Origin of the sequence: Corynebacterium sp. SCR221107, assembly GCF_027886475.1 — a bacterium.
Lineage (GTDB): Bacteria > Actinomycetota > Actinomycetes > Mycobacteriales > Mycobacteriaceae > Corynebacterium.
The window spans coordinates 1,957,352-2,072,694 of sequence record NZ_CP115670.1; the positions used below are offsets into that span (position 1 = coordinate 1,957,352).

Sequence of the window (115,343 nt, forward strand, 5' to 3'; positions counted from 1 at the left end):
TGGTCGTTTTCGAAATGGTACCCGCCGCACTCGCCGCTGAAGTCACGACGAATTGCCCGATACCTACCGTAGGAATCGGGGCGGGCGCGGGAACTGACGCGCAAGTATTAGTGTGGCACGATATGGCTGCGATGTACCCTCAGGGTCATCGTCCGAAGTTTGTCGAGACGTTTGGCGATGTTGGGGTGGAATTACGCCAGGCTGCACAACGCTATCGGAAGGCAGTCGAGGAGGGGACCTTCCCTTCTGCACAGCACAGCTTTGCCTAGTAATTGCTATCATCCCCAAGTAAACAGCACACGCTCGACAAGGAGGGGGCGCTGTTTCATGGCCAGGTGCCGTCAGCTGCGTTGTTTAGGCTGCTGCTCGTTGAGATGATGGGTTTTCGCCAGCATTCTGGCGGCGCTTGGTCCTTTTTCCTGCGGCGCGGGCTGCCGCCTTCGCTTTGCGGGCTTTCAGGCCAGCATAGGTTGGGCGTGTGGGGATTTTTTGTGTGGGAGAAATGGCCGTGGCCTCCGCCATCATGATCTCAGCCCAAGGGCCTTTGGGAAGGGTACGCTCGATGGTGCCGTCGGGCAGTGTCCAGGTGTCGATTCCGTTAGGCGCCATGCTGACTTCAAATACGCCGTTGGTTTTCTGGTCATGGCAGTGCGGGCAGAGGGCATGAAGGTTATCTAGACTTGTCGTTCCTCCCTTGCTAAAAGGAATAACATGGTCGATTTGGCAACAGTCGATGCTTGCAGTGCAGCCCGGCGCTCGACATCCTCCGTCGCGGGCTTTGACAAGCTCGCGAAGCTTTTTAGGGATGCGGTATTTTCTGGCCGCATGCCAGTTGCCGGTGAAGCTTGCTGGGTTGAGCATGGATAGGTCGGCAAGCTCGACGCCAGCAAGTTCCTCGGGGCGCAGCCAGCCGACGCCACGCAGGTAGACTTTGCCGGTGACGTCGAGATAAAGGTTCAGCGTCGCCTGGGTTCCTGCCGTTTGCTTTCCGACGATCAACGCCAAAGCCTCTCCCAATTCGCAACCGTGCTCCTTCTTAATCTCCTCGATCACCGCGATGAGCTTTGCACCTTGAACACGATCAACTGCAAAGGAGAAGCAGTAGTCATTGTTTTCATCGATGCGGGCCGACCCGCGCGGGGTGGCGGGTTTCGACTTTTCCGCCCTAATGTTATGTCTGTCCAAAATATTGCCAATACGCTGGGAAAAAGCGGCTGGCAAGATGAGCTCTTGACTGGCAAGACCAGGGGTGATGATTGCGGCGATGTCATCGTCGATAAGCGAAAGCACATCGCTATCGGTAACCTGCTTCAGGCGCCTGCCCAAGGCCGCAATTCGTGGTTCGTCCAACACGAGCGCCTCGCGGGCAGCCGCAAGAGTCGCAGGCAGTTGGCACAACATAACCAGGCCTTGCACCAAATAGCGCACCGTGTCTCGCTTTTGGGACAAGGCCTGGGCCAACCCAATGGTGATTTTCTCCACGGTTTCGCCACTGCGCCACCGTTGTGCCACGGCAGGAAGCAAATCTTCCAGAATCCGAAGATTCGTATTTCGGCGAAACCTCGCCTCTGCGGAGTCATCACTGGTGATGCGAAAACCGATGTTCATGCTGCAGCTACCTTTCTGCTGACTGACGTTGAAACCCGTGAAAATAGTTGGTTTTTCAGGCAGGCTAAGCGAAAGGATTTTTCTTGTCCACCACCGTCAATCCGAAAGCGGGAAATCTGTGGATAACTTCAATGGGCGGGAAAGTTATCCACAGCCAGAACCATCCCGGTGGGGTGATTAACACGCAAGATGCAGTTGTCAGGTAGGATGGCGACTTTCAACTTCGATCAGGAAAGCTCGACCGCGCAGTTGTCAATCAAGCGCGTGTTCCCAACGCGAGCAGCCACCAAAAGTCGGTTCTCCCCCACGGTTGGCTGCCCCAGGTCAGCGCTGCGCAACTCGAGGTAGTCCAGATCGATGTCTGGCTGCGCATCGATGACGGCGCGCGCTGCAGCGACAACGCGGCCGGCGTCGGCAAGCTGCACCCCGGAAAGCGCTGCCCCGGCGCGCAAGGACGCAGACAAGGCAGCGGCAAGGTCAGCCTGATCGGGCGTGAGATAGGCGTTGCGCGAGGACTTCGCGAGCCCTGAGGCTTCACGAACGATAGGCGCACCGATGATCACGATGTCGAGGTTGTTGTCTTCCACCATCTGCCTGATGATCAACAGTTGCTGATAGTCCTTTTCCCCGAACACCGCGTGGGTGGCCTTGGTGATGTTAAACAGCTTGTTGACCACGGTCAGGACGCCGGCGAAGTGCGTCGGGCGTGTTTTACCCTCCAAGATGGCTCCGACAGGGCCTGGTTGGACGACGGTGCGCGGTCCGGCCGGATACATCGTGGCGGCGTTGGGAGCAAAGACGAAGTCGGCTCCGACCTCCGCAAGCTTTTCCACGTCCGCGGCCAGAGTGCGTGGATAAGCGTCAAGGTCTTCGCCGGCGGCAAATTGCAGCGGATTGACAAAGATGCTGACGACGACCACGGCGCCGTCGACGGCTTGCGCCCGCTTGACCAACGACAGATGCCCGTCGTGAAGCGCACCCATGGTGGGAACCAGGACCACGGGACGCATGCGGTGGTTACTCGCCTCAACGAGTGCTGCGCGGAGCTCACCAACAGTGGTCAGGACGGTGGGTGTCGTAGAAGGAGTTTTATTCGTCATTCCTGTGATATTAGGGCCCCACCGCCCGCAGCTTGTAACCGCTGCCACATGAGGGGGTGTTACCGCCCAAAACCGGCTTTCTTGAGGGCGTCGGCAAGCGAACCACTGCCGCCTACACTGTCTCGGCTGGTGCGGCGCGCCCGACCGTTGCCAGTCTGTCCGCCACCGTGCTCACCGCGCTGCTTGTTTCCTCGCTGCTGGCCGTTTCCAACATTCTTGCGTGCCGACGGCGCGCCGGGCTCGTCGCCTAAGCGCATTGAAAGCCCAATACGCTTCCTTTCGACGTCGACATCCATCACTTTGACCTTGACCACCTGGCCGGATCGGACGACGCTGTGGGGGTCGGCGACGTACCCGTCGGAAAGCGCTGAGACGTGAACGAGCCCATCCTGGTGCACTCCCACATCGACAAATGCGCCGAAGGCAGCGACATTGGTCACCGTACCCTCGAGGATCATGCCGGGTTTGAGATCGGAGACCTTTTCGACGCCGTCTTTGAAAGTTGCGGTTGAAAATTCTGGGCGTGGGTCGCGACCTGGCTTTTCAAGTTCCCCGATGATGTCCTTGACGGTCGGCACGCCGAAGGTGCCGTCAGCGAAGTCGGAGGGCTGCAGCTTACTCAAGACCGCTGTGTTTCCAATCAACGAATTAAAGTCCTTGCCTGTCTGCGTGGCGATGCGACGAGCGACTGAATACGCCTCCGGATGCACAGCAGAAGCATCGAGAGGATCATCGCCTCCGTTGATGCGCAAAAAACCCGCACACTGTTCGAAGGCCTTAGGTCCCAGACGAGGGACCTTCAGCAGCTGTTTGCGGGTGGCAAAGCTGCCGTGTTCGTCTCGGTATTCCACGATGTTTTCGGCGATGGTCGGGGTAATGCCTGCAACCCTGGTAAGCAAAGGCACCGAGGCTGTGTTCAAGTCGACGCCGACCGCGTTGACGGCGTCTTCGACCACCGCGTCCAAGGTGCGTGCCAATTTGGTCTGATTCACGTCGTGCTGATATTGGCCGACGCCGATGGACTTCGGATCGATCTTGACCAACTCGGCCAATGGGTCTTGCAGACGCCGTGCGATAGAGACTGCACCTCGCAGGGAGACATCCATATCTGGGAACTCACGCGCAGCGAGCTCGCTGGCGGAATAGACGGAGGCGCCCGACTCGGACACGACCACCGGCGTCGGGCGTGTGCCACCGGCCTGCTTGATGAGGTCGGCGACCTCACGCGCAAGCTTCTCCGTCTCGCGGCTGGCAGTACCGTTACCGATTGCCATGAGATCGACATGGTGGGTAGCACACGCCGTGGCAAGCGCCTGCACCGCCTGCGACCACTGGTTTTGGGGCTGATGTGGATAAACAATCAAGGTGTCGAGCACCTTGCCGGTGCCGTCAACGACGGCGCACTTGACGCCGTTGCGATAGCCCGGATCTAGCCCGATGGTGGCGCGTTGGCCGGCCGGTGCCGCTAGCAGCACGTCTTTAAGATTGCGGGCGAAGACGTCCAAAGCTCCTTCTTCGGCGCGTTCTTTCAGGCGCATGCGAACATCGAGACCAGAAGAAATCGACAGTTTGGTGCGCCACCCCCAGCGCACGGCGTCGGCAAGCCAGGGCGAGCTCGACGTGTCTAGGTCGAAGCGGGTAGCTATTGCGTGCTCGTAGATGGTCTCGTCACCTGCATCGAGATCGAGGTGTAAGACCCCCTCGGATTCGCCGCGCAACAAGGCAAGGATGCGGTGGCTCGGCAGCGTGGTAAAGGGTTCGCTGAACTCGAAATAATCTTTGAATTTCGCACCTTCGCGTTCTTTTCCTTCTACGACGCGCGCCCCCATGCTGCCAGTTTCAAACATGGTTTCGCGAATTTCACCGACGAGGTCAGCGTCGAGCGCGAAGCGGTCGATGAGGATGGCGCGCGCTCCATCGAGGACTTTTTTCGTATCTTCGAAGCCCTCTTTTTCGTAGCCGGCAGCAAGTTCGGTTGGATTGGCGCTGGGGTTGGAGATGAGGGCGTCGAGAAGCGGTTCGAGACCTGCCTCGCGTGCGATGTCCGCCTTGGTCTTGCGACGCTTTTTGTACGGGAGGTAGAGGTCTTCGAGACGTGCTTTGGTGTCGCAGCCTTCAATGAGCGCGCGGAGGGTGACGGTGAGCTTGCCTTGCTCCTCGATGGCGGCGAGGATGGTCTGCTTCCGCTCGGCTAACTCGGTGAGATAGGTAGCTCGCTCCTCGATGGTGCGCAGCGCGGTGTCATCGAGGCCGCCGGTTGCTTCCTTGCGGTAGCGGGCGATAAACGGGACAGTGTTGCCTTCTTCGAGAAGCTGAAGCGCGGCTGCCACCTGTGATTCTTTGACCGATGTTTCCGAAGCGATAGTTCGAGCAATCATTCGGTGCATTTTACTGCTTGCCGACGCCCTCCTGTCCCCACCACGCCAAGGCTGCGTCCGAAGTTAAGGTTGCTGCCAGGCACAGGCAGCGGCGCCGCCGGGCTCGGTGGCGCCTTCCAGGGAAGTGCCATACCAGTAAGTACCGGGCGGCAATGCGGAAATGACGGCCTTGGTGGCGTCGGCAAGCGAAAGTGCGGACCGGCCGTTGATGACAACCCTGTGTAACTGCTCGGCGATCGGTGGGCGGCCTTCATATTGGGAGAACTGATTGACCAGCATGTTGTCCGGCTCGCAGGTCAGGTCGATGATGTCGGCGTGAATGGTGCGCACGAGGTAGCCTGCCGAAGCAAGCGTCGCCGGCATGGTGTTTGACGCGCGGCTCCACTCCGCTGCGGTGAGCAAGACGTTGAGGTCGGTGGAAATCTCACGCATTGGTGTCTCCTTCGAGTACCGCGCGATCGTTTGAGTCGAGTTGGACGCGCTCGAGCAACTCAGGTCGGACGGCGTTGGTCTTGCGCAAGGCCTGATCGCGACGCCAGCGCTCGATCCGCGCATGGTTTCCCGAGAACAACACCTCCGGCACGTCCAGCCCTCGCCACGAGCGTGGCTTCGTGTAGCTGGGGCCTTCGAGCAGCCCGTTGGAGAAGCTGTCATCCTCGTGGCTGTGACTATTGCCGAGCACGCCGGGGATGAGCCTGATAACTGCCTCCGCGATCACCAATACCGCTACTTCCCCTCCGATGAGCACGTAGTCGCCGATCGATACTTCCCTGACTCGGTAGCGGTTGCGGGCGTCTTGCACCACTCTGTCATCGATGCCTTCGTAGCGACCACAGGCAAACGCGATATGGTCTTCGTTCGACCACGTACGCGCATCGGTCTGCGTGAAAGGCGTGCCGGCGGGGGTGGGCACGATCAGCAACGGCCACGTGGGGTCTTCCCCATCGCGCACATCACGCCCGGCGTAGCCATCAAAGTCCGCGCCGACGAGGTCGTCATGACGCGGGGCGTTGCGGTGTTTTTCGGCGGACTGCAGCGACGCGGTTGCAGCGACCGGCCCCGTGCCCGCTGCGACGTCGTCAAGCGCTGGCCCCCACACATCCGGTTTCATCACCATGCCGGGCCCACCGCCATAGGGGGAATCGTCGACGGCTTGGTGGACGCCGGTGGCCCACTGACGCAGGTCGTGCACGCCGACGTCGATGATCCCTTTCTCGATGGCCTTACCCAAAAGGGCATGCCGCAGCGGGTCAAGGTATTCGGGAAAGATCGTAACGACATCGAGTCGTAGCATGGCGGGTTGTCTCCTTGTGCAGCGAATTGAATAAATGCACGCCCTCCTCAACACATGTGCGAGCCCCAGGGACGTGCTTGCCGAGGTTCGGCTAGAGGTCTAGCAAGCCATCCGGCGGGGTGATCGTGCAGGTGCCGGCATCGAGGTCAACCTCGGGGACAATCTCGTGGACGAAAGGCACAAGCGCTTGCTTTCCACCGCAAAGCTCCACCTCGAGGATTTCGCCTGCCGGACCGTGCATGACCCCGGTGACGGTGCCAATGATGTCTCCGTCGAGCATCACCTTCAGCCCCTCGAGTTCGTAGTCGTAGAAGCCCTCTTCGCCCTCATCGCTTTCTAGTGGTGGGGCGAAAAACTTCGTGCCGCGTAAGGTGTCGGCCGCGGTGCGGTCGGGGATCTCTTCAAATTTGATCAAAAGGCGTCCTTGGTGGGCACGCACCGTTTGGATGGTCAGTTGGTGTTCCTTTTTGCCTTGGTTACCGTACAGAATCTCGCCGACTGCGTATCGAATCTCCGGCTCATCGGTGGTGACTTCTACCGCGACTTCCCCTTTGATGCCGTGGGATTTCACCACCCGTCCAATCATTAATTCCATGGGCTAAACCTTACCGTGCGCGCTGACGACTCCCGGGGTTGCACAGCGCAAGTCCTTGACTTTTGCTTGCCGACGCCCACCGCGCCCGTACGGCGAAGCGCCTTTCATGCCAGCGCGCTCGCCTTCGGTGCACCAAGATCGCGCCATGCCGCGTGTGATATGGAAGTCTAGGTACAAGATTGTCGCCACACTTTCATCGAAAGGATCTTTCCATGAGTCAACAACCTCTAGGGCTTCCCACCAACACCCCCAGCACCTTCGGACAACCCAGCGTTCGAGCAGACTCCCCTGATGGTCAAATGACAGTTATCAAAACTGCCACCGCAGCCCCCGTGCCTCAGCCAGACAAGTCTCGCCCGTCGGCTGTGCGCTATCTCCAGGGCGACGGTGCCAACGTGATCCTGTTTACCTTCACTCCGGGGCAAGCCCTCAAGGAGCATAAGGCTGCGCACCCCATCACCGTCGAGTGCGTCAAGGGAGCGTTGCAATTTGGATGCCAAGGCCAAGAGGTCCATCTCACGCCTGGCACAGTGGTCCACCTGACCGCCTATGTTGCCCACGAGGTGGTCTGCGCCCCGCAGCTTTCTGGGGTTGAGGACACTAACGTCTTGCTGCTTACGATGCTCACTGGCGAAAAGCACAGCGGTGAGAAATAACAAAGGCGGGCGAAGCGATCGCGATGATCGACTTCGCCCGCGTGAGGTGTCGCGACGAGTATTTACTCTGCGTCCTCGGCAGGTGCTTCCTCAGCGGCCTCTTCGGAAGCAGCCTCAGCCTCTGCGGCGGCAGCAGCCTCAGCCTTAGCAGCAGCCTCTTCCTTGGCCTTGCGACGCTTCTCGGTGATAGCCTCGGCGGTCGGACCCTCGTTGGCCTCGGCCAGCGCCTGGTTGAACAGCTCGAGCTTGGAAGGCTTCGGCTCGGCAACCTTCAGAGTGCCCTCGGCACCCTCGAGGCCCTTGAACTTCTGCCAGTCGCCGGTCACCTTGAGCAGGGCGAGGACAGGCTCGGTCGGCTGTGCGCCAACGCCCAGCCAGTACTGTGCACGCTCGGAGTCGATCTTGATAACGGACGGATCCTGCTTCGGCTCGTAGATGCCGATGTTCTCGATGACCTTGCCATCGCGGCGAGTGCGGGAGTCGGCAACGACCACGCGGTAGTGCGGAGTACGGATCTTGCCGAGGCGCTGAAGCTTGATCTTAACAGCCATGGTAAAAACCTCTTTTGGGTCACTGGGCAGTACAGTCACCGCCGCAGGAGTGCGACGGCCGGTTCAACCCTTGGATTTCACTGCGTGTGACTCCACCGTGCGACCGTAGTCGTTGAGCGGCAATACGCAGCATGAATGATTTATGCGTTGAACCTCATGCGGCAAACCCGCCAAAGCCCAACCTCGCCAACTATACACAGCACCGCCCACGAACTCCAAAAAGGCGAACGTGGGCGGTTGGGGCTGCCAACCTGTAGACGTCGGAAAGCAAAGAAATTACTTCTTGCCCTGTCCAAAATCGAGGTTATTGAGGTCGATGTTTTCTAGCCCCTTCGGCAGCTTCATGCCGCCGAGGCCCGGCATGCCACCGCCCATGCCCATCTGCTCCTGCATTTTTTGCAGCTCGGCCATATTGGGCATGCCAGCACCCATGCCGGGCATCTGCTGGCGCTGCTTGACCGGCTTACGCTTGCCATTTTTGCCCTTGCGCCCCTTGGGCTTCTTCTTGGTGGCCGAACGCCCCATAGGCCCCATGCCCATCTGACCGGCCATCTTGCCCATCATCTTCTTAGCCTCGAAGAAGCGCTCGACCAGCTGGTTGACCTCAGCGACGCTCACGCCGGATCCGTTGGCGATGCGCTTGCGGCGCGAAGCGTTCAAGATCTTGGGATCCTCGCGCTCGGCAGGAGTCATGCCTCGGATGATGGCTTGCACACGGTCAAGCTGCTTCTCATCGACCATGTCGGCAATCTGGTTCATCTGCTTGCCACCCGGCAGCATCTTCAAGATGTTGCCAATGGGGCCCATGCGCCGGATCATGAGCATCTGGTTAAGGAAGTCCTCCAGCGTCAGCTCACCCGTGCCAAGCTTCTGCGCGGTCTCCAGAGCCTGTTCCTGATCGAGGGTCTTTTCAGCCTGCTCGATAAGGGTGAGCACGTCGCCCATACCGAGGATGCGGCTGGACATGCGCTGCGGGTGGAAGACATCGAAGTCCTCCAGCTTCTCGCCCGTGGAGGCAAACAAAATGGGCTTGCCGGTGACCTCGCGGATTGACAGGGCCGCACCGCCGCGGGCATCGCCGTCGAGCTTGGTCAAAACAACACCGGTAAAGTCCACGCCATCACGGAAGGCCTGGGCGGTGTTCACCGCGTCCTGGCCGATCATGGCGTCGATGACGAAGAGCACCTCGTCGGGGTTGATGGCGTCGCGGATGTTGCGGGCCTGGGTCATAAGCACCTCGTCGATGCCCAAGCGGCCGGCGGTATCGACGATGACGACGTCGCGTTGCTGACGGCGCGCCTCCTCGATACCGGCCTGTGCTACGGCCACGGGGTCGCCGTGGGAGGTGCCCATCTCGTGCTCGAGGGAGTCAATGGAGGTGCCGGGGTCGGGGGCAAAGGTGGGAACGCCCGCACGCTCGCCGACGATCTGGAGCTGCTGGACGGCGCCCGGGCGCTGCAGGTCACACGCCACCAGCATCGGGGTGTGCCCCTGCTCGGTGAGGTATTTGGCCAGCTTTCCGGCCAAGGTTGTCTTACCTGCGCCCTGGAGGCCGGCGAGCATGATCACCGTCGGCGGATTCTTCGCAAGGTTCAGACGGCGGGTCTCCCCGCCCAGGATCTCCGTGAGCTCCTGGTCGACGATCTTGATGATCTGTTCGGCCGGGTTGAGGGCCTTGGAGACCTCCACGCCGAGCGCGCGCTCCTTGATGCGTTTGATGAAGCCGCGTACCACGGGCAGCGAGACGTCGGCCTCGAGCAGGGCGAGACGGATCTCACGAGCCACTGCGTTGATATCGGCCTCTGTCACCTTGCCCTTGGAACGCAGTCCGGACAGGGCTTGGCCGAGACGATCGGACAATGACTCAAACACGGTTTCCTACTCCTTATTAATTGACCTCGCGTAAGCCACCGTAGGCGTCGGCAAGCGCAAACAAGCTAAACACATACATGCTAGCGGTTTGCCAGCGCTTTGGACACTTCCCGCTCCACGACGGCGCGGTCGAAGCCCGGCTCGAGGGCACACTGGACGATCATGGTGGCGCCGGGGTTGTGCATTTTCAGCCATCGAAGCCGCGGCAACACCCCGATGAGAGTGCCGAGCGCGCCACGCCGATCGGTGGTCCGAACCTCGAGGACGTCCTCGTCCCAGAAGGTGGCAGTTAGCCCTCCCCCGATCGGCGGGATCGCGGAAAACACCCCGGACAGGTAGGTCTGGCGCAGCTCGTCTTCGTCGTAGCCGGTGCCGAGCGTGTTGTATACGCGCATCGACAGCTCGACGCGCCGGTCGTCGGGCACATCGGCGTCCTCCGGATGCACGACGAGGCTGGCCTCGTCAATGTTCCAGCTCTTATTCGCCAAGATGGCAAAGACGCGCACGCTTTCCCGCAGATAGCTTCCTCGCCAGCCGAGCGTTGCCGTCGTTTCGGCCTCAGAGGTCATTGCCCTTCGCTTATCGACGGCCAAGGTCAGCGGACCAGAGGTGGTCACCACCGGCGGGGTTGGGGTGATGCGGTTCAGGCGCGCCCGCGCGCGCGAGCACAGGGTGCGCAAGCCCATACGCAGTGCTGGGCTAAACACGCCAGGACCAGTACCCAGCGAGTCGGCCTCCACCAGTGCTTCCATGAGATCGACGGTCAGCACGTCGTAGCCGAGCGCGTCGAGCATGGCAGCCAGCGCCTCATCGGAGGTAGGGTCCATGGTGGTCGCGATCTGCGGGATGCGGGTGTGCTGCGCGACGAGCGTTTCCACTACCCGCTCGTCCTGAGGGCTAAGCCCCAAACGTTGCGCCGCCCGCTTGACGAACTCGGCACCGACCTCCTCGTGCGGGCGATCATAACCCTTTCCGATGTCGTGGTAGAGCGCCGCAAGGTAGAGCAAGTCAGGGCGGGCAACATTGACGCCCTGGGCGGCACAGTTGGCGACCACCACCAGCGAGTGCTGGTCGATGGTGTGAATGTGGATGGGTTCGCGAGGCATGAGCCCTCGAATGTGCTCCCACTCTGGAACCAGGCCGTCCCACAGTCCATATTCTTCGAGCTTGGCCACCACCCGGGCAGTGTTTTCTGAGGAGCTCAACACCGTGATAAAGTCGCTGGCGACCACGGGGGTCAAGCGCTCGGGAAGCGGTGGCACCGTCTGCAGTCTCTTCCACGTCGCCTCGGTCACGGGCAAGCCCGTGCGTGATGCCGCGGCGGCCACGCGCAGCGGTAGGCCGGGGTCAGTGAGATCAGGCTTGCGCGAGAGCGTGATCTCCCCGTCCACGTCGACGACGTCCGCGTCGATGGGCCTGCGGACGGTGCGTCGGATACCGGTTCGGCGAGGCAACACGTTGCGGGCGAGGTTGAGGGAGGTAGTCAACTCGTCGTCGATGCGTTTGGATGCCTGCGCAAGCGCGCGCGATAGCTCGTAGCGGTCGGCGTAGCCGAGGTCCAACGCGACATCCACGGCAAACTCAGGATCAAGCACATCGCGGGAGCGACCGGCGTGCATGTGTAACAGCGTTCGAGTGTCGAGCAGGAGGCGCCGTTCGTCGTCAAGCTGGGCGCGGTTGCAGAGGTTGGCCAGCGCGAGGGCGTTGATGAGATCGAGGTCGCGCAGTCCACCCCGGCCGTGTTTGAGGTCGGGGCGCGTCATCGTCACCACTGAGCCGGAGCGACGCCACCTGGCGATGGCCGTATCGACGACAGAGTTGAAGTTCTTCTTTACTTCACGCCGCCAGGTGTCGAGCACCATTCGTCGCGTCTTCAGCGAAAGCTCCTCGTCGCCCGCCACATGACGCAGGTCGAGTAGGGCAAGTGCTGCTGTCGCGTCCTCGGATATCATGGCCGCGCACTCGTCAGGGGTGCGCACGGAGTAGTCCAGGCGCATCTTGGCATCCCAGATCGGGTACCACACTTGTTCGACTTCTGCTTGTTCGAGGTCGCCCGAGTGAATGAGGACCAGATCGAGGTCGGAGTACGGGGTCATCTCGTCGCGGGCGAGCGAGCCGGTGGCTGCCAAGGCTGTGCCAGGGGGTAAAACCAAAGAACCCAGCAGGGACAAGGCCTTGTTGTTGGCCTCGGTCCTCAGCTGGGCTGGGTAGAAGGTGGTGTTCACTTTTCTAACTATTGTCCTTCTGCATGGAAAGTTTTCCCTGCGGTACTTTCTCAAAGCGCAAGCGGGGGCACATACGCTGCACGATGGCTGCGTAGGGCGTCGGCAAGCATGCGCCTTCAAGCACGAGCAAGTTCTAACTAGATGGCAGAGCTACCGCGCTCGCCGGTGCGGACGCGAACCAGCTCCTCGACCGGGGTGACCCACACCTTGCCGTCACCGATCTTGCCCGTGTGGGCGGTGTCGACGATGGCGGTGATGACCTCTTCGACTGCGGCGTCATCAATGACGATCTCCAGCTTCACCTTCGGCACGAAATCGACGGCGTATTCTGCGCCGCGGTAGACCTCGGTGTGACCCTTCTGCTGACCGAAGCCCTGCGTCTCGGTCACGGTCATACCATGAACGCCGACCTGCTCGAGAGCATCCTTAATGTCGCTGAGGGTAAAAGGCTTAACGATGGCTGTCACGAGCTTCATAAAAGTCTCCTTGAGTTAATAAGTTTGTGAGGCAATCTCCCCGCGCAGGCGAACACGGGATTGTCAGCCTCCAACTTAAGATCGCCTGGGGCTTAGCAGCCGCGGTGTTTCACGACTGCCCAGCGTGATCCGCATGCATTCCACAATACGTGCTGTTCACAGCTTACGCATGAACACCTACGATGTGACATCGAATCTCTAGTTTCATTCACGCCCCGCCGCCTGTGGGTTTCCGTAACAGTTACGCATGTGACGGTTACGCTTCCGCGCTTTCCGACGGCTACCTGGCGACCGCCAGGTAGCGGGATGTGACAAGTGAGTTTTTGAAGTTAGCATGCCTTCCCCAGAGTTGGGATTGTACGGAAGGGATGTACTGAGGAAGGCAAGTGTGTGCGCTTAGCGAATCTCGGGCCCTGCGGTGTCGTAGGCGGATTCACCGTGCTGGTGGAAGTCGATGCCGAAGGACTCTTCTTCATCGGTAACCCGCCAGCCCATGGTGGCCTTGATGGCGTAAGCGATAATCGCTGCGATAACGCCAGCGAAGATGCAGGCGACCAGGGCGATGACGATCTGAACCACGAAGAGCTTGAAGCCGTCTGCGCCGCCGCCGGTCAAGAGGCCGGAGCCGTCCGCGAGGAGGCCGACGCCGATGGTGCCCCACAGTCCAGCGACCAGGTGCACGCCGACAACGTCCAAGGAGTCATCGAAGCCGAACTTGTACTTTAGGCCAACACCGTAGGCGGAGAGGACACCGCCGATAGCACCTAAGATGATGGAGGTCACCGGGGTCAGGGCACCTGCTGCCGGGGTGATGGCAACCAGACCCGCGACAATGCCGGAGGCGGCACCCAGCGAGGTGGCGTGACCGTCGCGGATCTTTTCAACCAGCAGCCAGCCCAGCATCGCGGCAGCCGTTGCGGCGGTGGTGTTGACCCACGCCAGGCCAGCCAGGCCGTCGGCGGCAAAAGCGGAACCGCCGTTAAAGCCAAACCATCCAAACCACAGCAGGGCCGCGCCGAGCATGACGAATGGGAGGTTGTGCGGGCGCTGTGGCACGCGTGGGAAGCTGCGGCGCTTGCCGATGATCAAGGCCAGAACCAGCGCGGTGATACCTGCGGAGATGTGGACGACGGTGCCACCGGCGAAGTCGATCGGAGCGATGTTTGCCTCGCCGTCGGTCGTGCCGAACATCCATGCCGCAAAGCCGGTCTCAGCGTGTCCGAGAAGGCCGCCGCCCCAGACCATGTGTGCCAGCGGGAAGTAGACAAACGTTGCCCACAAACCGGCGAACACCATCCAGGAGCTAAACTTCACGCGCTCGGCGAGAGCACCAGAAATCAGTGCCGTCGAGATAACCGCGAAGGTGAGCTGGAATCCGACGTCGATAATGTTGGCGTAGCCGGCAGCGCCTGCAATGTAGTTGCCGTCGGCGTCAGTAATGGAATCCTTCAGGCCGAAGAACTCGAAGGGATTGGCGAAGATTCCTGCGACGTCCTGCGTACCGTAGGACATCGACCAGCCCCACAGGACGTAAATGACCGATACCAGTCCCAATGTACCGAAGGACATCATCATCATATTCAGCACGGACTTCTGCCGGGACATACCACCGTAGAAGAAAGCCAGTGCGGGGGTCATGAGCAAAACGAGTGATGCTGAGATCAGCATCCAGCTTGAGTTTCCTGAAGCCAATGCGACATCATCTGGAGTCATGTCGGGGCCTCCCCTTCTCTTAACACTCTGAAGACGCTTGATGCGCCCTCACCTATTTTTTTTGATTTCGCTACTCGTGAGTGTGGCCCGAAATTCGGTCGTCCCACCTAGGCATGAAGTGCGGCTAAGCAGGGTCGAATCTGTTGCTGGCCACGCCCTTTTCGGCGTCCTCACGGTTTTTAACTATAGACCAACAGATATAAATTTCTATAAAACAACCGATAATTGCGAGGACCGTCACTCGACATTGAAACCCCAGCACCCCACCGGAACCTGGCCACCCCGACCATCACCGCAGCTCAGATTACCTATCGGTCACTAGATACAAACCTTCTTTCCTCCCGCCGGTCCAGCATGAAGCGACTGGGTAACATCCCCCCGCGCTACCCCTGCCCCGCCCCGCAGCGGAAGGCAAAACGATACTTCCCTCCAACAACCGTTCCAACTTGGGCACGCCTGAGCAACAAAAAGCAGCGTGCCGACGCACAATAAACGTCGCCACGCTGCCAGTAAACAATTACCCTAAGCCAAGGGATAAGCATCCTCGCGGTCTCCCCGCGCAATGCTTAGGAAGATGCAATCGGATTACACCCCACCGAGTAAGGCATCCACGAATCCTTCAACCTCAAACGGCGCAAGGTGGTCGGCACCTTCGCCGAGCCCCACGAGTTTCACGGGCACCCCGAGCTCGTTTTGAACACTAAAGACAATGCCGCCCTTCGCGGTGCCGTCGAGCTTCGTCAAGGCGACACCAGTGATTTGTACCGCCTTGGCAAACTCCTTGGCCTGCATCATGCCATTTTGGCCGGTGGTGGCGTCAAGTACGAGCAGAACTTCGTCGACCACTGTCTTCTTTTCGACCACTCGTTTGACCTTGCCAAGCTGGTCCATGAGGTTAGCGGAGTTGTGCAGGCGTCCGGCGGTATCAATAAGCACGACGTCGGCACCGCGACTAATTCCCTCGCTGACTGCGTCGAAAGCCACCGATGCGGGATCGGCGCCTTCCTTGCCACGCACCGTCACCGCGCCTACCCGTCGACCCCACGTTTCGAGCTGGTCGGCTGCCGCCGCACGGAAGGTATCGGCCGCACCGAGCACCACGCTGTGCCCCATCGACACCAATACGCGCGCAAGCTTGCCGGTGGTGGTCGTCTTTCCTGTGCCATTGACACCGACAACGAGGATGACGGCCGGCTTGCCCTCATACGGCATGGCTTTGATGGAACGGTCCATCTCGGGATGCGCAGCCTTAATGAGGCATTCGCGCAGCATCGCGCGCGCCTCCGCCTCGCTGGTAACGCCACGCTCGGCGATCATCTCACGCAGCTCATCGACGACGGTGGCGGTCGTTCCAGAGCCCAGATCAGCCTGCACGAGCTGATCCTCGATGTCTTCCCAGGCATCGTCGTCAAGGTCGCCTGCTGAGATCATGCCCAAGACAGACTTGCCGAACACGTTTTGCGAACGCGACAGGCGACCACGCAAACGCCCGAGGCGACCTGCCGCCGGATCAATTTCGTCAAGCTCGGTGCCCGCCGAGGTCGGTGTGGGCTGGGTCGGTGCATCCACTTCGTGCCTTGCCGACGCAGCCGCCTCCGCAACAGCAGCTGCCGCAGCAGCCGCTTCAGCAGCTTCTTTCGCCTGTGCCTCCGCCTTCGCCTCTTCCTCCGCAGCGGCCTTCGCCTCGGCCTCGGCCTTCAGGCGTGCTTGCTCGGCAGCCTTTGCCGCCGCCTCGGCTGCTGCCTTTTCTTTTGCGGCTTCTTCTGCGGCGGCCTTTTCCTTGGCTACCCGACGAGCCTCTGCCTCAGCTTTGGCCTTGGCCTCCGCTTCTGCAGCGTCCTGGGCGGCCTGAGCTTCAGCCTGGGCCTGGGCCTCTGCCTCGCTGCGCGCTTTTTCTTCTGCTGCCTCTTTCGCCGCCTTGGCCTCGGCGGCCTTCTTCTCCGCTTCCTCTTTCTCGGTTAGGCGACGCGGTGCTGCCTCTGCTTCTGCCTTAGCCTCCTTTTCTGCCTGTGCTGCTGCCTGTGCTTCGGCGTCGGCAACAGCCCTCTCCTGAGGGTGGTCTTCCGGAGTTGGATCGGGAGTGAATTCCTCCAGCTGTTCGAAGGTACCCGGCGCGGCCTCATCGTCCTTGTGTGGCTGCGCGCTGGCTACGTCGTTAAGCGTGCTACCGCCTGGGGTCTGCAGCGGCGGGGAAACCGGGATCTTTTCGGGCTCCGGCTTGGCGGGAGCGAAGTTGAACCCCCCTTGGGCTTGGTAATTTCCAGACTTTTCCTGCTGGGTGAGTTCCTTTTGTTCCTTTTCTTCCTTTGGAGTGAAGCTGACCTTCTTGGCCTTGTTGCGGTTGAGTCCCACGACCAAGACTACGACGGCCAACACCACCACGGCGACAACGATGCCGATAATCACAGAGGTATTCATGCCATCCATACTGGCATTAACGGCAAGCATTTACACCTTTAACGCCCCCACATGAGCAGACGACAGAGTTCATGTGAGGGGAGGGCACGATAACCACGCTGCTCAAAAAGTGGGCGGGAGGTGGTCACCGCAACCGTAACCAGTCGGTATTAGCCGCCAATTCCTTGGTGTTTGACGGCCAAGACCATAGCTTCGGCAGACACGAGATCGGAGGTGACCAGATCTGGGACGATGTCAGCCAGTTTTGCCCAACCACCTGTGACTGCATCCAGGGTCTTCGTGGAGGTAATGAGGCCGTGGGCGTGCATGCGGGCAGCGAGGGCGAGCACGAGCGAGACCACCGGTGCCAGCGACCAGACGTTGTCCCGGGCATCGGTATCTACCCCATCGAGCTTGTCGAAACGAACGCGGGCCATCGCGTACAAGGTGCGATTCGTGCTGCGCAATGTGCGCAACAAAGTAACCGCCGGCTGGATGAGGGATTCGCTCGAAAGCAGGCGTGACAACTGCTCACGGTGATTGAAAGTCTCAAAAACAGCCAGAAGACGCGAGCCATCATCCATGATCGCGCCCGGAACGATGTTGGCGCCTGCGAAGAACATATCCAGGAGGTTTCTTTGCTGGGCCGCGTCCATGCTGGCGATTGCCACGGTGGAACGGTCGATACAGGCGGTGTCCAAGGTGGTGTCGCGGCCGGTTCGCAAAATATCGATGAGGTTGTCACCCGCCAGCTCCGATAGCTGTGCCAAAAGCGCCTTGACCTGCGGGTTGATGGCTCGAGCGGCAAACGCCGCTACGACCGAGTCGGCCAACTTGCGCGCCTTCGGATTGGCAGGCAACTCCGCTGGGTCGTCCTCGGGCTCTTGACTGAGAATGCGGTCGATCTCGCCCATGATTTCCAAGGCGCCGATCCACGTGGCTCGGTGGAAATCCTCCGCCTCGCCATCGGTGTCCTCTGACAAGAACACACAGCGTGCCAACGAGGTTTCCACAATCTTACCGGGCTGTTTCTCGGCGGGCACCAGACTGTTCGATAAGCCCGCAAGCGCTGCGAACGGCTGCGCGCGTAGCACGGCATGGACCGCCTTGCGGGCAGGTCCGGTTGCCTGCCCCATGGTGACCATGTCCCACAACAGCGGCATGACGCTGGCGTCTGTCGGCACCTCCTCGCTTGCACCAGACAAGAATGCAGCCAGGTCTTTCAGTTGTGGATCCGGGTCGGCGAAGTAGCCCTCCTGATTGATGATGAACGCCGATTCGCCTGGGGCGACTGGGGCGTGCAGCGTCATGAAGCGATCGAGGGTATGCAGGCTCACGGCGAGCGCGCCCGCGCCCACCAAGGAATCGGGAAGTTCGATTGCCTCATTGGCCACTGCGAGGGTGCGCGCCGGCGCCCACGGTGCTGTCAGCGGCCATACCCAAGCACCGACGTTTTCGCCGACGCCGGGGGCTACGAGGCGCTTCGGGTTGTCTGGGTCCGCGGAAACGGTAATCTCTGCTGTGCTCTGGATGTCGGCGAGAGCCACCGATACGCGGCGGTCGGTCCGCGGATCCGTCCATTCAAGGTCAATACGTCCCGACGGCATGACCGCCGCCGAGGTGGCGATCCCCTTCAGCGGAGCCAGGTAGGTAAACCCTCCGTCGTTGGAGTGTAGCTTCGTCGTCTTCACAGGTGCACCATGATGGTTGCGCACAGCCACCTTCGGGTCGATGAGTGAACCGGCGGCACGAATGCGCAGCTTTCCCTCGGGGTCAAGCACACGGGGACGCAACATCAAACGGCTTGCCCGCCACATTGGGGGCTCAGTCGTCACTGGAAGCTCGAAGGTAAGCCGGGGCGGACTGAAGCGAAGCGGAAGTTGGTCGCCTTCCTCGGTGGCCACCAAGAAATCAGCGCCGGCGTCGAGCGGGCCGACGACGACGGTGGCAGGTTCGCTGAGGAATTCCTTCTCCCCCGGCTTCATGGTGAGAACTGCATCAGACAGGCCGCCTCCGGAAGGGATGCGGAAGGATCGGCTTGCCCCCGAGATGTCGATGACAGCGCGCGCGCCTTCCACGATGGCAAATTCGTGGCGGAAGGATTCATTGCGCGGCCCGCGCACGCGCACGAGGTACTCGCCCACCCACGGGGCGTCGTAAAGCTCTGGGTCGAACACATGGAACACTCCGCCTTCGGCCGGTACTTCCAACGGTTCTGGCTGGGTGATTTCCTCGCCCGCGTTGGACACTCCTGCGTAGGAAGAAATCGACAGGTACCAGGTTTCAGTTTGACCCGACAACGTCGGCGGGAACTCTGCCAATAGCGACTGGTTGTACACCTCCAAGCCGGATGAGGAGTTGAGACAGTCGATTGGCTGGCCGGGGTTGCGGAAGATGACGCGCTGGCGCGGGTCGATGGAGCGCACCGTATCCATGGACACATTAGCCCCCGGTGCGACCGCTGCCAGTGAGGCTGCCGACTCCACGTTAAGGGCGTGGCAGCGCCAACCATCCCAGCCCTCGACGGCGCTGGTGGCGTCGGCAAGCAAATCGGTACCGGCAACGACGTCGCGCAGGCTGACTTCCTCGGGGACAATGACGCGGAGGAATTGGTGGTGCAGGCTGACCTTGTCGGTGACGTTGTTGCCGCTGCGCGTAAAGATAAGGATCGCGTCATCGGAGTTGATCACCGGCACCGTCCAGGTGATCCCGTGCGTCAGGTCCTGAACAGTGACCTCGCGAACTGGATGATCAAGGGTGATGTCGAGTGACTCGGAGAAGCCGGAGGTGTCCCCCCACACGCTGCCGGTGCGATACACCTTCGTCGTGCCTTCCACGGACACACGCCAGGTCACCTCGGGGGGCAGCCCCTCTTCGGCTTCGGGGAGGCGCTGCTCGGGCAGACGCAGGCAGATGCGGCCACGGTTGTCGTCGAAAAGGATGCGCGGGCGCATTTCGCGGCTGGCCACGCCCACGGCGGATTCGCGGTTGACCGTGCCCACTGGACGCTCACGTAGCTCTCCTGCCACTGTTTCCTCGATCTGCGCTGGCAGGACGGGGCTCAGCTTCGAACGGTTGCGGTCGAACCATGAGTCAGGGTGGATGAGGGCAAACTCGCGCAGCGCTAGCACACCTGCCAGGATCTCTCGTGCTGACTCCACGCCGAGGTTGATCGCCGTGGCGAAGTAATTCTCGCCCGCAGCGGCCCCGATGACCGGCAGCAAGGTTGCTACCTTTTCGTCGGCCGACGTTGCAGCACCAGCAGACACATCTGCATCCGCCTCGTCATCGCTGGTCAGTGGCAGGTGCGTGTCGATCGTCTCGAGCAAACCGGGTAGTTCGTTGTTGAGCAGCCCGGCATGAATCGCTAAAAGCGACAAGACGTCGAGTCCTTCTGGGTGAATGAGGTCGAAGGAATCAAGGGCGCCGGGGACAAACTCCTCGATGAGCTGGTCAGCTTCGGCGAAACCTTGCGGATCCAGTCCTAATCCGCCTAGGAATTCGGCGGCGAAATGCTCTGGGTCAACTAATTCCTGTGCCCGCGAGACCAGCGCGATGAGCGTCAGCGCCGGCGAGAGCCCCATGAGCGCCTTGAGGTTGGAGCCTGCCGCTAACTGGCGGGAAAGGAAGATGCCGTAGAGGCGTTCGATGCGCTCGAGTTCGTCCAATCGAAGGCCGACGTGTGCGACGGTATCCACACCACCTAGCTTTTGTGCCAAGACTAACTCGCTGGTCGATGCCCAGCCCAACAGACTGTCCTGCATATCGGTGATTGGATGCACAGGCTCACTCATGTGTTTCTCCCCTTGGGTAGATGATTTATCGTCCGCTTCACAGTGTTTCATTACCGCGCCCCCACCGCAGTGCGGCAAATCAGATGAGTCTTTAAGAAACTCTTTGACGAGGCGCTGGCGTGGACCCATCAATTTAAAGCACAAAGCACCATTTTTAGCACGAGCGACGGGTCCGTTTCGCTCCGGGGTAACCGAGATCGCACTTCGGTGCTACCGCACTGGTGCGCACCAATTCGTGCTTTCCGACGCCCAGAGGTTGCCTGCAGCGCGCCTACCTTGTGCCTTCCGCGTGGTCATTGTCCGCGTTCGTGGTTGCCGCTTCGTGTGATGGTGGCTCATGTAATGGTGGCTCGGAAGGCTTCTCCACAGCGCGCATGCGCTGGGAGATCACCCTGGTCACGCCGTCGCCACGCATCGTCACGCCATAGAGGACGTTGGCCACGTCCATCGTCGGCTTTTGGTGGGTGATGACGATGAGCTGTGAATCGTTGCGCAGTTGTTCAAACAGGGCGATCAAGCGGCGCAGGTTCACGTCGTCAAGCGCGGCCTCGACCTCGTCCATGACGTAGAACGGCGACGGGCGCGCCCTAAAGATCGCGACCAGCATCGCGAGCGCGGTCAGCGACTTCTCGCCGCCGGACAGCAGCGAAAGCCGTTTGACCTTCTTGCCCGGCGGGCGTGCCTCAACCTCGATGCCTGTCGCCAGCATGTCATCGGGATCGGTAAGCACCAGGCGGCCTTCGCCACCCGGGAACAGCGTGTCGAAGACCCTCGGGAATTCAGCCTCCACATCATGCCAGGCGTCGGTAAACAATTGCAGGATTCGATCGTCGACGTCGTCGATGACACCGATCAGGTCCTTGCGCGCCTGCTCGACGTCGGCAAGCTGCGTGGATAAGAACTCGTAGCGTTCCTCTAAGGCCTTGAACTCCTCGAGGGCCAAGGGGTTCACCTTGCCCAGCGCCGTAAGGTCCTTTTCGGCCTGCTTCGCGCGGGCTCTTTCGGCCTGCACATCGAAATCGGGGCCCGGAGTGTAATCCTGCAAGATGTCGGCAACGGAGATGCCTAGTTGTTCAACAAGCTTGGCCTGAGCTTCCTCCATGCGCACCTGGGCCTGCGATTGTGCGATTTCCATGGCATGCGCGTTATCACTAAGGCGATCGAGCTGGCTGCGCAGCGCATGGACGGCATCCTTACTTCGGGCGACTTTTGCTGTGCAGGCATTGCGCGCGGCCACTGCCTGCTCCCGCTCGGCGGTAGCACGTTCGAGCGCATCGCCGACTCGGGCACCCACCTCGCTGGACTTGCGGGCCACCACCTCAGCCAACGCCGCCTGTTGCCGCCTGCGTTGCATCGTCTGCTCGTGGCGGGCTTTGGCTTGGCGCTCGTGGTGTGCTTGCCGACGCAGACTGTCGCCGCGTCCGCGCGCCTGATCTGCTTTGTCGCGCGCCGACTGCAGCGCCAGGCTCGCCTCCATCTCCATCGCGCGTATCTGGGCTAGCGCCGCGGCGGCCTCGTCGCGCTCGGCGGTCGACGGCTCCAGGTCTGGCTCGTCGTCGTTGACACGGGCAAGCCGGTCGCGGGTGTGCTCCAATTGTTCTTTAAGCTGTGCAAGCCGAACGTCGGAGTCGGTAGCGCGCGCCGCGATGCGCTCGTGCTCCTGCATCTGCGATTGCAGTTGCTTGGACAGCCGCGCGTGGTCACGCTGGAGTGCCTGAATCTGCGACTCCTGATCGCGCAGCGCTGCCGTCGCTCGCGCGGCGTGGACTCGTGCATCGCTGGCGGCAGTCTGGGCACCATCGAACGTGCCCGACAGCTCCTCAAGCTGGGCTCGGGCGAGTGTGAGCGCCTGAGTGGCCTGCTCGATGTCGGCGAAGATCTCCACGGAGGTCGTTACCGTTTTCCCGAGCTGAATCCAGCCATGTCCCGCTAGGATTCCCGAGGTTGTCACAGCCCGCAGGCGTGGTTCTGCCTCAATGACTGCCCTGGCCTGGGCGAGCGATTCGGTGACCACGACGTCGGCAAGCAGACGGGTGATGGCAGCCTCAACGTGGGGTTGTAGCCGCAGGGCGTCGAGTAGCCAGGTCACCCCCGCAGGCAGGTCTATATCTAGGCGCCATCCTTGCCCTGGCGTGGATTCTATAAACGTGGTGCGCGCGATGTTGAGCTCTTCCGCACGAGCAATCACCTCATCAAGCTCGCCGGTGACCGCTTCGGCGACACTGCCTAGGGCCGCTGCGGTGGCTTGTTCGAATCCTCGCTCCACCCCCATCGCTTGCGACAGCGTGCCAAAAGTGCCCAGCGCCTCAAATTCTCCCGATTGAGTTGGGTTCGGGACCGTCGACTGCAAAGTTTCAATGCGCGACTCGAGGCGAGAAACATCACGTTCCCTATCGCGCTGGTGGGCACGCAGTTGTTCCAAGCGTTTATCGGCGGCCTCCGACTCGGCAGCAGCGCGCACATGTGCCTCGCGCGCACTCGCCGCCTCGGCCTCGTATTCGTCAAGCGCGTCGGTGACGGATTGCAGCTCTTGTTCGAGTGCGCGCACGCGGGCACGGGATTGTTCCACCACCTCCTCGTGGCGGGCAATCTCGTTCTCAACGCCTGTCACCTGGGCGCTCAACGACTCCTCGGCAGCGACCAAGCGAACTACGCCTTCGCGGCGATCGGCGATCGCACGCACCCGAGCGAGATGCTCCCGATCGGCCTCGTGGGCAGCCTGCTCGCGGTCGGCGCGTTCCTCGCGAATTCCTTCGAGACGTTCGGAGGCGATCTCCACGGCCTGCTCGAGTTGCTCGAGTTCGGCATCTGCCCGGTCGGCGCGAGCGGCCAACTCATCGGGGTCGGGGCCAAGGTATTCCACGATCTGCAGACCCTCGACGCGATCCCTGGCGATACGCATCGTGGCAGCCACGCGTTCTGCTAGGGCGGAAAGCTCGAACCAGAGTTGCTGGGCTTGCTCGGCGGCCGGTGTTGCTAGCGCTAGTTCCTGTTCGGCTTCGAGCTGGTGTCCTGTCGCTTCCTCGAGCTGTTCAGTAAGAGTTTCGACCTGCTCGAGAAGCATCTGGGCCTGCGACTGGGTATTGGCGAGCTTTTCTTGCAGCTCGACGAGCTGGTGGCCTGCGAGCTTCAGGCGGGCATCACGCAGGTCCGCCTGAACCGTAGCGGCGCGCTTGGCGGCCTCCGCTTGGCGGGCCAGGGGCTTGAGCTGGCGGCCGAGCTCCTTGGTCAGATCGGTGAGGCGATCGAGGTTCGCCTGCATGTTGACCAGCTTGCGTTGGGCTTTTTCCTTGCGGCGGCGGTGCTTGAGCACACCCGCAGCCTCCTCGATATAGGCACGCCGATCCTCCGGGCGCGACTCGAGAATTAGGGCAAGTCGCCCCTGCCCCACGATGACGTGCATTTCACGACCGATGCCGGAGTCTGACAGCAGCTCCTGGATGTCCATGAGTCGGGCTTTTGCACCGTTGATCTCGTACTCGCTGGCGCCGTCGCGAAACATGCGCCTGGTAACCGATACTTCACGGTAGTCAATCGGCAGCGCGCCGTCGGAGTTGTCGATCGTCAGTGTTACTTCGGCGCGGCCGAGCGGCTTCCGATCGCCTGCGCCGGCGAAGATGACATCTTCCATCTTTCCGCCGCGCAGCGTCTTTGCGCCCTGCTCGCCCATCACCCACGCGAGCGCATCGACGACGTTGGATTTCCCCGATCCATTCGGGCCGACCACGGCGCAGATGCCGGGCTCGAATTTCAGGGTCGTCGCAGACGCGAAGGACTTGAAACCTTTAAGCGTCAGCGACTTGAGATACACCCGTGTCATTCTAGCAGCAGCCAGGCCCAGCCCAACTTCACCCAAATCAGTCCGAGACGACCCCTTCCGAACCCGGCCAGCTGCGCGTCGACCTGCGTCGTCGGAATGAAAATGAAACGGTCACCTCATCTGGAACCCGCTTTCGCCCTTGGCCTGCGACCACCGCTCGATGACGGTATCCACGTGCCCTGGGCGTCGAGGCACCTCCTGATCCGGCGCCGAAAGCCTGCGCAGCAGCTCACGCATCGTGTGGTAATCACCTTCGGCCACGACGCACACCCGGCCATCGATGAGGTTTGTTGCCGAGCCGCGCAGCCCTAGTTCCATCGCCTGCGAATACACCCACCAGCGAAAGCCAACTCCTTGCACGGTGCCATGCACCCACGCGGTCAACCTCGCTACGTCGTCGCTTCCCATCGTGTGTCCTTCCTTTTTTATGTTTTTCGCCTATTCCTCAAGGCGTCGGTGGCCAATTGGTCCTGCCTTTTGCTTTCCGACGTTTCCAGGCCGTAACTTCCCCGCGCCGTTTCCACCATCGCCGCTTATGTTTCCCTTAATCTACGCCCTGCTACGCACTCTTTCATCAAACTCGCGGTGGTGCAGACACCACCTGGTGCCCGGTGGCCTCGATCGCGAGTACTACGAGTGCGAGCCGATAGGCGTCGGAAAGCAAAAAACCCGCAACCAAAAGGCTGGCTGCGGGTAGCAAGCAAGTAAAAGCTAGGAATCGTGGACGGAGGTAATAACCTTGCCACCGCGGTGGGTGACCGGATCAGAGCCATCCCAGCAGCTGATGTTTGCGACCTCGGGAAGCATGTCGCGGTGGAAAACCGGGTCGTAGCCTTGGGCCTTTTGCAGCGAGAAATTCTTTAGCAGCTTCACGGCCACTCCCCCGAGCGGAACGATGGCGATCAAGTTGATCAGCACCATGATGGCCGCGAACGTATCCCCCAGAGCCCATACCAACGGAACAGAGCCGATGGCACCACCGAACACGCACAACATCACGATGACGCGGAATGCCGTCATGACGGAGGTGGATTGGGTGAAGTACTCCAAGTTCGCCTGCGCAAGGTAGTAATTGCCAATCACCGAGGAAAACGCGAGGAAGAACAAGATCAGCGTGATGAAGTGGATACCCCAATCTCCCACCTCTGCGGCCAGGGCTTGCTGGGTCAAAGAGGCGCCTTGCACCTTCTGCCCATAGGTGGGGTTATTGAGCAAAATGATGAAGGCAGTAACAGAACAGACGAGGAGAGTGTCGAAGTATACGCCTAGCGTTTGAACCAATCCTTGCTTGACCGGATGGGACACCGTCGCGGTTGCCGCAGCATTCGGGGCGGAGCCCTGACCTGCTTCGTTGGAGAACAAGCCACGACGCATGCCGTTCATGAAGGCCGCGCCGACGGTGGCTCCGGCGACTTCCTTCAAGCCCAAGGCCTGGCCGACGATGTCGGCAAACATGCCGGGAATCTTGTCCACGTTCATGACTACAACAACGATGCCGATGACAACGTACAGGACCGCCATGACGGGAACAATGACCTGCGTAAAGTTAGCGATGCGGTGGACGCCGCCGAAAATGATCGAACCCGTGATCGCAGCCAAGATAATGCCAACTGCTGCCTTGAAGCCTAGGGAGTCAGTGTTAAACGAGGTGCCCACGGACTCCGCAATCGAGTTGGCCTGGATGGCGTTGTACACGAAGCCATAGGTGATGGTGATGGCAAAGCCGAAGATAACCGCCAAGCCCCGCCAGTTGAGGCCTTTGGTCATGTAGTAGGCAGGCCCGCCGCGATAGGTGCCATCCGGTTCCTTTTCTTTCCACAGCTGCGCAAGCGTCGACTCCACGAAGGCGGTGGCGCCACCTAGCAGGGCGATCATCCACATCCAAAAGACAGCGCCCGGGCCCCCCAAAGTGATTGCAACGGCAACGCCGGCGACGTTGCCCGTGCCCACGCGCGAGGCAGCCGAAATCGTAAAGGCCTTGAACGCAGAAATCCCCTGGACGTCGGTGTCCGGGTCGACGACCTCGTTGCGCTCGGTCACTGCCCGAAACATCTCCGGAATCATGCGGATCTGCACGACGATGGTGCGCACGGCGAAGTACAACCCCGCTGCGATCAGCAGCCACGGGATGACCAACCAGAGGTTGTCGTTGATCACCCCGGTAATGAAGTTTTCAAAACTTGTCATAGTGGGAGATGCTACCGGTTAGCAGCACTGGAGAATAAAATCAATCGACCGTTTGAAATTAAGGGATCCGTCAACCAGAACTCCTCCCTTGTACCGCACTCCCCGCTAGAGCAGGTAGACCGATAAAGTCTCAATCCACCTCACTCGGTCACGACAGGCAAGGAATATTCCACACCCGTCCAAAAATACCCCCACATACCCCCACCGATTATCGTGCGAGGGGGCCCTAAATTATCACTGCGTCTTCATCAATATCGAACAACGCAGCTTAATGGAGCCGCTGGCACGCCGGACACAGATGACTAGAACGGTTACCGAACTGTTCTTTGACGATGAGCGTGCCACACCGCGCACACGGTTGCCCCTGCTGCCCGTAGGCATCGAGCTCAATGTCGAAATATCCGGACTGACCGTTGACGTTGACATACAGTTCGTCGAAGCTGGTGCCGCCCTTAGCCAACGCTGCGGTCATGACCTCAATGCCATTAAGGAGCAGGGACTGAATGACCGGAACGGCCATTCGATTGGCCTTTTGCCTTGGGTGAATCTGCGTGCGCCATAGCATTTCGTCTGCGTAGATGTTGCCGATTCCGGAGACCACCTCCTGATCGAGCAGGAGCTTCTTTATGTCGGTTTTGCGACGCTTCATACGACGCGCCAGCGCAGAGATGTCGACAGTGCGATCCAAGAGATCGGGGGCGATATGCACAAGCGATAAAGGAACGTCCCCGTTCGCGGTCTCCATGATGTCGCTGGGCTGCCAGTAACCAAAGGTGCGCTGATCGACGAACCAGATCTCTTGACCGTCGGAAAGCGTGGCCCGAATCCGCAAGTGCCGGAGATTCTTGTCGTCAAGCCCCGCATGGTTGGGTTGAAGGGGCAGCTCGTAGCGCGATTGGATCTCGTCGGTGTTTTTTATGAGCATCTGGCCGCTCATGCCGAGGTGCACGACCAACGCCGCCCCGTCGTCAAGCACAAACCACATGAACTTACCGCGTCGTTCCACGGAATGGATCTCATGGCCGGCAAGAAAGGCGGCGACCTCCGCGTCGCTGCCCTCATAGTTGCGGATGGCGCGCGGGTTAAATACTTCCACGTTATTAAAGCGCGCACCCTGCACATGATCGCTAAGTCCCCTGCGGACGACCTCCACCTCGGGTAGTTCGGGCATGGAAGGCTCCTTTGCATGAAGACGCTACAAGATTGAAGGCACAGCTCAGCGCGGCAGATTCACTGCCTGCCGCGACAAGGTTGTGCCTCCAGCCTACAAACCTCGTTTCGACTCTGTGGGCAAATTACGCCGAAATCCCGCACCCAGCGCCATCAAAGCCCCCTGACCGGTACGCCTGCGGGCACTCGACTCATGGCACAGGATCTGCACAACAATGATGAGGGTCACTGGGCTTTACATGAGCGTGCCGCCGTCCCAGTGAAGCCAGATTGAAAGACAAGAATCCCGCGGAGCACCCTACGCACAAGCGCGATTAGGCGTTTTCCGGAGTTTCCCCCGCGTCGTGCGGCTGGCCAGCGGTCGCCGTCTTCTTCAGCTTCCCGAAGGTGATGTCGTCGGCGAGCGCACCGACGGCAACATGTGCCGCCGCCTGCTCTGCAAGTTTCTTATTCGTCCCCTGCCCCACACCGAGCTTTTCTCCGCCGACATACACCACGGCGGTGAAGGTCTGCTCATGCTCTGGGCCGGTGGAGCTCGCCTCGTAGACGGGCATCTCCAATTTGCGTTCCGCAAGGCGCTCCTGCAAGGTGGTCTTCCAGTCCTGATGGCGACCCGTTGCCGAGGCGACGTCGATCTTGTGTTGGAAGAGCCGCAAGACCGTATCGCGGGCGACCTCGAAGCCGTGGGTGCGGTAAATCGCTCCCAAGATCGCTTCGGTGGTGTCGGCCAGAATCGAGTCTTTATCGCGGCCGTCGGTGACGATTTCCCCCTTACCGAGCAAAATGTATTGTCCGAGCGAGATCTCTCGGGCAATGTCGGCCAAGCCGTAGCGGCTCACGATGGAAGCGCGCATCTTGGAGATATCACTTTCCGGGCGAGTCGGATACTGCTGGTAGAGCTGTCCTGCCACCGACAAGCCGAGAACCGCATCACCGAGAAATTCGAGCCGCTCGTTGTTGGGCAGGTGTCCATTCTCGTTGGCAAAAGAGCGATGCGTCAGCGCGTGGATAAGCAGATCCTTCGGGATTTCCACCCCGAGTGAGCTAAGCAGCGGACCGTAGTCAACCTCAGCGGTGGCCGCCTCCAGTGCCTCTTTACCCGTCAGCCGCTTGCGTTTGCTCATAGAAACTTCTCCAAACCTGCCCATCGTGGATCGGTGCGTTCTTCCTCGCCGGAAATCCCATCCGGTGCGGGAACGTCGCTGTTTTCTTCGCATCCGCCCTCGCAGGTGGGATTGAAGGGAAGGCTGAGGCCTGCTTCATCGATAACCGCCTGCACAAGGTCGATGTGATCATTGTCCACCATCGGCAGTTCGTCTTCGTCATCGCCTGCCTCATCGCCAGTAATGAAGTCCTCGCTCGCGGCAAAAACAACGTTGACATGGATCTGCGTCTCGGGATGCAACGGCTTCAGGCATCTCACGCATTCGCCGGTGAGGGTCGCGGTCACGGTGGCATCAGCCATGACTGCATCGCCCAAAGGAGTCAGCGTTGCTTCGACGCTGACAGGCGCCGACTCCTCAATAGCGATCATTGCCGGGCCGATACGCACCGGTGAGGGTCCCTGCTGAGTGACGGTTTCAGCCATGCCGCGGCGCATGATGGCCCCGACATCGAAAATAAAAGGGCTGTTTTTACTTTTGGCGCTGTGCCCGGTGTGCCCGGTGTGCCCGTTTGGTCCAAAGTCTGTACTCATGGTGGATGCGTTCTCCATTGGGGGAAGTCTACTAGGCGTCGTATTCGCCGCGGCCGGTGGTGCCGTAGTCGTCGCGATAGTCCTCGCGATTGACGGCGCTGTGGCGCGAGACGCCGGCACCCTGGCGAAGCGCCTTGCGGTCGCGGGAGACGGTGCGCAGGGTCACGGTCAGTGCCTCTTCAAACTTGGCGAGCTTTTCGTCAACAAATTCATCACACTCCGCGCGCAGGCGGTTGGAGTCAGCGTGCGCTGCGTCGACTACGCGGTGGGCTTCTTCGTTCGCCCGGCGCACGACCTCCGATTCGGAAACGAGGCGGTGCTGTTCGGCCAAGCCTTCTTCAACAGCGCGCTGGTATTGGTCGTTGCCGGAGGCAATCAGCCGTTCCGATTCGCTGCGTGCGCGTTCGACCGTATCGTTTGCTTCCCGACGCGCACCTGTCAGCAGCCGGTCAGCCTCATCTTCCGCCTTGGCAACGGTCACATGGGCGCGGTTTTCCGCATCGGCGACCATCTTATCGGCGTCCTCGCGCGCTCGGCGCACGATCTCTTCGGCCTCGTCCTCAGCACCCGTGACGATCTCGTTCGCGCGATCCTCGGCACCGCGCAACATCTCTGCCTGCTTATCGAGCACGTCCTGAGCATCATCGAGCTCCATCGGCAAGGCGTTACGCAGATCGTCCAAGATCGCCAACATATCGGCGCGTGGCACCATGCAATTAGAGGTCATGGGCACGCCATACGCCTGATCCACGATAGTAACTAGTTCATCAAGGGCTTCGAAGACTCGGTACATGCAGTCAATCGTACATGATGACCTGCAATGATGACGCTGCTAGCCCCGAGGAACACCAACGGGTATGAGCTGCTGCAACGACCAACTACCTAGGCTGGCACCACCGTCACCCGTCGCCAAGTCCTTTGAGCAGACAGCAAAGAAGTATTCATCCTGCACCAAATGACGGTGCAGGATGAATGCTTCACAAGGAATACTGCCTAAGGAAACAATCTCCTATTCTTAGATGATTCCCTGCGCCAGCATGGCGTCGGCAACCTTCTTGAAGCCGGCGATGTTGGCGCCGACCACGTAGTCGCCCTCACGACCGTACTCGCGAGCGGTAGCCTCACAGGTCTTGAAGATGTTGCGCATGATCTCGTGCAGGCGCTGGTCGGTGTACTCGAAGGACCAGGAGTCACGGGAAGCGTTCTGCTGCATCTCCAGTGCGGAGGTGGCAACGCCACCGGCGTTGGAGGCCTTGCCCGGTGCGAAGTGGATTCCCTTTTCGCGGAAGACTTCGATAGCCTCGGAGGTGGAAGGCATGTTGGCACCCTCGGCAACAAACTTGCAGCCATTGGCGGCCAGCGTACGTGCGTCGTCGCCGTCAAGCTCGTTCTGGGTGGCACAAGGAAGAGCAACGTCACACGGCAGGGACCAGATGGAGCCCTCAGTGTGCAGCTCGGCGCCCTCAACCTCTGCGACGTAGGCGGACACGCGCTCGCGGCGAACTTCCTTGATTTCCTTGAGCTTTGCCACATCGACACCGTTCGGGGTGGACACCCATCCGGAGGAATCGGAGAAGGCGATGACGGTGGCACCCAGCTCCTGGGCCTTTTCGATGGCGTAGATGGCAACGTTACCGGATCCGGAGACGATAACCTTGGCGCCTTCGAAGGAAGCACCGTGGTGAGTAAGCATCTCGTGGGCGAAGTAGACCAGGCCATAGCCGGTGGCCTCGGTGCGCACCAGCGAGCCACCCCAAGAAAGACCCTTGCCGGTCAGAACGCCGGACTCGTGCTGGTTAGCAAGGCGACGGTACTGGCCGAACAGGTAGCCGATCTCGCGGCCACCGACGCCGATGTCGCCGGCAGGAACGTCGCGGTACTGGCCGATGTGGCGGTGCAGCTCTGTCATGAAGGACTGGCAGAAACGCATGATTTCGGCATCCGACTTGCCCTTCGGGTCGAAGTCGGAGCCACCCTTGCCGCCACCGATGGGCAGGCCGGTCAGGGAGTTCTTAAAGATCTGCTCGAAGCCCAGGAACTTGATGATGCCCAGGTTCACGGACGGGTGGAAACGCAGGCCACCCTTGTAGGGGCCAAGCGCAGAGTTGAACTGAACGCGGAAACCACGGTTAACCTGAACGACACCGTTGTCGTCGACCCACGGCACGCGGAAGATCAGCTGACGCTCCGGCTCACACAAACGCTGGATGAGCCCCTGGTCAGCGTAGTGGCTGTCCTTTTCCAAGACGATCTTCAGGGAGTCCAGGACCTCTGCGACTGCCTGGTGGAACTCGGGCTCGCCAGCGTTGCGCTGAAGAACCATGTCGTAGTAGCCAGCGACCTTTTCTTCGATTGACATGTGCACCCTTCCTATTGGCACTAAACGATCGTTCGCGGATTATCTACCTCACTGTGGGGCGTAACACCGCCCCGGCGCCACGAGTAGCGCGCACAAGGACCCGCTGCATCTTCATGGGGCTCACGTACAATCCCAGATCGTGAAACCACAGGAATGCTGCAGCGGGAAATAGTCGAGAAAAAAATTCCTAACTATTACTAAATAGATAATCTCGGCATAAGGCAGGTTACTCGCTCAATCTGAATTCCGAGAAACCTTTTTCCCAAAACTTGGACAATTACATCTCGAATCATGGGAAAACTACCCCCGCCATAGACCCTGAGCTGCACAAAACCGTTGTTGTGGTGTTTGTCTCTTAGCAGCATGCCTTCCCATTAAGCAGTCGCTCGCACTGCCTCACTAATTCAACCTTGTGCCGCCGTTACTGCACCGACAACCGGTGTTACCTATTTTGAGTTTTCCATCATGCGCCTAGTGCTTACCGACGCCCACCTGCCCCACGCAGCACCGTTTCTTCACGAGGTTGCTCCCTCGTTTTCCCACCTTCCCTCTTGGAGGTGGCACCCACCGGCGCGGTCGTTTCACCCACCCCCGCTACAATTTCTTTCACGTCATCATCTCGCCCATTGCCGACCAGGAGCCAGACCCGTGAACGCAACCCCCGAAAACGACGCTGCGCACCGCATTGTCATCGCCCCGGATTCCTTCAAATCAACGGCCTCTTCCCCACAAGCCGGGGGCTACCTTTTCGAGGGTGTGATGAAGGCCTTAGAGGAACGCGGGGTTGCCGGGCAGTTCTCGGTTGAGGTTTTCCCCATGGCCGACGGCGGCGAGGGCACCGCTTCCGTTTTTGAGGGACAGAAGATCACGCTACCCACGACAGATGCGATCGGACGACTCACCGAGGCAAGCTATGTCTTTGATCCATCCACCGCCACCGCGTACATCGACGTTGCCGCGGCCAGCGGCCTTCCCGCGGTTGCCGATGCCCCCACGGCGCTGAAGGCGGACACATACGGCACCGGTGTGCTCATCGCCGACGCGCAAACCCGCGGCGCCACCCGCATCGTCTTAGGCCTGGGAGGCTCCGCGACCACCGATGGAGCCACCGGCATTTTATGCGCGCTCGGCGCGCAGCCCCTCGACGATGCCGGCCTGCCGCTGCGCCCGGGGGGTGGCGAACTCAGGCGCATCGCCAGCGTGGACACCGCACAGCTTAATATTCCGGCAGCCGCACTTGAGTGGGTGTTGCTTTCCGACGTCACCAATCCCGCCATTGGCGAGCGCGGCACCGCGCGGGTTTTCGCACCGCAAAAGGGCGCCAGCGACGAGGAAGTTGAGCAATTAGAGCAGGCCATCGCCACCTATGCCCGGGTACTTGAAATCGACCCCACCGTGGCAGGCATGGGGGCTGCCGGAGCCATCCCGGTGGGGATCACATGGCTCTCGCGCCTGTTGCACGGCGACGATTCCCACGTTCATCTGCTCCCCGGCGCGCGTGTGGTTGCGGATTCGACGGGGCTTGCCGAAGCACTGGGACGCGCCGACGTGCTCATCACCGGGGAGGGTCGTTTTGATGGCCAGTCGCTGGGAGGCAAGGTGGTGGGCACCTTGGTGGATATGGCTGCGCAGGTCCGTAACTGTGGTGGCACCGACGCCGGTGTCGGCGTTTTCATTGCCGCAGGCCAAGTTGGCGAGGATGCAAGCGTGCCCGAAGGAGCTGAGGTCGTGGAGCTTATCGACGCTGCCGACGTGCGCGCCCAGCTTGTCGACGCGGGCTATCGGATCGCACAGGTGGTTGTCGATCGTTTCGAACCCGCCGTGAGCTAGGACGCGGGAATTTGAAAGAGTTTCGCCCCTAGCAACCCACACGCCTTTTACTTAGCCGCGAGCGATCTGCACCGTCCAGGGGAAGATCGCCGGCTGCTCGAAAGCGGTTTCCTTTTCCAGCGCCACCCCATCCGCCGGGAGGGTGGCTGCGGGGGTGAGAATGCGGGAGAACAACATCGCGAGATCGTTGACGGAACCAGTAACGCCCTCAACCCTAATGAGGTAACCGTGGGGTGAAAGCCCACTTGTGAATTCGGCTACTTCATCGACGTCGTGCTCACGTTCGGTGGTGTAAGTCAGGCGCAGCTGCGCCTCCACAACCGGCTCGATCGACGGCTGCGGGTTGTGAGTGACGTGCGCGTTTGAGATTTTGCCGTCGCGGATAAGAAGCTTCGCAAGCTCCTCGAAGCGCGCGGGAAGTCCTATCGCATGCTCCTTATCGATCAGGCAGACAAAGTAAATAGAAGCATCAATGGGCGTAACAGTAGGCATGTTCACAGAGTAGCTAATAACCTTAAAAGTTATGAGCTCCCCTATCTTCACGCGCCCCACCCCGATCCTGACGATGGCCGACGGCACTGTCAAGCAGGTCAATCCCTTTTCCGGCACCCAAGTCTGGACAGTGCCCGGGCGCGGAAATAGGCCTTTGTCCAAGCCTGCGGTTAACGTCGTCAAGCTCAATGACGCTGACCACGCGGCAGCCTGTGCTTTTTGCAGCGACCGCAACCTAGAAACGCCGCCGGAAAAGGCGCGGGTGATCGCACGCAGCGTGGCCGAGGCCGCAGGCATCGAGGCCGATTCGCTTACCGACGACTACGTGCTCGCCCGCAGGCAAACCATCGAGCAGCAGGTCACCGGCTATGAATTCCGGCGGGTATCCAACCTGTTCGAGATCGTCACTTTTGAGTACTGGGAGGCCAACTACGGCTATCAGCCCGACGCGATCACCAGCGAGTGGATGGACGCCTACCTGGCAAGTCCGCAGGGACGCGCGCACGTCATCAACACCGTACGTACCAAGCGCACGGCCGCCGGCCTAGACCCGAACGGGGCCGAGGAGGTGCTGCTGGCGGGTGCGACCGCATTTTTCGCCGGCGGCCACGACCTCATCATCGGTGCACGCCACTACACCCCGGGCGCTACGACTTCGGACCAGTTAGCAAGCTCCGGCACCCTCAGCGTCGCCGAACACGAGGCACTCATGGCCTTTACCATCGACTCGATGCACGACCTCTACCAGCGCAACCGCTACGCCCCCTACGTGGCGGTGTTTCAGAATTGGCTCAAACCAGCAGGCGCCAGCTTCGACCATCTGCACAAGCAGCTCGTGGCCATCGACGAGCGCGGGGTGCAGGCCGAAATGGAAATTGCGCGGCTGCGCAGCAACCCGAACATGTACAACGAATGGGCGGTAGACTACGCCGCCTCGCACAACCTCATCATCGCCGAAAACGACCACGCGGTGCTGTTTGCAGGATTCGGTCACCGCTACCCCACCTTGGAAATCTTCTCCAAGTCGCCGACCGCCGAGCCGTGGAAGCAGACGCCTGAGGAGATTCGCGGCATGAGCGATCTGGTTCACGCCGCCCACGCCGCCACCGGCCCGGACGTGCCATGCAACGAAGAGTGGCACCACAAGCCAGCCGACTTGGACATGCCCATGCCGTGGCGCATCATGCTCAAGTGGCGCGTGTCCAACCTCGCAGGATTCGAGGGTGGCACCAAGATCTACCTGAACACACTGTCACCATGGAATATCCGCGACCGCATCGTGAGCACAATGTACAAGCTCCGCGACGCGGGGCTTATCGCCGATACCCTGCGCATCGCCACCGAGTGCGAGGTCAAGCGCAATTCCCTTAAGTACAATCCGTTCCTCTAATAGGCGCTGTCCATTCGCACCCAGCACCCGTTGAAAACACCGTGTTCTTCCGGTGCGCTGCGGGCACGTGCCATCCGCGGCGGTTGCCCGTGCCCGCTTGCTCGGTGGGGTCCTCGGCATCAAGCTCGCCAACGCCTAACGGTTAGCGGGTTTCGGGCTCATCAGTGCCCATACGTGCGTCGACTTTTGTCAATGACGAAGGTGACTCCCTAAGGTAATGGTCATGCCTGCCTCATCGACCATCGCCGACCTCCTTGCCAACCTGACCCCTGAAACCTGTGACCTTTCTTGGCAGCGCGAGGTGTATGTCCACATGCACCGCAACCCCGAACTTTCGGGACGGGAGGAAAACACTGCTGCCTTCATCGCCTCACAGTTGGACCGCTTCGACTGCGAGGTCACCACGGGTATCGGGGGATACGGCATCGTCGCGGTCTTTCGCAATGGCGACGGTCCGGTTGCCCTCATGCGCGCCGACTTCGATGGGCTGCCGGTCCTAGAAGCCACCGGCGTCGAATTTGCATCCGATAAGAAGGTACTGGTCGACGAGGTTCCTACCCCCGTCATGCACGCCTGCGGCCATGACATGCACACCACAGGATTGCTGGGGGCCTGCCAGATCCTCGATACCCACCGTGATGCCTGGCGCGGGACGTTTATCGCCTTATTCCAGCCCAGTGAGGAAAACGGAGGTGGTGCGCTCGCGATGGTCAGCGACGGGCTGACATCGTTGATTCCACAGCCGGACGTGTGCTTTGGACAACACATCATCGCAGGGCCGGCGGGCACCGTGATGTCGATGCCGGGAGCTGCCATGGCGACCTGCGATTCGATTGACATTCGTCTCACCGGCCGCTCGGCGCATGGCTCCATGCCACACAACTCCATCGACCCGACCCTGACGGCGGCGATGATCGTCGTGCGACTGCAGGCCATCGTCGGCCGCGAGATTGCCCCCGATGATTTCGCGGTGGTGTCCGTGGGCACCCTCCAAGCCGGACACTCCAACAACACGATTCCCGGCGAGGGTCGCATCGTGCTCAACTGTCGCACCTATAGTCTGAAGACGCGCGACAAACTCTATGCCGCCATCGAGCGGGTGGTCCATGCCGAATGCGCGGCAAGTGGCATGCAGGTCACCCCCGAGATCTCCTATTTCGCCCACGGCCCGTTGACCGCGAACGACCCCCACGTCTTCACCCGCGTGCGCGAGCAATTCGACGCCGTCTTCGGTGCCGATTCCACCACCGCGAAGCCATGGACGGCCTCCGAGGATTTCCCCAATCTACCCGAGGCCTTCGGCGCGCCCTATTTATTCTGGACCGTGGGAGCTACCCCTCGAGCCATGTGGGACAAGGCGGTTGCAGCAGACAACGTCGAGGCCACCATTCCGGTCAACCACATGGGCACGTTCCTGCCAGATTTCGAGCCCACCGTCGCCGCCTGTACAAAGGCAGCTGCCACCGCCGTCCTGACCTATTTGGGAAGCGCGGGAGATAGAGATAGCTCCAACTAGGCAGCAATCCGGCACGAAGTAAGCCCTAGGGCGGCCCCGATTGTATGTCGGTGCGTTGCCACGTACTCATACGTCTTCGCCCACAGCGGTTCCAATGCCCGCGCGAGAAGGATGTTTCCGGCGAGCCTGATCACCGAGTGCTTGCCTCCGTCGCGCAGGGCTGCGCCGATCGCCCGGTGCCCGACGTACGACTGCAAACCGCTGTGTGCAATAGCCGCATGGTCGATGGTGTGGCGCACAATAGTAGGCACGGTGTCGTCGTCAGGACCTGCGGCAATGGTGCGCGCCCGTGTGATCTTTTCTAGGATCTGGGCGCTGGCTTGGCACAGACCGCAGTCGCGATCATAGAAAAACTCCACCGGGGCTAATGAAGGTGTCAAAGGCACGAGGCTTTTTGCTCCTTGTCGCTATTGGGGTCCGACATTTGATGGCCAATGGGATCCGTCATGGCCACGCGCATTCGTGCCTCTGGGGTCGACACAGGTTCGCGGGCGATGAGGTATTGCCCATGGCTTTCATTCCACCATATTGTCTCGAGAGATTTTGCGTTGCTGGAGGCTTGATCGTGCGCACCGGAGGCGTCGGAAAGCAAAATGCGCGGCAAGCGGAGACCGCCTTTTTCGGTTAAGCGGACACCGACGCACACGACAATGAGAATGAAATCGACGTAAATTTGCGCAAAAACTAAGAAAAACATCACAAAAACACGCAAAAATGTGGTTTTCGACCTTAGTGGAGATGATGGTTTCGGTTTCGCCTTATATGCTTAATCCCGTACTTGTCTACCAACCCCAGGAGAACACACATGAGTGATACCGCGCAGTCGACATCGCTTCGCGAGACCGTTGGAGGCCACGTCCGCGCAGTCTCCGGCACCTCCCCTGAAACCGCCACAGACCGCAAATTCTGGTTCGGCCTTTCCCACAACGTCATGGAAAGGCTTGCGGAAAACTGGGAGAAGACGACCAACGCGTACGCCGCCACCCGCCAGCAGCACTATTTCTCTGCGGAGTTCCTCATGGGACGCGCGCTGCTGAACAACCTCACCAACCTGGGACTCGTCGAGGAGGCAGAGGAGGCCGTCCGCGCCAATGGGCATGAGCTCTCGGACATTCTTGAGGCCGAAAACGATGCCGCGCTCGGCAACGGAGGCTTGGGACGCCTGGCAGCATGCTTCCTCGATTCCGCAGTGACCCATGACTACCCGGTCACCGGCTACGGACTGCTCTACCGCTACGGCCTGTTCCGCCAGGAGTTCAAAGATGGCTTCCAGCATGAGTCCCCGGACGCATGGAAGGAGGACGGCTACCCGTTTACCGTGCGGCGTGAGACCCAGCAGCGCATCGTCCGCTTCGACGACATGGTCGTGCGCGCCGTGCCCTATGACATGCCGATCTCTGGCTACGGCACCGACAACGTGGGCACCCTGCGTCTCTGGAAAGCCGAGCCGCTGGAGGAGTTCGACTACGACGCCTTCAACTCTCAGCGTTTCACCGACGCCATCGTCGAGCGCGAGCGGGTCATGGACCTGTGCCGCGTGCTCTACCCGAACGACACCACCTACGCCGGCAAGGTGCTGCGCGTGCGCCAGCAGTACTTCTTCGTCTCCGCCTCTCTGCAGGCGATGATCGACAACTACATCGCACACCACGGCGAGGACTTGAGCGACTTCGCCACCTACAACTCCATCCAGCTCAACGACACCCACCCGGTGCTGGCCATCCCCGAGCTCATGCGTTTGCTGCTCGACGAGCACGGCATGACCTGGGAGGCCGCCTGGGAGATCGTCTCGCACACCTTCGCCTACACCAACCACACCGTGTTGGCCGAGGCTCTTGAACAGTGGAATTGCTCCATCTTCCAGCAGCTGTTCGGCCGCGTCTTCGAGATCACCGTCGAGATCGACCGCCGTTTCCGGGAGGAAATGCGCGCCAAGGGCCTCGACGAGGGCACGATCAACTATATGTCCCCGGTGCACGACGGCAACGTCCACATGGCCTGGATCGCCTGCTACGCCGGCTACTCCATCAACGGCGTGGCCGCCCTGCACACCGAGATCATCAAAGCCGATACTCTCAAGCAGTGGCATGACATCTGGCCGGAGAAGTTCAACAACAAGACCAACGGTGTCACCCCGCGCCGCTGGCTGAAGATGTGCAACCCGCGCCTGGCCGATCTGTTGACCAAGCTTTCGGAGTCCGATGCGTGGGTCACCGACCTCGACGAGCTCAAGAGGCTGCGCGAGTTCGCCAACGACGACGAGGTCATGCAGGCGCTGCTCGACATCAAGCAGGCCAACAAGGAGGACTTCACCGCCTGGATCCTTGCCCGCCAGGGCGTCGAGGTGGATCCGAACTCCATCTTCGACGTTCAGATCAAGCGCCTGCACGAATACAAGCGCCAGCTGATGAACGCCCTCTACATCCTGGACCTCTACTTCCGCATCAAGGAGCAGGGGCTTTCCGACGTACCGCCACGCACCTTCATCTTCGGTGCCAAGGCCGCCCCAGGTTATGTGCGCGCGAAGGCGATCATCAAGCTCATCAACGCCATCGCCGACCTCATCAACAACGACCCGGAGGTCTCCAAGACCCTGCACGTGGTTTTCGTGGAAAACTACAACGTCTCCCCGGCCGAGCACATCATCCCGGCCGCCGATGTCTCCGAGCAGATCTCCACCGCCGGCAAGGAGGCCTCGGGCACCTCCAACATGAAGTTCATGATGAACGGTGCCCTCACCCTAGGCACCCTCGACGGCGCCAACGTGGAGATCCTCGACTCGGTTGGCGAGGACAACGCCTACATCTTCGGTGCCAAGAATGAAGAGCTGCCGGAGCTGCGCGCCCACTACAATCCACAGCATGCGTATGAGACCGTGCCCGGCCTCAACCGTGTGCTCGATGCCCTGGTCGATGGCACCCTCTCGGACAATAACACCGGCATGTTCCACGACCTGCGCTCCTCGCTGCTCGACGGCGGCGGTTGGGAGACCCCGGACGTCTACTACGTGCTCGGCGATTTCGCCGACTACCGCGCCACCCGCGACCGCATGGCCGCCGACTACTACGCCGACCGACTGGCCTGGGCACGGATGTGCTGGGTCAACATCTGCGAGTCGGGCCGATTCTCCTCCGACCGCACCATCGGCGATTACGCCCGTGAGGTCTGGAAGCTGGAGCCGACCCCCATTTCCTAAGTCTTAGGTGACGGGCGGATAGCAACCCTCGCTCAACACCGCCTCCCCTTCGTGGGGAGGCGGTTTGTTTTTCCCTGACTTCACCTTTCACGACGTTGAGGCACTCTTTGCCGGTTCACAAGCTTGGGATTGGCATCTCGCTTGTTTCGCTCCCCCAGTACTGGCAGTTACCTTCCTGTGCAAAAGGAAACGCTCGATCTGAGGAAAGCTTCCATAACCTCAGGGCAATGCTGCCTCGTGCGTTTCGAGTTCTTCCCACGAACCCATGCGATCACGGCAAGTGTGCCAGCGCCGGAATCCTGGAGGATCCTTCTACTCCCCCAATCAACGCGTCGATAATCGTCCTTCTCACCCCTTCGAAACGCACAACGGCCGGTGCCCCTTTGGGCACCGGCCGAAGCTTTTACGCCTCAATGATCTTAGACGTGAGTATCCTCACCCAGCAGGTGGACGTGGATCATGTTGGTGTTGCCTGCGACTCCCGGAGGGGTACCGGCAACGACGACCATCATGTCATCACGGGAGTAGTTCTCCATCGCGAGCAACTGCTTGTCGATTTGAGCGAGCATGTCGTCGGTGTCCTTGACCTCAGGGGTAAGGAAGGTCTCTGCACCCCAGGTCAGTGCCAGCTGGCTGCGGACGGCCTGGGAAGGGGTAAACACCAGCAACGGCAGCGGCGAGTGCAAGCGAGCAACGCGCTTGGCGGTATCACCAGAGGATGTAAAGGCAACCAATGCCTTTGCATTGAGGCGCTCAGCGATGTCGCGAGCGGAGTAGGAGATAACGCCTCGCTTGGTGCGCGGGATGTGAGCAAGCTCCGGAATGCGACCGTCGGTCTCTGCGAAAGCAACGATGCGGGACATAGTGCGAACAACGTTGTGCGGGTCAACGCCGACGGAGGTCTCACCCGAAAGCATGACTGCATCGGCGCCATCGAGGACGGCGTTGGCCACGTCGGAAGCCTCAGCACGAGTCGGGCGCGAGTTCTCGATCATGGAGTCGAGCATCTGGGTTGCGACAATGACCGGCTTGGCGTTCTCGCGAGCGATCTGGATGGCACGCTTTTGCATGAGCGGAACCTGCTCCAGTGCGACCTCAACACCGAGGTCACCGCGGGCAACCATGATGCCGTCGAAGGCGAGGACGATGGACTCGAGCGCGTCGATGGCCTCTGGCTTCTCCAGCTTTGCAATAACGGGAACGCGGCGGCCTTCCTCATCCATGACTGCGTGGACAAGCTCGACGTCCTGCGGAGAGCGAACGAAGGACAAGGCGATGAAGTCAACGCCCAGATTGAGGGCAAAGCGCAGGTCGCGGATGTCTTTTTCAGACAGCGCCGGCACGGAGATGTCCATGCCCGGCAACGAAACCCCCTTGTTGTTGGAGACTGGGCCGCCTTCGACGACCTCACAGACGACGTCGTTGCCGTCGACTTCCTTGCACACCAAGGCAACCTTGCCGTCATCGACCAACAAGCGATCGCCAGGCTTGGCGTCCTTGGCCAGGTTCTTGTAGGTGGTAGACACGCGGTCGTGTGTACCCTCGACATCGTCGACGGTGATGCGCACGATCTCGCCGTTCTTCCACTCGGTGGCGCCGTCGATGAAGCGACCCAGGCGGATCTTCGGGCCCTGGAGGTCTGCCAAGATACCGACGGCCTTGCCGGTCTTATCGGTGGCCTTACGAACCCATTCATAGTTCTGCTTGTGATCGGCGTGCTCGCCGTGGGACATGTTCAAACGAGCGACGTTCATGCCGTCCTGCACCAGGCGCAGGATGGCGTCCTCACTGGCGACAGCGGGACCAAGAGTACAAACAATCTTTGTGCGACGTTCCATGTGCTCCAGCCTAATAGCCCAACCGCCCGGTTGCTAGGTTCTGTCGTGTCTGTTCGCGAATTTTTCACTTCAAGTCCACGGTTTGCACGCTGCCAAAACCGCCAAAAACAGACATGACCGGGCATATTCCCAAAGATTTTCCACACTAGTTTTCGCAAGCGATCTTCGTCACATGGCAACCATAATTTTCACTTAAGGGCGCCATCACCACCAAAATGACTGCATAAAACGGTACAGTGCAAACAATTGCATTCGACCTCCACAAAAAACGCCCCCTCCCCTTCCAATTTAAAAAAAGCCAAGGGGGCACGCTTCAACATGCAAATCTAATGCAAAAACCACATTGGATTCGGACTTCTTGGGAAGCCGCCACTGACAAGCAACCTATGGGCGTCGGCAAGCACTATTTAAGGCATTGCTTTTAAGGCCTTCAAGGTCTGTAAGCACTGCCTCTGAAAGAGAGGCTACCGCGGCGTCACGATGACGCTGGCCGTTCGTTCTTGTCACCAACCGCAGCGCTGCCAGCCACCTCCTGCGGCGCCTCGCGCCCCTTTTTAAGAAGGAAAAAGACCGCAACCGCTACCGCACATACGACGATGGAAACGAGTTCATTGATGCGCATACCGAAAACCATCGTGGCTGGATCGGTGCGCATCGTCTCAACGAAGAAACGCCCGAAGGTGTAACAGGCAACATACAGGGCAAATACTCGCCCGTGGCCGAGGTTCCATCGTTTGTCGGCCCACAGCAAGAAGACGCAGACGGCCACATTCCATACGAGTTCATACAAGAACGTCGGATGCACGGTGGCAATCACCTCGCCGGTGGATCGCCCGTTCAGTGGCGAATAGGTGCCATCGGCGGTCACCCGGTAGAAGATCTTCAAGGCCCAGGGCACCGTCGTCTCCGCGCCGTAGAGCTCCTGATTGAAGTAATTTCCCAGCCGCCCAATACCTTGGGCAAGGATGACCCCGGGAGCCAAGGCATCGGCGAAGGGGGCAAAAGGAATTCCCTTATAACGCAGATATCCCCACACGCTCAAGGTGCCTAGGGCAACCGCACCCCAGATACCCAGCCCACCGTTGGTGATGGCGAACACATCCATCGGATTGCAGTCGCTGCAGAAATACTGCTGGTGATCGGTGATGACATGATAGAGTCGGCCACCAATAATGCCGGTGGGAACGGCCACGATGGCCGCATCTAGCACCACATCGCCGTTGCCACCGCGGTCCACGTAACGCTTCCGACCGAGCCACAGGGCTGCGAAAATGCCAGCTATGATGCACAGCGCGTAGGCGCGGATCGGGATCGGCCCCAGGTGCCAGACGCCTTGCGGTGGCGAGGGAAATGCGGCCAACAAACTTTCGGTCATGGGTCTTTTTCCGTCCTTATATGTCCCTTGTACGTATTCGCCCATTTCCTCGTCCCCTGGGCGGGCATGCAGCTTCTAATACCCTAGCCTAGGCAGGTCACAGCGAGACCGGTTGCCTCCGCGCGCCTGCGTCCCCGACGAGGTCCGCTTCCTCCGATCGTCTCCCGGGCATTCGCACGGCGCCGCTTGTTGTTCGCCTCGCCGCGTCATCTCGCGTGTGCGGCCTGTGCCGCCACGGTGGACTGTCCTGCGGCGTGCATGCTTGCCGACGATCAGGGTTCCAAGACTTAAGCCACAGCCAGCTTCGCCACCTAGCCGCGGGACGGGCAGGAAGGGTGCTGCCCCGCGGCCACGAGAGCACGAGTAAAAGCGCGTGGTGAGGCCGCGCGCACCAGCTCCTCGCCGATCACGACGGCATCGGCACCGCTTGCTGCATACGACAGCAGCTCCTTGGCATTGCGCACACCAGAAAGCGCTACCCGGATCGTCTCCGACGGCAGGCCCGGTGCAATTTCGGCAAAAGCCTTGCGATTGAGCGTCATCGTGGTGAAGTCGCGGGCGTTGACCCCGACGACCCGGGCATGGGCCTCGATGGCGCGGCTTGCCTCCTCCACGTTGCGCACCTCGACGAGGGCGGTCATGTTGAGCGACTCCACGCGGTCGATCAGCGACTCGAGGCGGGCCTGATCAAGCGCGGCCACCCGCAGCGGGATCACGTCGGCACCGTAGCAGCGCGCCTCGTGAATTTGATACGGATCCACGATGAAGTCTCGGATCATGATCGGAACGCTGACCGCACTGCGCACCCGCGCCATGTCTTCCAAGGAACCGTGGAATCGACGCCTCTCGGTCTGGCAGGCGATCAGATGGGCGCCACCGGCCTCGAATTCGCGGGCCAGCTCCTCTGGATCGGAGATATCGGCGATAAAGCCCGAGGGTGCCGCGCGCTTAATCTCTGCGATAATCCCGCAGCCGGGTCCCAGCAGCGCGCCGAGGGCGTCTCGGGGTGGCTCGCAATCGCGGGATCGGGCCTTGATCTCTTTGAATGAGACACGAGCCTCCCTCGCAGCGACGTCTTCAATCACGCCTTCGATGATCTGGTCAAAGATCGACTCCATGGCGGCTACTCCCCGAGGATTTCGGCTGCTGTCCAGCCCCTCTTGCACTTTTTGCGAAGCCAATGGCCGGAGCAAGTCACACACATTTACTCAGTGGAGCGACTTGCCACGGTTGTCATAACGCGGTGGTGTACAAGGAGTCTGGCTTTTCTCTACACGAGATTACTGGTAGCCCCTAGACGAAAAGAAATCACGGTGCGGCCGCAATCACCCCTGCCACCTGAACATTGATTTCAGCAGGCAGGAAGAGCGAGTGCGAGCACACACCGTGGCAGCAGACAAGGCGTCGGCAGGCAATCCCGGAAAGCGCGAGCACGGCAGGCTTAACGCTGGGGCGAATCCGTAGAACCGAATGGCCGCGCCTGCCCCGCAGGACCTGCCGGATCGGTGGGATCAATATCGGCGTCGATGGCATCCCACAAAACGCGGCCGGAGTCGGGGTCCGACTCAAGATCGTCGAGCACGCGCTCGTGACGGGCCTGCGTGCGCTCGTATTGCGTGCGCTTTGCGGTGTCAGCCCCCGGACGCATCGCCAAGATGATGCCGCCGAACAGGGCAAGACCACAGCCCAGCAGCGCCACAACCAACGCGGGCACCTGCACGCTCATGGTGGAAATCTCCGCCCAGCCAGACAATAAGGCGCCCTGATCGGAGCGAGAGGTGGAGTTGTCGGAACTCAGCAAGCCGAGAACACGGGAGGCGTCGGGCGCGCTAAACAGCAACTGCATGGGCGACCACGCCGCCCCAGCCGCGGCAACGGCGGCGATGATGCCTACAACACGGCGCCCGAGGCGTCGTAAAGCAACGCCCGCGATGCAGGCGACCGCAAGGACGAGGCCTACCGCGCTCGATTCGGTCGACCACAGGGAGCCGATGAGATCGACGGTCTTTTCCCCGGACTTGTCATCGAAGGCGGTCACAGTGATCCACGACATGCGCGAGGCTGCCCACAAGGCCACCGCCCCCGCGCCGATCATGAGGCTTGCTACAACGTTCGTCTTTGCCATGTTCTTTTTACGCCACGTTTTCTAATCGATCTTTTCGCTTCGCTACCGGGACTGGCTTGAGGCTACATCAGGCGGTCGGCATCGAAGCAGGTGCGATTGCCGGTGTGGCAAGCACCCCCGGTCTGCTCGACGGTGACCAACACCGTGTCGCCGTCACAGTCCAGCTGCACGCCCGTGACCGCCTGCACATGGCCGGAGGTCAGGCCCTTGATCCAGTATTCGCTGCGTGAGCGGGAATAATACGTTCCCCGCTTGCTTGCAAGAGTGTACGCCAGCGCGTGGGAGTCCATCCACGCCATCATCAGCACCTCACCCTGGTTGGACTGGACGATGGCCGGGACGAGCCCCTTGTCGTTGAATTTCACCCGCTGCGCGATCGCCGGGTCGAGGTCAAAGTCGGCCGGGTTGTCCGATTCCGCGTGCGGTACCTGCGTGTGTGGGGTGGTCATTGATGTCCTCATCGAATCTTACGTTGTCTTGTGTGTTTCGTTTCTTGACCCTCGCCGCATGATGCTTGCCGACGCCTATCGGTTTGAGGCTTCGATTGACGCGGCGAATGCGACTTAGCGGCGAACCTCGAAGCCTGCCTCGGCGATGGCATCTTTGACCTCGCGGATGCTGACCTCCCCGAAGTGGAAGATGGAGGCCGCCAACACGGCGTTGGCTCCAGCCTCGATCGCCGGCGGAAAGTGCTCAGCCTTGCCTGCGCCTCCTGAGGCGATCACCGGGATGCTTACCGCGGCGCGCACCTTCTCCAGCAGCTCGAGATCGAAGCCTGCCTTCGTACCATCACCGTCCATGGAGTTCAGCAAGATCTCGCCGACGCCGAGCTCTTCCCCCTTCTTGGCCCATTCGATGGCATCGATTCCGGCAGAGCGGCTACCACCGTGGGTGGTGACCTCGAAGCCCGACGGCTGCGGCGGATTGCCCTCGGGCACCCGGCGAGCATCGACCGACAAGACGATGCACTGGGCTCCGAAACGCCTGGACAGCTCGGACAGCAACTCCGGGCGCGCGATCGCGGAGGTATTCACGGACACCTTGTCCGCGCCGGCGCGCAGCAGTTGATCGACATCTTCCTCGCTGCGCACCCCGCCGCCAACCGTCAACGGGATGAATACCTGCTCGGCGGTGCGACGCACGATGTCGAGCATGGTGCCACGCCCATCCTTTGAGGCGGAAACATCAAGGAAGGTCAGCTCGTCTGCGCCTTCAGCATCGTAGCGGGCCGCAAGCTCAACCGGATCGCCGGCATCCTTGAGCCCCTCGAAGTTCACGCCCTTGACCACACGCCCACGATCGACGTCTAGGCAGGGGATGACGCGAATTGCAACAGCCATGTTTGTTCTTTCCTCTATATCTTCTCTGTCGGTTTCTAGGATGGGTACTGACACGTTTTCTTCATCTATTCAGTTGTCTGACTATCGGCCCGCTGTCGCCTACCGGTTTGAAGGACTCCTAACTGAGGTGTTCGCCTGCGGCTTCCCCAATCGGAGCGCTGTCTTTTCAGCAATGTCCGATAAACTTTAGCGTCTGCTTTTACCTGAACATTGGAAACGTCGGAAAGCATCCCGGGCGCCTGGCCGGCGCGTGGATCAGTGAAACTGGTAGGTGCCACACGACCCGGCGCTTAAGAATCCCCATGGGATTGTCGATATTTCTGGATGAGCTCAACGATGGTCGCATGCCCTCTGGGGGAACCAACCACCGCCCCGGTGCCACCGACCTCCCACGGATTTCCATCGATGTCGGTGACTACTCCCCCAGCGGCCCGAACCAGCGCCACGCCCGCGGCGTTATCCCATAGGTAGGGGCTAAAGCTCACCGCCCCCTCGAAAATGCCGGCGGCGGTGTAGGCGAGGTCAATTCCCACCGACCCGGTAATCCGAGGCCTTAGGTAGGTACGAGTCAAATCCCCGAGAATGCCCTGCCGCAACATGGAGGGAAAACCCGACTCCGCCGGCGAGGAAACGCTGGAAAAACCAACGTGGGCGGCCATGGAGGGACGATCCTTTAAAGGGGCCTGCGCACGGCCGTTGACAAAAAGCGGCGAGCCCTTGAACGCGCCAAAGCGCTGCCTGGTCACCGGCACCGAAGTCAAGCCGATAACGGGCTCGTTATCCACCACGAGGCTCAACAATACGCAACACATGGGATTGCCGGCGGCGAAGTTGGCCGTGCCGTCAACCGGGTCAACCACCCACTGCGGGGGTCCGTCGTCACCGCCGTACTCCTCACCGAACACGGGAATACCCGTGAGCGAGCTCAACGTCTGGCGCAGGTAACGCTCGATCGATAGGTCGATCTCCGTGGCGAAGTCTCCCGGCTTCTTAAAATGTGTCGGATCAGCGCCTAGGCCTTGCAGGAACATCTCCTCGGCGGTATCGAGGACCGCCTCGCCAATGTGGTAGAGCTCGCGCAGATCATTCATAGTGCGGCGAGTGCCTCTGCGAGAGTGAAACGCCCCTCATACAGGGCCTTGCCGATAATGGCGGAGTCGATGCCTTCGTCGGCATACTTGGCAATCGCCACGATGTCGTCGATGGAAGAAATACCACCGGAGGCGACGATGAAAGCATCAGTGGCTGCAGAAACGTCTCGCAGCAGATCCACGTTGGGTCCCTCCAACGTTCCGTCCTTGGAGACGTCGGTCACCACAAAACGGGCGCACCCCTGGGCGTCCAATCGCTCGAGGACCTCCCACAGATCGCCGCCATCAGAGACCCACCCGTTGCCACGGGTTCGCCACTCGCCGTCTATCTCCTTGACCGCGATGTCGACGGCAACCTTATCGCCGTACTCGCCGAGCACCTTCTCAATCCACTCCGGCTTCTGCAAGGCCGCGGTGCCGATATTGACGCGCTTGGCTCCCGTTGCCAAAGCACGCTCGAGGGACTCATCGTCACGGATACCACCGGTCAGTTCCACCGCGATGTCGAGCTTGCCGATAACCTCAGCCATCATCTCGTGGTTCGAGCCCCTACCGAAGGCAGCATCGAGGTCGACGAAGTGAAGCCACTGCGCCCCTTGGGACTGCCAGTTCAGCGCGGATTCCAGCGGGCTGCCGTAGGATTTTTCGGTGCCTGCCTCGCCTTTGTTAAGGCGCACGGCCTGGCCGCCTACGACGTCGACTGCGGGAAGAAGAGTAAAGGTCATGGTTATCCAGTCTAGTAAAGGGGCGCGGGATCGGTTGGCGAATATCGCTCCCGTGCGCGAATTGTATCTTTAGAGCTGGCGCAGCCAGTTTTCCAGCAGGTGTGCCCCGGCGTCGCCAGACTTTTCCGGGTGGAACTGTGTTGCCCACAGCGGGCCGTTTTCAATCGCTGCGACGAAGCGGTCGTCCTCGTGGGTTGCCCACGTCACCTTTGGGGCCTCGGTGAGGCCATCCGGCTCGAATTCCCACTGGCGCACACCGTAGGAGTGGACGAAATAGAAGCGGGTCTGCGGATCGAGCCCCGCGAAAAGCTCGCTTCCTTCGGCTGCCTGCACCGTGTTCCACCCCATGTGCGGCAGCACGGATGCCTGCAGCTTTTCGACGGTTCCCGGCCACTGCCCACACCCATTGGCGGCGATGCCGTGTTCCACGCCGTGTTCGAACATGATTTGCATGCCGACGCAGATGCCCATCACCGGGCGCCCGCCTGCCAGCCGCTCGCCGATCATGCGGTCGCCCTTGATTTTCTTCAAGCCCTCCATGCAGGCAGCGAAAGCACCCACACCGGGGACAAGGAGCCCATCAGCGGCAAGAACCTCTTTGGGATCCGAGGTTACCGTTACGCTGGCGCCGACCCTTTCGAGCGCTCTGTGTGCGGAGCGGAGATTACCGGAGCCATAGTCAAGCAGTGCCACTGTCTTCATGGTGGCTCATTTTAGAGCACCGCCAAAACAACCCTGTAGTTTCGGGGGGTGCTTGCCTCCTCACAGGACAAACGAGACGGCGAGGTCCCGGGTCCCTTTGTTGCTCCCGCCTGCGCACGGGGAGTATCTGCCCCATCCTTGGGCAGCAGGACCATCGTCGGCGCGCACCGTGGCACGCCACGGCCTACAGGAAAGGTGCCTGCTTGGCCCTCAGGCATCTGCCGATTAGCAGAACCAGAAGGCCTGTGCTGTTGAGTCAACGCAAACGCTGTGCACTGTCACAGTGCCTCCGCCTTAAAGCCATGCCTCGCTGCAGGGCTTCCGCCACACCGACCATATCGTTTTTGCGGTGTCTACCTACCCGGTTGTATTGCGGTGTCCACCTACTCGCGCGTCGATAATCACTGCCACCGTGGCCGCAAGGATAACCACGCCCGCCACGTAGTAGGCACCGCTGGTCGAAGCGATGGTCGCAACCGCGCCGAACAACACCGACCCCAACCCCGTGCCTGAATCGAAGGACACATTCCACGCCGTCGACGCCTGCGCGATGCGTTCTTTGTGGCCGCGAGCAAACATCACCAGCATGGTCTCGTTTTGCACCACACCAAATCCGATGCCAAACACTAACACCAGCGCCAAAAACCACCACACCGAGCCATTCACAGCCACGACGAGGCCAATGCCAGCCATACCCATTGCGGTGAGGATGAGCCCGGGTGGCAACAGCACGCCCGCCTTTTGTCCACGATCAGCGATGACCCCCGCAGCGTACCGAGCGACCATCTGCGCGCCACCGATGACCGACAGCATGATGCCGGCCAACATCGCCCCGACGGTGGGATCCATGGCGGCGGCGGTATCGGGCAAGAAGCTCGAGATGGCACCGTAGCTCATGGAAACACTCGCCAACGCACAGGCCGGGAGGGCAAAGAGTTTGATGAGTCCTCCCCTATGGTCCCGTTCTTTCTGCTGCCCGGGCTGGCTGGTTGGTTCTTCCCGCGTACGCGTTTGCGGTGCGCGCCGGGTTTGTGCGGGCTCGGGGACGAAGAAGCACACAGCTAGACCCGCAAGGCCGACGATCGCCGTAATAAGGTAGGCGCCATGGAACCCGGCGGCGGTGGTGATAACAATGACTCCGAGCGGCAGCGTGGCCATCTGTGCGAACCCCGCCGCGACCCCAATCGCACCAGAGGCCCTGCCGAACATTCCCTCTGGGACCAGCTTGGCCACGAGGGCGTATTGGGTAACGCACACGGTTCCAAAACCGATGCCACGCAGGGCCGAGATCGCAACGATCCCCCACGGATCGGTGACGAAAACCTGGATGAGCGCCGGCATCGACAAGAAGGCGGTGGCCACGAGCATGACGCGGCGATAGCCAAAGCGGCTGATCAACGTGGCGGTGGCCAACTGCGTGAGCACGGTGACAACCATAAACGCGGTCGTAGCCACTCCTGCCACCACCTTGGATCCACCGGCATCGAGGACAGCCAAAGGTGCGATCGGCAGCATGATGGAAAAAGCTGCGAAGGCAAGCGCAACGGCGGCCAGCAGCCAGCCGAGGCCGGGAATGGTCAGCAGGGCCTGCCCGCTCGCGGCGGTGGGTTGTGATGGGCTACTCATAAAATCCGCCCCCAGAGCTTGTCAGGCTGGGAGGCGGGCACTGTAGACGTCGGAAAGCAAAAACACACTATTGGAAGATACCAACAGCCCACAAGATAGCGCCAAGCACGGCAACCAAAGCGCAGGCACCGAGGACAAAAGCAAGAATTTTATGGTCATTCTTGTAGGTTGTCCAACAACCGCCAACCAGCAACCCCGCGATCATGAACAGGATGTAGACCACGAGGTAGGAGCCGGTCGACTGCTCCGCGGCGAGTGGGATCGGCATCTTTACAGTGCTCCCTTGGTGGACGGGATGCCGGTGAGGCGATCGTCGGAGGATACGGCCTCGCGCATCGCACGGGCTACCGCCTTGAACTCAGCCTCCGTGATGTGGTGCGGATCGCGCCCGTAACGGCAGTTGACGTGCAGGGTCGTGCGCGAATGAATCGCCAGCGTCTCGAAGAAATGGTGGTTGATCACGGTGGCGTAGTGCCCGCCGATGATCGAATGCACCATGTACTCAGGCTCGCCATTCATCACAAAGTAGGGGCGGCCGGAAAAGTCCACGACAGCCTCCACCAAGGTTTCATCCATGGGAAGCAGGAAAGACCCAAAGCGCTTGATGCCTCGCTTGTCGCCCACTGCCTCCGCGATAGCCTGCCCAAGGACGATGGCGGTGTCCTCGACCGTGTGGTGGGCGTCGAGGTGGGTATCTCCCTTGGCGCTCACGCGGAGGTCGAAAGCGCCGTGCACACCGAGGGCGGTGAGCATGTGGTCGAAGAACGGCACACCCGTGCTGATGTCCACCTTGCCCGTTCCGTCCAGGTTGATGCTGACCTCGATGTCAGACTCACTGGTCGTGCGGTGGACGGTGCCGATGCGTTCGGTCATGGGGGATTCTCCTTGCTGTGGTGAAGGCTAAAGGTTTGAGAAGAGGTAGGAGGCTGGGCGCCTTTGTGCCTACAGCTTTGCGATAATCGTGGTCGCGGCGGCAAGGAAGGCATCGTTTTCCTCCGGCAGGCCAATGGTGACGCGCAGGTGCCCCTTGACGCCGACGTCACGGATCAGTACACCCTCGTCAAGGAACTGCTGCCAGACATCGTGCTGATCGGCGAAGTTGCCGAAGAACAAGAAGTTCGATTCGCTGGGGATGACCTCGAAGCCCAGGGCCTTGAGCTCCGCCTGGACGCGCTTGCGCTCTGCAACCAGGGTTGCCACCGTGGCCAGTGTGTCGCCGGAGTGGCGCAGCGCGACCAAGGCCGCGGTCTGCGACAGCACGGAGAGGTGATAGGGCAGGCGCACCAGCATCACTGCGTCAATGAATGCGGGATCGGCGACGAAGTAGCCCAGCCGTCCGCCGGCAAAGTCGAAGGCCTTACTCATGGTGCGCGACACCACGAGCTTTGCTGGGTACTTGTCGATCAAAGACACCGCCGAGGGCGAATCGGAGAACTCCGCGTAGGCCTCGTCGACAATGACGATACCCGGCGCAGCTTTGATGATCTCCTCAGTGACGGCCAGGTCGGTGACATCACCGGTGGGGTTATTCGGGGTCGTCACGAAGATGACATCCGGCTGGTGGGTCGCGATCGCGGCCTTGGCGGCGTCGAGGTCGATGCGGAAGTTTTCATCGCGCGGGCAGGAGACGAATTCCGTCTGGGTGCCGGCGGACAGGATGGGGTGCATGGAGTAGCTGGGCTGGAAGCCTAGCGCCTTGCGTCCCGGGCCGCCGAAGGCCTGCAGCAGCTGCTGGAGCACCTCGTTGGAACCGTTGGCCGCCCACAGGTTGTCCTTCGTCAGCGCGACGCCGGTTTGCTTGGTCATGTACTCGGCCAGCGCCTCGCGCAGCTCCACGGAGTCGCGCTCCGGGTAGCGGTTGAGCTCGCGGGCCTGCTCGGCGATGCAGTGCGCTAGTTCCTCGATGAGGGCGTCGGACGGCGGGTAAGGATTTTCGTTGGTGTTCAAGCGAACGGGCACATCCAATTGTGGTGCGCCATAAGGTTCGTCGCCGCGCAGTTCTTCGCGAAGCGGGAGGTCGGCCAAAGTGATTCGTGCCATGAGATGAGTTCTGACCTTCGGTGTTGATGTGAAAGTGTGTGACGAAAAGGGTGCTTATTCGGGCGTGAGGTCCTCGAAGCGAGCCTTGATGGCCTCGCCGTGCGCTGGGAGCTTTTCGGCGTCGGCAAGCGCGATGATCGTCGGCGAGATCTCCTTGAGCGCGGCCTCGTCATATTCGATGATGTTGACTGCGCGCAGGAAGGTGTGGGTGGAAAGCCCCGAGCTGTAGCGTGCCGAACCGGAGGTGGGCAGCACGTGGTTGGAGCCTGCCGAGTAGTCTCCGAGGGGAACTGGGGAGAACCCGCCGACGAAGATGGCGCCAGCATTGCGGATTCGCTCCGCCACCTCTCGGGAGTTTTCGGTATGAATCTCTAGATGCTCCGCGGCGTAGGCATCGGCCACCTGAATTCCCATCTCGAGGTCGTCAACGAGGACGATTCCGGACTGCTGCCCGCGCAGCGCCTCGGCCACGCGATCGGCGTTGAGCGTGACACCATACCGGGCCTCGACCTCTTTGTTCACGGCCTCAGCAAGCTCCGGGGAGTCAGTAATCAGCACGCTCGCCGCCATCACGTCGTGTTCAGCCTGGCTGATGAGGTCATAGGCCACCCATACCGGGTCAGCGGTGTCGTCGGCGAGGATGGCGATCTCGGTGGGGCCTGCCTCGGAATCAATGCCGCACACCGAACGCACGAGGCGCTTGGCCGCAGTGACGTAGATGTTGCCCGGGCCGGTGATCATATCCACCGGCTCCAAGCCTGCCTCGTCATCGCCATATGCCAAAAGCGCGATGGCCTGGCCGCCGCCGACGGCCCAGACCTCGTCCACGCCCAGCAACGAGCAGGCTGCCAGGATGGTCGGGTGCGGCCACCCACCGAATTGCGCTTGCGGCGGGGAGGCCACGACCATGGTGGAGGCGCCCGCCTCTTGGGCTGGCACCACGTTCATGATGACCGAGGAAGGATACACAGCGTTTCCACCGGGAACATAGAGGCCCACACGCTCGACGGCGAGGAACTTCTCCGTCACGGTTCCACCAGGTGCCAACGTGGTGGTGTGCCCGCTTGGAACCTGCTCCGAGTGCACCTTGCGCACGCGCTGGATGGATTCCTCGAGCGCTTCGCGCACCTGCGGAGTGAGGCTCGCCAGCGCGGCGTCGATGACCTCTGAGGGCACCTTGACGCTGGCGGGGCGGATGTTGTCGAACTTCTCACTGTAGTCCAAGGCGGCCTTGGCACCGTTGACGCGCACATCCTCAACGAGTGGCGCCACGACCGGCAGCACCGCCTGAATGTCGGTACCACCGCGCGGCAGCGCACGGCGCAGTTCGCTTGTCGACGGCCGACGGCCCCGCAGATCGATGATGTTCAACATTGCTCGCTGTTTCCTTTATTTATCTTGTGTGTTTGCCGTTGGTCAACGCGTGGACGCATCGGCGCTGGTGACGTCTCGTAGTTTAGTGACGACACTGTGCTACAACGAAGGCGTAGCTCTGATACCGGAAACCTTCGCGTAGGTGTATCAAGTAACACCTGAGCTAGGTTCTGAGCTAACCGTGTCCACGCGTGCCGCCGCCTGTCCACATGAAGACTTTTTCACAGTATATTTTGGCCCAGCTCCCCCGCAGCCTTCGACTCCCAAAACAGGTGTATCCGGCGGGTGTTTTCTATCCCCCATTCGGCGCCTTGTGGCTAGTGAATTTCCCCGGCGCATTCCACTTAGCACCGCACGCGGGTGGTGTGGCTTTTTATGCTTCGTGGTTGTTTTGTTGCCGGCTAGGGTTGTGACGAGCAATGAGTGGTGTGAATGTAATCGGAGTGATGTGAGTAGCCCCGGAGTGTTTTTACGCCCCCTATGTAGCCCTGTGTACTGGATGCGGAGGCCTGATATCACCAACTAATTGCCTTGAAAAGCACCCAGGAATCGTAAGGGATTCTACCCCACTAGCGGGTGTGCTTACCTCCCCCAAGAAAGCAGGAGCCGGCTTTGAATAGCGTGTGTATTTACGAAACTTGCCCCAGCGCTACAACTTGGCACTTACAATTGCTTCCTGAAACCACAAGCGCGCACGCTTTTTCGTGTGTGTCATAGTTTACGCATCGCACCGGAGGACTTCTTCTATGGCAGTCGACGAGCCCAAGCGAACTCAAACCCCCGAGTTCGTGGATCAGGGCATGATCATTCGCTGCCTGGAGGAGCTTGGCTTCCACTTCGATATCACGATGGGCGCGGTCTCCGATCGCATCGAAGTGCCGTGGCCGAATCATGATCTCCTCATTCGATTTGAGGACGATTTCGCCCGCGTCTTGTGCGTCGATGCCACCATGACCGGCCGGGTGGATCTGAGCATGGTCAATTCGGTCGCAGAGCTCATCGCCGATTGGAATGGTCAGCGCGTGAATCCGGCGGCCGTGTTGCATATCGACGATGACGGTTCGATCCGCGTCAACTTTCGCTCCACCCTTGCTGTCGACCGTGGCGCTAGCTTCGATCAGGTGTGTGCGTTCTTGCAGATAACCGCCGATGCTTCCGCGCTGGCGTCGGATCTTTTCGGCGAAAGGTTCCCTGAGCTTACCCAACCACGCCACAGCAGGAAATCCACTTTCGATGATGTCGATGCGCTTATCGACGATTCCACCCCGGAACCTGTTGATCTGGAACGGGTGCGCACGAGCCTGGGCGAGCTGGGTATTTCCAAGACCCAGGGCGATGATGTCGCCCTCCTCGCGTGGGTCAACTCAATTCTCATTGGTTTTTTCATCGAGTCTAGCCCTTCCCTGCTCGTCAAGGGCCATTGGGATAGCGACCTCGATGCCGAGCGCGACTTCATGCGCTGCTTCTTGGTGTGTAACGAGTGGAACGAGGACCACATCACCACGAAGGCGTTTTGCACTCAAGACGAGCAGGGCCTTCAGTTACGAGTGGAGTATGTGTGCGACACCGGCGCTGGCTTGAATGACGTTCAGCTCCTCCATAATCTCTCTTTGGCGGTCCACCACATCCTCAAGTGCATCGACCACCTCTCCCGCGAGATCTCGGGCACCCCAGCCGTCGACTGGCCCGAATAGACCTACGCGCCCGGTTTTCCCTGCAGCTCAAGCTCGCTGGCTCCATCCCCTTCGTCCGTTCCTTCGTGCGCGCTCACCCCGCGGCAATGACCACGGCCTTCTTGGAAGGCTGCTGCATCACCCCCAGAGACCAAGAGCGCCCAGTACATGATCGAGGCCCAGAAGCCGCCGACGCAATCCGCTGCGATACCGGAACTGAAATACGGCACATAGGTGATGACGTCGCCAACGCCGAGGGCATCCGGATCATCGATCCCATGAACAAGGTCGGTAATAAACTCCCCGACCATCATGAAGCATTGCGCGCCGATCAGCGCCCACACAGTAACCCACAGCAGCATCCCCACCCCGCGCGTGCGCGGTGAGCGCGTGTAGGCAATGACGGCGGCGGCACCACCGAGGAGGGCGCAGATCAGCACGTACCAGAAGAATGCAGTAAATTCCACGTTGACTTCCGTACCCAATTCGACTTGGGAGTCCTCGACAACGGTTGCGGTATAGCCAGGGCGCACAAGCCCCCACAGCGCGCCGCCGAGGATAAAGCTGAGCAACACTCCGGCCACAACCCCGGCGTAGGCGCCAACCCGTGGTCCCACAGTGAAGCGCCGTGTCGTCGACGATTCTCTCGCATCAGCCATCGTGGCGGTGCTTCCTTTCATCCATTGTTGCCGAGCCGGCAATCGTGAGTAAGCCTGTTACGAACCCACGCACGGAGTTCGCAAACCTGCAGAAACCCATGAAACCACTAGCGCAACGAACACCGTGAGCGCCCAAGGCCGCGCCAGTAACCCGCGCAGGAACCGCTTTCAAGCATCGTTGGCTCGCGCTTGACTAGATTACTCGCCCCCATCCCCCCGATCCCACCCTCCCCGCTCTGATGCGGTGTGCACGCAGTGACACACTCATGGGCACGCTAGAAGCACGGTGCCTTGATACTTGCCGACGCCCACCGTCCACGAACCGCAGCCGTTGCCTGGCCGGTAGCGATGGCAGGACTCCCCCACCCCATAGAAGGACATAGAAGAACAAAATAGAACACAGCCAACATAGCCTTGGCACCAGGTGTGATGTGCGCACACGCTGTCTAGTACAGGCTTATGTAGGGATGGATGAAGGCGGAGTCGAGTAGGGGTAAAACCACACCTCGCCTCCGTCAGCCTCACCTGTGGAATTGGCAACCTATGCGGGTACACCTTTAGTCAACATTTTCAGTACTTGACCAGATCCCACTTATGTCGGTCGCGCACTGTTTTTGTTTCCACAGACCACTCGCGGGTGTGTGTGTCGTTGTTTAGTCTGCCCTGCACTCAACAGCCGCTGGCAATGTGAGGCCCTATGGATTGTGTTTGGTCCGAGAATTTGCGAACCCCACCTCCTCGAAGTTTCAGCGATGCGAAAAAGGAGAGGAGATGGGGTTTCATAAAAACCGCAGCGTGAAATCACTGGGGCCGTGTGAACGTACTATCCCTGGTCGTCGCAGAACAGCCAGTTGCCGCCTTCATTGAGGAAGCGCTGGGTACCAGTGGTGGTCTGGCCGTTGGAAGTTGCCGTAACGGTTGCCGACGCGGTGTTGCCGTTGATAACGATGTCGCTGACACCATCAACGTGGGAATCTGCGGCCTCCGGAATCGTGCTCAGCGGCGCATCCGGGATCACGCTGAAGTCAAGGGCAGCCTGGCCGCCGTTGGCCTCGATTACGCGAGAGCAGGTGCGGTTAGGCACGTATGCAATATAGCCACGCAAGGTGGTCTCGTTGTTGATGTTTGTCACCAGCGAGGTGATTGCGGCGGCATCAGCGTCGGAAGCGGGTTGCCCCTGAACAGGTTGGAGCTCAGTGACGGCGATCTGAGCCTGCTCCAGAGCAGCTGCCGGATCCACAGCCGGGTCTACCGCAGCAGCCTCTGCCTCTGCCTCTGCCTCTGGGGCTGCGGCATCAGAAGAAACATCGGTGGCATCGGCAGCGCTGGATTGCAAGGCAGAGGATTCTGCGGCGGAAGTCACCACTGCCGAGGAGGTAGGAGTAGCAGAGGAGCCGGCCGCGGCGGTGTCTTCCTCATCGCTTGAACCACAAGCGGAAAGTGCAAGGGTGGCGATGACGGTGGAAGCTACCAACGTCTTCTTCCATTTGCTAGGTCGTTTCGGATTCAACATGGGCTTTACTCCTCACACTTCCACAGCGCCGCAGGACCGGTAAGTGCCCGCACTGTGATGATCGCTTTGGCGAATATCTTGGTTTTATATTGCGTTCATCGGCAAAAGACCAAGTCTTTTACACGTCTTCTGCAGCCAAACGACTTCAAGGGAAAATGAATTATTCCCACCCAATGAATTAGGCGCTTCCGATTGACCGTCCAATTTGATTCAAACAATCTGAGCGCACCACGCGCACCGGAAGGGCGTATTACTTTTCATTTTCAGGCATTCCCCGCTCTTGAAGCCGCTTCAAGTCGGTAACTATAGCAAAATAAGTAACACCCGCAATTACCCTTTCTTGAAAGATCACAGCTTTTCTCCGCGCGCTTTGCCACATGCCACCGAATTAGAGGGCACCCGACCTACCCCATTGTGCGTTTCCATGAGTCGAATACCCCGCGTTTGAGATCTCGCCGCAATCCGCACACCCCTCGCCACGGTCCCACCAGCACTTTCTCATAGGTGTGGGAATGCAGTCGCCTTCACGTTTCAAAGAATGAGGGGACACTAGCCAAGCCTTTTTATTCTCATTTGCCGCCGCACCTTGGCGTCGCCAAGCAAGACACGACGGGACCCACCCGCAACCGCAACCATATAAATGAATCCGCAGCCAACGGCCGACGACGTACAGTTGCCTGCTCACCATGCAGCGTCATCACCCGCCACGGTCAACTGTGAGAGTTTATTGACGGGACGTAATGAGGAGACGCAGAAGAGAAAAACGATACTCTATTAAGCGTGCATTTGACTAAGGACATCATCATCGAAGCCAGTATCAACATACTGGATTCTTACGGTCTGGCAGATATGACGATGCGACGTCTGGCCACCCAGCTTCACGTGGCACCGGGCGCACTGTATTGGCACTTCAAAAACAAGCAGGCTCTTATTGACGCTATCGCGCGACACATGCTCACGCCTTTCCTCACGCAGGGTGATGCAGCCTCCCCCGCTACTTCGATCAGCCTCAGTGGCACTCCGGAGGGAACGTTTATGCGAGATTGTGAAAACCTCAGAGCTATCATGCTCGGCTACCGTGACGGGGCCGAACTCCTGTCGGCGGCATTATCAGAGGTCGAGCTGCGCGAAGCTGTCGAGCATCGACTCGCAGCCAACCTCGCCTCCCCACAGGCGCCCATCGCCGCGGCAACCGCCCTGCATTTCTTGCTGGGAGCCACGGTTCTCGAGCAGACGGAAAGGCAGAAGGTGCTCGCCGCCCACCCTGAAGACGACTCGCGCGCACGCGAGGAGGTCAAGAAACTGACGGTGGGCTTTACCCGGCAATTCCTCGAGGGAATCAAGCTCATCGAGGCTGGCGCACGGAAATAGCCGCCCGTTACCTTCTCAGATACGAAGATCGCACCGACTGGAAGCTTGATTGAGTCCGTCCTTGGAGATTCGTCGCCCAGCCTTACCTTCGGGCTGTGCGAAATTACGAAAGCATGGGGAATGGCGCCCCGTCCCTTCCCCCACTGCTGGCCAGCACGCAGTTTCACACCCGTATTGAGAAGCTTAAGTTAATTCACAGTCCCTGTGAATGTTGCGCTGCCCTCACACATCCGCGCCTCATCCACCCGAATTGCCCTTTCCGCGACCCCGCCCATCAGGCTGCGATTAATCCCGCAAGCTGCGCAGACGACCAATGATGTACAACAGCCTCCACCGGGTGCACATCTCCCACGCGCACAGCTACCCTCGACCATGATGGAAATGAGCTCGCGTGAGGCGCACTGCTTTGTCCCACTCATCCCAAAATCCGAGAGGACTATAGGTAGAATTTCCTCTTATGAGCGAAATCTCAGCACAGAAGCATAAAGTCTGGCCCGGGGCTGCCTACCCTTTGGGGTCCACCTATGATGGCGCCGGCACCAATTTCGCAATCTTCTCTGACGTCGCTGAGAAGGTAGAACTCTGCTTGATCGATCGTGAGGGTGTGGAAGAACGCATTGTCCTCGACGAGGTCGATCACCACATCTGGCACTGCTACCTGCCGGGAGTCTCCCCAGGGCAGCGCTACGGATACCGCGTTCACGGCCCCTATGATCCCGCCAACGGCAAGCGCTGCGATCCCAACAAGCTGCTGGTAGACCCCTATGCGCGCGCCTTCGACGGCGACTTCGATGGTCACCCGTCCCTGTTTAGCTACGACATCAATCACCCGGAAGACCCTAGCCTTCGCAACACCGAAGACAGCCTGGGGCACACCATGCTCTCAGTCGTGGTCAACCCCTTCTTCGATTGGGGTTCCGACCGCCCGCCACGGACCCCGTATCACGAAACCGTGATCTATGAGGCCCATGTCAAGGGCATGACCATGACCCACCCGGAGGTTCCCGAGGAACTTCGTGGCACCTACGCCGGTCTGGCGCACCCAGCAATCATCAACTACCTCAAGGAACTGGGCATTACCGCCATCGAACTGATGCCGGTGCATCAGTTCCTGCAGGACGATCGCCTGCGTGACCTCGGCCTGCGCAACTACTGGGGATACAACACCTTCGGCTTTTTCGCGCCCCAGGCTGATTATGCCGCAGCCCGCAAGCCAGGCGGAGCCGTTTCCGAATTCAAGGGCATGGTTCGTGCCTTCCACGCAGCCGGCATCGAGGTCATCTTGGACGTGGTGTACAACCACACTGCCGAGGGCAATCACCTTGGCCCAACCATCGCCTTCCGCGGCATCGACAACGAGGCCTACTACCGCCTGGTTGACGGAAACAAATTCCACTACATGGACTACACGGGAACGGGCAATTCCCTGAATGTTCGCGACCCACACCCACTGCAGCTGATCATGGATTCCTTGCGCTACTGGGTTACGGAGATGCATGTGGATGGCTTCCGCTTCGACCTGGCCTCCACCCTGGCTCGTGAGCTTCACGACGTGGACAAGCTGGCCACCTTCTTCGACCTTGTCATGCAGGACCCGGTCGTCTCGCAGGTCAAGCTCATCGCCGAACCTTGGGATGTGGGCGAAGGCGGGTACCAGGTGGGTAATTTCCCACCGCTGTGGACGGAGTGGAACGGCAAGTACCGCGACACCGTGCGTGATTTCTGGCGCGGTGAGCCGTCAACCTTGGGCGAGTTTGCCTCGCGTTTGACGGGTTCGTCGGATCTGTATGCCAACAATGGTCGCCGCCCCACCGCGTCGATCAATTTCGTCACTGCCCACGATGGGTTTACCCTCAACGACCTTGTCAGCTACAACGAGAAGCACAACATGGCCAACGGTGAGGACAACAGGGACGGCGAAAGCCACAACCGATCCTGGAACTGTGGTGTGGAAGGCCCCACGACCGATCCGAAGATCCTCGAGCTGCGCGCCCGCCAGCGTCGCAACTTCCTCACAACGCTGCTGTTGTCGCAGGGAACGCCGATGATCGCGCACGGTGACGAGATGGCACGCACCCAGGACGGCAATAACAACGTCTATTGCCAAGACAACACGATCGCCTGGGTCGACTGGGAACTCGCGGAAAAGAACTCCGAGCTGGTGGACTTCACCCGCCGTCTCATTCGCATTCGTTCGAATCACCCGGTGTTCCGACGGCGCCGCTTCCTCGCCGGTGGCCCGCTCGGTGACGATGTGGCAGATCGCGACATCGCCTGGCTCGTGCCTTCCGGCAAGCTCATGACCCAGGATGACTGGGGCTTTGCGTTCGGTAAGTCGCTGATGGTTTACCTCAACGGCAAGGCGATCGCCGAGCCGGACAACCGCGGCAACGCCATCGTGGATGATTCGTTCCTCTTGATGTTCAACGCCCACTTCGATGACATCGAGTTCACACTTCCCCCCGCTCAGCTCGGCGCGAGCTGGAAGCTTATCGTGGACACCACGGAGTCCACCGGCTATCCCAAAGATCCGCAGGTGATCAATGCCGGTGGGACGATTACCGTCCCTAGCCGCTCGATGATGCTGCTCCGCCAGGTCGATCCTCCCGTTGCATTAAAGCGGAAAAAAGAAATCGCTCCCAAGGTTGTCGTTGACGAATACACCGCCCCCAAGGAGATTTAGTTTAGCTCCACGGCGCATCCGCGAACGTGCGAGCATGCTCGCCCCCACGCAGCAGGCATGAGTGTGCCTTCCTGCGGGGGGTTTAGCCTTATCATCTAACCATCTGCTTGCCCTGTGGCTGTTTCTGGCCGTGCGGTGACTAGAATTGGGCAAATGACCGCGCTGATTCATGCTCACGGAAAAGACATCGCAATTTCTGCCTCGGGGCTAAGCCTGTACCCGCACGCATTGGCCGGGGCACTAGGTGATCGCGTCACTGAGATTCCCGTGGGCACGATTTCAAGCGTTACGATCTCCCGCCCCGCCACCAACTTCGATGCCGGTGAAGTAGAGATCGCTTACAACGACGGGACGTCTCACATCGTGTGCTTCCCCCCTCGCTATCTCAATGAGCAGCGCAGCCTCGTCGATCAAATGGAGGCGCTGCTGGGTGGGGACGCTCCTTCGCCGAGGCTGGTTCCTGGGCTGAGTTTCGTGGCACTAGACGTGGAGACCGCCAACGATGATTGGGGATCCATCTGCCAGATTGGTGTGGTTCGATTCCGTGATGGCGATATCGTCGATACCGCGGAATGGCTGTGCACGCCACCACCGGGGCTCGAGCGATTCGATGAGTTCAATGTCTCCATCCATGGGATCACGGCTGATCAGGTAAAAGACTCCCCCAGCTTCGCCGAGGTTTTACCGCAGGTCATGGCCTTTGTCGGAGAGCTCCCTGTGGTCGCGCACAACGCACAGTTTGATATGACCGCGCTTTTTCGAGCTACTCGCGCAGCCGGCATCGACACCCCGACTGTTGTGTTCGGCTGTTCGCTTGCTGCAGCCCGTGCCGCAAGTCTTCCGATTGACAATCACAAGCTTCCTACTGTCGCGCGTTTCTTGGAGATCTCCGAGTTTCAGCATCACGACGCGCTTGCCGACGCCAAGGCCTGCGGCCGCATTCTCGTTGAGCTTGCCCGCCGGGACGAAGTTACCGGCGAACTCGCCCACGTTTTCGAGCACTGGAAGCTCAATCTTGGCAAGCTGACTCCCAGCAAGGTCCACCCGGTCCTTCGGCTGCCCGTGTTTAGGGGACCTGCCCTCAATAACACGCCTAGAAAGAACGATGTCGAGGCTGTCGCCGCTTCCCAGCCAGATCCCACTTTGGATATCAATGTGGGAGGCCCCATCGCGATGGTGAGCTCAGATGATCAGGCTCAGCCGAAAAACCCTGTGCCTCCTAGGCGTTCAAGTGCCGGCCGGTGGGCGAAGGCCGCAGCACCTGATGAAATCCCCGAGACCAATACCGACGCCGACCCCGCCGATGCCCTTTTCGCGCAGACCGTGGTGCTCACCGGCGACTTCGCCCCCTTCGACAAGGGGCTCTTGTGGCGGGAGATGGCCAAGCGCGGTGCCATCATCGCCAAGGGCGTGACAAAGAAGACGACCATGCTGGTCATCGGCCCCTGGGATTCGGTCACGGGCAAGCAAAAGCGTGCCGAGGAACTGATCGCGAAGGGCCAACTGATCACATTGTGGTCGGCCAAGCAACTTTTCGATCACCTCGGCCTCGATGCACAGGAGGAACCACCGTTCTAGGCTCATGTTCCTTTCCTGTCCCCTTCATTGATGCCCGTTTTCGCTCCTTTCGTGTCACCTTTGGTTCGTTGGGAGATGCTTGCCGACGCGCATCGGTCCCACCAACTGCGCCCGCCTGTCTAAATCGCGGGCACGTATTTTCATCGTTTCCCACCTTGAACAGGTCTTTTCCTTCCAGCGGCGTTGTTATTCTTCCTCCTTGCCGCAGGAAGGGAACCAGCTGGTCGTTTCTTTCGTCTATTCGACTACAAGAATCAAGCTCGATGGCCCCACGGCTGTAACACCAACTGGCGCGAAGGAGACACCCATGGAAATCAACCCCACCCGCGATCAAGGCGAAGAAGTTTTCTTCCGCGGTACGCGACGGGATCACCGCAGGAATTCTAGCCCGCAGGCGTCGGGGATTTTCGGCGGCAAGAGCCCCTTCAGGCGGGATTTTGGGGAAGGATTCCGCACGGAAGGTGACTATGTTCAGATTCACCTCGATGATGAACCAATGATGCCGCATGATCACCGCAATCATATTCGGCTCCAGCTCAACCGCCAGGACTGGTTCCTACGCCCGCAATTGGGCGATGAGTCTTTTCCTGCCGCTCCTGCGGGGATGTCGCTTTCCCCAGCATTTGTGTGTAACTTCTTTCTCCATGATCACCTGTTAAGCAACCAGGAACTGTCATTCCTCGGACTTTCGGCTCACGCGGCGTGGGAACTTGCCGCCCGTAGGATGCTTGCGGAGATTCGGACCTCAGAGGGATATGGATTCCAGCATCGGCCTGCTTCCTTCTACACGCATCTCCGCACTCCCGGCCATCAACTCCGTTTCCCTTCCTCGGCCCCCTCTTCGTGGTTGGCGCATCCGCGCACCCTCACACTCTTAGATAGCCACTTCCAGCACGTTCTCGAATCACCGGTGATGTTCCTTTCGCCTGAACCTGGTTTGCTTTTTGCCATTCCCACTCATAGCCCGAGGGAACCGTGGGAGGAGTGGCTCAAACAAACCTACGGCCGGGATCAAGAATTCTGGCTCTTTCGCGCTCATGCCGGGTTCCCCAAGGGATTCTTGTTATTCGGTGGTGAGGGCAGGCCCACCGGAACCGATGAGCAGATTGTGGCGGAACGGGCACGCACTTTCGAGGCAGTTGCACAAGCCTAAGCGGTGGGCGGGCTCTCCAACGCCTAGAATGAGCTGGGTAAGCTACAGAAGGTCGGATCGTGCCATACGCTCGAAACCCGGTGCCACGGGCGCCTCCAGGACCTAGTAGCTGAAGGTCTCTGATTTTTTGCTGGCAGAGGCTGTCGTTACATAACCCACATAGCAGGAGGGGTGGCCTGGTGTCCGGACGCAATCTCGGGGAGCTTCACAATACCTACGCCCAGTTCGAGCGTGCCCATCCTCATGCGGCTGAGGAATTCAATTGGGCGATCGAGTCCGTCCTTTCTGATGCTGGCCTTACTTTCGACCGCGTAAGCGCGCGGATGAAACAATGGCGCTCCTTGAAGTCGAAGGCGACCAAGCGCAACGCCAAGGGGGAATACGTCTACGCCAACCCGTGGACAGACATCCACGACATTATCGGGGTTCGGATTACTACGTTTCATTCCACTGAAATCCCCGAAATCATCGAGGCTCTGCGTGATCAGTTCATCGTGCGGCGCTCTGTGGATAAGGCCGCCCAAACACGCATCGCCGGTGATTTTGGCTATGGATCCCACCACCTCATTTTGGAAGTCGACGACCGAGTCGATGAGCTGAATGCTTATAAAGGCTGGCAATTCGAGGTGCAAATCCGCACCGTTTTACAGCATGCATGGGCCGAATTCGAGCATGACATCCGTTACAAACGCTCCGGTCGCCCACTGGATCCGCGGGTCGATCGCGCCTTCACCTTGGCGGCCGGGCTCATCGAGCTGGCTGATCAACAGTTCGATCAAATCGCTGCCATTCAAGAACCCGAAGCCAGCCCTGCCAACGACGTGGAGCTTAACGCGAAGACGCTTCCAGGTATCATCGCGATGATTGTTGGTTCTCGGTTTCCGCAGTCGCGCATGGAAGACTATTCCTTCCTCGAGGAGCTGCTCGATGCCCACGGGATTACTACTGTTAGCCAGCTTCGTGAGTTGCTGCGCGGGGATTCGATCGACGAAGTGACCGCGAAGATGAAGTATCGCTTCAAGCCTGGTCAGATTCGCATCGTCGACGATCTCCTCCTGCAGCGATTTGGCGAGGAACATATTCGCCTCACCGCAGGTCTGGGTTCCCGCTCCGCTGCCCGTGAAGGCAAGCTGCGTCATCGCTTGGAGGCCCTTGGCGTCGGCAAGCAGTGAATGGCCGATCAAAGAAACCGCACGGGCACGGCGCGCGAAGGTCCGGTGCGCGCCTTCGCCTCGCTCCCAGGGCAGTTACGTGTGGGTACCTCCAAGCGCGCATCAGCGTGGTCTTCTTAAAATTCTCGCTTCATTAGGGTAAAAACTATAGGTGCAACCACTCGTCACAAGAGGACGTATCGGTATCTTGCGGGAGTTGTGGTTGACAACCACTTAAACGAGTCCTTGAGGAGAAATAATGCTGAGTTCGATCCAAGTCCCCACCCTGGCTGACTTCCCGCAGGTCGCAGACTTCCTACACGTGTGGGCGCTATACATTGCCGACAACCTGCGCCCGCTGGGAATCGACTTCCCTCCGGCTACGTGGGGACTGGGTCTGTAATTTCGACCGTTTTTCCTTTCTCCTGGTGGGTTTGACCTTGATTGAGCGCATAAGACGGGCTCGTTTTCATTGAACAGACACCGGAATATATTAGACCTGCTACGCATCTGGCGTAACAGGTCTTTTTTAGCGTCTGCCTTGGAGGCGGTCGATCTCTCGACGTTCCTTTTTCGTCGGCCGCCCAGCGCCACGGTCGCGGCGCGGCATCGACAACAGTATTTCCTTCGGCGGTGGTGGCGGTGAATGGTCGATGTAGCAGGTCGTCGCGATGGCGGCCCCCACCCTTTTGCGAATGGTGCGGGTGACCTCGACATCGATCTCGCGGTGATCGGCCCACACCCGTACCCTGTCGCCGGGGACTACCGTCTGTGAGGGCTTGACCGGCTTGCCGTTGAGCTTGACATGCCCTGCCTTGCACGCCTCGCCTGCGAGGGAGCGAGTCTTTAATAGTCGCACCGCCCATACCCACGCATCGATGCGCACCGGCTTCGTGTCATCGATGCCTTGAATGCCACCTGTGCTAGGGGAAGGTCGAGCCGAGGATGTGGTCATGGAAGTTGATAATCTCGTGGTTGGCAGTGGGCTTAATAATCTTTGTGATTGACGATCTTTTGGACCTTGTTCCAGTTCGTCCAGCCACCGACGACGGCGACGATCAGGCCGATAATCAGGTAGCCGATGCCACCGGTGAGGCCCCAGAGGGCGACACCGCCGATAACGCCCACTCCCACAGAGACTGCGGCATTGCGGGAATAGCGGCGTACGTCGGCCTTGCGTTGAGCGATTGGGTTATTCGGGCGTGGCTGCATAGTCATGCTAAGTGATTCTATTCCACCCAATCGATCCCGGCATCAATCACCCGGGCGCCGCCGGAGGTCAGCGCGGCGAGGGTTGCCTCCAGCTCCGGCCGGGTACCGGGCACAACCGCAATTGTGTAGGTAACCCGGGCGCCGTAGTCGACGTCGCGAATGAAATAGCCGCGTCCACGAATCTCTGCCTCCAACCGGCCTGCGTCGGCGTGAGCGAAGGAAACCTGGACGAGCTCTCGTCGGGAGCGGGTCACGGATGCGACCTGTTCTAGCCCCTGGGCAACCGAGTCCGAGTAGGCGTGCACGAGCCCGCCCGCGCCGAGCTTGATTCCCCCGAAGTAGCGCACCGTCACCGCCACCACGTCGAGCAACCCGGAGCCGCGCAGCACGTCGAGCATGGGAGTGCCTGCCGTGCCGGAGGGCTCCCCGTCGTCGCTGGAGCGCTCGATGGGGTTGGCTTCCTCGACGTGGATGATAAAGGCGCTGCAATGGTGGCGGGCGTCGGGGTAGCGCTTTTTCAGCTCACCGATAAACTGCCGCGCCTGGGCTTCGTCCTCGGCGCGCTTGATGAAGGTCAGGAACTTCGAGCGCTTGATCTCGATCTCGTTGAAGAATTCAACGCCCTGTTTCGGGCGACAGTAGCTTTCCTCCACTGTGGATACCTAGCAGTGCCCGCTTTAGTTGCGCACCAGGTAGCTGTATTCGACCGAATCTGGCTCGAGGCGGCGGCACTCGATGCGGGAGGCGTCCATGCGCTCCAGCAGTCCCGGCAGGTCCTTGGCGTTGCCCAGCTGCAGGCCCACCAAGGCCGTGCCGGTCTCGCGGTTGTTGCGCTTGAGATACTCGAACAAGGTGACGTCGTCGTCGGGGCCCAAGATCTCGTTGAGGAAGGTGCGCAGCTGGCCAGGCTCCTGCGGGAAGTTGACCAGGAAGTAGTGCTTGAGTCCTCGGTGGACCAGGGAGCGCTCCATGATCTCCGCGTAGCGCAGCACATCGTTGTTGCCGCCGGAGATGATACACACGACCACAGAGCCGGGGCTGAGCTTGAGCTCCTTGAGCCCCGCGACCGACAAGGCTCCAGCAGGTTCAGCGATAATGCCCTCGTTTTGATAAAGGTCGAGCATCTCGGTGCACACGGCACCCTCGCTGACCGTCATGGCGTGCAGTCGACCCTTGTTGGCCTCGATGATCTCGAAGTTGAGATCGCCGATGCGCTTGACAGCCGCGCCGTCGACGAAGGAGTCGACCGACGAAAGGGTGACCGGCTCGTTAGCCTCCAGCGCAGCCTTCATCGACGGTGCTCCCAGTGGCTCCACACCGACAACGGCGGTGCGTGGGGACATGTCGGCGAAGTAGCAGAGGTTGCCCGACAACAACCCGCCGCCACCGACCGGGATGACGATGGTGTCGAGCGACTTGCCTAGGCTGGTCAGCTGGGTGAGGATCTCAGCGGCCACGGTGCCCTGGCCGATGATGGTGTCGCGGTTGTCGAAGGGCTCGATCATCGTCGCGCCGGTGCTTGCCGCATACTCGCGGGCGGCTGTGGCCGCCTCATCGAAGTTCGCGCCGGTGACCACGAGCTCGACCCACTGCCCGCCGTGGACCTTGATGCGGTCGCGCTTTTGCTTCGGGGTCGCCGAGGGTACGTAGATACGCCCCTTAATGCCCATCGAGCGGCAGGCAAATGCCACGCCCTGGGCGTGATTGCCGGCTGAGGCGGCGACGATACCTGCGGCGCGCTGATCGTCGGAAAGCTGGGAGATGGCGTTGACCGCGCCGCGGATCTTATAGGAGCGCACCGACTGCAGATCCTCGCGCTTGAGGTATACCTCCGCACCTGTGACCTCGGATAGGCGCGGGCAATACTGGAGCGGAGTCGGAGCAATGTACGCAGAAATTCGGGCCTGAGCGACCTGAATGTCAGAGGCATGGATGGTGCCTGCTTGTGACTTCTCTGACGATGCATTGCTTTCAGTACTCATGGAAGGAAATCTTAGTCACTTACTCCCTTTCGCGTGCCCTTGGGGGCGGGTTTGAGCATGTGGCATGCGCTTGCCGACGCCCTGCGGTTTCGACACCTCCTTCCCGGCCTTAGGCGTTACTACGCGCGGTGCAAATACCGCAGCTAGGGGCTCGACAAACCACTGGAGGATTGGCTTGAAAGCCTGATTCTTCTGCCAAGACGATTAGCACCTTATTCGCGAGGCTTGGCGGCAGTGGACGAACGCATAGACCCAAAGCCGCGCGCATATCCCTGTCGATTGTTAGGCCGTAGGCGTCGTAAAGCAAGCAGTGCATTCATGCTTGCCGACGCCTACGGCTCTTGGGCACGGACCTAGCCGAGAATGCCCGGCCCCATCGTCGCCTTGAGATCGCCCATCAGCGATGCCGAGCGGTTGACCCGCAGGTGCTCGCCTAAGATCATGACGGTGGACTCGTCGCCGTTGACGAGGTTGAGGTAGACGTCCGACTCGCCGGAATTGGCCACGAGGACCTGCTTAAGCTTGGCGATGTTGTTCATCGTGCACTGCTCGGTGCGCAGAGTCAGGCGCAGAGGCAGTCCGGAGCCGTTGCCGGGCCCTAGGTCGGGGATCTTGAGATCGTCGCAGAACAGTGACATGCGATCGTCGCGGATGGAAACGTGGGCCTTGGCAAGGATGATATTGTCCTCGACAATCTGGGAGCCGACGATCGCGTAGACCTTGTTAAATACGAGCAGGTCCACGGAGGCTCCGTGGTGGTCTTCGATGGTCACGATCGCCCAGGGGGAGCCATCCTTTTTGGAGAAGCGGCGATCCACGCCGGAAATGATACCACCGATCTGGACCTCGGTTCCATTCTTCAGATCACCAGCCAGAATGGAGGTCAGCTCCGTGTCGGTCTGGGCGTCGAGGGCCTCCTCGAAACCATCGAGCGGGTGTCCGGAGACGTAGAGGCCGAGCATCTCCCGCTCGAGGGCCAGCTGATGCTTGCGGTCCCAATTATCCTCGGGCACGGTCACGGCGAACACATTGTCCACGCCAGCATCGTCGCCACCGAGGCCGGCGAAGAGGTCAAACTGTCCCTTGTCGGCGGCCTTTTTCGTGGAGATGACCGAGTCCACCGCATCCTCGTGAATCATCATCAGGCCCTTACGCGGATGCCCGAGCGAATCAAAGGCCCCAGCCTTGATCAGCGACTCGGTCACGCGCTTATTGCAGGCCACCGTGTCGATCTTGTCGAGATAGTCCGAGAAGTCCTTGAACAGGCCCTTTTCCTCGCGCGCCTTGACAATGGAGGCGACCACGTCCTCGCCGACGTTGCGCACTGCGCCTAGGCCGAAGCGGATGTCCTGGCCAACCGGGAGGAAGTTCAAGGCCGACTCGTTGACATCCGGGGACAACACGGAGATGCCCAGGTGGCGGCAGTCGGAAAGGTAGATAGCGGACTTGTCCTTGCGGTCAGCCACCGAGGTCAGAAGGGCTGCCATGTACTCGGCGGTGTAGTTAGCCTTGAGGTAGGCGGTCCAATAAGACACCAGGCCGTAGCCTGCCGCGTGGGACTTGTTGAATGCGTAGGACGCGAAAGGCTCGATGGTGCCCCACAGCGCGTCCATGGCGTCCTTGCTAAAGCCGTTGGATTGCATGCCCGCCCAGAACTTCTCGTATTGGGCGGCGAGCACCTCCGGCTTCTTCTTACCCATCGCCTTTCGGAAGCCGTCTGCCTCACCGGCGGTGTAGTTGGCTACCTTGCGCGAGATCTCCATGATCTGCTCCTGGTAGACGATCAAACCGTAGGTTTCATCCAGGATCTGCTTCAGCGGCTCCTCCAGCTCCGGGTGAATCGGCTCGATCGGTTTGCGGCCGTTTTTGCGATCCGCGTAATCCCAGTGGGCGTTCACACCCATCGGACCTGGGCGGTACAGCGCGAGCGAGGCCACGATGTCGTTGAAGCCAGTGGGCTGCATGCGCTTGAGCAGCTCCTGCATGCCACCGGAGTCGAGCTGGAAGATGCCCAGGGTATCGCCCCGCGACAGCAGCTCGTAAACCTTGGGGTCGGTGGTCGCCAGGGCCTCCAGGTGGACTTCTTCCCCGCGGTTAATTTTGATGTTTTCCAGCGCATCACCGATGACGGTGAGGTTTCGCAGCCCCAGGAAGTCCATCTTCAGTAGGCCAATGGCCTCGCACGCAGGGTAAGGCCAGCCGGTGATCAGGGCGCCGTCGTTGGCGCGCTTCCACATGGGGATGTGGTCCATGAGCGGCACGGAGGCCATGATCACGGCACAGGCGTGCACGCCCGCCTGACGCACCACGCCTTCGAGGCCGCGGGCGGTGTCGTAGATCTTCTTGACATCCGGGTCGGTTTCGATGAGGCTGCGCACCTCACCGGCCTCGCCATAGCGCGGATGCTCGGGGTCCATGATGCCAGAAAGCGGGATGTCCTTGGCCATGATCGCCGGTGGCAGTGCCTTCGTGATGCGGTCGGCGATCTGGTATCCGGGTTGGCCATACTGCACGCGGGCGGAGTCCTTGATGGCCTGCTTAGTCTTCACCGTACCGAAGGTGATCACCTGGGCGATCTTGTCCTCGCCCCAGCGCTCGGAGGCGTAGCGGATCATCTCGGAGCGGCGGCGATCGTCGAAGTCGATATCGATATCCGGCGCGGACGGACGCTCGGGATTCAAGAATCGCTCGAACAGCAGACCATGCTCGATGGGGTCGATATTGGTAATCGTCAACGCGTACGCCACAAGTGCGCCCGCGGCCGAGCCACGGCCCGGCCCCACACGGATACCAATGCTGCGGGCGTGCTTGATGAGCTCGGCGACGATGAGGAAGTAGGAAGGATAACCCTTCATGTCGATGACGCTAATCTCATATTCCGCGCGCTCGATATAGTCCTGCGGCACCTCCTTGCCCGGGAAGCGGTCCTGGAGCCCGCGCATGACCTCTTCGCGCAGCCACGTGGTCGGGGTGTGGCCTTCCGGCACGTCGGCGATCGGCATGCGGTCGTGCGGGTGTTCTTCCCACAGGGTGTCGTAGTCCTGCACGCGTTCGGCGATCCACAGGGTGTTGTCACACGCGTCGGGCACGAGGTGGTCCCAGATCTCGCGCATCTGCTCGGCGGACTTGATGTAGTAGCCGGAGCCATCGAACTTGAATCGGTCCGGGTCCGAGAGCGTCTTGCCGGTCTGCACGCACAGCATGGCCTCGTGTGCCTGCGCCTGGGATTCCAGGACGTAGTGGCAGTCGTTGGTCACTAGAGGAGGAAGGTTGAGCTTGCGTCCGATCTCGAGCAGCTCGGTGCGCACGCGGTTTTCGATCTCGAGGCCGTGGTCCATCAGTTCGAGGAAGTAATTGTCCTTGCCGTAGATGTCTTGCCACATGGCGGCCGCCTCCAGCGCCTGGTCGAATTGGCCTAGGCGCAGCCTGGTTTGCACGTCACCCGAGGGACAGCCGGTGGTGGCGATGATGCCGGTGGCGTGCTCGGCGATCAGCTCCGCATCCATGCGCGGCCACTTGCCCAACTGCCCCTCGTAGGAGGCCAGCGAGGAGAGTTTGAACAGGTTGTGCAGGCCCTCGGCGGTCTCAGCCAGCATCGTCTGGTGCAGGTAGGCGCCGGAGGCCGAGACGTCATCGGCCTTCTGGTGCGGCTCACCCCAGCGCACGCGCTGCTTGTTGAAGCGGGAATCCGGCGCGAGGTAAGCCTCGATGCCGATAATCGGCTTGACCCCCGCTTTCTTCATCGCGCGGTAAAAAGCGTCAGACCCGAACATGTTGCCATGGTCGGTCATGCCCACGGCCGGCATCCCTTGCCGAGAGACCTCTTCGGCGAGCATATCCACCTTCGCCATGCCATCGAGCATGGAGTACTCCGTGTGGTTGTGTAGGTGTACGAAGGAGGATTTTTTTGCCATGCCCAAGATCATAGAGGAAGCGTCAAACTCACACCGTTGGCCATGGCGTCCTGCCAGCTCACCCACATTTTCCACTATTGCCCACCGTTGTCACTTACGAAGCGGCGGGTGCCCACATCAACGTTTTCAGCGCGTGAGGTTTTCGCTTTCCGACGATGACCTGCGCAGTGCATATTTATTCACAACCTGAGGCACACAGGTTTCTACCATTTTCCCGCGACCACCGGTTTTGCACTGAATCGAGATAGGTAATGCTTGCCAACCATTTTCAGGCGTTATCATGTTTCGGTGACGTACGGAATCTTGGCCTATCTCCTATGGGGACTCTTCCCCGCTTATTTCCCGCTCCTCATACCGACAGCACCGGTGGAGATCATCGCCCACCGCCTCGTGTGGACGGGCGTATTTATGGCGATTGTCATGACTGTCACCAAGCAGTGGGGCCACCTGCGTCGGGCTAATGCGAAAACGTGGGCGCGGGTCACGGTGGCATCGGTTCTCATCGCAGCCAACTGGCTAATCTACGTCATCGCGGTCAACTCGGGACACGTGGCCGACGCCGCCCTAGGCTATTTCATCAATCCCTTAGTCAGCGTGATGCTCGGCGTGGTATTCCTGCACGAACGGCTGCGTAAGTTGCAGACCGCCTCGGTCATCATCGCGACCATCGCGGTTCTCGTCTTGACCATCGTTGGTGGGCACCCGCCCATTATGGGACTGGGTTTGGCTTTTTCTTTTGGCCTGTACGGACTGGTGAAAAAGGGACTCGACCTGCCAGCCACGGCCTCGCTGGCAGGCGAGACCCTCGTTTTGCTTCCCGTGGCCTTGGGTTACATCATCTACCTAGAGGTCCAAGGCACCGGCACGTTTACCTCGGAGGGCCCGGGGCACGCGGCGCTGCTTATCTCCGCCGGCTTGGTAACAGCAGTCCCGCTGCTGTTTTTCGGCATGGCCACAAAGCTCATCCCACTGTCAACCATCGGCATGCTCCAGTACATGACTCCAACCATCCAGATGTTGTGGGCCGTGTTTGTGAAAGATGAACACCTCGAGCCGATCCGGTGGATCGGCTTCATCATCATCTGGATTTCGGTTGTCGTCTACCTTTACGACATGCTCAAACACACTTGGTCCACCCGTCGCCGCATCGACGTCGATCCCGAATAACGCACCGCTCCCCAGCGCGTGCACAACGGTGTCTCTGGAGCGGATACCTCCGCTTGGGCTACCACCATTGCAAGTCTAAGCAATAGATGTCTTCCGGATCCGCGTCGGTGTTGGCCATCAACACCAGCCTGGCGAAATGCCGGTGACGGGAGGGAAAGCATCGCCGTAACCGGACGGTACCGGTCCGAGACCATCTTCCGGTGGACATAGCTGGTTCTCATTGTTGGAATGTCGACTGTGTCCCCTTCGCGTTATGGCCGGAACCACTGGTGCGGAAAACTAGAATCGTGTCATTGTGACGAAGGCCCCTTCTTCAAGATGTCAGAGGTGCGCATGTTGGCGGAAAAGACTTCCATATAAGTCAGATCTGCCAGCCCACGACGACCATCTGAAACTAAGTAAGGCATGGCCGTCTTCCGCTGTGGCCAGGAGCTACCGACGACAAGTCACCTGAATCGTAGTGCGCAATCTGCAAAGGCAACCATTTCGTAAATGCGCCCTTCCAGTTGGCGATTCATGTCTGGGATTCGTCTACATTTCCGTGTCTCTTTTGGCCTTCATACACACTGGCCAGTCACTGCCTGTAGCTCCAATACAAAGGGGTCGCTCCTGCTATTTGCATTTCTCACGCAACGACGGGCCGGATGCCCAGCCGCCCCCACGCAGCGCCCGCAGGCGCCACCTCGACGCTGAGTACCCCTTCGATCTCAGCAATGGCACGCAAGTCACGACTATCGGAATACACCACGACGCCAGCCACAGCAGCGTTTACCTGATTGTTTTCGGCCTGCTGGGCGAGTACCTGTGCGCGGGTCGCACTTCCTACTGGTTCGGGTAGCGGATAAGGCGTGAACCCCACCGGCACCGCAGCACTGACGCGGGTGGCGGTGAATCCATCAGCATCGATGACCGTGCCCACCTCGTCTAGGGATAGGGGTGCGCTGAAGGTCACCAATGCCCACCGGGTGCCTTCTGCCTGCTGAAGGGTCTCATCGGCACGCGCCGTGTAAGCGGACAACGCCTCGCCTGCTTCCATGCCGAGGCTATCGCCATTGATATTCATCGGCTTGGACACAAAATCTTTAGTGCCTAGGTAGGCAACCGCAGCGATGAGGGTCACGATAGCAAGCAGGGCGACAACGAGGCGTCCGCGATCGACCCCGTCCAAGGACCGCAACCACGTAGCCTTCTCGGGAGCTTCCCCATCGGCGAGCCGAAGCTGTCTACTCACGTGAGTGTGCCTTTCACGGTTGATCTATCTCCTGGGAGTTACTCCGCGCGCAAGACGTCGAGCGCATGCTGGAGGTCGGCCGGATACGGGGAGGTGATCTCCATCCACCGCCCATCGGCGGGATGCTGGAAGCCCAAGGACACCGCGTGCAGCCACTGACGGATGAGCCCAAGGCGCTCGGACAGCGTCGGATCCGATCCGTACATGGGATCCCCACAGCACGGGTGGTGTACGGCCGACATGTGCACGCGGATTTGGTGGGTACGCCCAGTTTCTAGGTGGACTTCCAGCAAGGAGGCCTCAGCGAAGGCCTCGAGGGTCTCGTAGTGGGTTACGGCGTGCTTGCCTTCGCTGGTCACCGCGAACTTCCATCCGGAGGAGGGGTGTCGCCCGATGGGTGCTTCAATGGTGCCTTGCAGGGGGTCCATGTGTCCTTGCACGAGCGCATGGTAGGTCTTTGTCACCGTGCGCTCCTTAAAGGCGCGCTTGAGCACGCTATAACCGCGTTCGCTTGCGGCCACCACCATGACGCCACTGGTGCCCACGTCGAGGCGTTGCACGATTCCTTTGCGCTCGGGCGGTCCAGATGTGGAAATCCTAAAGCCCGCTGCCGCAAGCCCCCCGATGACGGTCGGGCCCTCCCAGCCGACAGTCGGGTGGGCGGCGACACCTACTGGCTTATCGACAGCGATGACGTCGTCATCGGCGTAGAGGATCTCCATGCCCTCGACCGGTTCTTCTTTGGGCAGCAGAGGCTCCTGTGGTGCGGGCAAGGTCACGTCTAACCAGGCGTTGGCCACAAGGCGATCGGACTTGCCCACCGTACGGCCGTCGACAAGCACATCGCCGCCCGTTGCCAGCTCGGCCGCAACGGTGCGGGAAATGCCGAACAATTTGGACAAGGCGGCGTCGACACGCATGCCCTCCAAACCTTCAGGGACGATGAGGTTCTTATTCTCACGCATGCGCACCCTCCTGACCCGACTGCGTTTGTGCTGGGGCTGAATCGGCGCTGCGCCGCTGCGACTGCGCCCGCTGGCGTTCGTCGATAAACACACCGATGAGGAAGACCACTACGCCACAGGAAATCGCGGCGTCGGCGATATTAAACACGGCGAAGTTGCCCACTGAAATGAAGTCAACCACGTGTCCGAAATAAAAACCTGGTTCCCTCAGCAGACGATCGATGAGGTTGCCGGCGGCACCTCCTGCTACCAAGGCAAGACCCACCGCCGACCAGGCATCGGCCACCTTGCGGGAATACACCGCAATGCCAATGACAAAGGCGAGCTGGATGGTGGTAAAGACCCAGGTCGAGCCCTCCCCCATGGAAAAGGCCGCGCCAGAATTAAACAGCAACCGCAAACGGAACCAGTCACCGATGAGGAAGATGGGTCCGTCGGAAAGAAGATGCAGCATCCACGTCTTCACCGCCTGATCAAGCGCAGCGACAAAAACGGCAATAAACGCCATGATGCCTACAAAACTTCTTGACTTTCTCCCATCGAGTTGATTCACATCGCCCATTTTCCCAAAATTTGTGCCCATTACCCAAATGATTACTCACAGTTAGGCCAATTGAGAGAACAAAACGCGCAAGCATGAGCCTTTCTCACAGCCGCCTCGCCCGCCTATTTGCCATTGGCGGATAACTCTTTCCCTACTCAGAATGTCCCCCAGGTCTTAGCCCGAAGCCAACCATCTCGCACAACAGCAACAGCTCGTTCTCGGTATGCCCCAAGCCGCATATGTAGGGCCGCCGCGTGCCCTTGTTCCACCCCGCCTATCCAGCAATGTCATTCATGGGCGCCGCTGGGTTGCTGTGTAGGGTGTGAAGGGTGACTGATGCCGCTACTAAGCCCGCAAAGATTCGCCTCGTCGCGCTGGCTGCCGCCACCGCGTTGGCCGCGACAGGTCTTGTCGCCTGTTCGAGTGATTCCTCCGACTCCAGCTCCGATACCCAGGTCGAACAAGCCATGGGCGCAACCGTTGATGCACCCCGTGTTGTGGTGGTCGACCCCGGGACAAACCCCCAGGTTCTTTCCTACAAGGACCTCGGCGAAGAAAACGCAGATGAGGATGCTTCCCCACAGGAGATAACGCTTGCGCTCGCGGATGGTTTCACCCAGCAGATCGTGGCCGCCGATCAGGTCGATGTCCAAGCACCGGCCGGCGGCACGGTAACTACACTGACAGCACCGGTGAAGGTAGAAAGCGTCAAGGCACAAGCGGATTCCGCCACGGGCGCGACGCGCTCGGTTTCTATTACGGTCAATGATCCAAAGATCGACAATCTGGACCAGGCAGACGATGTGTCTTCTGCTTCAGGTTTCCGCGTGGGGTGGTTCGCCCAGGATTCCGGCCAGGTAACCTCGGTCAATTATGCCGCCCCGACGCAGGCCACGGACACCGGTCGTGCGCTCGTAGAAGGCTACTTTACCTCGCTGGTACCCCAGGCTGTCGTCTTCCCCACCGACCCGGTGGGTGTCGGCGGGACATGGACGGTGGACGTGAGAGTCGCAAGCGATACTACGATGCTGCGGACCACTACCTACACCGTCACCGCTATCGACGGCGACAAGGTTTCCTTGAACGTCGATGTTGCACAGCGACCCGTCCTCGGCGCAATTTCCGCCGAGCTTTCCGACGGGACCCACACCCTCAACGTGCTTAATTCCAACACCACGACCCAAGGGGCGATCGTGGTCGATCTCAACCAGCCGCTGCCGGTATCAGGCCAAGTCGCGTTCACAACCCGCGTAATCTACGGTGAGGACACGACCCAGACCCGGGTGGTCCAAGACACCACCACCGCCGTTACTTTCGGCGAGGCCAGCTAAGCACGCCGCACCCCACACCTTAAAGCCGAGTTCTCATCGGATAGCGCGGTGTCAAAAGTAGGATGCAGTCCTGCTGTATTGTGCTTGACGACGCCTACAGGCTCACTCTTGGTCACACTCGCCTTAACGCTTGCGATCCAATTTCGCCGGGGTACAAAAAACTCACCTCCCACACCGCCGCATGCCAAGCACGCAGAACTGTGTGGGAGGTTGGTGTATGTGAAAAGGTTTTAGCCTACTGGGCCGGCGCCTGCTCCACTGCGGCATCGGCGGGTGCTTCCGCCGGAGCCTCCGCAGGTACCTCAGCCGGAACCTCGGCTGCTGGGGGTTCGGCGGCCGCATCCGCGGCAGGGGTGCCGTCACTGCACATGGCCGGAACCTGCTCCGAGGCAACGGTGTTGGTGACCAAGGTGCACGCCCACGACTGGGAGAGCTTCCAGGTGCCGTCCTCGTAGACGAATTCCACGTTTTCGGCCGGCTGCGGCTCTTTGTCGGGGAGGATAAAGTTCACGGTTGCCAGCACCGAATCCGGGGTGTACCCCGGAAGAATCGGCTGCACTACCTGGAACTGCGCGCCGGATTCGATCTTGGAAGCCGTCATGGTATCAAACAGCTCCGGGGCGGCTTGACCACCTTGGACGGTGTTAATTTTCTGCTCGATGGTGGCATTCGGATCGGTTGCGATAGCCAGAATAGCGTTGAGATCATCAACGGTAGGCGTCGGCGCAAGCGCCTGTGAGGTGGCTTGCGATGTGGAAGCGGACGAAGCAGCAGCGCTCGTGGAGCTGCTGGCGCCCTCGTCGCTCGAGCAGGCCGAAATCGACAACACGGCGGTGGCAGCGATACCGGCCACGGCGATCTTTGAAAGCTTCACAGGGTTCTCCTTGATCATTTTGCGCTTCAGGCCTTCGTGTAAACCCCAAGCAATTTACCTGCCCACAGGCCAAAAGGAAAGTTGAATATCTTTCTTTAGCATTCGCTGCGGCCAAGAATTCGCCGCGGAAACGGGCAGTGACATCACCTAGCACGCAGTCCCATAGGTCATAATCCTGTCACGCATGTTATCGCGTTTGCTTTCTTCGCCCGAGGCAAACACCCCGAAATTACAACGCGTTTTGCTCATGTCCTAAGTCCTGGCGCCGCTGGCCGGGTTCGCTCGTTGACAGCCGTGGAATTGTCGATATGCCCACGCAAATCTGAGCGCCACAATAACACTGGGCTTCGGGTGCCTCTTCTCCTATTGTTTATGTGGCTTGCTTCACCGCCTAGATTCGAAACCCTTATCTATCCACTGCACTGCAACGCAAGTCCGGCAACAAAAGGCCAGCCAGACGCTTGTGTTCAGCCGCCAGGTGAGAGCCTCTTCTGGCCCACCCATTTCAAAAGTCCCCTATAATTGTGGATTCCTTGAGACACGGCCACTCTCGCTGCAACTTATCGACCTGCATGTCCACGTTCGGCTGCGGGTGGTGAAAAAAGGGGCAGCTTGTGGCATGCGCTGGCGCCGGTATGGCATTGTTTTACCCATGACGCACACCTCTGAGACCGGTAAGAAAGTTGTTGTTTTAACCACCGGCGGCACCATCTCGTGTACCGCTGATGCCAACGGAGCTTTGGTGCCCACCGTTTCCGGGCAGGAGCTGATCGCGCCGGTCGCCGAGCGTTTCGAGGGCGCACTCGACATTGAGGTCCGCGAGATCGACCTGTTGGATTCTTCCTCCATGACCTTTGCCGATATCGACCGCATCGCGGAGGCCGCATTCGCCGCCTTGGAGGATCCAGAGGTCGTGGGGGTGGTAATCACGCATGGTACCGATTCCATGGAGGAAACCGCGGTCGCGCTGGACACCTTCCACGTCGACGATCGCCCCATCGTGCTCACCGGCGCACAAAAGCCACACGGCCACCCCGAGGCCGACGGTCCCAACAACCTTTTCGAGGCCGTCATGATCGCCTCCGACACCTCCGCCCGCGGTATCGGCGTGTTGGTCGTCTTCGGTCATGCCGTCATTCCGGCGCGCGGCTGCGTCAAGTGGCACACCAGCGATGACCTCGCCTTTGCCACCAACGGCCCCGAGGAGCCGCTGCGCGCCGACCCGGTGAAGTATCGGCCACTGGCAGGCACCCGCATCGATATCATTCCCGGCTACCCCGGCGCTCCCGCAACCTTCGTCGACGCGGCGATCGAGGCCGGCACGCAGGGGCTCGTCGTCGAGGGCATGGGCGCGGGCAACGTGGGCAGCGAGCTCGGCGCCGCGCTCGGTCGCGCGCTCGACTCCGGAATCCCGGTGGTCATGAGCACCCGCGTTCCCCGCGGCGAGGTCGCGGGCGTCTACGGCGGCGCGGGCGGAGGCGCCACGCTGGCGGCCAAGGGCGCGATCGGCTCGACCTACTTCCGCGCCGGTCAGGCCCGCGTCTTGCTCGCCATCGCCGTGGCCACGGGCGTGCACCCGGCCACGCTGTTCTAGGGTCTATCCCACGCTTGCGCCTCCTCGGAGGCGCTTTTTGCTTCTCGACGCCTACGGCACCTCACCCGCATCCTCCTCTTCCCGCCTGTCCTTGACCGCGTCGACGAGGGCCGAGGTCCCCCAGTCAAGGCTCGCCAGCGGGTCCGCGGGATTAATCTTCGGGTCGTCCGCGGCGAACGTGCGCACGAGGGAGTCCTGCGGCCTGGTCGTGCGGGTCTCAAACCGGACGGTCACCTTCCCGTGTCCCAGCCCCTGGATCCAGCCGTGCCCGAACTCTGGATGGGAGACGTCCTGGGTTTGCCAGAAAGCGGAGCTATCCTCGACGGATGCCTCCTCGTGCGGCTGGGGTTCTTCCACGATGGAGGAACGCACGCCGGATTCGTAGTCGGTGTCGGCGACCGGGCGCCTGATCTGGTGGTCGAGCTCGGGGAACAGCACGTCCTGGCGGGCATCGTCGAGCCCGGAGTAGCTCACGCCGACCAGCCGGATGGGGCCCACCTCATCCGGGTAGCGCGCCAGCGAGAGCGCGGTGGCGCAAAGGGTCTCCGCGTCGTTGGTCGCGTACGGCAGCGTCATCGAGCGGGTCTCGGCGTGCATGTCGGCCATGCGCAGCTTGAGGGTGACGGTCCGCGCCCCTCGGCCGTCGTGAAGCAAGCGCTTCATGGCGCCTTCTGCCGCGCGCCTGATCGCCTGGTCCACCTCGGCGACGGTGCGCAGGTCCTCGGGGTAGGTGTGCTCGGCGCTGATCTGCTTGGCGATCGCTCGGGGTGCCACCGGTTTCGTGTCGATCCCCTGCGCGATGAGCCACAAAGAGCGCCCGATGGCGCTTCCAAAAGAGATAGATAGCTCCTTCTCACTGAGCCGGGCGAGATCGCCGATCGTCTCCACCCCCAGCTGCTTGAGCTTGGCGTGCGTCACCGGACCCACGCCCCACAGCTTGTTCACCCCCAGCGGGTGCAGCAGCTGCTCGTGCTTATCGGCGGGGATGACGAAGGTCCCGTCGGGCTTGGCTAGTCCCGAGCCGATCTTGGCGAACTGCCTGCCCGACCCCGCCCCCACCGAGCTGGGCAAGCCGGTTTCGTCGAGGATGCGCCCGCGCAGGCGATTGGCGAAGTCGGTCACCTCCTTCGCACCCGCACCCACGAGCTCCGGTGGTTCGAGGAAACCCTCGTCGACGGAGATCTTCTCCACCACGGGGCTGAACTCCTGGAGGATGGAAAACACCCTGCGCGAGGCCGCCTGGTACACCGCAAAGCGCGGCTGGACCACCACGCCCCGGAAGCCGATGAGGGTTTTTGCCTGGTACATGGGCATCGCCGAGTGCGCGCCGAGCGCCCGAGCCTCATAGGATGCACCAGCCACAACCGAGCGCCCGCCGAGCCCGCCAACCACGACGGGCCGTCCCCGCAGCGTCGGCCGCGTGAGCTGCTCACACGACGCGAAGAACGCGTCCATGTCGATGTGAAGAACCCAGCGCTGCATGCATTCAAGGTTAAGGCATGCACGCTTTTCGCTTGTCGACGGCTACGCTTGCACGTCCGAAAGCTCCTGTGCCGCCCGCTGGCGGGAGCGAGCGGTGGCGAACCACCCGAGGACGAAGGCCGGGACGAACAGGCACACGGCTGTAATCGTGGTGAACGTGCCGTTGGGGTAGTCCATGGTCATGAGCACCAGCACCCCCGCCATGAACGCGAGCACCACGAGGTCGGCTGCTGCCCCGCCCGGCGCCCGGTAACTATGCCTGTGCACCGTGCCGCGCTTCGCCGCACGCAGGTAGCCCAGGTGGGAGAGTGAAATCATCGCCCACATGCATAAGATGGCGATGGCGCCCAGGTTGAGGACGATCTCGAAGGCGTGGCCGGGCACGACGTAGTTGAGCACGACGCCCAGCACGAAGCAGGCGGTGGTCAGCCAGATGCCGCCGGTGGGCACGCCCTGGGCCGACATGCGCCCTAGGAACCGCGGGGCGGAGCCGCCCACGGCCAGCGGCTTGAGGATTCGCGCCGTGGCGTACAGCCCCGCGTTGACCGAGGAGAGCGCAGCGGTGAGCACGACGAGGTTCATGATGTCGGCCGCGCCCAGCACGCCGAGAGCGTTGAGGAAGGTGACAAACGGGCTCTCGTCGCCGGAATATGCGGCCGCGGGCAGCACCAGCGCCAGCAGGAACACTGAGCCAACGTAGAAGAACACGATGCGCCACACGGTGGTGTTGATGGCCCGGGGGATCTCCCGCTCCGGGTTCGCGGTCTCCCCCGCCGTCACGCCGATCATGTCGATGCCCGCGTAGGCGAAAACCACGCCCTGGGTCATGACGATGAGCGGCAGCACCCCGTTGGGGAACCAGCCACCGCCCTCGGTGAGCGTCGAAAACCCCGGGGTGTGCCCCTGCACCGGATCACCCATGACAATGACGATGAGGGCGATGATCATGAACACAATGATCGCCGCGACCTTGATGAAGGCAAACCAGAACTCCGCCTCGCCGAACAAACGCACGCCGAACAGGTTGACGCCCACGACGACAAGCAGCGCCGCGGCCACCAGCACCCACTGGGGAACCGACTGGAACACGCTCCAAAAGCGCAGATACACCGCGATGGCCGTGAGCTCCGCGATGCCGACGGTCACCCACGCCACGAAGTAGATCCACCCAGCGAAGAAGGCGGCCTTCTCCCCCAGGAACTCCCGGCTATACGAGGTAAACGACCCCGACGTCGGGCGGTGGACCACCATCTCACCCAGCGAGCGCAGCATGAGGTAGCCGATGAGCCCGCACACGGCGTAGACGATCGCGAGCCCCGGCCCACCCGCGTGCAGACGCCCACCCGCGCCAAGGAATAGGCCCGTGCCGAGCGCACCGCCCAGGGCGATCATCTGGATGTGCCGGTGTTTTAGGTCCTTGCGGTAGCCGGCGACCTCGCGTTCGTGGAGGGCGCCATGGGTGTGAAGGGTTGGGGTCTCGCTCATGAAGCCCAGCTTAGACAGCTCGGTCTAGCAGTTTGAAATCCGTGGTCACTTTTATTCATGGCGAGTGACCCGAGACCAGTCTGGCTTTCTCCCCAGCCCGGCTGGGCACATGAACGAATCAGTGCTGGGACCCATTCAATGCTGCCGGTTTATGGGCTCCATCCCGATAAGTTGGCGGTTAACTAGCCGATAAATTGGCGGTTAGGATTCAAAAGCAGAGGTCATGACCTTGGGGGCCGAAACCCGGGCATGCTTTTATCTCATGGCGCAGGTTCACGGGAGCTATTTGAGCAGCTTCTGGAATCGTTGGTCACGTTGACCGTGCGCGCAGCCGGGCAGGCTGCTGAGGCAAAAGCTTCTCATTTGCATATGCAAAGCGGAACTCAAGAAGTCGATCTGATTCTTGAACGTTACGACGGAAAGTCGTGGCTTTGGAGGTGAAGCCTACCCCTACAAACAAGAACGCCTGAAACCTCCATTGGTTGGGCGATCAAGTAGGTCCGTGCCTCGCAGACAAAGTCGTGATCACCACAGGTACCCACGCCTATCGACGCCCTGGCGGCGTCGCCGTTGTCCCCGCGCGTTGCTTGGCTAGCAAACGAATCGACAGACGACCGCCATTGACCAGTTCTGAGTCGAGTGGATCGAGACTACCGCTGTTGCCTCAGCCAAGTCCGGCTGACTCGAATAGCCCTCAGCGTCTAGAGTGCGCTGCCCCAATCCAGCTCATGAAAATTAGCTCTCGGAAGTGGAGCAATGTCCGTAACCCACTCGAGATGAAGATACGGGAGCGTAGCTTGGAGTTGCCGCCTGGGAACTGGCGGCAAGGGATTCGGCGACTACGGCACGTAGGGGAACAGCACGTCATTCCACTTGTCGTAGTCACTTTGGAATACCAATTCCGCAAAAGCATCAAAAGTGATGATGGCAAAGCCTTGGGGTAGATCGTGGTCCAGATCGTAGAGCATGCACGCATCACCTAAGGTGAGTGGCCCCACCATGCCCATATCGGTGGGTTGCCCGCGCAGTCAATCCCATGAGCTGCCATGTTCGCTGCCATTCCACGATAAGCCTCAGTCCGGCTGTACGAACCGATCTTGTCCCAATCGACCGTAAGTAGACCAGATTCCCGTAGCTGCGATACCTGGGACAGGATTTGAAACGTCTTGAGCTGAAGCAAGAGCATGGGGGCTTAGGATAGGTCACATCTGCAAATACGTGCCAATAACAGCGGATGAATCTCCCAAGCAGAACCTTTGGCGTGGTAGCTGATTGACAAGCAGGAGGCCCCCCTTATACGAACTCGGTAGCCCGACTGAGGGGCTCTCCGACCCGAGGAAGCTAGCAAGCGAGGTGCCGAGGAACCGCAACACCCGCGTCCTTTCCTAGGATGCTCGGAACACACCGGCACTCGGTGCCACCCCATCTACGAAAAACGGTGGAAACCCGCTACCGCACCTACCAGCACGATCCGACGATCAAGGCATCTGACGGCCACAGCCAGCGAAGGATTCGTGCACCCTGCGCCTAGGTTCACCCAGTATGGTGAGAAGACTCGCTCTGATGAAGTCGAATGCCTGAGATCCCCAAACGACTTCGTGCGGGTTCAGCACAAGAACCCTCTTAACGATGGTGCCGGAAGAAAGTCGAGCTACAACTTCCTTGCCATCGGTGGACTGATCGTCAATGACACCGGCAGTGGTGTCTAAAACGGGAACTAGGCTGGGACACGACATACAGTGTTCTTCCCAGATCCACTCAACGTGCTTGTTGCGAGAACTGCACCAACAAGGCGTACAACGGCATCAAAGTTGGGAATAATCCGGTTTCCCCTAGTAGCGATCAACGATCCACTCCATCGCAGGGTAACAACCCAGTCCAACCCACGACCCTTCGCAGCGAGGCCCTACGAAAAACTCCCGAAGGATCCATCGACGCGTCGTGATGAAAGACAAATGAAATGCACGGATGGCAATTCGAACGAAGGCTTGATTTGAATCAGAATTCATGAAGGCTCGGATCTATTCGGTATTACTACAAACCCCTACTTCACTAACTGAGTGGAGAAGCACAACGACATCTGATTCGTAGGGACTGAGCGACCACGGCAGGCCACCACGTTGCATGGTTCTCCCCTTTCAAAGAACTGTCACAACGCAGAAGGGGCTCTCGGCCTTTTGACCGAGAGCCCCTTGTCTCTTACTTACCTACTTTGGTTGTAGGCTTCGCCCCGTTATGACTTACGTCGACGGAGCACAAGCACGCCACCGACAATGAAGAGGACGGAGAGCGCTACAAGCCCCATCACGGAAGCACCGGTCTTCGCAAGCAGCTTCTTCACAGGCGCTGGAGTATTCGCAGGCGCTGGAGTTGCCGCTGCCGGAGGCGTACCCACAACCGGCGGGGTAACTACAGCCGGCGGGATCACCAGGACTGGAGGTATAACGACACCTGGAATAACCGTATTCGTCACGGTGAAACCATCCGCAACGCTACCGGAAACCTCGGAGGTGTAACCGGCAACCTTTTCCTCAGTCAGAGAGTATGCAATCGGCTTACCATCACGGTTCACCGGCAGGTCGTTGAAGCTACCCTTCCAATCTCCGGCAGCATTCAACTCAAGCGACACGACCTTCTCGCCATTAGCAAGGAGGTTGACCGTGATCGACTCCGGACGCGTGGCCGCGCCGGTGTCCTTCCACACCTTTACCACAGGAATAGTCACCGTCTCAGGCGTGTGAGTATTCGTCACAGTAAAACCAGACTGAACATCACCTGTCACAGCAGCCGTGTAACCATCAACCGGCTTCTCCTGAATCGTGTACTCAATCTTGGAACCACCACCATAAGCAGGAAGGTTCTCGAACTTGCCGGTCCACGAATTAGCATCGTTCAACTCAACGGTCTTACCCTCAACAACCGCGTCATTAGCAAGCAGCTGAATCGTCACCGACTCCGGACGCTTACCATCCTGGTTGTCGTTATCGTCCCACACCTTGCTCACCGGCACATTCACCGTCTCAGGCGTGTGAGTATTCGTCACAGTAAAACCAGACTGAACATCACCTGTCACAGCAGCCGTGTAACCATCAACCGGCTTCTCCTGAATCGTGTACTCAATCTTGGAACCACCACCATAAGCAGGAAGGTTCTCGAACTTGCCGGTCCACGAATTAGCATCGTTCAACTCAACGGTCTTACCCTCAACAACCGCGTCATTAGCAAGCAGCTGAATCGTCACCGACTCCGGACGCTTACCATCCTGGTTGTCGTTATCGTCCCACACCTTGCTCACCGGCACATTCACCGTCTCAGGCGTGTGAGTATTCGTCACAGTAAAACCAGACTGAACATCACCTGTCACAGCAGCCGTGTAACCATCAACCGGCTTCTCCTGAATCGTGTACTCAATCTTGGAACCACCACCATAAGCAGGAAGGTTCTCGAACTTGCCGGTCCACGAATTAGCATCGTTCAACTCAACGGTCTTACCCTCAACAACCGCGTCATTAGCAAGCAGCTGAATCGTCACCGACTCCGGACGCTTACCATCCTGGTTGTCGTTATCGTCCCACACCTTGCTCACCGGCACATTCACCGTCTCAGGCGTGTGAGTATTCGTCACAGTAAAACCAGACTGAACATCACCTGTCACAGCAGCCGTGTAACCATCAACCGGCTTCTCCTGAATCGTGTACTCAATCTTGGAACCACCACCATAAGCAGGAAGGTTCTCGAACTTGCCGGTCCACGAATTAGCATCGTTCAACTCAACGGTCTTACCCTCAACAACCGCGTCATTAGCAAGCAGCTGAATCGTCACCGACTCCGGACGCTTACCATCCTGGTTGTCGTTATCGTCCCACACCTTGCTCACCGGCACATTCACCGTCTCAGGCGTGTGAGTATTCGTCACAGTAAAACCAGACTGAACATCACCTGTCACAGCAGCCGTGTAACCATCAACCGGCTTCTCCTGAATCGTGTACTCAATCTTGGAACCACCACCATAAGCAGGAAGGTTCTCGAACTTGCCGGTCCACGAATTAGCATCGTTCAACTCAACGGTCTTACCCTCAACAACCGCGTCATTAGCAAGCAGCTGAATCGTCACCGACTCCGGACGCTTACCATCCTGGTTGTCGTTATCGTCCCACACCTTGCTCACCGGCACATTCACCGTCTCAGGCGTGTGAGTATTCGTCACAGTAAAACCAGACTGAACATCACCTGTCACAGCAGCCGTGTAACCATCAACCGGCTTCTCCTGAATCGTGTACTCAATCTTGGAACCACCACCATAAGCAGGAAGGTTCTCGAACTTGCCGGTCCACGAATTAGCATCGTTCAACTCAACGGTCTTACCCTCAACAACCGCGTCATTAGCAAGCAGCTGAATCGTCACCGACTCCGGACGCTTACCATCCTGGTTGTCGTTATCGTCCCACACCTTGCTCACCGGCACATTCACCGTCTCAGGCGTGTGAGTATTCGTCACAGTAAAACCAGACTGAACATCACCTGTCACAGCAGCCGTGTAACCATCAACCGGCTTCTCCTGAATCGTGTACTCAATCTTGGAACCACCACCATAAGCAGGAAGGTTCTCGAACTTGCCGGTCCACGAATTAGCATCGTTCAACTCAACGGTCTTACCCTCAACAACCGCGTCATTAGCAAGCAGCTGAATCGTCACCGACTCCGGACGCTTACCATCCTGGTTGTCGTTATCGTCCCACACCTTGCTCACCGGCACATTCACCGTCTCAGGCGTGTGAGTATTCGTCACAGTAAAACCAGACTGAACATCACCTGTCACAGCAGCCGTGTAACCATCAACCGGCTTCTCCTGAATCGTGTACTCAATCTTGGAACCACCACCATAAGCAGGAAGGTTCTCGAACTTGCCGGTCCACGAATTAGCATCGTTCAACTCAACGGTCTTACCCTCAACAACCGCGTCATTAGCAAGCAGCTGAATCGTCACCGACTCCGGACGCTTACCATCCTGGTTGTCGTTATCGTCCCACACCTTGCTCACCGGCACATTCACCGTCTCAGGCGTGTGAGTATTCGTCACAGTAAAACCAGACTGAACATCACCTGTCACAGCAGCCGTGTAACCATCAACCGGCTTCTCCTGAATCGTGTACTCAATCTTGGAACCACCACCATAAGCAGGAAGGTTCTCGAACTTGCCGGTCCACGAATTAGCATCGTTCAACTCAACGGTCTTACCCTCAACAACCGCGTCATTAGCAAGCAGCTGAATCGTCACCGACTCCGGACGCTTACCATCCTGGTTGTCGTTATCGTCCCACACCTTGCTCACCGGCACATTCACCGTCTCAGGCGTGTGAGTATTCGTCACAGTAAAACCAGACTGAACATCACCTGTCACAGCAGCCGTGTAACCATCAACCGGCTTCTCCTGAATCGTGTACTCAATCTTGGAACCACCACCATAAGCAGGAAGGTTCTCGAACTTGCCGGTCCACGAATTAGCATCGTTCAACTCAACGGTCTTACCCTCAACAACCGCGTCATTAGCAAGCAGCTGAATCGTCACCGACTCCGGACGCTTACCATCCTGGTTGTCGTTATCGTCCCAGGACTTCATGACATTAACCTCAGTATTTTGCAGTGTGTTCGTCACCACGGCCTTGCGCGTCTCGGCTGAGCCCCGATCATAGGCTCCGCCAAAGACGATTGACCAGTTATTAGAAGCATCGAAGTGAATGGCCCCGTTTGCCTCAACAGAGAACCCTTGATAAGTACCTGGACCGTAGATCCAAGCAGTGACGTTTCCATGGAATCCGCCCTTAGGAATCGTATACATCGCCTCTTCGATTACCGCAGCCTCCTGAGGCGAAAGTTCATCCTCCGTCCACACAACCCAGGTATTTCCTTGCTTCATCACAACTACACCTTGTTGGGTGCCTAGAAGATCAAGGGGAATATCCGTACTATTGCCTGGCTCATACGAAGTCCAACCGCCGGTTGACGTCGGTGGCAAGAACGTCACGTCAGGCTGTTGAGTCACTACACTCGTAAACCCTGGAACTGTAGCCTCTTTAACCGTGTACGGGTCACCATCAATGGGCTGTTCCGTGATATTAAAAGAGAAGGTCCAATCTAGGGCTTCAGTAGCCGTTGCCTCTCCAACCTTTTCCGTTCCGCGCATCAGGTCAAAAGTCACCGAAGGCGGAAGGTTCACGCCTTCCGCCTTTTGCCAAATCTTCTGACCGTAAATCGTGACGGTTCCACCTGTGCCTTCGCCGATGGTCCCCAATGCCTGCATCAGGGTTGCACCCACATCCCGGGCTTGCGCAACCTGATCACCCGCGCCTATGACGGGGTCGGTCACGACCGTCCCCAGCTGAGTGAGATCCGTGGCGTTAGTTACATCCGGTGACTCTACGTCCGTGGTCGGAGCACCTTCGTTGGCAACCGCTTCGACAGCGGCGGTTCCTTGACCGACAGTCCCGTCAGCCGCTTTTACCACGGCGACGTTTCCGGCCATGCCAAGGATCAGCGAAAGTACTGCCAACAGAGACAGGAATCGCCTCTGTATTAGTTTTGATGCAAACCCGCTCCCGTCGGAGCGTGAAAAACCTCTGCTTTTCATGATGATTCCTTATATCTATCCTGAGGGGAAAAGTGCGACCCTGACACAAATACATACGGTTGCCACTTTCGTTTTGACGATTATCTCATGATTGCGACACGAGCACAACAAATAGAATGCATACCCCCGAATAGTTGTTAGGGCACGTTAAGTACGCATTTTGAGTCGATACAGAGCCGGGGCACTCAAGGGGCCCTTTGATGCACCCTCCTACAGCCCTTATCGAAAAGTGGGTGGTTGTGTCCGCTAGAGTGACTCAGATTTGCCCCTTGCTGTATTGAAAATAACCCCCTTTTTGAACGTCGAGCCTGTGTGTGCCGGGACATTAAAGTTTTTCCGAACACTCGGCTCAATGCGAGCCGTCCCACGGGCGATGGCGGGAAATCAAAAACCTCCACCCTTCAACTCAGAAGGTGGAGGTTGTGAGAACACCTACTCGTTTTCAGCGCGAGGTGCTTATTTCTTCCGGCCGGTGAAGTCGTCCATCGTGGAATTGATCCCAAAGAAGTCGGACACTGCGTCAATGATCGGGACTGGCATGGGCCGCATGATCTGCGCAAGGCGGACGAAGCCCGGCATGACCTTCATCTGCGTACCCTTTTCAATGGCGTCGATGACGCTCAGCGCAGCCGCTTCGGGCTCAAGGATCGGGAGTAGGAAGGGGAAGCGGGTCTTTACGCCTTCGAACAGGCCGGTGGAGATGTAATACGGACAAAAGACCAGCGTGTGAACCCTCGATCCGCGGTGGCGCAGTTCCGAGCGCAGCGACTCCGCGAACCCTACGGATGCGAACTTCGATGCCGAGTAGTCGGTCTGGCGGGCCACGCCGATGAGCCCTGCCGCCGAGGCAACGGTGACCACCGAGCCACGGTCGTGCTCAATCATCTGCGGCAGGAACTGACGGGTCACTCGGTAGTGCGCGATGGTGTTCACCTCAAAAGTCCGAGTGATGTCTTCATCGGTGAGGTCGAGGAAGTCCTTTCCGGTCACGATGCCGGCGTTGTTGATGAGGATGTCTACCCGGCCGAACTGCGCAAGCACCGCGGCGGCGCTGGCTTCAACTTGGTCGGACTTTGTCACGTCCACGCCGTAGCCGCGCGCGGAGGCACCCAGTTCTGCAACCTCGCTGGCCACCATCTGGGCGGCCTCTTCATTCAGGTCCCAGATGAGCACCGCCTTGGCACCCCGGCGCGCGGCCTCCAGCGCCATGAGCCGACCGATTCCGGAGCCCGCGCCGGTGATAAGGACCACCGATCCGCGAACGGGCACCTTGTGCGGCATTTTCAGAACTTTGTTCAGGAGATTCACTATTGTCACACTGTTTCTTGCTTGATTTAGGATTGATTTGCTTTGGCGGCTAGAATTCATTTACTTCTCGCCGAAGAGGACGCCGGGGAGGGCGCGCTGAACGCGAACGAAGCCCGTCAAGAAGCGGCTCCAGGCCCGCTCGCTCACGAAGCGGGGTGCCATCACCGGCAAGATCCGCTGAGTGGCCGTGACATGGAGGTCGGTGTACTTCGTGATGCCCTCTTTGCCGTGGCGGTGGGACAAGCCCGAGCTCTTCACCCCGCCCGACGGGGCCTTGATCGAGCCCCACAGCGCAGCGTAGCCGTCGTTGACGTTGACCATGCCGGAGCGGATTCGCGCGGCAACCCGCTCCCCTTCCCGCAGATCGGCGGTCCACACCGAGGCGTTGAGTCCATACGGCGCGGCGTTGGCCGCGGCGATGGCCTCCTCGTCGGATCCCACGCGGTAGAGGCTCACCACGGGGCCGAAGGTTTCGTCCCCGAACACAGCCATCTCCTCGGTGACGTCTGTCAGCAGGGTGGGCCGGAATCCACGCGGTCCTGCTTCCGGAGCTGGCTTTCCGCCGGCGAGGATCCGCGCGCCCTTGGCGACGGCATCGTCGACGTGCTCGGACACCTTATTAAATTGGCTCTCGCTGATGAGCGGCCCCATGTCCACCTCCCAGTCCATGGCGGCTCGAACGCTCATCTTTTCTACCCTGCGCACGAGTTCGGGGACGAATGCGTCCCAGATGTCGGTGTGGACGTAGATCCGCTCGATGGAAATGCACAGCTGGCCGCTGTTGGAGAAACACGCCTTCAACGCCCCCGCCGCGGTCTTGGCGATCGGGGCGTCGGCGCGGACAATCATGGGGTTCTTTCCGCCGAGCTCAGCAGAAACGCCGATGAGGTTTCTGCCAGCGCGTTCGGCAATCGTGGCACCGGTGGCCGAGGAGCCGGTGAACATCACGTAATCGGCGGCGTCGATCATGGGAGTGCCCAGGGTCGCACCAGCCCCGAGGACAATCTGGAACAGGTCGCGCGGGAAGCCCGCGCGCTCAAGAAGGGACTTCACCGCCAACGCCGTATAAGGAGTAAGTGAATCCGGCTTGATCACGATCGCATTGCCAGCCATGATCGCCGCGAGCGCGTCCGATGCGCTCAAGGTCAACGGGTAGTTCCACGGCGAGATCACGGCCACCACGCCCCTGGGCCGGTGGCTCACGGTGGTGGTGGTCAGCAGCGGGACGGCCCCGGACGTTTTGCGATCGCGCAGCGTGGAGTGGGCGGTGCGCGCGTAGTACCGGGCGTTGATGGCAACGTCCGCTACCTCCTCAAAGGCACTCGCCCGAGATTTGGCCGTCTCCCACTGAATAAGATCCAGCATGGCCTCGCGCTCGTCGAGGAGCAGATCGTGGAACCTCAGCATGAGGTCGCGGCGCGCGGCAAAGGAGGTCTCCGCCCAGTCACTCTGGATGCTTCGGGCATGCTCGAAGACGTGGGCGATCCGCTCGGCCGGGGTTTGCGGAAGGCTTCCCATCTCAGCACCGGTGAGCGCCGCGGTGTGCGCGCGCAGGTCCTGCCCATTCGCCTCCGCCACGAGCTCCTCCGGCTGCTGGATGAGGCGTGCCAGCGCGACGCGTCCGCGGGTGTCCATCGTGGGTGCATCGTCTACTCGTGCCATGGGAGCTCCTTGTGCGTATTGCTCTTTATTTATTCGAGCGTACCCGAGCCACCACCGTAGTCCTGGAGTTATTCCCAAGAGAAAAGCCCGTCCCCCACTGTGTGTGGGGAGACGGGCTTCGGATGAGTGGCCTTTGGCCGTCGACAAGCGGCGAAAGCCTAGGCCTTCTTCACGTCGGCGGTTACCTTATCCACGACCACGTGTGCGCCAGCGCCCTCGGTGAGCACCTCGAAGCTGGTGGCGAGCACTTCACCGGCGATGAAGTCCTTGTGGCGGTTGGCCCATTCCAGCTTGTCCTCGGGGACGAACAGGGTGGCCTCGATGCGGTCGGAGACCTCGAAGTCGGAGGCTTTGCGCGCATCCTGCAGGCCACGGACCACGTCGGCAGCCCAGCCTTCTGCCTCCAGCTCCTCGGTCACGGTCATGTCCAGCACGACCAGACCGTCCACACCGTCGATCTGTGCTGTGGAGTCCGGGTTAGCGGCAACCAGCCGCTCGCTGAACTCGCCCGGGAGCAGCTCGACGCCGTCAGCGATCACGCCCTCGCCCTGGCGCTCGTAGTTGCCGGACTTCACGGCCTTGATCACCTTTTGGACGTCGCGGCCCAGGCGCGGGCCTGCGACCTTGGCGTTGACGACGACCTCGAAGCGGCCGACCGAATCCACGTCATCGGTCAGCGTGATCTCCTTGACGTTGACCTCGTCCTTGATGATGGAGGCGAAGTCGGCCAAGCGTGCAGACTCCGGCAGCGCCACCGTCAGCCCTGGTAGCGGCAAACGGTTGCGCAGCTTGTGTGCCTTGCGGATGGAGCTGGTGGCCGAACACACGCCGCGGATTTCGTCCATGGTGCGCACGAGTTCCGGATCGGCCGGGAAGTCCTCGGCCTTCGGGAAATCCGTGAGGTGGACCGAGCGCTCGCCGGTCAGCCCGCGCCAGATGACCTCGGAGGCCATCGGCAGCAGCGGTGCGGTCACGCGCGTGAGGGTCTCCAGCACGGTGTAGAGGGTGTTGAAGGCCTCGGGGAACTGCTCATCGCCGGCCCAGAAACGCTCACGAGAGCGGCGCACGTACCAGTTGGTCAGCGCGTCGCAGAACCAACGCACCTCGTCGCAGGCTGCGGCGATGTCGGTCGCCTCCAGAGACTTGTTGACCCCGTCGACCAGGTCGTGCAGCTTGGCCAGAATGTAGCGGTCGAGTACGTCGGTGGACTCGGTCGACCACTCGGCGGGCTTGGAGGAGTACAGCTGCAGGAAGCTATACGCGTTCCACATCGGCAGCAGCGCCTGGCGCACGCCCTCGCGGATGCCCTGCTCGGTCACGATGAGGTTGCCGCCGCGCAGGATCGGGCTGGACATGAGGAACCAGCGCATCGCGTCCGAGCCGTCGCGGTCGAAGACCTCGTTGACGTTCGGGTAGTTGCCCTTGGACTTACTCATCTTCAGTCCGTCGTCGCCAAGCACGATGCCGTGGGCGACGACCTTCTTAAACGCCGGGCGGTCGAACAAGGCCACCGACAGCACGTGCAGCAGGTAGAACCAGCCGCGGGTCTGGCCGATGTACTCGACGATGAAGTCCGCCGGGTTGTGATTTTCGAAGAACCCCTTGTTCTCGAACGGGTAGTGGAACTGCGCAAACGGCATGGAGCCGGAGTCGAACCACACGTCGAGGACGTCTGGGACGCGGCGCATGGTGGACTTGCCCGTCGGGTCGTCCGGGTTGGGGCGCGTCAGCTCGTCGATGTCCGGGCGGTGCAGGCTCTTTGGCTTGCGGCCGAAGTCACGCTCCAACTCTTCCAGGGAACCATAGACGTCCACGCGCGGATAGTTCTCGTCATCGCTCATCCACACTGGAATCGGGGAACCCCAGTAACGCGAGCGCGAGATGTTCCAGTCGCGGGCGTTTTCCAGCCACTTACCGAACTGGCCGTCGCGGATGTGCTCCGGCATCCACTCAATCTCCTGGTTCACCTCGACCATGCGCTCACGGAACTTGGTCACGGACACAAACCACGACGGCAGGGCCATGTAGATCAGCGGCTCGCCCGAGCGCCAGGAGTGCGGATAGGAGTGCTCGATGGTCTGGTGGCGCACCACGCGGCCGGCGGCCTTGAGGTCGCGGATGATGTCTTTGTTCGCATCGAAGACAAGTTGGCCCTGGTACTCCGGTACCAGCGAGGTGAACTTGCCGTCCATGTCCACCGGCACGATGGTCGCGATGTCGTAGGCGTTGCAGGTGTTCATATCGTCCTCACCGAAGGCGGGCGCCTGGTGCACGATGCCGGTGCCGTCCTCGGTGGTGACGTAATCAGCCACAAGGATCTTGAAGGCGTTCGGGTGGCCCTCGAAGTAGGAGAAGATGGGCTGGTAGCTTAGCCCTTCCAGTTCCTTACCCGGGAGGGTCTTTTCCACCTCATACTCGCCCAGCTCCTTGGCGTAGGCTCCCAGCAGCGCCTCGGCTAGGATGACCCGCTTGCCAGCCACGGCCTCGGTGGCCCCCTCGCCCGCGCGCACGAGAGCATAGGTGACCTCCGGGTTGACCGCGAGCGCTAGGTTCGACGGCAGGGTCCACGGGGTGGTGGTCCAGGCAAGGGCCACGGCACCGACCAGTGACTCGTCAGGGTGGAAGCCCTCTGCCACGCCGGTGATCGGGAAGGTGACGGTCAGCGTGGGGTCCTGGCGCATCTTGTAGGAGTCATCCAGGCGGGTCTCCTGGTTCGACAGCGGGGTGTGCTCGGCCCACGAGTACGGCAGTACGCGGAATCCTTGGTAGATCAGGCCCTTGTCGTAGAGCTCCTTGAACGCCCAGATGACCGACTCCATGTAGCCGGGATCCATCGTCTTATAGCCGTTGTCGAAGTCCACCCAGCGGGCCTGGCGCGTGACGTACTCCTTCCACTCTTCGGTGTAGCGGAGCACGCTGGTTGCGCAGTACTCGTTGAACTTGGCCAGGCCCATGGCCTCGATCTCGCCCTTGTCCTTGATGCCGAGCTGCTTTTCGGCCTCCAGCTCGGCGGGCAGGCCATGGGTGTCCCAACCGAAGACACGGGGAACGTGGTAGCCCTTCATCGTGCGGAAGCGCGGGATGATGTCCTTGACGTAGCCGGTCAGAAGGTGGCCGTAGTGCGGCAGGCCGTTGGCAAACGGCGGGCCATCATAGAAGACGTACTCTGGGCTTCCCTCGCGGTTTTTCAGCGAGGCTTGGAAGGTATCGTCTGCCTTCCAGAACTTCAGGACTTCCTGCTCCATGTCCGGGAAACGGGTGGACCCGCCGGTCATGTCAACGCGGGGATATACGCCACCGACGTCAGCCATAAAAAACTCCTCCACTAGAAACTGCCTTGAGGTGCAGGGACGCTTGCACGCGGTACCACCCTGCTTGGGCGCACGCGACGCCCCGCTTCATTAGTGAAGGAGATAACGGTCTTACCCGTCCGGTTCTACTAACGCGGTACAAGGATCCGCGGGTTCTTCCGGAGGCTCCCCGGTGATGGCCGGATCACTGCCGTTAGATGTTTATTGTGCTTTCCGACGTTCCCAAGGCCAGCATGCCCTAGCGCCCGCAGAACGCAACGGCTTAAAGTATAGCACCCTGCCACACAAAACGCGTGACCCCGCCTACCTCAAGAAGGGCTGGGCGGGGTCAAGCGCTGAACAGAACTTAGTTTGCACCCTCGGTGGTCGACGGTGCGGAGGTGCCACGGGACTCAAGCTCGTCGAGCTGCGACTGCAGCAGGGACTTCAGGCGGGTGCGGTACTCACGCTCGAAGTTACGCAGCTCGGAGATGCGGGTCTCCAAGGCCTGCTGCTGCTGAGCCACCGAAGCCATGATCTCGGTGTGCTTACGCTCTGCGTCTGCCTGCAGGGCGTTTGCCTTGTCAGTGGCCTGCTTAATCTGAGCCTCTGCACGGGAGTTAGCATCAGCGATGGTCTGCTCAGACTTCTTGGTGGCCTCTTCCACCATGGTCTTGGAGCGAGTCTCTGCCTCATTGAGCATCGCCTTGGAGCGGCTGTCCGCGTCAGCCAGCAGTGCCTTGGAACGAGAATCTGCGTCCGCGAGCTGCTTCTCGGCGCGCTGGCGGGCGTCCTCGAGGGTGGCCTTGGAGGAAGCATCAGCGGCAGAAAGCTGCTTCTCGGCGGCGGTACGTGCCTCATCTAGCATTGCCTGAGACTCGGTCCGTGCGTCCGCCGTGAGGCGATCGGCAACGTCTTGAGCCATGCCCAAGACCTTGGCGGCCTGCATGTGGGTCTCAGCGGTAGCGGCTCCGCTTGCGGCAGCCGGGGCAGCAACAGCAGCGGCTGGTGCTGCAGTGGCCGCCTTCTTCGCCTCTGCCTTAGCAGCATCAGCCTCAGCCTTCGCAGCTTTGGCATCCGCCTCGGCCTTCTGCTGCGCCTTCTTGGCCTCAGCTACCTTGGCCTCGTACTCCGCCTTGAGCTTCGACTCGATCTCCGCGCGAAGAGCCTTGTCATCGACCGGCTTTGCGGCGGCCGGCGCCGCAGCAGCCGGTGCCCCGGAGGCCTTTGCCTTAGCCTGCTCGAGCTCTGCCTTCAGCTCCTCAACCTGCTGGCGCAGGTTGTCATTGTCTTCCTGGAGCTCTTCGAGGCTTTCTTCGATCAGATCAAGGAACTGATCGACCTCATCCTCGGCATAGCCACGCTTGCCGATTGGTGGCTTGTTAAAAGCGATGTTGCGCACATCGGCCTGAGTCAAAGGCATGGAGCTATATCCCTTCACGATTCATCGACTCGCAGACAGGGTGCCTACGAACGCTTCTTTCTGAACACATTAACTCACAGTATGGCACGTTTGCCACATATTTCATGAGACAAACGCAGCCATCGCGCGATATTCGGCCCGAATTTTTCACACATCAAGGAAAGTATTCGTGCCGACAGCTCAGATTTCCTGAGAGCACGATGAGCATTTTACCCCCTTTAGCGTGTTCTTTTTCCACGACCTACGCCTCCGCATGATTTTTTGACTAATGACCCTTCTCCATCCCCGCCTTCACCACCCATCACAGCCGCACGATGTGTTCTTGCTTTGCACGATGTGAATGTAGAGCGATAAATCTCACTTTTTATTCCCCCCGCCTGGCCTCTTTCGGCGGCCGCAGCACCTAAAAAACAAAAACCTCCCACCTTCCAGTGGGAGGAATCATTATCCGCTACACGCTCATCATCGCGTATCTCAGAGCTATCTGGGCGACCTGCAGGAGGAAGAACAAGACCAGCACCGACACATCAAGGGCGACATTGCCAAGCTTCATCGGTGGAATAAGCCGGCGCAATGCCTTTACTGGCGGGTCAGTGATGACAAAAAGGAACTCTGCACACACCGCGAACCAGCGCGGCGGGCGGAAGTTACGCGAAAATGCCTGGATCATCTCCACTAAGATCCTGCCGATGAGTGCAAGGACGTACAGTTCAATGGCTGCATACAGCACTTGAAGCAGGACGGACATAACTTCCTTTCGCTTGGATCGGCAGGCCTTGTCACTTAGCGCAAAGCTTGTTCAAGCTGCCGTCATTAATTCACTTCGCTTACAGCCAACGATAGCTAAGGCGGGATAGTTCCCCTCCACTAAGGCACCGAAACCGGAATCGTCGGAAATCAAAAGAAAACAGGCCACGGCGTACTACCGTGACCTGCAAGATACCGAATTGCAAACAATTATCAGGCAAACCCCAAGGCAACCAGACTAGCGAACTCCGGCGGTACGCTCCAGGTCGGCAGTGGTGATGTCTGCATCCTTGGGAACGATGGCGAACACGCCGGATTCGATGCGCTTCATCTGACCATAAGCGGCAAAGCACAGGCCCGCAGCGAAGTCAACGATTCGCTTCGCCTCCGCTGCCGAGAGGGACTTGATGTCAAATACCACGGCATCGCCGTCACGGAATGGCTTGCCAATGGCAGCCGCATCCGAGTAAGAGGTAATGGTCACCGGCACGATCGTGGCTGGGAATGTGCGCTGCGGCTCACGCTCATAGGATTCAACTGGATGCTGCTCGTAGTGCGGCTGGTAAGCGAGGTTGCCATCGTAGCGAGGCTCGTCATAGTAAGCATCGTCGGCAGGCACATCGTAAGGCCCCAAGCCGAAGAACTGCTTCGTCTTATCGAAAATTGACATAGGTTTCCTCCCGGATTCTTGCGCAACGCCACCGACCATTTGAGATGCGACACGCTGCGAGATTTGCACTGATTGCTGCGAAAATTTTCCCCGTCGTGAGCAATGTTGGTTACAACATATGCGTTAGGTCTGTGACCCACCGGTTTCGACACGGATGTTTTCGGTATTGAGTTATAAGTCTTATTTCGGTTGTTGAAGCCACACTATCCCAGCCTGCCGGCCAGTCGTGCCTTCCCGACGATAGGAGAAAAACTCCGCTTCCTCCACTGTGCACCGAGGATCGGCATCAATTGCCTGCACACCCAGGGACAAAAGCTGTCGCACCAAACCCATCCGAATATCTAATCCAATAGTTCCCTTGTTGGTCTTGCAGATTGAGCCAGGCAGGTGCGCCTCCACATCCCGAGCCATGGCTTCGGGAACCTCATAATTCTTGCCTGAGGCCGCGGGGCCAAGCAGCGCGTGAATATTGGGGGCGGAGGCACCAAGCTCAATCATCGTGTTGACCGCATTCGCGACGATACCGTTGCGGGCCCCCATGCGCCCGGCGTGCACCGCCGCAACAACGCCCGCCTGCGTGTCTGATAACAATACCGGCACGCAATCGGCAACCAAGACGGCCAAGGCAAGCCCCGGAACGGTGGTCACCAATGCATCGGTGGTCTCCACCGGCGCCTCCTGCGGTCCGTCGACCACGGTGACGGTATTGGAATGAACCTGCTCCATCCACACGATATTGCCCGGCTCGAGCCCCAACACCCGCGCCAATCGGGCGCGGTTGGCGTGGACGGCAATGCGGGAGTCACCAACGTGATCACCTAAGTTAAAACTGCCGTAGGGCGCTTGGGAGACCCCGCCGGAGCGGGTGGTAAAGACTTTGCGCACCGGGCGCTGGCTGAGATCCGTCATCCTTGGGCGTTTCCTTCTTCAGCCTTAGCCTTTAGCGAAGAAAGTCCGGGACGTCGAGGTCGTCGAGCCCATTGTCTTTTGTTTCACGCTCGCCGAAAGTGGGCTGATCCTCACGGTTGGTAAAAAGCCCCCCACGGGACGGACGCGGCGGCTCGGCGTAGGTGCGTGGCTGGGCCTGTGGCTGGGAAGCCTGCACTGGAGCGACGGGCTCTTCAACCCGGTGGCGACCGAGGTCCTCGCCGAACAGGGAGGATCCCTCAACCGATGGGGCCGGTGTCGGATTCGGAGCAGCGGCAGCCGGTGCCTCCGCCTGTGCGAGCTTCGTGCGCGCGGCGTTGAATCCGGTAGCAATCACGGTCACGCGCACCTCATCGCCGAGGTTGTCGTCGAAGATCGTGCCGAAGATGAGGTTGACATCGGGATCGGCCTTTTCCTGCACCATGGAGGCTGCATCGTTGACCTCCTGAATCCCCAGATCCGAACCACCGGCGATAGACAGCAGCACGCCAGTTGCGCCCTCCATCGTGGACTCGAGCAGCGGCGAGTTGATGGCTTCCTCGGCGGCGACAATCACCCTGTTGTCGCCACGCGCAGAGCCCACGCCCATCAGTGCAGAGCCGGCGTCGGCCATGACCGAGCGCACGTCGGCGAAGTCGACGTTGATCAGGCCCGGGGTGGTGATGAGGTTGGTGATTCCCTCGACACCGTTGTGGAGCACCTGATCGGCCGCGCGGAAGGCGTTCATCATGGTCAGGCTCGAGTCTCCGAGCTGTAGAAGGCGATCGTTCGGGATCACGATGAGGGTGTCGCAGACATCCTTCAAAGCCTCAATACCCTCCATGGCCTGGCGGGTACGACGCTGACCCTCGAACTTAAACGGGCGCGTGACCACGCCGACCGTCAAGGCGCCCATCTTTTTTGCGATGGAGGCAACGACCGGGGCAGCTCCCGTGCCGGTGCCGCCACCCTCGCCCGCGGTCACGAACACCATGTCCGCACCCTTGAGCAGTTCTTCAATTTCGGACTTGTGATCCTCAGCCGACTGGCGGCCAACCTCCGGGTTCGCGCCGGCGCCGAGTCCACGGGTCGCCTCGCGTCCGATATCGAGCTTGACGTCCGCCTCTGAGAACAGCAGGGCCTGGGAGTCGGTGTTCACCGCGATGAACTCCACACCCTTGAGGCCTTCCTCAATCATGCGGTTAACGGCGTTAACGCCGCCGCCACCGACACCGACTACCTTGATGACGGCGAGGTAGGTATCTGGGGAAGTCATAAAGAAGACTCGCCTTTCATTCTTTCGTTGTGAGAATCACTTACAGTTCACCGTGCCAGTACATCTGGCCCCACTCCCCGACCCGAAAACCACCATCACCTTGAACGTTCCACAGCACCCAAAGCCAAGGTGTTGCGGGAAGTGGCCTCGCGGGCGGGCCTCGTAGTCCATACGGCACCGCACTGTTATCCATCATGAGCGACAAGACACAAAAAGTTTGGCACATTTTCGGCGGCGTGTCGGTACCCTCAACCACTACTTTAGGGTTGTGAACTGGCCTTCTTGGCATAGGTTAAGCCAAAACTGCTGGCCGCGGCACCCACCTTAGCCAATTTCAAAAACCCCGCGCGATTCGAAGAATTCATAGATACATTCATCCTCGATGATCATCAACGGGGTGGGTCGGGGTACTGCCTTGACATCTACGGGCGCACGCTAATAAGGGGTGCCCCGCTGACATCGAGGGAAGGTTCGTCCCTGCTCAGTGCCGCGGTGGTTGCCACCGCCTTGGCGGTGAGGTTTTCACCAGAACCCCAATAGACCTGCTTATCTGCGCCAAAAACCAAGGTGAATTTGAACTTGCTCGGGGCGTCAATGGCGCTGAGTCGCCCACGGGCGCGCTCGTCGAGGCTGTTGATAATCTCTAGGGCCGTGGCGAAAAGCTCCGGATCATCCTCGGCGGTGCCGGTAATCTCCGGGGTTCCTGCCGGGGGCTGCCCGATGACAAACGGCTGGCCATTGGTATCGATCAGGTGGGCGCCATCCCCGCGGGCGGCAAATAACGCGACTTCGCGCTCGGTGACGCTGATCTTCAACGTCGAAGGGTAAGACTTGGACACCGACACCGCCTGGATCCACGGCAACGTGCTCACCCCACGCGCGACCGCCTGGGAGTCAGTACGCAACAGGTTGTCCCCCACCGCGACTTGGGTGGCGGCCTCTATGTCCTCCACGCTGGTGTTCGCGTTGCCCTCGATGGCGAAACCACCAATCTTGAAAACGGGATACGCCCAGGCGCTGGCACCGAGGATCAGCGCCACTACGGCCAGCGCTACGAGGGCGATGAGCCCTTTCTTTTTCCGCATCTGGTACTAGTCCTGCGGCCGGGAGGGGTCAAGGGTGCGCAGGATTTCGTCGGCAAGCATGGTCACCGAACCAGCCCCCATGGTCAACACCAGGTCCCCTGGCTGCGCTACTTCGGCCACCCGCTCGGGTACCGCCCCGAAATTCGGTTCGAAGATGACAGGCTTTGCCACCTTGGAGGTGATGATGCGGGAATCAACCCCCTCGACAGGCTTTTCGCGGGCACCATAGATATCGAGGACGATGACCTTATCGGCGATCGACAAGGCACTGGCGAACTGATCCGCGAACTCCATTGAGCGGGAATAGAGGTGCGGTTGGAACACCACCACGATCCTGCCGCTGCCTCGTGCGGACAGCTTCTCGCGGGCGGCCTTGAGCACGGCGGCAACCTCGGTTGGGTGATGGGCATAGTCGTCGTATACTTCCACGCCCTTGTAGTCTCCCTCGGCGACTACACCGTGAAATTCGAAGCGGCGACGCACACCGGTGAAGCTGCAAATGCCTTCTGCGAGCTTGGTGAGATCGCCACCGGCGGCCGCACCCGCCGTCAATGCCGCCGCGGCGTTGAGAACCATGTGCTCGCCTGGGATCTGTAAGGTCACCTCGACAGGGGTACCGAGCACATTAATCAATGCCCGGGTGACCTCCGCGCCGCCGGAGCGGGCATGGACATCGATGGACTCCACCCCGGTCTTGGCGATATCGGGGTGCGCAGCCGATGCCTCAGCGGTTCCGTAGCCCAATACCGTAATCCGATCCTTGACCGCCTCGCCTAGGGCTGCCGCGTGTGGGTCATCGAGGCACACGATGAGCTTGCCGTCCTTGCCGGTTGCCACCAGCCGGTCAGCGAAGTCCTCGAACACCTGGAAATAAGCCTCTGGAGTCTTAAAGAAGTCGAGGTGATCCGGCTCGATATTGGTCACCACGGCAATGTCTGGCTTGTAGCGCAGCAGGGAGGCATCGGACTCATCGGCCTCGGCCACGAAACAATCGCCGGTGCCCTGGTGGGCGTTCGTGCCCGCTTTATTAAGCTGACCGCCGATGGCGAAGCTGGGGTCCATCCCGGCCGCCTGCATAGCCACCACGGTCATGGAGGTGGTGGAGGTCTTGCCGTGGGTGCCAGCGATCAGAACCTGGGTGCTTCCTTCGAGGAGCTCTCCGAGCAGGTCGGAGCGGCGAATCACCGGAATCCCCTCCTGGGCGGCGCGCACGAGCTCCGGGTTGTCCTTGGGGATAGCGGCGAAACTTGTCACCACTACCGTCGGCAACTCACCCGTGAGCTCGAGGTTTTCGGCGCGGTGGCCAACCGCGATCGTGGCTCCCATCGCGCGAAGCGCCATGACCGGGCGTGAGTCCTTGACATCCGAGCCGGTCACGGTGGCTCCGCGGGAAAGCAGGATCCGGGCGACACCCGACATGCCGGCGCCGCCGATTCCGATTAGGTGTACCCGGCTGAGGTCAACTGGGGTGGGGGTGGTGTTCGTTTCGCTCATTGTGGGTTCCTTTCGACGCGCCAGTAGTTGCTCGTTCTATCGTATTTCATCGCCGCGACATTCACCGCCGCCACCGCTTCACTGCGTCTTTGCCCTTTTGCTTGACGACGGCCACAGGTGGCTTAGCGCGTGGCGGCAAGAAGCTTCTCGGCAATGATCGCGGAGGCATCGCCAAGCCCAGTCTGTGTGGCAACCTCAGCCATCTGCCGTGCGAGGGCATCATCGGACAAGATCTCGGAGACGTTGCGCACGAACGCAGCGCCATCAAATGCTGCGTCGTCGATAAGACGCGCACCCCCGGCCGCGACGATGGCGGCAGCGTTTTTGCCCTGTTCGCCGTTGCCATGCGGCAGTGGGACATAGACCGCCGGAATCCCCGCCTGGGTGTTTTCGGCCACCGTCATCGCACCCGCCCGACAGACGATGAGGTCGGCGATCGCGTAGGCTGCCGCCATGTCATCGATGTAGGCAACGGGAGCGTAACCAGGTTTGCCGGCGGGAAGTTCATTCTTCTTCCCCACCGAGTGCAGCACCTGAAAACCTGCCGCCACAACGTCATCGATGCCTTCGGCCACGGCCTTGTTGAGGCTGGCAGCACCCTGGGAGCCACCAGTGACCAGCACCACCTTGCGCTGCGGATCAAGCCCCCACAGCGTACGGGCGCGCTGCCCTGCTGCAGCTGGGTCTGCTTTAAGCGAGGCGCGCAGGGGAATTCCTACCACTTCGCCCTTGAGGCCGGAATCGGCGACGGCATTGAGCCCGGTGCCACCAAGGGCTACGCCGAGCTTGTTGGCCATTCCCGCCCTGGCGTTGGCCTCGTGGACGAAAAACGGCAACCCCATCAGTCGCGCTGCGATATAGGCCGGCGCGGACACGTAGCCACCGAATCCGATGACGGCATCGACATCGTGCCTTTTCAACACGGCCTTGGTCTGGCGGATCGCTGCGATAAGCCTTGCCGGCACCTTGAGCAGCTCCAGGCTAGGCTTGCGCGGGATCGGTACTGGGTCGATGAGCTCGAGCTCCAACCCTCGGGCCGGAACGAGCGTGGTTTCGAGTCCCTTCGGGGTGCCCAGCGCGAAGACCTCGGCGCCGCGCGCGAGGAGCGCCTCCGCGACGGCCAATGCGGGTTCAATGTGACCGGCGGTACCTCCACCTGCAACAACAATAGTCGGGCTCATAGTATCTTCTTTCATCTTCTTTCCTCCTCACGTCCACCGCTGGGACGCCTGGTGCGCGCAGGTGCGGAAAATCCATCGCCGGAGTTCGTGGCGCTGCTGCCGCGGTAACCTGCACTATAGGAATCCCGCCGCGGGGGCTGTTCCGGTAAGTAGGCATCGCGCTGTCGGCGTCGGGAAGCAGAACTGGTACCACCGGTGCGCTGGCGGTCGGCTGACTCGCGCAATACCGGGCGTGACGCCTGCGCGGAAGGACGCGGCGCCTGCGCCTTCGACTGGGGACGGGTCTCCTGTGACCGCGGCTGAGAACCGGCTGCAGGGTTTTCACAATCCTCCAGGCTTGGTTCTTTGAGAAATAACCACTTGTCAATCGCGGGGCGCCCGTAGCTGGCCATCGCCGAAATAGCCTGGGGCTCATGGCGGGCACAGGTAACCAGCATGCCCATGGCGCCGAGCGTGATAATTGCCGAGGTACCACCGGCGGAGATCAGCGGCAACTGAATACCGGTCACCGGCAGCATGCCAATGACATAGCCGATATTAATGAATGCCTGGATGACCAAGGCCATCGTCAAGGTCGCGGCAAGCAGCGCGAGGAATTGATTGGCCGTGCGCTGGGCGGTGCGCAACCCGATGAACCCCAACAGCCCGAAGAGGAAGATAACCAATCCCGCACCGATCAGCCCCAACTCCTCGCCGATGATGGCGAAGATGAAGTCGTTTTTGGCCTCAGGCAGGTAGAACCACTTCGCGCGGGACTGGCCAAGCCCCACGCCGAACAGGGAACCGTCGGAAAGCGAAAGGAACCCCTGATAGGACTGGAATGCGATGCCTTTCGTGTCGGCAAAATGGCCAACCAGCGCGTCGAAGTAGACGGTAAAACGATCCGAACGATACCCGCCACCGAAGAGCAAAGCCGCAATGCCAAGCACGCCGAACGCCGCGAGGAGCGCAATACCGCGAAAATCCATGCCCGCGAAAATGAGCAGTACAGCCACCACCAAAAGGAAGGAGATGGACATGCCGGTATCGCCCTCGAGATAAATCAGAGCCGTAATGGCCGCAGCCACCAGCCCAAATCGCAGCAGCTTGTTGGTGCGATAGTCCTCGTGCGGGTCGGCGTCAGCGAGATAATGCGCACCCCACAAGGCAATCACCACTCGCGCAATCTCCGACGGTTGCAGGCGGATCGGGCCGAGGACAATCCACGACTGCGAACCCCACTCCTCACGTCCGGTGCCGATGCCCGGTATGAGGACCAGCAGCAACAGCGCGAAAGTTATTACTAGAGCCCATGGCGCTAACCTGCGCAGCCTGCGCGGGTTCAGGTGCATCGTGGCAATCATGGCCACAATGCCAGCCAGCACCATGAAAGTCTGTTTCGTCGCGGTGGAAAACACATTGGCATTGTCGATCACCGACCACGTCATGGAACTCGACATCACCATGATCACGCCGACTATCGTCAGCAGTCCGACGATGCCCAAGATCAAGTAGTAGTCAGTCAGGGGGCGTACGCGCCACTCGGCGAGCTGTTCGCTGATGATGGTCGACAAGCTTCGCTTCCGCTTTGCCGGCGTGGCATGTGATTGGGGTGGGGTGGCCAAATTTTCTCCCAAGTCTCGAGGTTGTCTCTCAAGCATAAAGGCTACAGGGGTAACAATGGTTACCAAACGCCACAAGCGCCTCAAACGCCTTTCGTTTAAGGTCACCGGCCAGCACCATCGTCTAGGTGTTGTCCACCCTGCTTGCCACGGCCTCGGCGAACAGCGTCCCACGCTGCCCCATACCCGAATACATATCCAAGCTCGCCGCCGCCGGAGCCAAAATCACCGCATCCCCGCCGGTGGCCTGCGCCACCGCCCAGGCGACAACTTCGTCCATCGCCTGAACCGGATCCGTGTTCTCCGTGGCCATGATGACGGCCTCCGGCGCATACTCTCGCACGGCGGCGGCGATGATCTCTCGATCCACCCCCAGCAGCGCGACGGCCTTGAGGCGGTGCGCATGCTTTTTGACCAGCGGTACAACGTCAGCGTCCTTGAGCTGGCCACCCGCAACCCAGACCACGGAATCATGGCCACTGAGTGCAGAGTCGGCCGCGTGGGGATTAGTCGCCTTGGAATTGTCGATGGCGATAATCTCCACGCCATGATTATCAAACCAACGAGCAACGACCTGCCCGCGGTGACCGGCCACCTTGAACTCCTTGAGCGCCTGCGCGATCGCCTCAGGTGCGGCACCGGCGGCCCGGGCGGCCGCAGCTGCAGCCAACGCATCGTAGATGCCCGCCTCGCCTGCGGGCTCGATGCCCTCAACCGGGGCAATGACCACCGGCTCATCGCCAGTGTAATCAACAATCATCCCGTCGTGAACACCCACTTGCCTGGGCTCAGGCGGTGCCAAAGTAAAACCAATCGGGGTGATCCCAAGGCGGGCGACCTGCTCGCGGACATGCTCATCATCGATACCGGCGATCGCGATGGCACCCCCGAACACCTTGGCCTTATCCGCCGCGTAGTGGGCGAAGCTGCCGTGCCAGTCAATGTGATCGTCGGCCAGATTGAGCAAAACGCCAACGTTGGGGGCGAGCTTGCTCGACCAGTGCAGCTGGAAAGAAGAGGCCTCTACCACGAGGACGTCGATGCGCTGCGGGTTGACAAGCGCCTCTGCGATGGACACACCGATATTGCCCACGGCTTGGGTGGAGCGCCCCGCCTTGGTCATCATGGCTGCAAGCATGCCGGTGGTAGTGGTCTTGCCGTTGGTGCCAGTCACCACCAACCAGGTGCGAGGCTTTCCGAAGGTCCCTGCCGCATCGAGGCGATAAAACAGCTCGACGTCGCCGTAGACCTCCAAGCCCGCGTCGTGGGCGGCAATCAACAGCGGCGAGTCTGGGCGCCATCCCGGGGAGGTCACCACGCACGAGAATTCCTGGAGCCTAGCTTCTGCGGTTGCCGGATCCATGGCCGCGGCACCGGTGGCCTCGACCGCGCGATCGAGCGCCGTGGCATTCGCGTCGACGATCACAACATCGACGCCGAGATCCACAAGCAGCCGGGCTACCCCCACCCCGGACACTCCGGCCCCGGCTACCATGACGGTGCCGGATACAATTTCTTGGCTTGGACGAGCTGGGGTGGTCATTGGCAATTTCCTTACCTTCAGGCGCGGGCTAGACAGTTTCACCGTCCACGTTAATAGGTGGTCTTCACCAATCGCACACCACCACGTACTGGCGTTGCTTTCCGACGTTTGCAGACGCGCACGCAATTGACATTCGCACCTTTCCCCATTGCCATCGATTAACACTGGTCGTGGGGGATTTCCGGGCATACGTGGGCAAAGTTATCCACAGATTGTGGCTAAGAACCACATAAGAAAACAGGGTTATCCACAGGCTTCACGCCTGCAACTCGTGGACGCATTGACGCCCGTTTAGCGTTGTGGGCATGAACCCCGTCGACCAGCTTGCAGCAGTACTTTCCAACCCGCTCGCCCTCATCCAGGACGCCGCCGGGTGCACAATTGCTGCACTTGTCGCACGCGGACTACCCGAAAACACAGCCACCGACCTGAAAACCCTCGCCACGGTGTACTACGGCACCACCTCCTACACCAGGATGCAAGCCACCTGCCGGGAAACCATAGACTCCCTCGGGCTCACCCTCGCCCACCTCGAAATCATCGAAACCTGCACCCGCAGAGTCACAGGCGAAAAAACCACATGGCAACTACGCCGCGACCTAGTAAACCTCGGCAACCTGCCCACCGGACAGTTCGCCACCCGCGCACGCGCAATCACCAACGACTACGCAACCCCACCGGCAAGGTTAGTCAAAGGCGTGAGCATCAACCGCAACCGCAACAACCTCTGGCAACTGAAAATCAACGGCGAACCAGCCGATATCGACACACTTTACGAAACACTCAAAGAACTGCCCGACCCAGCTAAAAACTTCCCCCACACCGGCACCATCACCAAAACACTTCGCCCCATCGTGGCCATCCCCCTAGACAAACTCACCACCGTCCTGGATGCCACAGGAGACGAAACCACCTTCACCTGCTCCGATGGGGTCACACGCACCAGCACCGAAATCGTTGCCTCCATCCTTGATGACCAGTGGGGGTTCGGGCTTATCCACCCCGTTGACGGACCCGTCGACCTCGTGCGCTCCTCCAGGTTTGCCAACAAAAAGCAACGCGACCTAGCCACCCTCGAATCCTTAAGCTGTGCCCACCCGGACTGCAATAAACCAGCCGATGAGTGCCAAATCCACCATATCCATGCGTGGAATCGGGGCGGGACCACCGCAAGTAAAAACCTCACCATGCTATGCGCCTTCCACAACGGAAGAAACGACGATGACCCCAGCACACCCAAACACGGCCGCATCCAACGCACCAACGGCCACCCCACCCTGGCACCCCAAAGCCTAAACACACCAAAAAGGCCCCCACCAGGGGGCCTACTAGGCATGCCTTCTATGAGACTCCGACCAATCCGAGCCATTCGCCATAGAAGATGGAGGCTCCAATCAAAGCCGCCACTGCGGAAACCAACCAGAAGCGAATGACAACGGTGGTCTCGGCCCAGCCACCATTTTCAAAATGGTGATGGATTGGCGCCATCCGGAAGATGCGGATTCCGCGGGTCTTGAAGCCAAACACCTGGATGACAACGGATGCCGCCTCAATGACGAACAAAGCACCGACGACGATCATGAGCAGTTCCGTTCTGCTGGCGACCGAGAGGCCTGCAACCAAACCGCCGAGTGCCAACGAGCCGGTATCACCCATAAATATCTTTGCCGGGGCGGCGTTCCACCACAAGAATCCGAGGCAGGCGCCGAGCCCTGCGGCAGCGAGCACGGCTAGATCCAACGGATCGCGCACGTCATAGCAACCCGGGGCAGCACCTTCGGCGCAGGCGTTGCGGAACTGCCAGAAGCAGATCAAGGTGTAGGCACCCATGACGATGGCGGTGGAACCTGCCGCGAGTCCGTCGAGGCCATCGGTGAGGTTGACGGCGTTGGACCACGCGGAAATGAGGATGTACATGAACAGCAGGAAAATGATCGTACCGATGACGGTGCCACCGATCGCGAGATCCACGGTGTTTAGATCGCGCAGGTAGGACAGGTGCGTGGAACCTGGGGTGAGGCCATTGTCGTCCGGGAACTGGAGCACGAGAATGCCAAATGCCAAGGCGATGACCAACTGGCCGACAAGCTTCGCGGTCTTATTCAACCCCAGGTTGCGGCCCTTGTAGAGCTTGATGAAGTCATCGGCAAAACCGAGCCCGCCCAACGCGAGGGTGAGTCCTAGTACCAAAACACCGGATACCGTGAATCCTTGGGTGCCGTTGAGTTCGCCGTAGATGCTCGAAACCAGGTAGGCGACGGTAATGCCGGCCAGGATTGCGATGCCACCCATGGTTGGGGTGCCCCGCTTGCGTAAGTGCGATTTCGGGCCCTCTTCGCGAATTTCCTGGCCCAATCCCTCTGCGCTGAAGCGACGGATGAGGATTGGTGTCACAAAAATCGATACCAATAATCCGATCGCACCCGCGAGAATTATCTGGGTCACTATCTACTCACCTACTGTATTCTTCCTACGCTATTTCGTCTCGCACCCCGTGGGCGTAGACATACAACGTTTAACCCTACTTGACCGGCCTTATTTTGACTTATTCAGCCTCGTCCAAGGCCTGCGCGATCTCCCAGAGACGGAAGGCGTTCGAGGCCTTGACAAGCAGCACGTCGTTTGCGCCCGCCATAGGCTTTAGCAGCCTTGTTGCCGCCGCATTATCGGCAACGACCTCCGTGTCTACCCCAGCCTCGACGGCCGCTTTCGCCAACGCACGGCTTGACGGGTTGTCGCCTACCACCACCAGGCGGTCGATGCCCAGCGGCGCGAGCGTTTGCCCGAGGCTGTGGTGGGCCTTGGGGCTTTCGTCGCCGAGTTCACCCATCGGTCCCAACACGGCGATCGCTTGCCCACCTTGGCTGCGCGCCATGCGCGCACAGGCGGAAAGACCAGCGTGCATGCTCTCCGGGTTAGCGTTGTAGGCATCGTCGATGATGGTCAGTCCCGCTGCGGTGGTGCTTACCGCCATCCGGTGAGCTGAGGCCGCGCGGTGTGCGCGTACCGCCTCAAGGATGAGGTCGATGTCGAGCCCCGCGCCAAGCCCCGCCCCGATCGCGGCGAGAGCGTTGGCCACCTGGTGTTCGCCGACAACTTCTAGTTGCACCTGCCCCACATACTTTCCGCGGAGGGTCAGTTCGAAACTTGGCCGCGCTACAGCGTCTAGGGTAACCTTCGACGCCACTAGGTCGACGGGGCTTTCATGGCCATCACCGAGACTTACGGCGCGTTTGCCGGCCGCCGAGTACCACAACACCTTTGCGCTCGTTCGTGAGGCCATGCCTACCACGTAGTCATCATCGGCGTTAAGGACGGCCACGCCCCCGGCATCAGCTGCGGGCAGCGCCTCGACGAGTTCGCCCTTGGCTTGTGCGATGACCTCCCTGGAACCAAATTCGCCAAGGTGTGCGCTGCCAACGTTGAGCTCGACGCCGATCCTTGGTGGGGCGATGCGCGCCAAGTTTGCCACGTGGCCCAGCCCGCGTGCCGACATTTCGGCCACGAGGTATTCGGTGTTGGCCGTGCACTTGAGCGCGGTGTAGGGATGGCCGATCTCATTGTTGAAGCTTCCCGGAGGGGCAACGGTTGACCCGGCGGCCCGAAAGATCGTGGCCATGAAGTCCTTAGTGGAGGTCTTGCCCGCCGATCCGGTCACGCCCACCACCGTCAGCGCGCGCCCGCCGGGTTCATGGGACATCGAAAGACGATCGATAACTCCCCGCGCCAAGGCACCGAGCCCCGCGAGCACCGCGGCGACGGAGCCGTCGGTATCGTTTTCGAGAGCGTAGCTATCGCGCCGGCGCTCGTTTTCGGGCACCGGCGGCACGAGGATGGCGGGCACCCCTACCTTCCTAAACGCCAGCACAGCGACCGCGCCTTGTTTAATCGCCTGGGCGGCGAAATCATGCCCGTCCACGCGGGCGCCGCCGAGTGCTACAAACAGGTCACCGGGGCCGATCTTGCGGGAGTCGAATTCGACCTCGCCGGTTATGACGGCGTCGGCGTTGGGGACGTCGGCAAGCGTGCCGCCGACGATGTCGGCGATCTCAGCGAGGCTGAGCTCAATCATGGAAATGTCCTTCAATTCTTTAAATACTGGTGCTTAGGAATATCCGTTGTCGGCGAGCGCGCGACGGACTTCCTCGCGGTCGTCAAAGTGGTGGTTGACACCATTGATGAGCTGGCCGACCTCATGCCCCTTGCCCGCGACGACCACCGCATCCCCGGCCGTGGCCTTGGCGATGGCGGCATCGATAGCCTGATGGCGGTCGCCGATCTCGAGGATTTCCACATCTTCACGCCCCGGCTCGCCCTGAGCCTGGCGCGCGCCTTCGAGGACTGCCTCGCGGATGAGGGCCGGATCCTCCGAACGTGGGTTGTCGTCCGTGATGATAACCACATCGGCGCGACGCACTGCTTCTGCCCCCATGATGGGGCGCTTTCCGGCGTCACGGTCGCCTCCCGCCCCCACCACCGCAATGAGCTTTCCGACGACCTGGGCGCGCACCGTATCGAGCACCGCCGCCACCGCCGCTGGCTTGTGCGCATAATCGACCACGGCCAAGAAATCCTGCCCCTGGTCGATCTTTTCCATGCGCCCTGGCACGCCGACGGCCGCGATGCCGGCAGCGGCCTTGGTGACATCGGCACCGGCTGCGTCGATAAGCGCCAGTGCCAAGGTGGCATTGGCAACGTTGAACCTGCCTGGCAAAGGAACAGTAACGCTGACGGCAGCACCGCCGCGAGCGACGAAATCAAAGGTCTGGCTGCCTGTGGCAAGCGAGTCGATATTGACGGCCTGGAAATCGGCCGGTTCGCCGTTGGTGGAACAGGTGGAGGCGTTGTTCGCGCGCGCTGCCATCTTCTTGCCCCATGCATCATCGATACAAATGACGGACTTAGCGGCATGCATGGGCGAGGCTTTGTCGAAGAGCAACGCCTTGGCCTCGAAATACTCCTCCATGGTGGAGTGGAAGTCAAGGTGATCTTGGGAAAGATTGCTAAAGCCTGCGACATCGAATTCAGTGCCGCGCACCCTGCCCAGGCTCAGCGCATGGGAGGAGACCTCCATAACCACGTGAGTCACGCCTTTGTCCCGCATCCTGCGAAACAGTGCCTGAAGAGTGGTTGCCTCCGGGGTGGTCAACTTCGTTGGCACCGGTTCGCCGTTGATGCGCGTCCCGGTGGTGCCGATCAATCCCACATGAGCGCCGGTGGCTATGAGACCCGCCTCGATGAGATAGCTGGTGGTGGTTTTGCCGGAGGTACCGGTCACACCGATAATCGTCATCTCTGTGGAAGGGTAGCCATAGATGGCGGCGGACACCTCACCGAGTACGGCGCGGATATCCTCGACCACGATGACGGGGATGGTCAGCCCCTGTTCGCTCAGGATGTCGAAGCCTTGTTCGTCGGTAAGCACTGCTGCTGCGGGGGTTCCGGCGGCAAAGCTGGCCCCGTGGCTGCGCGTGCCGGGAAGTGCTGCAAACAGGCCGCCTTCCGGCAGATTCGTGGAATCTAGGCCGATGTCGGCGATGGTGATGTCCTGCGTTGCACCAAAAAGTCGACCGTGGGCAATGCCTGCCAAAGCCTTCAGTGTTGCTGACATGACGAGTGGGTCCTTTCCGCACGTTACCTCGGTATGGGGCCGTGGGTGTGGCCCCGGTGGTGGTGGCTTCGTTTGTATTAAGAAGTAATTTACTGTGCCTGGAGGATCAGTTGGCCCTCCATCGGCTCCGACAGCGCAACGTTGTCGCGGTCGAGCAACCAACTAGCGATGTCGTGGAACAGCGGGGCGGCCGACTGACCGCCTTCCCCGTGCACGCCTCGCTGCGGGCGGTCGAGCTGAATGGCCACCACGAAACGCGGGTCATCCGCCGGAGCGATGCCTGCGAAGGTGATCCAATACGCCGAGTTAGAGTACGCGCCGGTTTCGGGATCGACTTGCTGTGCGGTTCCGGTCTTTCCCGAAACCTGGTAGCCCTCGATGGCCGCACCAGAGCCTGTACCTTGTTGAACGCCTGTCGGATCGGCTTGTGTCACGGAGCGGAACATATCCACCACCGTCCGCGCTGTCGTGGCACTGACCACTTGAGTCTGCTTCGGCTCGGCTTGCTCAATGACCTGCCCTTGGGCATCCTTCATCTCCGCGATGATGCGCGGTTCGATGCGCACACCTCCGTTGGCCAGGGTCTGGTACACGCTGGCCATTTGCAATAGGGTCCAGCTCATTCCCTGGCCGATCGGGAGGTTGGCAAACGTTCCCCCCGACCATTGGGCGCGATCCGGCAGTAGGCCTGCGGATTCAGCGGGAAGCTCGACGCCGGTGGGCTGGCCGATGCCAAACTTGTTGAGCAAATCGGCAAAGCGGTCCTCGCCGATGCGCTGAGCCAGCATGAGGGTGCCCACGTTCG

The 115,343-nt window shown here is 60.3% G+C and carries 87 protein-coding genes (2 of these 87 running past the window's edge); 17 read left to right on the forward strand and 70 right to left on the reverse strand.

Annotated features, from left to right (window positions below; genetic code table 11):
- Window positions 1–269 carry the 3' end of a 3-methyl-2-oxobutanoate hydroxymethyltransferase gene (gene panB / locus PAB09_RS08450; RefSeq protein WP_271033244.1) on the forward strand. The gene continues 565 nt to the left of window position 1, outside the view, so 269 of the gene's 834 nt are visible here — the last part of the coding sequence; the start codon falls outside the window, past its left edge; the stop codon is at window positions 267–269.
- A gap of 85 nt (window positions 270–354) precedes the next feature.
- Here panB and PAB09_RS08455 read toward each other — a convergent pair whose 3' ends face one another.
- The 6 genes from PAB09_RS08455 to rimM form a co-directional block, all read right to left on the reverse strand.
- Window positions 355–1,608: an HNH endonuclease signature motif containing protein gene (locus tag PAB09_RS08455; protein ID WP_271033245.1), complete on the reverse strand. Its 1,254-nt coding sequence runs from the start codon at window positions 1,606–1,608 to the stop codon at window positions 355–357.
- Window positions 1,609–1,835: 227 nt separating this feature from the next.
- Window positions 1,836–2,708 (reverse strand): pantoate--beta-alanine ligase, encoded by an 873-nt coding sequence (gene panC / locus PAB09_RS08460; protein WP_442873660.1) that lies wholly within the window; start codon window positions 2,706–2,708, stop codon window positions 1,836–1,838.
- A gap of 59 nt (window positions 2,709–2,767) precedes the next feature.
- Window positions 2,768–5,086: a Tex family protein gene (locus PAB09_RS08465; RefSeq protein WP_271033246.1), complete on the reverse strand. Its 2,319-nt coding sequence runs from the start codon at window positions 5,084–5,086 to the stop codon at window positions 2,768–2,770.
- Between the two features lie 63 nt (window positions 5,087–5,149).
- On the reverse strand, window positions 5,150–5,518 hold the full coding sequence (locus PAB09_RS08470; RefSeq protein WP_271033247.1) for a hypothetical protein: 369 nt from the start codon (window positions 5,516–5,518) through the stop codon (window positions 5,150–5,152).
- On the reverse strand, window positions 5,511–6,380 hold the full coding sequence (gene trmD / locus PAB09_RS08475; protein ID WP_271033248.1) for a tRNA (guanosine(37)-N1)-methyltransferase TrmD: 870 nt from the start codon (window positions 6,378–6,380) through the stop codon (window positions 5,511–5,513). The genes PAB09_RS08470 and trmD overlap by 8 nt, the downstream gene beginning before the upstream one ends.
- 91 nt (window positions 6,381–6,471) lie before the next feature.
- Window positions 6,472–6,975, reverse strand: a complete 504-nt coding sequence (rimM, locus tag PAB09_RS08480; RefSeq protein WP_271033249.1) for a ribosome maturation factor RimM — start codon at window positions 6,973–6,975, stop codon at window positions 6,472–6,474.
- 212 nt (window positions 6,976–7,187) lie between these two features.
- On the opposite strand from rimM, the gene PAB09_RS08485 reads away from it, so the two are divergent.
- Window positions 7,188–7,631: a cupin domain-containing protein gene (locus PAB09_RS08485; RefSeq protein ID WP_271033250.1), complete on the forward strand. Its 444-nt coding sequence runs from the start codon at window positions 7,188–7,190 to the stop codon at window positions 7,629–7,631.
- Between the two features lie 62 nt (window positions 7,632–7,693).
- Here the strand turns inward: PAB09_RS08485 and rpsP are convergent, their stop codons facing one another.
- From rpsP to gdhA, 15 genes are all read right to left on the reverse strand, one after another.
- Window positions 7,694–8,182 carry a 30S ribosomal protein S16 gene (gene rpsP / locus PAB09_RS08490; protein WP_271033251.1) on the reverse strand — a complete coding sequence of 163 codons (489 nt, stop codon included), beginning with the start codon at window positions 8,180–8,182 and terminating at the stop codon, window positions 7,694–7,696.
- Window positions 8,183–8,458: 276 nt separating this feature from the next.
- A complete protein-coding gene (gene ffh / locus PAB09_RS08495) occupies window positions 8,459–10,054 on the reverse strand; it encodes a signal recognition particle protein (protein WP_271033252.1) in 1,596 nt (531 codons plus the stop codon).
- 80 nt (window positions 10,055–10,134) lie between these two features.
- Window positions 10,135–12,279 (reverse strand): [protein-PII] uridylyltransferase, encoded by a 2,145-nt coding sequence (locus tag PAB09_RS08500; protein ID WP_271033253.1) that lies wholly within the window; start codon window positions 12,277–12,279, stop codon window positions 10,135–10,137.
- Window positions 12,280–12,416: 137 nt separating this feature from the next.
- Window positions 12,417–12,755 (reverse strand): P-II family nitrogen regulator GlnK, encoded by a 339-nt coding sequence (glnK, locus tag PAB09_RS08505; RefSeq protein ID WP_271033254.1) that lies wholly within the window; start codon window positions 12,753–12,755, stop codon window positions 12,417–12,419.
- Between the two features lie 396 nt (window positions 12,756–13,151).
- Window positions 13,152–14,468, reverse strand: coding sequence for an ammonium transporter (locus tag PAB09_RS08510; protein ID WP_271033255.1), 1,317 nt, complete (start codon window positions 14,466–14,468; stop codon window positions 13,152–13,154).
- A gap of 585 nt (window positions 14,469–15,053) precedes the next feature.
- A complete protein-coding gene (gene ftsY, locus PAB09_RS08515; protein ID WP_271035349.1) occupies window positions 15,054–16,895 on the reverse strand; it encodes a signal recognition particle-docking protein FtsY in 1,842 nt (613 codons plus the stop codon).
- Between the two features lie 140 nt (window positions 16,896–17,035).
- Entirely contained in the window at window positions 17,036–20,659 is a 3,624-nt protein-coding gene (locus PAB09_RS08520; protein ID WP_271033256.1) for a hypothetical protein, read from the reverse strand.
- Between the two features lie 271 nt (window positions 20,660–20,930).
- Window positions 20,931–24,470, reverse strand: coding sequence for a chromosome segregation protein SMC (gene smc, locus PAB09_RS08525; RefSeq protein ID WP_271033257.1), 3,540 nt, complete (start codon window positions 24,468–24,470; stop codon window positions 20,931–20,933).
- Between the two features lie 120 nt (window positions 24,471–24,590).
- Window positions 24,591–24,887 (reverse strand): acylphosphatase, encoded by a 297-nt coding sequence (locus PAB09_RS08530; RefSeq protein WP_271033258.1) that lies wholly within the window; start codon window positions 24,885–24,887, stop codon window positions 24,591–24,593.
- Between the two features lie 303 nt (window positions 24,888–25,190).
- The gene (locus tag PAB09_RS08535; RefSeq protein WP_271033259.1) at window positions 25,191–26,666 is read right to left on the reverse strand and encodes an alanine/glycine:cation symporter family protein; all 1,476 of its coding nucleotides are present in this window, start codon (window positions 26,664–26,666) and stop codon (window positions 25,191–25,193) included.
- A 268-nt stretch (window positions 26,667–26,934) separates the two neighbouring features.
- On the reverse strand, window positions 26,935–27,837 hold the full coding sequence (gene mutM / locus PAB09_RS08540) for a bifunctional DNA-formamidopyrimidine glycosylase/DNA-(apurinic or apyrimidinic site) lyase (RefSeq protein WP_271033260.1): 903 nt from the start codon (window positions 27,835–27,837) through the stop codon (window positions 26,935–26,937).
- 313 nt (window positions 27,838–28,150) lie between these two features.
- The gene (gene rnc / locus PAB09_RS08545) at window positions 28,151–28,960 is read right to left on the reverse strand and encodes a ribonuclease III (protein ID WP_271033261.1); all 810 of its coding nucleotides are present in this window, start codon (window positions 28,958–28,960) and stop codon (window positions 28,151–28,153) included.
- A complete protein-coding gene (locus PAB09_RS08550; protein ID WP_271035350.1) occupies window positions 28,957–29,436 on the reverse strand; it encodes a YceD family protein in 480 nt (159 codons plus the stop codon). The genes rnc and PAB09_RS08550 overlap by 4 nt, the downstream gene beginning before the upstream one ends.
- Window positions 29,437–29,563: 127 nt before the next feature.
- Window positions 29,564–30,325, reverse strand: coding sequence for a DivIVA domain-containing protein (locus PAB09_RS08555; protein ID WP_271033262.1), 762 nt, complete (start codon window positions 30,323–30,325; stop codon window positions 29,564–29,566).
- A 222-nt stretch (window positions 30,326–30,547) separates the two neighbouring features.
- On the reverse strand, window positions 30,548–31,891 hold the full coding sequence (gdhA, locus tag PAB09_RS08560) for an NADP-specific glutamate dehydrogenase (RefSeq protein WP_271033263.1): 1,344 nt from the start codon (window positions 31,889–31,891) through the stop codon (window positions 30,548–30,550).
- 648 nt (window positions 31,892–32,539) lie between these two features.
- Between gdhA and PAB09_RS08565 the strand changes: the two genes are divergently transcribed.
- Window positions 32,540–33,721 carry a glycerate kinase gene (locus tag PAB09_RS08565; protein WP_271033264.1) on the forward strand — a complete coding sequence of 394 codons (1,182 nt, stop codon included), beginning with the start codon at window positions 32,540–32,542 and terminating at the stop codon, window positions 33,719–33,721.
- Window positions 33,722–33,772: 51 nt separating this feature from the next.
- Here PAB09_RS08565 and PAB09_RS08570 read toward each other — a convergent pair whose 3' ends face one another.
- Window positions 33,773–34,213, reverse strand: a complete 441-nt coding sequence (locus PAB09_RS08570) for a hypothetical protein (protein WP_271033265.1) — start codon at window positions 34,211–34,213, stop codon at window positions 33,773–33,775.
- Window positions 34,214–34,244: 31 nt separating this feature from the next.
- Here PAB09_RS08570 and PAB09_RS08575 point away from each other — a divergent pair, with 31 nt between their 5' ends.
- Both PAB09_RS08575 and PAB09_RS08580 read left to right on the forward strand, forming a co-directional pair.
- Window positions 34,245–35,603 carry a DUF4921 family protein gene (locus PAB09_RS08575; protein WP_271033266.1) on the forward strand — a complete coding sequence of 453 codons (1,359 nt, stop codon included), beginning with the start codon at window positions 34,245–34,247 and terminating at the stop codon, window positions 35,601–35,603.
- Between the two features lie 223 nt (window positions 35,604–35,826).
- Window positions 35,827–37,119: an amidohydrolase gene (locus tag PAB09_RS08580; protein ID WP_271033267.1), complete on the forward strand. Its 1,293-nt coding sequence runs from the start codon at window positions 35,827–35,829 to the stop codon at window positions 37,117–37,119.
- Here PAB09_RS08580 and PAB09_RS08585 read toward each other — a convergent pair.
- Both PAB09_RS08585 and PAB09_RS08590 read right to left on the reverse strand, forming a co-directional pair.
- Window positions 37,116–37,505: a DCC1-like thiol-disulfide oxidoreductase family protein gene (locus PAB09_RS08585; RefSeq protein WP_271033268.1), complete on the reverse strand. Its 390-nt coding sequence runs from the start codon at window positions 37,503–37,505 to the stop codon at window positions 37,116–37,118. The two genes, PAB09_RS08580 and PAB09_RS08585, sit on opposite strands and share 4 nt — an antisense overlap.
- Window positions 37,496–37,831: a hypothetical protein gene (locus PAB09_RS08590; RefSeq protein WP_271033269.1), complete on the reverse strand. Its 336-nt coding sequence runs from the start codon at window positions 37,829–37,831 to the stop codon at window positions 37,496–37,498. Before PAB09_RS08590 ends, PAB09_RS08585 begins: the two co-directional genes overlap by 10 nt.
- A gap of 93 nt (window positions 37,832–37,924) precedes the next feature.
- On the opposite strand from PAB09_RS08590, the gene PAB09_RS08595 reads away from it, so the two are divergent.
- Window positions 37,925–40,315 carry a glycogen/starch/alpha-glucan phosphorylase gene (locus tag PAB09_RS08595; protein ID WP_271033270.1) on the forward strand — a complete coding sequence of 797 codons (2,391 nt, stop codon included), beginning with the start codon at window positions 37,925–37,927 and terminating at the stop codon, window positions 40,313–40,315.
- 419 nt (window positions 40,316–40,734) lie between these two features.
- Here PAB09_RS08595 and pyk read toward each other — a convergent pair whose 3' ends face one another.
- The 14 genes from pyk to hisD all read right to left on the reverse strand — a co-directional run bounded on the left by pyk (window position 40,735) and on the right by hisD (window position 54,551).
- Window positions 40,735–42,153, reverse strand: a complete 1,419-nt coding sequence (pyk, locus tag PAB09_RS08600) for a pyruvate kinase (RefSeq protein ID WP_271033271.1) — start codon at window positions 42,151–42,153, stop codon at window positions 40,735–40,737.
- Window positions 42,154–42,628: 475 nt separating this feature from the next.
- Window positions 42,629–43,528 carry a prolipoprotein diacylglyceryl transferase gene (gene lgt / locus PAB09_RS08605; protein WP_271033272.1) on the reverse strand — a complete coding sequence of 300 codons (900 nt, stop codon included), beginning with the start codon at window positions 43,526–43,528 and terminating at the stop codon, window positions 42,629–42,631.
- Window positions 43,529–43,839: 311 nt separating this feature from the next.
- On the reverse strand, window positions 43,840–44,646 hold the full coding sequence (trpC, locus tag PAB09_RS08610; protein ID WP_271033273.1) for an indole-3-glycerol phosphate synthase TrpC: 807 nt from the start codon (window positions 44,644–44,646) through the stop codon (window positions 43,840–43,842).
- Between the two features lie 323 nt (window positions 44,647–44,969).
- Complete coding sequence (locus PAB09_RS08615) at window positions 44,970–45,653, reverse strand: TIGR02234 family membrane protein (protein ID WP_271033274.1); 684 nt, start codon at window positions 45,651–45,653, stop codon at window positions 44,970–44,972.
- A 62-nt stretch (window positions 45,654–45,715) separates the two neighbouring features.
- On the reverse strand, window positions 45,716–46,102 hold the full coding sequence (hisI, locus tag PAB09_RS08620; RefSeq protein WP_271033275.1) for a phosphoribosyl-AMP cyclohydrolase: 387 nt from the start codon (window positions 46,100–46,102) through the stop codon (window positions 45,716–45,718).
- A 114-nt stretch (window positions 46,103–46,216) separates the two neighbouring features.
- Window positions 46,217–46,993: an imidazole glycerol phosphate synthase subunit HisF gene (hisF, locus tag PAB09_RS08625; RefSeq protein ID WP_271033276.1), complete on the reverse strand. Its 777-nt coding sequence runs from the start codon at window positions 46,991–46,993 to the stop codon at window positions 46,217–46,219.
- A 290-nt stretch (window positions 46,994–47,283) separates the two neighbouring features.
- Entirely contained in the window at window positions 47,284–48,084 is an 801-nt protein-coding gene (locus PAB09_RS08630; RefSeq protein ID WP_271033277.1) for an inositol monophosphatase family protein, read from the reverse strand.
- A complete protein-coding gene (priA, locus tag PAB09_RS08635; protein ID WP_271033278.1) occupies window positions 48,081–48,809 on the reverse strand; it encodes a bifunctional 1-(5-phosphoribosyl)-5-((5-phosphoribosylamino)methylideneamino)imidazole-4-carboxamide isomerase/phosphoribosylanthranilate isomerase PriA in 729 nt (242 codons plus the stop codon). The genes PAB09_RS08630 and priA overlap by 4 nt, the downstream gene beginning before the upstream one ends.
- 69 nt (window positions 48,810–48,878) lie before the next feature.
- On the reverse strand, window positions 48,879–49,511 hold the full coding sequence (gene hisH, locus PAB09_RS08640; RefSeq protein WP_271033279.1) for an imidazole glycerol phosphate synthase subunit HisH: 633 nt from the start codon (window positions 49,509–49,511) through the stop codon (window positions 48,879–48,881).
- Between the two features lie 357 nt (window positions 49,512–49,868).
- Window positions 49,869–51,137, reverse strand: coding sequence for an MFS transporter (locus tag PAB09_RS08645; RefSeq protein ID WP_271033280.1), 1,269 nt, complete (start codon window positions 51,135–51,137; stop codon window positions 49,869–49,871).
- Between the two features lie 67 nt (window positions 51,138–51,204).
- Window positions 51,205–51,405: a hypothetical protein gene (locus PAB09_RS08650; protein WP_271033281.1), complete on the reverse strand. Its 201-nt coding sequence runs from the start codon at window positions 51,403–51,405 to the stop codon at window positions 51,205–51,207.
- Between the two features lie 2 nt (window positions 51,406–51,407).
- Window positions 51,408–52,010 (reverse strand): imidazoleglycerol-phosphate dehydratase HisB, encoded by a 603-nt coding sequence (gene hisB / locus PAB09_RS08655; RefSeq protein WP_271033282.1) that lies wholly within the window; start codon window positions 52,008–52,010, stop codon window positions 51,408–51,410.
- A gap of 69 nt (window positions 52,011–52,079) precedes the next feature.
- Complete coding sequence (locus PAB09_RS08660) at window positions 52,080–53,177, reverse strand: histidinol-phosphate transaminase (RefSeq protein WP_271033283.1); 1,098 nt, start codon at window positions 53,175–53,177, stop codon at window positions 52,080–52,082.
- A 54-nt stretch (window positions 53,178–53,231) separates the two neighbouring features.
- Window positions 53,232–54,551, reverse strand: a complete 1,320-nt coding sequence (hisD, locus tag PAB09_RS08665) for a histidinol dehydrogenase (RefSeq protein WP_271033284.1) — start codon at window positions 54,549–54,551, stop codon at window positions 53,232–53,234.
- A 746-nt stretch (window positions 54,552–55,297) separates the two neighbouring features.
- Between hisD and PAB09_RS08670 the strand changes: the two genes are divergently transcribed.
- A complete protein-coding gene (locus tag PAB09_RS08670; RefSeq protein ID WP_271033285.1) occupies window positions 55,298–56,245 on the forward strand; it encodes a YbjN domain-containing protein in 948 nt (315 codons plus the stop codon).
- A 2-nt stretch (window positions 56,246–56,247) separates the two neighbouring features.
- Here the strand turns inward: PAB09_RS08670 and PAB09_RS08675 are convergent, their stop codons facing one another.
- Entirely contained in the window at window positions 56,248–56,883 is a 636-nt protein-coding gene (locus PAB09_RS08675; protein ID WP_271033286.1) for a hypothetical protein, read from the reverse strand.
- Window positions 56,884–57,706: 823 nt separating this feature from the next.
- On the reverse strand, window positions 57,707–58,396 hold the full coding sequence (locus PAB09_RS08680) for a hypothetical protein (RefSeq protein ID WP_271033287.1): 690 nt from the start codon (window positions 58,394–58,396) through the stop codon (window positions 57,707–57,709).
- Between the two features lie 780 nt (window positions 58,397–59,176).
- On the opposite strand from PAB09_RS08680, the gene PAB09_RS08685 reads away from it, so the two are divergent.
- The 6 genes from PAB09_RS08685 (at window position 59,177) to PAB09_RS08710 (ending at window position 66,735) form a co-directional block, all read left to right on the forward strand.
- Window positions 59,177–59,767 carry a TetR family transcriptional regulator gene (locus tag PAB09_RS08685; RefSeq protein WP_271033288.1) on the forward strand — a complete coding sequence of 197 codons (591 nt, stop codon included), beginning with the start codon at window positions 59,177–59,179 and terminating at the stop codon, window positions 59,765–59,767.
- A 457-nt stretch (window positions 59,768–60,224) separates the two neighbouring features.
- On the forward strand, window positions 60,225–62,450 hold the full coding sequence (gene glgX, locus PAB09_RS08690) for a glycogen debranching protein GlgX (RefSeq protein WP_271033289.1): 2,226 nt from the start codon (window positions 60,225–60,227) through the stop codon (window positions 62,448–62,450).
- Between the two features lie 153 nt (window positions 62,451–62,603).
- Window positions 62,604–64,028, forward strand: coding sequence for an exonuclease domain-containing protein (locus PAB09_RS08695; protein ID WP_271033290.1), 1,425 nt, complete (start codon window positions 62,604–62,606; stop codon window positions 64,026–64,028).
- Window positions 64,029–64,335: 307 nt separating this feature from the next.
- Window positions 64,336–65,181 carry a hypothetical protein gene (locus PAB09_RS08700; protein WP_271033291.1) on the forward strand — a complete coding sequence of 282 codons (846 nt, stop codon included), beginning with the start codon at window positions 64,336–64,338 and terminating at the stop codon, window positions 65,179–65,181.
- Between the two features lie 179 nt (window positions 65,182–65,360).
- A complete protein-coding gene (locus PAB09_RS08705) occupies window positions 65,361–66,353 on the forward strand; it encodes a GTP pyrophosphokinase (RefSeq protein ID WP_271033292.1) in 993 nt (330 codons plus the stop codon).
- A gap of 238 nt (window positions 66,354–66,591) precedes the next feature.
- On the forward strand, window positions 66,592–66,735 hold the full coding sequence (locus PAB09_RS08710) for a hypothetical protein (protein ID WP_271033293.1): 144 nt from the start codon (window positions 66,592–66,594) through the stop codon (window positions 66,733–66,735).
- Window positions 66,736–66,861: 126 nt separating this feature from the next.
- Here the strand turns inward: PAB09_RS08710 and PAB09_RS08715 are convergent, their stop codons facing one another.
- The 5 genes from PAB09_RS08715 to dnaE all read right to left on the reverse strand — a co-directional run bounded on the left by PAB09_RS08715 (window position 66,862) and on the right by dnaE (window position 73,440).
- On the reverse strand, window positions 66,862–67,287 hold the full coding sequence (locus tag PAB09_RS08715) for an RNA-binding S4 domain-containing protein (protein WP_442873661.1): 426 nt from the start codon (window positions 67,285–67,287) through the stop codon (window positions 66,862–66,864).
- A 32-nt stretch (window positions 67,288–67,319) separates the two neighbouring features.
- Window positions 67,320–67,550 carry a hypothetical protein gene (locus tag PAB09_RS08720; RefSeq protein WP_271033294.1) on the reverse strand — a complete coding sequence of 77 codons (231 nt, stop codon included), beginning with the start codon at window positions 67,548–67,550 and terminating at the stop codon, window positions 67,320–67,322.
- An 11-nt stretch (window positions 67,551–67,561) separates the two neighbouring features.
- A complete protein-coding gene (locus tag PAB09_RS08725) occupies window positions 67,562–68,197 on the reverse strand; it encodes a YigZ family protein (protein ID WP_271033295.1) in 636 nt (211 codons plus the stop codon).
- 24 nt (window positions 68,198–68,221) lie between these two features.
- Window positions 68,222–69,526, reverse strand: a complete 1,305-nt coding sequence (gene ilvA, locus PAB09_RS08730) for a threonine ammonia-lyase IlvA (RefSeq protein ID WP_271033296.1) — start codon at window positions 69,524–69,526, stop codon at window positions 68,222–68,224.
- Between the two features lie 353 nt (window positions 69,527–69,879).
- On the reverse strand, window positions 69,880–73,440 hold the full coding sequence (gene dnaE / locus PAB09_RS08735; protein WP_271033297.1) for a DNA polymerase III subunit alpha: 3,561 nt from the start codon (window positions 73,438–73,440) through the stop codon (window positions 69,880–69,882).
- 288 nt (window positions 73,441–73,728) lie between these two features.
- Between dnaE and rarD the strand changes: the two genes are divergently transcribed.
- A complete protein-coding gene (gene rarD / locus PAB09_RS08740; RefSeq protein ID WP_271033298.1) occupies window positions 73,729–74,607 on the forward strand; it encodes an EamA family transporter RarD in 879 nt (292 codons plus the stop codon).
- 625 nt (window positions 74,608–75,232) lie between these two features.
- Here rarD and PAB09_RS08745 read toward each other — a convergent pair.
- From PAB09_RS08745 to lspA, 3 genes are read right to left on the reverse strand one after another with little or no spacing between them, the layout of a single operon-like run.
- A complete protein-coding gene (locus PAB09_RS08745) occupies window positions 75,233–75,838 on the reverse strand; it encodes a hypothetical protein (protein ID WP_271033299.1) in 606 nt (201 codons plus the stop codon).
- Between the two features lie 38 nt (window positions 75,839–75,876).
- Window positions 75,877–76,803, reverse strand: coding sequence for an RluA family pseudouridine synthase (locus PAB09_RS08750; protein WP_271033300.1), 927 nt, complete (start codon window positions 76,801–76,803; stop codon window positions 75,877–75,879).
- Window positions 76,796–77,311, reverse strand: coding sequence for a signal peptidase II (lspA, locus tag PAB09_RS08755; RefSeq protein ID WP_271033301.1), 516 nt, complete (start codon window positions 77,309–77,311; stop codon window positions 76,796–76,798). Before lspA ends, PAB09_RS08750 begins: the two co-directional genes overlap by 8 nt.
- Before the next feature lie 365 nt (window positions 77,312–77,676).
- On the opposite strand from lspA, the gene PAB09_RS08760 reads away from it, so the two are divergent.
- Window positions 77,677–78,678, forward strand: coding sequence for a DUF6263 family protein (locus PAB09_RS08760; protein ID WP_271033302.1), 1,002 nt, complete (start codon window positions 77,677–77,679; stop codon window positions 78,676–78,678).
- 235 nt (window positions 78,679–78,913) lie between these two features.
- Here the strand turns inward: PAB09_RS08760 and PAB09_RS08765 are convergent, their stop codons facing one another.
- A complete protein-coding gene (locus tag PAB09_RS08765) occupies window positions 78,914–79,552 on the reverse strand; it encodes a hypothetical protein (protein WP_271033303.1) in 639 nt (212 codons plus the stop codon).
- 652 nt (window positions 79,553–80,204) lie between these two features.
- Between PAB09_RS08765 and PAB09_RS08770 the strand changes: the two genes are divergently transcribed.
- The gene (locus PAB09_RS08770; RefSeq protein WP_271033304.1) at window positions 80,205–81,146 is read left to right on the forward strand and encodes an asparaginase; all 942 of its coding nucleotides are present in this window, start codon (window positions 80,205–80,207) and stop codon (window positions 81,144–81,146) included.
- Between the two features lie 51 nt (window positions 81,147–81,197).
- Here the strand turns inward: PAB09_RS08770 and PAB09_RS08775 are convergent, their stop codons facing one another.
- From PAB09_RS08775 to murD, 17 genes are all read right to left on the reverse strand, one after another.
- Window positions 81,198–82,628, reverse strand: a complete 1,431-nt coding sequence (locus tag PAB09_RS08775; RefSeq protein WP_271033305.1) for a DNA polymerase IV — start codon at window positions 82,626–82,628, stop codon at window positions 81,198–81,200.
- Window positions 82,629–82,670: 42 nt separating this feature from the next.
- Window positions 82,671–84,113, reverse strand: a complete 1,443-nt coding sequence (locus PAB09_RS08780; RefSeq protein WP_271033306.1) for an amino acid permease — start codon at window positions 84,111–84,113, stop codon at window positions 82,671–82,673.
- A gap of 839 nt (window positions 84,114–84,952) precedes the next feature.
- Window positions 84,953–85,081 (reverse strand): hypothetical protein, encoded by a 129-nt coding sequence (locus tag PAB09_RS08785; RefSeq protein WP_271033307.1) that lies wholly within the window; start codon window positions 85,079–85,081, stop codon window positions 84,953–84,955.
- A gap of 1,265 nt (window positions 85,082–86,346) precedes the next feature.
- Window positions 86,347–90,663 carry a Cna B-type domain-containing protein gene (locus PAB09_RS08790; protein ID WP_271033308.1) on the reverse strand — a complete coding sequence of 1,439 codons (4,317 nt, stop codon included), beginning with the start codon at window positions 90,661–90,663 and terminating at the stop codon, window positions 86,347–86,349.
- A gap of 534 nt (window positions 90,664–91,197) precedes the next feature.
- Window positions 91,198–92,049 carry an SDR family oxidoreductase gene (locus PAB09_RS08795; protein ID WP_271033309.1) on the reverse strand — a complete coding sequence of 284 codons (852 nt, stop codon included), beginning with the start codon at window positions 92,047–92,049 and terminating at the stop codon, window positions 91,198–91,200.
- Between the two features lie 60 nt (window positions 92,050–92,109).
- A complete protein-coding gene (locus tag PAB09_RS08800; RefSeq protein ID WP_442873748.1) occupies window positions 92,110–93,684 on the reverse strand; it encodes a succinic semialdehyde dehydrogenase in 1,575 nt (524 codons plus the stop codon).
- A gap of 185 nt (window positions 93,685–93,869) precedes the next feature.
- On the reverse strand, window positions 93,870–97,022 hold the full coding sequence (ileS, locus tag PAB09_RS08805; protein ID WP_271033311.1) for an isoleucine--tRNA ligase: 3,153 nt from the start codon (window positions 97,020–97,022) through the stop codon (window positions 93,870–93,872).
- A 346-nt stretch (window positions 97,023–97,368) separates the two neighbouring features.
- The gene (locus PAB09_RS08810; protein WP_271033312.1) at window positions 97,369–98,424 is read right to left on the reverse strand and encodes a DivIVA domain-containing protein; all 1,056 of its coding nucleotides are present in this window, start codon (window positions 98,422–98,424) and stop codon (window positions 97,369–97,371) included.
- Between the two features lie 451 nt (window positions 98,425–98,875).
- Window positions 98,876–99,172 (reverse strand): YggT family protein, encoded by a 297-nt coding sequence (locus PAB09_RS08815; RefSeq protein WP_271033313.1) that lies wholly within the window; start codon window positions 99,170–99,172, stop codon window positions 98,876–98,878.
- 237 nt (window positions 99,173–99,409) lie between these two features.
- A complete protein-coding gene (locus PAB09_RS08820; protein WP_271033314.1) occupies window positions 99,410–99,841 on the reverse strand; it encodes a cell division protein SepF in 432 nt (143 codons plus the stop codon).
- 180 nt (window positions 99,842–100,021) lie between these two features.
- Window positions 100,022–100,750: a peptidoglycan editing factor PgeF gene (pgeF, locus tag PAB09_RS08825; RefSeq protein ID WP_271033315.1), complete on the reverse strand. Its 729-nt coding sequence runs from the start codon at window positions 100,748–100,750 to the stop codon at window positions 100,022–100,024.
- A gap of 31 nt (window positions 100,751–100,781) precedes the next feature.
- Complete coding sequence (gene ftsZ, locus PAB09_RS08830; RefSeq protein WP_271033316.1) at window positions 100,782–102,023, reverse strand: cell division protein FtsZ; 1,242 nt, start codon at window positions 102,021–102,023, stop codon at window positions 100,782–100,784.
- A 422-nt stretch (window positions 102,024–102,445) separates the two neighbouring features.
- Window positions 102,446–103,108: a cell division protein FtsQ/DivIB gene (locus PAB09_RS08835; protein WP_271033317.1), complete on the reverse strand. Its 663-nt coding sequence runs from the start codon at window positions 103,106–103,108 to the stop codon at window positions 102,446–102,448.
- A gap of 6 nt (window positions 103,109–103,114) precedes the next feature.
- Window positions 103,115–104,602 (reverse strand): UDP-N-acetylmuramate--L-alanine ligase, encoded by a 1,488-nt coding sequence (gene murC, locus PAB09_RS08840; protein ID WP_271033318.1) that lies wholly within the window; start codon window positions 104,600–104,602, stop codon window positions 103,115–103,117.
- Between the two features lie 122 nt (window positions 104,603–104,724).
- The gene (murG, locus tag PAB09_RS08845) at window positions 104,725–105,783 is read right to left on the reverse strand and encodes an undecaprenyldiphospho-muramoylpentapeptide beta-N-acetylglucosaminyltransferase (protein WP_271033319.1); all 1,059 of its coding nucleotides are present in this window, start codon (window positions 105,781–105,783) and stop codon (window positions 104,725–104,727) included.
- An 11-nt stretch (window positions 105,784–105,794) separates the two neighbouring features.
- Complete coding sequence (locus PAB09_RS08850; protein WP_271033320.1) at window positions 105,795–107,336, reverse strand: FtsW/RodA/SpoVE family cell cycle protein; 1,542 nt, start codon at window positions 107,334–107,336, stop codon at window positions 105,795–105,797.
- A gap of 172 nt (window positions 107,337–107,508) precedes the next feature.
- The gene (murD, locus tag PAB09_RS08855) at window positions 107,509–108,927 is read right to left on the reverse strand and encodes a UDP-N-acetylmuramoyl-L-alanine--D-glutamate ligase (protein ID WP_271033321.1); all 1,419 of its coding nucleotides are present in this window, start codon (window positions 108,925–108,927) and stop codon (window positions 107,509–107,511) included.
- 305 nt (window positions 108,928–109,232) lie between these two features.
- Here murD and PAB09_RS08860 point away from each other — a divergent pair, with 305 nt between their 5' ends.
- Window positions 109,233–110,360: an HNH endonuclease signature motif containing protein gene (locus tag PAB09_RS08860; RefSeq protein WP_271033322.1), complete on the forward strand. Its 1,128-nt coding sequence runs from the start codon at window positions 109,233–109,235 to the stop codon at window positions 110,358–110,360.
- Here the strand turns inward: PAB09_RS08860 and mraY are convergent.
- The 4 genes from mraY to PAB09_RS08880 all read right to left on the reverse strand — a co-directional run.
- Window positions 110,269–111,372: a phospho-N-acetylmuramoyl-pentapeptide-transferase gene (gene mraY, locus PAB09_RS08865; protein ID WP_271033323.1), complete on the reverse strand. Its 1,104-nt coding sequence runs from the start codon at window positions 111,370–111,372 to the stop codon at window positions 110,269–110,271. The genes PAB09_RS08860 and mraY overlap by 92 nt on opposite strands.
- A gap of 100 nt (window positions 111,373–111,472) precedes the next feature.
- Window positions 111,473–112,999: a UDP-N-acetylmuramoyl-tripeptide--D-alanyl-D-alanine ligase gene (locus PAB09_RS08870; RefSeq protein WP_271033324.1), complete on the reverse strand. Its 1,527-nt coding sequence runs from the start codon at window positions 112,997–112,999 to the stop codon at window positions 111,473–111,475.
- Window positions 113,000–113,032: 33 nt separating this feature from the next.
- Window positions 113,033–114,538, reverse strand: a complete 1,506-nt coding sequence (locus tag PAB09_RS08875) for a UDP-N-acetylmuramoyl-L-alanyl-D-glutamate--2,6-diaminopimelate ligase (RefSeq protein WP_271033325.1) — start codon at window positions 114,536–114,538, stop codon at window positions 113,033–113,035.
- Window positions 114,539–114,627: 89 nt separating this feature from the next.
- A protein-coding gene (locus tag PAB09_RS08880; RefSeq protein ID WP_271035352.1) for a peptidoglycan D,D-transpeptidase FtsI family protein crosses the window boundary here: on the reverse strand, window positions 114,628–115,343 show its 3' end. 1,132 nt of this gene lie beyond the right edge of the window; the window shows 716 of its 1,848 coding nt (coding positions 1,133–1,848); its start codon lies beyond the right edge, outside the window — the gene reads right to left on this strand; it ends in the stop codon at window positions 114,628–114,630.

Excerpts from the sequence above, each read along its gene's own strand:
- PAB09_RS08455 (WP_271033245.1), bottom strand. The coding sequence starts at position 1,608 with ATGAACATCGGTTTTCGCATCACCAGTGATGACTCCGCAGAGGCGAGG.
- panC (WP_442873660.1), bottom strand. The coding sequence starts at position 2,708 with ATGACGAATAAAACTCCTTCTACGACACCCACCGTCCTGACCACTGTT.
- PAB09_RS08465 (WP_271033246.1), bottom strand. The coding sequence starts at position 5,086 with ATGATTGCTCGAACTATCGCTTCGGAAACATCGGTCAAAGAATCACAG.
- PAB09_RS08470 (WP_271033247.1), bottom strand. The coding sequence starts at position 5,518 with ATGCGTGAGATTTCCACCGACCTCAACGTCTTGCTCACCGCAGCGGAG.
- trmD (WP_271033248.1), bottom strand. The coding sequence starts at position 6,380 with ATGCTACGACTCGATGTCGTTACGATCTTTCCCGAATACCTTGACCCG.
- rimM (WP_271033249.1), bottom strand. The coding sequence starts at position 6,975 with ATGGAATTAATGATTGGACGGGTGGTGAAATCCCACGGCATCAAAGGG.
- PAB09_RS08485 (WP_271033250.1), top strand. The coding sequence starts at position 7,188 with ATGAGTCAACAACCTCTAGGGCTTCCCACCAACACCCCCAGCACCTTC.
- rpsP (WP_271033251.1), bottom strand. The coding sequence starts at position 8,182 with ATGGCTGTTAAGATCAAGCTTCAGCGCCTCGGCAAGATCCGTACTCCG.
- glnK (WP_271033254.1), bottom strand. The coding sequence starts at position 12,755 with ATGAAGCTCGTGACAGCCATCGTTAAGCCTTTTACCCTCAGCGACATT.
- PAB09_RS08510 (WP_271033255.1), bottom strand. The coding sequence starts at position 14,468 with ATGACTCCAGATGATGTCGCATTGGCTTCAGGAAACTCAAGCTGGATG.
- ftsY (WP_271035349.1), bottom strand. The coding sequence starts at position 16,895 with ATGGATGGCATGAATACCTCTGTGATTATCGGCATCGTTGTCGCCGTG.
- PAB09_RS08520 (WP_271033256.1), bottom strand. The coding sequence starts at position 20,659 with ATGAGTGAGCCTGTGCATCCAATCACCGATATGCAGGACAGTCTGTTG.
- PAB09_RS08530 (WP_271033258.1), bottom strand. The coding sequence starts at position 24,887 with ATGGGAAGCGACGACGTAGCGAGGTTGACCGCGTGGGTGCATGGCACC.
- PAB09_RS08535 (WP_271033259.1), bottom strand. The coding sequence starts at position 26,666 with ATGACAAGTTTTGAAAACTTCATTACCGGGGTGATCAACGACAACCTC.
- mutM (WP_271033260.1), bottom strand. The coding sequence starts at position 27,837 with ATGCCCGAACTACCCGAGGTGGAGGTCGTCCGCAGGGGACTTAGCGAT.
- rnc (WP_271033261.1), bottom strand. The coding sequence starts at position 28,960 with ATGAGCAAACGCAAGCGGCTGACGGGTAAAGAGGCACTGGAGGCGGCC.
- PAB09_RS08550 (WP_271035350.1), bottom strand. The coding sequence starts at position 29,436 with ATGCGCCGCGGCATGGCTGAAACCGTCACTCAGCAGGGACCCTCACCG.
- PAB09_RS08555 (WP_271033262.1), bottom strand. The coding sequence starts at position 30,325 with ATGTACCGAGTCTTCGAAGCCCTTGATGAACTAGTTACTATCGTGGAT.
- gdhA (WP_271033263.1), bottom strand. The coding sequence starts at position 31,891 with ATGTCAATCGAAGAAAAGGTCGCTGGCTACTACGACATGGTTCTTCAG.
- PAB09_RS08570 (WP_271033265.1), bottom strand. The coding sequence starts at position 34,213 with ATGCCTACTGTTACGCCCATTGATGCTTCTATTTACTTTGTCTGCCTG.
- PAB09_RS08575 (WP_271033266.1), top strand. The coding sequence starts at position 34,245 with ATGAGCTCCCCTATCTTCACGCGCCCCACCCCGATCCTGACGATGGCC.
- PAB09_RS08580 (WP_271033267.1), top strand. The coding sequence starts at position 35,827 with ATGCCTGCCTCATCGACCATCGCCGACCTCCTTGCCAACCTGACCCCT.
- PAB09_RS08595 (WP_271033270.1), top strand. The coding sequence starts at position 37,925 with ATGAGTGATACCGCGCAGTCGACATCGCTTCGCGAGACCGTTGGAGGC.
- pyk (WP_271033271.1), bottom strand. The coding sequence starts at position 42,153 with ATGGAACGTCGCACAAAGATTGTTTGTACTCTTGGTCCCGCTGTCGCC.
- lgt (WP_271033272.1), bottom strand. The coding sequence starts at position 43,528 with ATGACCGAAAGTTTGTTGGCCGCATTTCCCTCGCCACCGCAAGGCGTC.
- trpC (WP_271033273.1), bottom strand. The coding sequence starts at position 44,646 with ATGGAGTCGATCTTTGACCAGATCATCGAAGGCGTGATTGAAGACGTC.
- PAB09_RS08615 (WP_271033274.1), bottom strand. The coding sequence starts at position 45,653 with ATGGCAAAGACGAACGTTGTAGCAAGCCTCATGATCGGCGCGGGGGCG.
- hisI (WP_271033275.1), bottom strand. The coding sequence starts at position 46,102 with ATGACCACCCCACACACGCAGGTACCGCACGCGGAATCGGACAACCCG.
- hisF (WP_271033276.1), bottom strand. The coding sequence starts at position 46,993 with ATGGCTGTTGCAATTCGCGTCATCCCCTGCCTAGACGTCGATCGTGGG.
- PAB09_RS08630 (WP_271033277.1), bottom strand. The coding sequence starts at position 48,084 with ATGAATGATCTGCGCGAGCTCTACCACATTGGCGAGGCGGTCCTCGAT.
- priA (WP_271033278.1), bottom strand. The coding sequence starts at position 48,809 with ATGACCTTTACTCTTCTTCCCGCAGTCGACGTCGTAGGCGGCCAGGCC.
- hisH (WP_271033279.1), bottom strand. The coding sequence starts at position 49,511 with ATGAAGACAGTGGCACTGCTTGACTATGGCTCCGGTAATCTCCGCTCC.
- PAB09_RS08645 (WP_271033280.1), bottom strand. The coding sequence starts at position 51,137 with ATGAGTAGCCCATCACAACCCACCGCCGCGAGCGGGCAGGCCCTGCTG.
- PAB09_RS08650 (WP_271033281.1), bottom strand. The coding sequence starts at position 51,405 with ATGCCGATCCCACTCGCCGCGGAGCAGTCGACCGGCTCCTACCTCGTG.
- hisB (WP_271033282.1), bottom strand. The coding sequence starts at position 52,010 with ATGACCGAACGCATCGGCACCGTCCACCGCACGACCAGTGAGTCTGAC.
- PAB09_RS08660 (WP_271033283.1), bottom strand. The coding sequence starts at position 53,177 with ATGGCACGAATCACTTTGGCCGACCTCCCGCTTCGCGAAGAACTGCGC.
- hisD (WP_271033284.1), bottom strand. The coding sequence starts at position 54,551 with ATGTTGAACATCATCGATCTGCGGGGCCGTCGGCCGTCGACAAGCGAA.
- PAB09_RS08670 (WP_271033285.1), top strand. The coding sequence starts at position 55,298 with ATGGCAGTCGACGAGCCCAAGCGAACTCAAACCCCCGAGTTCGTGGAT.
- PAB09_RS08675 (WP_271033286.1), bottom strand. The coding sequence starts at position 56,883 with ATGGCTGATGCGAGAGAATCGTCGACGACACGGCGCTTCACTGTGGGA.
- PAB09_RS08680 (WP_271033287.1), bottom strand. The coding sequence starts at position 58,396 with ATGTTGAATCCGAAACGACCTAGCAAATGGAAGAAGACGTTGGTAGCT.
- glgX (WP_271033289.1), top strand. The coding sequence starts at position 60,225 with ATGAGCGAAATCTCAGCACAGAAGCATAAAGTCTGGCCCGGGGCTGCC.
- PAB09_RS08695 (WP_271033290.1), top strand. The coding sequence starts at position 62,604 with ATGACCGCGCTGATTCATGCTCACGGAAAAGACATCGCAATTTCTGCC.
- PAB09_RS08700 (WP_271033291.1), top strand. The coding sequence starts at position 64,336 with ATGGAAATCAACCCCACCCGCGATCAAGGCGAAGAAGTTTTCTTCCGC.
- PAB09_RS08710 (WP_271033293.1), top strand. The coding sequence starts at position 66,592 with ATGCTGAGTTCGATCCAAGTCCCCACCCTGGCTGACTTCCCGCAGGTC.
- PAB09_RS08715 (WP_442873661.1), bottom strand. The coding sequence starts at position 67,287 with ATGACCACATCCTCGGCTCGACCTTCCCCTAGCACAGGTGGCATTCAA.
- PAB09_RS08720 (WP_271033294.1), bottom strand. The coding sequence starts at position 67,550 with ATGACTATGCAGCCACGCCCGAATAACCCAATCGCTCAACGCAAGGCC.
- ilvA (WP_271033296.1), bottom strand. The coding sequence starts at position 69,526 with ATGAGTACTGAAAGCAATGCATCGTCAGAGAAGTCACAAGCAGGCACC.
- dnaE (WP_271033297.1), bottom strand. The coding sequence starts at position 73,440 with ATGGCAAAAAAATCCTCCTTCGTACACCTACACAACCACACGGAGTAC.
- PAB09_RS08750 (WP_271033300.1), bottom strand. The coding sequence starts at position 76,803 with ATGCGTGAGAATAAGAACCTCATCGTCCCTGAAGGTTTGGAGGGCATG.
- lspA (WP_271033301.1), bottom strand. The coding sequence starts at position 77,311 with ATGGCGTTTATTGCCGTTTTTGTCGCTGCGCTTGATCAGGCGGTGAAG.
- PAB09_RS08770 (WP_271033304.1), top strand. The coding sequence starts at position 80,205 with ATGACGCACACCTCTGAGACCGGTAAGAAAGTTGTTGTTTTAACCACC.
- PAB09_RS08775 (WP_271033305.1), bottom strand. The coding sequence starts at position 82,628 with ATGCAGCGCTGGGTTCTTCACATCGACATGGACGCGTTCTTCGCGTCG.
- PAB09_RS08780 (WP_271033306.1), bottom strand. The coding sequence starts at position 84,113 with ATGAGCGAGACCCCAACCCTTCACACCCATGGCGCCCTCCACGAACGC.
- PAB09_RS08785 (WP_271033307.1), bottom strand. The coding sequence starts at position 85,081 with ATGCTCTACGATCTGGACCACGATCTACCCCAAGGCTTTGCCATCATC.
- PAB09_RS08800 (WP_442873748.1), bottom strand. The coding sequence starts at position 93,684 with ATGGACACCCGCGGACGCGTCGCGCTGGCACGCCTCATCCAGCAGCCG.
- ileS (WP_271033311.1), bottom strand. The coding sequence starts at position 97,022 with ATGGCTGACGTCGGTGGCGTATATCCCCGCGTTGACATGACCGGCGGG.
- PAB09_RS08810 (WP_271033312.1), bottom strand. The coding sequence starts at position 98,424 with ATGCCTTTGACTCAGGCCGATGTGCGCAACATCGCTTTTAACAAGCCA.
- PAB09_RS08815 (WP_271033313.1), bottom strand. The coding sequence starts at position 99,172 with ATGTCCGTCCTGCTTCAAGTGCTGTATGCAGCCATTGAACTGTACGTC.
- PAB09_RS08820 (WP_271033314.1), bottom strand. The coding sequence starts at position 99,841 with ATGTCAATTTTCGATAAGACGAAGCAGTTCTTCGGCTTGGGGCCTTAC.
- pgeF (WP_271033315.1), bottom strand. The coding sequence starts at position 100,750 with ATGACGGATCTCAGCCAGCGCCCGGTGCGCAAAGTCTTTACCACCCGC.
- ftsZ (WP_271033316.1), bottom strand. The coding sequence starts at position 102,023 with ATGACTTCCCCAGATACCTACCTCGCCGTCATCAAGGTAGTCGGTGTC.
- PAB09_RS08835 (WP_271033317.1), bottom strand. The coding sequence starts at position 103,108 with ATGCGGAAAAAGAAAGGGCTCATCGCCCTCGTAGCGCTGGCCGTAGTG.
- murC (WP_271033318.1), bottom strand. The coding sequence starts at position 104,602 with ATGAGCGAAACGAACACCACCCCCACCCCAGTTGACCTCAGCCGGGTA.
- murG (WP_271033319.1), bottom strand. The coding sequence starts at position 105,783 with ATGAGCCCGACTATTGTTGTTGCAGGTGGAGGTACCGCCGGTCACATT.
- murD (WP_271033321.1), bottom strand. The coding sequence starts at position 108,927 with ATGACCACCCCAGCTCGTCCAAGCCAAGAAATTGTATCCGGCACCGTC.
- PAB09_RS08860 (WP_271033322.1), top strand. The coding sequence starts at position 109,233 with ATGAACCCCGTCGACCAGCTTGCAGCAGTACTTTCCAACCCGCTCGCC.
- PAB09_RS08870 (WP_271033324.1), bottom strand. The coding sequence starts at position 112,999 with ATGATTGAGCTCAGCCTCGCTGAGATCGCCGACATCGTCGGCGGCACG.
- PAB09_RS08875 (WP_271033325.1), bottom strand. The coding sequence starts at position 114,538 with ATGTCAGCAACACTGAAGGCTTTGGCAGGCATTGCCCACGGTCGACTT.